Origin of the sequence: Streptomyces sp. NPDC050423, assembly GCF_040655445.1 — a bacterium.
Lineage (GTDB): Bacteria > Actinomycetota > Actinomycetes > Streptomycetales > Streptomycetaceae > Streptomyces.
The window spans coordinates 1-84,942 of record NZ_JBFAJY010000036.1 but is presented as its reverse complement, the minus strand read 5'-3'; the positions used below and the strand labels follow the sequence as shown (position 1 = coordinate 84,942).

The following is an 84,942-nucleotide window of genomic DNA, read 5'->3' as shown; positions in this document are numbered from 1 at the left end:
GCCGCCGAATCCACCACCGACCACGCACCCGCCAGACCCACCTCGTCCGCCCCGATCCCCAGATCATCCAGATCCAGCGACACCACCGGCTTCTTCTTCGCCGCCATGATCCCCTTGAACGACGGATACCGGGCCTCACCCGACTGATCGGTCACCGACACCACCGCCGGCAACGACGCCTCCAACCCCTCCGACGCCGTATCACCGTCCCGCCGACCCCTCACCACACCACCCTCGACGGACACCTCGGACAGCAACGTCACCTGCGGCACCCCCAACCGCTCCGCGAGCAACGCCGGAACCACACCCATCGTGCCGTCCGTCGACGCCATCCCCGAGATCACCAGGTCATAACCCGTCTTCTCGACCGCCCTCGCCAGCACCAACGACGTACCGACCGCATCCGTGCCGTGCAGATCATCGTCCTCGACGTGAACAGCCTTGTCCGCACCCATCGACAACGCCTTGCGCAACGCGTCCTTGGCATCCTCCGGACCCACCGTCAACACGGTGACCTCCGCACCCTCCGCCTCACCCGCGATCTGCAACGCCTGCTCGACCGCATACTCATCCAGCTCCGACAGCAGACCGTCGACATCCTCACGATCCAACGTCAGGTCATCGGCGAAATGCCGGTCACCGGTCGCGTCGGGCACGTACTTCACACAGACAACGATCCTCAAGCTCACGCCGGCTCTCCTACTGCATCGTCATTTCCGGGCTGCCTTGTTGCACGCAGCATAGGCGCCTGATGGGGCGATTTCCGGTCGGGGCGACCGACGCTCCGACCGTAATATTACTCGCCAGTACACCCAGTGCATGCCCTGTGGGCAAGCGCTTTGAACTGTGATCTGCCCGACGCCCGGCGCCCACGTGCCACCAAGGGGTTCTCAGTCTCGCAGAGCCGTGAACCGGCCCTGGTGGTAGACCAGCGGCCGCCCGGACCCGGCCGGGTCCCCGACCACCGCCTGGGCGATCACGATCCGGTGGTCCCCCGCCGGGATCCGCGCGACGACGCGGCAGACCAGCCACGCCAGCACGCCGTCGAGCACCGGGACGCCTTCCGGCCCACTGCGCCAATAGGTGGACGGACCGAACCGGTCGGCACCGCTGCGCGCGAAGGTGGCGGCCAGTTCCTGCTGGTGTTCGCCGAGTATGTGGACCCCGATGTGCTCCGCCTCCGCGACGACCGGCCAGCTGGAGGACGAGGTGCCCACGCCGAAGGAGATGAGGGGTGGCTCGGCGGCCACGGAGTTGAGGGAGGTGGCCGTGAAGCCGACCGGTCGGTCGCCGGCGGCGGTGATCACGGCGACTCCGGCCGCGTGCTGCCGAAAAACGGAGCGGAGGAGGTCCGGGGATGCCGTCCGGGCGTTGCCGAGCTCGGGTGATGCCGTCATGGAGATGCCGTCCTTCTGCGCGTCGGGGTACGGGGCCGTGGATGCTCAGGCATCCGGACAGCGCGCACTCGCACAGCGGGCGAGGTCGACGTGGACCCGGCCGTAGAGAAGGAGTACTGGCGGCATAGCGTCAGACTGACGATGCATGGTGGGTGCAGTCAAGACCGTCCCACAAGGTGGGAGATGCATCACGGTCCGTCATATCGCCCGCCCCAGTGCGGCCACGACATCGACGGTGCGTGGCTGTCCGACCGCTCGTCGGACGATCCGGCCGGAGGCGTCGAGCACCAGAACGGTCGGGGTTCTGCTGATGTCGAGTGCGCGCACGAGAGTGAGATGCGCCTCGGCGTCGATCTCCACGTGGACGACGCCGTCGACCATTGCCACCACCTCGGCGAGCGTGCGCCGGGTGGCCCGGCAGGGCTGGCAGAACGCGCTGGAGAACTGGACGAGAGTCGCCCGCTCCCCCAGTTCAACGCCGAGTTGGGCGAAATCCAGCCTGTTCACCTGTGTCTGCCCGTCCATTTTCGGCTCCCTGTCAGAGCTCTGCCCAAAGAGTCAGCGTCCGCGTCCGCCGGTACATTCCCGGCTGTTCCACGTGACGAGAATCTCGCGCCCCGCGCCCGCCGAGACTGGCCACCGCGACGCGCATGGGGCACGATCGGCCCAATGCCGAAAACCTACGGCTGCGTAACTTCCGCCGGGAGAACCCTCCCCAGGCGCTGAAGAAGGGTCTCCCCCAGATGGCAGAACTCGTCTATCGGCCGGTCATCGGCGCCGCTCGTACGTTTTTCAAGGCGCTGGACCTGAAGATCGACACCCAGGGCTGGGAGCACATCCCGAAGACTGGTGGCGCGGTTCTGGTCAGCAATCACATCAGCTATCTGGACTTCATCTTCACCGGGCTCGCGACGCTGCCGCAGAAGCGGCTCGTCCGCTTCATGGCGAAGGAATCGGTGTTCCGGCACAGGGTCTCCGGACCGCTGATGCGCGGCATGAAGCACATCCCCGTCGACCGCAAGCAGGGCGAGGACGCGTATGCGCACGCCCTCGCCTCGCTGCGCTCGGGCGAGATCGTCGGCGTGTTCCCCGAGGCGACGATCTCGGAGTCCTTCACGCTGAAGAACTTCAAGTCGGGTGCCGCGCGGCTGGCCCAGGAGGCCGGGGTGCCGCTGATCCCGATGGCGCTGTGGGGAACCCAGCGGCTGTGGACCAAGGGCCGCCCGCGTAACTTCAGGCGCAGCCACATCCCGGTGACGATCCGCGTCGGCGAGCCGGTGGAGGCCCCCACCGACCAGTACGCGGGCGCGATCACCCGCCGGCTGCGCGAGCGCGTGCAGGAGCTCCTCGAAGCCGCTCAGCGCGCTTACCCGGTGCGCCCGAGGGACGCGAGCGACACCTGGTGGGTGCCCGCCCATCTCGGCGGTACGGCCCCGACACCCGCCGAGGTCCGCGAGCGGGGCTGACTCCGACCGGATCGCGGCCACGGCTGAAACGTCACTCCGGCCGGGTGTTCCATGGCCTGCGCACCGCCCGAGAATCAGAGCGCCGTCGGAAGCGTGCGCCGGAGCTGGGCACGGTCGGACGCAGCCCGCAGGCCGCGCAGAACCAGCGGGTGCGGCGCAGCATGGAGCCCTGGGTAGTCCATTTCGTTGAACTCCGGCCGGATGGGCCAGGCCAGGTGTTCCTCATCCAGTGAGAATCGCGCGTCGACGCCCGGCCGGTTGCCCCGCGGGTCCTGGCGGTCCCAGCGGTCCCGGCCGGGAAGCCGCAGCGCTACCAGTCCGTGCACCGGCCCCGGGTCTCCGTTGTCGTCCGTGAGCCGCTGGTAGCAGAGGGCCGCCGGGATGCCCTCCGCGCGCAGCAGGGCTGCCAGGGCGTGGGATTTGGCGTGGCAGATGCCGTTGCGGGTCGCCAGGACGTCCGAGGCGCGCCAGGTGACCCGCATGTCCCCCGAGTCGGCGGAGTGCGTGATGGTGTCGCGTACGAAGTCGAAGGCGGCAGCCGCGTATGTATATGCGTCTTCAGTTACGGAACGCAGGTGCGCGGCCGTCTCCCGGACCAGCGGATGTCCGTGGTCGATCGCCTCGTCGGCCGCGAGGTAGGCAGAGATTTCGGGGACCTGCTGAATCAGCTCCATGGCCGCCGAGCGTAAGTATGCGGCCGACCGGAGTCAATCATTTTCCGGTCGACCGCATAGCCATGCAGTGATTGCTAGGCCGCCATCTCTTCCTTGAGCGCGAGGACGAACGTGTCGACGTCGTCCTCCGTGGTGTCGAAGGCGCACATCCAGCGCACGTCCCCGGCCTTCTCGTCCCAGAAGTAGAAGCGGAAGCGCTTCTGCAGCCGCTCACTCACCGCGTGCGGGAGCCGCGCGAAGACGGCGTTGGCCTGGACGGCGTGGAGGATCTCCACGCCGTCCACCGCGCGGACCCCCTCGGCGAGCCGCCGGGCCATGGCGTTGGCGTGCCGGGCATTGCGCAGCCAGAGATCGCCGGCGAGCAGCGCCTCCAGTTGCACGGAGACGAATCGCATCTTGGAGGCGAGCTGCATCGACAGCTTGCGAAGATGCTTCATGGCGCGGACGGCGTCGGGGTTCAGGACCACGACGGCCTCGCCGAAGATCGCCCCGTTCTTCGTGCCGCCGAAGGAGAGCACATCGACGCCGACGGTGTTGGTGAAGGTGCGCATCGGTACGTCCAGGGAGGCCGCGGCGTTGGCTATCCGTGCCCCGTCGAGGTGGACCTTCATGCCGTGCCCGTGGGCGTGCTCGCAGATGGCGCGGATCTCGCCGGGTGTGTAGACCGTGCCGAGCTCGGTGTTCTGGGTGATCGAGACGACCTGCGGCATGGCACGGTGCTCGTCGTCCCATCCGTACGCCTGCCGGTCGATGAGCTCGGGCGTGAGTTTGCCGTCCTCGGTGGGCACGGTGAGCAGCTTCAGGCCGCCGACCCGCTCCGGGGCGCCGCCCTCGTCGACGTTGATGTGAGCGGATTCCGCGCAGATGACCGCACCCCAGCGGTCGGTCATCGCCTGGAGCGAGACCACGTTGGCGCCGGTTCCGTTGAACACGGGAAAGGCCTCGGCGGTGGGGCCGAAGTGGCTGTGCATCACGCGCTGGAGATGACCGGTGTACTCGTCCTCGCCGTAGGCGATCTGATGTCCGCCGTTGGCGAGGGCGAGGGCCGCCAGGATCTCCGGGTGGGTTCCCGCGTAGTTGTCACTGGCGAAGCCGCGTACCTGCGGGTCGTGATGACGACGCGCGTCGGTCCTTACGGTTGCGGAGTCAGCCACAGGCGCTTTCCGTTCACTTCCAGGGCAGGCCGGTCCCAGACGCCGGCGATGGCATCGGCCAGCTCCTTGACGTCGGTGAAGCCCGCGAACTTCGCATTCGGGCGCTCGGCGCGCATCGCGTCGTGCACCAGTGCCTTCACGACCAGGATCGCAGCCGCGCTCCGGGACGCGTCCTCGCCCCCAGCCTTGCGGAAGGCGTCCGCGAGCGCGAGGGTCCAGGCCTCGGCCGCCGCCTTCGACGCGGCGTACGCGGCGTTGCCCGCGGTGGGCCTGCTCGCACCGGCCGCGCTGATCAACAGGTAGCGGCCGCGGTCACTGCGCTGCAGACCGCTCTGGAAGGCCAGTGAGGTGTGCTGGACGGTCCGGATCAGCAGCTTCTCCAGCAGCGTCCAGTCGGCGAGGTCCGTCTCGGCGAAGCCGGCGCTTCCGCGCCAGCCGCCCACGAGGTGGACGAGCCCGTCGATCCGGCCGAACTCCTTCTCCGTCCTGTCGGCCCACTCACGGGCGGCGCCGAGGTCGAGCAGGTCCACCGTGTCCCCGGTGACGGTGGCGCCGCCGTGGGCGTAGCGGGCCGCGTCGACCGCCTCGGCGAGCCGGGTGGCGTTCGCGTCCGAGGCGACGACGATCGCGCCCGCCTCGGCGAGCCGGAGCAGCGTGGCCCGGCCGGCCGGACCGGCCGCCCCCGCCACGGCGACCACGGCCCCTTCGAGCGCACCGCTCCCGCTGCTCTTGCCGTTTCCGTTCATGACCACCGTCTCCTCGCTCCGTGCGCTCACGCGGCCGCCTGCCCGGCGTCCGCGGCGGTGATCCCCTTGGTGGAGGCGATCACGTTCTTCAGTTTCTTGGAGAGCGCCTCATAGAACATGCTCAGGGGAAACTCGTCCGGAAGCACGTCGTCGACGAGTTTGCGGGGCGGCTGGGAGAGGTCCAGGGCGTCGGGGCCCTTGGCCCAGCGGGAGCCGGGGTGCGGCGCCAGATAGCCGGCGACCAGGTCGTACGCGGCGAACCAGTGGACGAGCTTGGGGCGGTCGATGCCGTCGCGGTAGAGCTTCTCGATCTCGCCGCAGAGCTGGTTGGTGATCTGCGGCGCCAGCTCCCAGTCGATCTTCAGGGTGTTGTCGGTCCAGCGGACGACATCGTGCTTGTGGAGGTAGGCGAAGAGCAGCTGGCCGCCGAGACCGTCGTAGTTGCGGACGCGCTCGCCGGTGACCGGGAAGCGGAACATCCGGTCGAACAGCACCGCGTACTGGACGTCGCGACCCTGGCCGAAGCCGTCGGCCTCCAGCTTCACGGCCTCCCGGAAGGCGGTGAGGTCGCAGCGCAGCTCTTCGAGGCCGTACATCCAGAACGGCTGGCGCTGCTTGATCATGAACGGGTCGAACGGCAGGTCACCGCGGCTGTGGGTGCGGTCGTGGACCATGTCCCAGAGCACGAAGGCCTGCTCGCAGCGCTGCTGGTCGCCGATCATTTCGCGGATGTCATCGGGCAGCTCGACGCCAAGGAGCTCGACGGACGCCTCGGTGACCCGGCGGAAGCGGGCGGCCTCGCGGTCGCAGAAGATGCCGCCCCAGCTGAAGCGCTCGGGAGCCTCGCGCACGGCGATGGTCTCCGGGAAGAGCACCGCGGAGTTGGTGTCGTACCCGGAGGTGAAGTCCTCGAAGGTGATCCCGCAGAACAGCGGGTTGTCGTAACGGGTCGCCTCCAGCTCGGCGAGCCACTCGGGCCAGACCATCCGGAGCACGACCGCTTCGAGGTTGCGGTCGGGGTTGCCGTTCTGCGTGTACATCGCGAAGACGACCAGGTGCTGCAGCCCGTCGGCGCGCTCCCTGGCCGGCTGGAAGGCGAGCAGCGAGTCGAGGAAGTCCGGGATGCCGAAGCCGTCGGCCGCCCAGCGGCGCAGGTCCGCGACGAGGGCTCGGTGGTAGGCGGCATCGTGCGGGAGCAGCGGGGAGAGCTGCTCGACCGCGGCGGTCACCCGGTCCAGCGCCGCCCCGGCAACCGCCGGGGCGGGCGCGCCCTCGGCGTCGAAGTCGATGGAGCCGTCCTTCGACTGCCAGGGACGGATCTCCTCCACGGCATTCTTGAGCGCGGGCCAGGCCGGGTGCTCGATCACCCGCTGGGCGGCAGTTATGCCGTCGACTTCGGCGTCGTGCACAAGAATTTCCGTCATAACACTTCCTTCACAGGAGAACCTCGCGTCAAGTAACCGTATCCGTGTGCAGTTCCCTGAGACAAGTGGGGCCCTGGAAATTATCCTGCCCAACCCCATGGTCGCCGCGTTTTTTCCTGTCGCGCAACATTGCGACGGTCGCTTCATTGGACTGCCGGCCCTGAGGGCTCCAGGAAGGGGCCTGCGGCGCTCCGGGCTTCGCACGGCTGCCCGGCAACGCCGTGCGAGACACGCCCACACACGAGTGACACAGCTCGCGGGGCGCGCGCCGCGGCCGATAGGACGGACGGCGTCAGCTCTTCCGCACCACGCCGGAGAACCGCCGTGAACATCCGTGCCGTCCTGGTCGCAGCCGTCATCACCGGGTTCCTGCTCGGTGCGGCCGATGTCCAGGGGCACGGCGCCCCGCTCACCCGCCCGGCCGCCCGGCTCGCCGCGAAAGGACACCAGGATGCCGGATCGCGGTCATGCCGTGGTGCCGCGTGGGTAGGAGCAGCACACGGGGAGACGCCGTCGACGGAAGCGAGAGTGCCTTGTCTTTTCTCACCATCGGTCACCGCGGGGTGATGGGTGTCGAACCGGAGAACACCCTGCGTTCGTTCGTCCACGCCGAGCGGGCCGGGATGGACCTCATCGAACTGGACCTTCACCTGAGCAAGGACGGCGCCCTCGCCGTCATGCACGACGCCGAAGTGGACCGTACGACCGACGGCAAGGGCCCGATCGCGGAGAAGACCCTGACCGAGCTGCGCGGACTCGACGCCGGCCTGGGCGAGCGGGTGCCGGTCTTCGAAGAGGTCCTCGACGCCGTGGCATCCCCGTTGCAGGCGGAGATCAAGGACGTGGCCGCCGCCCGCACGCTGGCGGAGGTGATGCGGCGGCGCGATCTCGTCGACCGGGTCGAGGTGATCTCGTTCCACGACGAGGCGATCGCCGAGATCGCGCACCTGGTGCCCGGGGTGCGCACCGCACTCGTCGCCAGCCGCTGGGGCGAGGACCTGGTGGACCGCGCGAAGGCGGTGGGCGCCACCCGGCTGGTGCTCAACATCCGGCGCATCACCCTGGAGCTGGTGGAGAAGGCGCACGCCGAGCGGCTGACGGTGGTCGGCTGGGTGGTCAACACGCAGGACCACCTGCGGCTCGCCCGCGGGCTCGGGCTCGACGGCGCGACCACCGACTTCCCGGAGATCCGCCGCGCGGGCCGGTTCACCGCATAGCCGCTCCTCAGCCCGTCGGCAGGTCCTTGACCAGCAGTTCGAAGGCGAGGTCGTCGCGCTGCGGGATACCGAAGCGCTCATCGCCGTACGGGAACGGGCTCATCTTTCCCGTACGGCGGTAGCCGCGGCGCTCGTACCAGGCGATCAGATCGTCCCGGACCGAGATCACGGTCATGTGCATCTCACGCACCCCCCAGCTCTCCCGGACGGTACGCTCGGCCTCGGCGATGATCACCTTGCCGAGGCCCCCGCCCTGGAGCGAGGGGCGGACCGCGAACATTCCGAAGTAGGCGGCCTCACCCCGGTGCTCAAGCTGGCAGCAGGCGACCGGCCCGCCGTCGCGCTCCACCACGAGCATCCTGCTGCCGGGGTCCTCCACCACCGCGCGGACGCCCTGCGGGTCGGTCCGCCGGCCCTGCAGGATGTCCGCCTCGGTGGTCCATCCGGCGCGGCTGGAATCACCGCGGTACGCGGACTGGATGAGCTCCACGAGCGCGGGCACATCCGCGTCGGTCGCGTCGCGGAAGGTCAGCTCTTCCGAATCCCGGGGCGGGGCGGTGTCCATGAGGGGCTCTCCGTTCTCTGCTGTGGCCGTGCCGCAGCAGAGTAGCTCTCCGGACAAGGCCTACGCTCCGGACCATGGTTCATGTGCTGAGCAGCCGGATCCTGTTGCGCCCCACGGATCCCGAACGGTCACGTGCCTTCTACGGGGAGTCGCTCGGGCTGCCCGTCCACCGGGAGTTCGGCACCGGCCCCGAGCGGGGGACGGTCTACTTCCTGGGCGGCGGCTTCCTGGAAGTGTCCGGCCGCGGTGACGCGCCGCCGTCTCCCGGACTGCTGCTGTGGCTCCAGGTGGCCGATGTGCGGGCGGCGTACGAGGAGGTGTCGGCCCGCGGTGTGGAGGTGCTGCGGGCGCCGAGGCGTGAGCCCTGGGGGCTCGACGAGATGTGGATCTCCGATCCGGACGGGGTCCGCATCGCCGTCGTCGAGGTGCCCGCGGACCATCCGCTGCGCTTCCGGCCCTGACGTCCGGGCCGCTCGCACCAGGCCTGTCGCAATACACCCCCACCGCGCGCTCCCCCAGTACTCCAGTGCGCCGCGTACAAGCGTCCGGCCCCGGGCATCGACTAGACGACGGCGATGTCGTTCGCCCGGGGGAGGTCTGCTGTGCATGGACCGGCGGTGTCCGGCTGGCTGCTGATGGCGTTGTGCGCGCTGACGGGCGCGTACTGCCTGCTGCGTACCCGCGGCGGCACCGGGGAGGAGCGCAGGACGGCGCGTGCGGAGGCGCTGATGGGCTTCGGCATGGCCGCCATGGCGGTGCCCGCGGCCGTCGTCGCCCCGCCCGCGTGGGGATGGGCCGTGTACGCGGCGCTGTTCGGCGTCGCCGCGTTGCGCGCCCTCTGGTTCTCCCGCCGCAACGGTCACCATCTGCACCATCTGGTCGGCTCGTCGGCGATGGTCTACATGGCCGTCGTGATGGGTCCTGGCGGATCGGCGCACGGCGGTCACGGATCACACACCATGGCCGCGGCCGGGGGCGCACCGCTGCTGACCGGGCTGCTCCTCGCCTATTACGCCGCCTATGTACTGCACTCGGGCGCCCGGCTGATCCCGGTGGCCGCGACGACGACCGTCGGCGGGATCGTGGCGGGCGGACCGCCGTCGGCGGGCTGGGCGAACCGGCCGGAGCTGGCGCTGGCCTGCCGTCTGACCATGGGGATATCGATGTTCGCGATGCTGCTCACTCTGTGAGACAGCGGACCCGTCAAACCGTGGCGTACATCACTTGGCGAGCGCAGCCATACCCGTGCGTGCCGTGCCCCTCATAAGGTGACGCCATGTTGGTCTCCCTCGCGCTGCTGCTGCTCGGTGCACTGGCCGCCGTCGTGACCCCGCGGCTGATGGCCCGGGCCGAGTGGCCGGAGCGCGAGCCCGTCGTGGCGCTCTGGGTGTGGCAGTGCGTGGTGGCCGGCGTGCTGCTCTCCTTCGCCCTGTCCATGACGTTCAGCGCGGCGGCGGCCTGGCAGGCGGTGCGCGGCCAGGTCTTCGCGCCGGCGCCGCACGCCGTGGTCGATGCCTACGCCCTTGCGGCGTACGGGCCCTGGTCGGCCGTGATGGCGGTAGTGCTGGCACTGGGCGGTGTGTGGACGGCCGCGATGCTGACCCGGGAGATCCGCCGGGCGCAGCTGCGGCGCAGGCAACGGCGTGCCGAACTCCTGGTGCGTTCCCCGCTGATGCCCGGCGAGGAGCCCGGCGGCGAACGGCTGGTGGTGCTGGAGGGGGAACGCCCCGACGCCTGGTGGCTGCCGGGTGCGGCACCCCAACTGGTCATCACCACCGCGGCGCTGGGAAGACTGAAGGGCCGTCAGCTGGATGCCGTGCTCGCACATGAGCAGGGTCACGCGAAGGCGCGCCACGACTGGCTGCTGAACTGCTCCGCCGCGCTGGCGTCCGGGTTTCCGCAGGTGCCGGTGTTCGCGGCGTTCCGCGGTGAGATGCACCGGCTCGTCGAGCTGGCCGCCGACGATGTGGCGTCACGCCGCTTCGGCCGGCTGACGATCGCCCTGGCGCTGGTCGAACTCAACGAGGACCGGGGCGTGTTCGGTCCGTCCCCGACACCGGACGCGCAGGTGCCGCTCCGGGTCAACCGGCTGCTGGCGCCTGCGGGGCGGCTCACCGCGGGCCGCCGGCTCCGGCTCACCGCGGCGGCCGCGCTCGTGCCGGCGATTCCACTGCTGGTCGCGCTCGTGCCGGCGATCAGCGCCCTGGGCTAGCGGGGCAGCGCCCCGGCCCGGCCGGACACACTCTCCGGGACCGGAGTACGGGGGTGGCCCCACCTGGCCCGCGTCGGCGAGGATCCCTCCATGCGCCACTCCCCGCTCCTCCCCCGCCCGGACCGTATCCGCACCTCTCGGCAGGCCCTGCGTACCGGGACCGTCTGCGCGGCCCTCTTCCTGGTGGTGCTGGCCCTGGTCGCCGCGCGGTGGTCCCCGCTGATGAGCCTGGACCGTACGGTCGCCGACGCGCTGCACCGACGGGCGGTGACCGAGCCCGGCCTCGTCCACGTCAACCGGGTGCTGACGGACTGGCTGTGGGATCCCTGGACGATGCGCGCGCTGACCGCCGTCGCCGTGGTGGCCCTGTGGTGGCACGGCGCCCGGCTGCTCGCGGGCTGGGTGGCGGCCACGAGTGTGCTCTCCAGCCTGTTGCAGCAGGGGATCAAGGCCGCCGTCGGCCGGGAGCGTCCCCGGTGGCCGGACCCGGTGGACTCCGCCCACTACGCGGCGTTCCCCTCCGGACACGCGATGACGGCCGCGGTGAGCTGCGGACTGCTGTTGTGGCTGCTGCGCCGGCGGGGCGCCGGTACCCGGATGTGGCGGGCGGCCCTGGTGGCGGCGTGGGTCTCGGTGCTCGGGGTCGGCGTCACCCGGCTGTACCTGGGTGTGCACTGGCCGTCCGATGTGCTGGGCGGGTGGCTGCTGGGGGCCGCGCTGGTCGCGTTCGCGGTGGCGGGATTCGAACGGTACGAGTCGCGTGAACGGCCTTCGCGGGGCGTCTGAACAGGCGTCCTTGCGGCGTTGTCGGCGCATCGGCAAGGATCGGGGCCATGCCGATCAAGGGTGTGCTCTTCGACTTCTCCGGGACACTGTTCCGGATCGAGTCCGTCCGGTCCTGGCTCGCCGCGGCCCTCGCAGAGCGAGGGGTGAGTGTGGAGGAGGCCGACTTCGACCGGTACGCACGGGAGCTGGAGGCCGCCCGCGCGCTGCCGGGCGGGCCCGCCCCGCAGCGGGTCCCGGAAGCCCTGGCGCAGGACTGGGCCTCCCGTGACGTGAGCCCGCGGCGGCACCGGGCCGCGTACACCGGTCTGGCCCGCCAGGTCGCGCTGCCGGATCCCGGGCTGTACGACACGCTGTACGAACGGCACCGGGCCCCGGAGGCCTGGTGTCCGTATCCGGACGCGGCCGAGGTGCTGGGCGCACTGGCCGGCAGCGGTGTCCGGATCGGCGTGGTCAGTAACATCGGATGGGATCTGCGGCCGGTCTTCCGGGCGCACGGCCTGGACACCTTCGTGGACGCGTATGTGCTGTCCTTCGAGCACAGCACGCAGAAGCCGGACGCACAGCTCTTCCACACGGCCTGCACACTTCTCGGACAACATCCGACGGATGTGGTGATGGTCGGCGACGACCGGCACGCCGATGCCGGAGCCGCCGCGCTGGGCTGCGAGGTGCGGTTCGTGGACCACGCACCGCTGGCCGAGCGGCCTTACGGACTGCGGGAGCTCGGACTTGTGCCCGAGGTTGCCTGAGGAACATGTGAGAGATGTCCCTTGCGCCCAATGGGTCTGATTGTCACATGGGGGCCTTAGCCTGGTAGGTATGTCCCCGACCCCGTGCCCGTCCGGTTCCGTGCGTTCCGCCGCAGTGGTGAATGAAGACATTCGCGAACTGTGGCAGCGCTCGGGCGGATGCCTGTCCCCGGAGGACGAGGAGCAGTACCAGCTGCTGCTGGTCGAGTGGGCCGCGGCCACCGGCGGCGGCACCCGGTCGGCGGCCTGAGCACTGTCCGGTGAGGCCGCCCCGGTTCAAACCTCCGCGCGCCTCCCTGATCTGCCCGGGGCGGGGTTTCCGGTTCGCTGTGCGGTGGCCTTCGGCGCGTCGCACCCTGGAGGCATGACTTCTCCCCCGATCGTGATCTTCCGTCCGTCCCCCTCAGGCGGGCGACGCGTCACCGTTCAGCGCGACGGGCGGGTCCAGATACTCGGCCTCGCGCACTCCGATCACGATGTGATCGTGTTCCTGGAGGGCGCGGGGCTCGACGACCCCGAGCGGATTCTGGACAGCGCCGAGTGGGTCGAGTGGCGGGGCGGCCGGGCGCACCGGTACGAGGCGGCCTGAACACCCCGGCGGGGGCCTGGCTCCGCCGGGGTGAGGAACCGCCGTGCACACGGTCCCGCCGGGTGAGGAACCCCCGGCGGGACCATATGCCAGTCAGGGCCGGCGGGCCGGCCGGGCGGCTCAGCGTTCGAAGTAGTCCGGCTGCGTCTGGACGTTCAGCTCGTCCGTCCGCACCCGCTTCGCCGGGTCCGTGCGCCGGTCGTCGATCCTCAGGACGTCGAAGCCCTTCTCGATGTCGTTGGAGTAGATGTAGCCGTTGTAGTAGTACGCCGACCACGGGCCGGCCGTGGTGACCTCGTCCATGGTGACGGGACCGCGCTCGAAGAAGCCGATCTCCTTCGGCTTGGACGAGTCGGTGAAGTCCCACACCGAGACTCCGCCCTGGTACCAGGCCTGGACCATCAGGTCACGGCCCTTGACCGGGATGATCGAACCGTTGTGGGCGACGCAGACCTCGGTGTCTGCCTGCGGGCGGTCGATCTTGAAGTAGCTGCGGAAGACCAGCTTGCGGTGGTCGCCCCTGCCGACGATGTCGTAGATGCCGTCGGCGCCGCGCTTCGGACCGATCTCCTCGTTGCAGGTGGCCGCGCCACCGCCGCCGAGCTCATCGGTGAAGACGACCTTGTCCGCACGCTGGTTGAACGTCGCCGAGTGCCAGAAGGCGAAGTTCACGTTGTCCTGCACCCGGTCGATGATCTTCGGGTTCTCCGGGTCCTTGATGGAGAACAGCAGGCCGTCGCCCATGCACGCGCCGGCGGCCAGATCCTTGGAGGGCAGCACGGTGATGTCGTGGCAGCCGGTGGTCTTGGACACGCCCGGGTTCGTGGGCGCGCCAGGGTTCCCGCCGTCCGGGAAGAGCACCGGGAAGTTCACGACGCGGGACTTCTCGGGTGCCTGGCGCGGCACCTTGATGACGGAGATCCCGTCATGCGGCGGCCGGCAGTCCGGGAACGTCTCGCTCGGCGAGTACGAGGAGACGTACACGTACACGTTCTTGCGCTCGGGGACGAGCGTGTGGGTGTGCGATCCGCACGCGGTCTCGACGGCGGCGACGTACTTCGGATTGCGCTTGTCGCTGATGTCGAAGACCTTCATGCCCTCCCAGGAGGACTTCTCCGTGGCGGGCTGGGTGGTGCTCGCGCACGAGTTGTCGCTGCGCGAGGAGTCGGTCGACAGGAAGAGCAGGTTCCCGGACACGGAGATGTCGTTCTGCGATCCGGGGCACAGGACCTGGGCGACGGTCTTCGGCGACTTCGGGTTGCTGATGTCGAAGATCCTGAAGCCGTCGTAGTTCCCGGCGAAGGCGTACTTCCCCTGGAAGGCCAGGTCCGTGTTCAGTCCCTGGAGCGCGTCCTTCGGGACGTTGGCGAGATGGGTGATGTTGCGGCTGTGGACGATCTCGTCCACACCGGGTACCTCACCGCTCCTGATCGCGGCGGTCGCCTCCGCCTCCTGGCTCGCGGAGACTTCGGTTCGGGTCGCGGCCGAGTCATCTGGGTCGGGTGTCGCGGCCGCGGGTCCGGCCGTCAGCAGAGTGGCGAAGAGCCCGGCGGCGGCCGCCGCCACGCCCAGACGTCTGCGCCGCACCGGGGTGGTGTGCAACGAGGTCACTGCGTCCTCCCATGGATCCGAATGTGGTTGACCGGTTCACGGACTCCGGCAGTATCGTCCATGCCATGGGCATCTCAACAGACGGCAACAGAGACGTAATGAAAGTTTCTGATCGCAGTTGTGCGTTGACGTGCTAGGACAGAGCGAAACCACCCATGTCTCAACGGAGGTCGCTTTGTTGATTCGTCGTCAGGTCCAGCGGTTCCGCGGATTCGCCCTCGCTGCCGCCGTCACCGCGGCCGTGCTCACCTCGGCCGGCTGCGACGGGAGCGGCGGTGACAACGGTTCGAAGGACCGGTCGGGCGGGGGCGGTTCGGTCGTGGCTCCCGGAAAGCCGGGCGAGCCGGCACGTACGCTCTCGGCCTCGGAGGCCGCGAAGGCCGCCGCCGGGGCGGACACCCCCAACTCGGCTGACGTCCGCTACGTCCGGATGATGATCCAGCACCATTCCCAGGCGCTGGTACTGACCCGTCTGGTCCCCTCCCGCTCCGGCTCGGCCGCGGTCAAGCGGCTCGCCGAGCGCATCACCGCGGCCCAGCAGCCCGAGATCGGCGCGATGAAGGGCTGGCTCAGCCGCAACGGGCAGCCGGAGCAGGCCGAGGGCCACGACCACGGCGCGATGCCCGGCATGGCCACCACCGGCCAGCTGAAAGAGCTTCGGGCCGCGAAGGGCAAGGCATTCGACCAGCTCTTCCTCAAGCGCATGATCACCCACCACCAGGGTGCGGTCACCATGGCGACCGAGGTGCTCTCGGAGGGGAACAACGTCCAGGTCGAGGAGATGGCGGACGACGTCGTCGCCCAGCAGACCACCGAGATCAGCCGGATGCGCGCTCTGCCGTCCTGACGAAACACCCGGCGCACCTCTCCCACCGCCGGGCCCGCCGGTGCGATGCTGGAGGCACCCTCCGGGAAGAGGTGCGCCGTGCAACGCGTCGCCGTCGTCGGTTCCGGCCCCAGCGGGATCTACGCCGCCCAGGCCCTGGTGAGCCACCCCCTGCTGCCCGATGTGCGGGTGCACGTCCTGGACCGGCTGCCCTGTCCGTACGGCCTGGTGCGGTACGGCGTCGCCCCGGACCACGAGAAGATCAAATCGCTCCAGCGGAGCCTGCGGGCCGTCCTGGAGCACGACCGGGTCACCTTCGTCGGCAATGTCCCGGTGGGCGGGGACGGGGTGTCGCCGCACCAGCTCGGCGGGCTGTACCAGGCGGTGATCTACTGCGTCGGGGCGGCCACGGACCGCCCGCTGGGCATCCCCGGGGAGAATCTGCCCGGCAGCCACTCGGCGACCGACTTCGTCTCCTGGTACAGCGCTCACCCCGATGCCGCAGGCGGCGGCTTCGCGCTCCGGGCGCGTTCGGCGGTGGTGATCGGGGTCGGCAATGTCGCCGTCGACGTGGCGCGGATCCTCGCGCGGGGTGCCGAGGAGCTGCGGCCGACCGATGTGCCGGAGCCCGCGCTCGGCGCCCTGGCCGGCAGCCGGGTGCGTGAGATCCACATGACGGGCAGGCGGGGACCCTCGCAGGCCAGGTTCACCACCAAGGAGCTCCGCGAGCTCGGCGGGCTTCCCGGGGCACGGATCGTCGTGGACCCGGCGGAGCTCGTCCTGGATCCCGCGTACGCCGGTACGGCACCGGGTTCCCCGGCGCTCCCGGCGATGGTGCGGCGGAACCTCGACGTGCTGCGCGAGTGGGCCACGGACGCCTCCGCCGGCGGACGGACACCGGCCCGGACCCTCGGGCTGCGGTTCTACCTGCGCCCGGTCGAACTCCTGGAGCGCCGAGGGCGGGTGGCCGGTGTGCGGTTCGCCCGTACGGCTCCGGACGGCAGCGGCGGCGTGCGGGACACCGGAACGTTCGAGGAGATCGAGGCCCAGCTCGTCCTGCGGGCGGTCGGCTACCGGGGGATGCCGCTGCCCGGCCTGCCCTTCGACCCGGTGCGCGGGACGGTGCCCCACCTGGCCGGACGGGTGCTGCGGGACGCGGTCCCGTCGCCCGGAGAGTACGTCGCGGGGTGGATCAAGCGCGGCCCGACCGGGGTCATCGGATCGAACCGGTCGTGCGCCAAGGAGACGGTCGCCTCCTTGGCCGAGGACGCCCCGCTGCTCGCCGGACGCCCCTGCGCGCCGGATCCGGTGGCCGCGTTGCGGGCGTACGGGCTGCGACCGGTGGAGTGGGACGGCTGGCTGTCGATCGAACGGGCGGAGGCGGCCCTGGGGCGGTCGCTCGGCCGCGGGCCGGTGAAGATCCCGGACTGGCCCGGCCTGATGAACGCGGCACGGGGCGACGGCCTCGCGTAGGGGCACCCGGCGGTGGCGCGGGCGGTCAGCCGGCCCATACGAACCGGTCCGCGCTCGCCCAGCCGGTCAGCCCCGGCTCAGCCCGTCAGCGCTCGCCGAGCCGGTTCGCCTGCCCGTTCGCGGCATCGAGCACGCGGTCCAGCAGTCCCGGGAACAGCGCCTCCAGGTCCTCGCGGCGCAGGACGTTCATCTTGGCGGTGCCCCGGTAGATCTGCTGGACGACGCCGCTCTCGCGCAGCACCCGGAAGTGGTGCGTGCTGGTCGACTTGGTCACCGGCAGATCGAACCGGGAGCAGGTGAGTTCCTCGTCGGCGGCGGCCAGTTCACGCACCACGCACAGCCGCACCGGGTCGGAGAGCGCGTGCAGCACCGACTCGATCCTGATCTCGTCACGTGCCGGGTGGGCCAGCGTGCGGGCGCCGACGACCGGGGCGGTGGCACTGGCAGGGGTCACGGTCGCTCCGCATCGTCGCTTCGTCCGGGTTCCCATAATACGAGATCCGTCGTAGCTTGGCGCCCGTCACACGAGGTGACCGGGGATGCGAGGAGGCGGCGAGGTTCCCGGGCCCCGACCGTGAGGCCTCACGCGTAATTGCGCAGCTCGGGCCACATCGCACCCCAGGGGCGGCGGGGTCCGGTGCAGATGTAGACGTGCCCTCCCGATTCGATGTTGTGCACGCCACCGGGGCTGGGGAGGGTGGCGGCCACGCGGACGTGCCGGAAGTACCGGCGCAGGTGGGCGGTGTACCCGGGGGCGTATTCGGGGCCGGGGGCGACGGCCACCACTGTCGTGGCGTCCGGGTTGCCGGCACCCCACCACCAGTCGGTGTTCTGGGCACCCGCGGCGGTGGGCAGTCCGGCGCTCCGGCCCAGTTCGTTGATGGCGCCGGCCTCGCTGTAGTCCGCCGCGAAGATCACCGCGTTCGCACGCTGCCCGGCCGGGAGCCCGGTCCATACCTGCCCCACGGTGTCGACCAGTTGGGGCCAGCCCAGGGTCTCCCCGGACGTCGCGCTGATGCCGTACGTCCAGGCCACGGCGGAGGACGGCAGCACCGGCAGCACGATCACGGCGGAGAGCGTGGCCGAGACGGCCGTTCCGGCCAGCAGGGCGCGCAGCCGTTCGGGGCGGGAGTGCAGCCAGTCGTCGAGTCCCACCGCCCCGGCCGCCAGCAGGCACACGTACAGCCCGCCCAGGTAGTACACCTGGGCTCCGGTCGTCACGGCGAACAGCACGAACAGCACGGCGTACGTGGTCGCCAGGCACCGCCACAGCGGTCGGCCGGACCGCCACAGGAACCTCAGGCCTGCCACCCACACCAACGTCATCACCAGACAGGACATGCTGAGCTGCCCCACGATCCAGGTGATGATGTTTCCCGGGCCGCCGTGCTCCGCGTTCAGTGCCCGCGTCATCCCGAACATGGCCCAGTCGTGCCGCGCCTGCCACCACAGATCGGGCAGCACGAGCAGCACGGCGATCGCCGCGCCCGCGAGCAGCCGGCGGTCGGCCACGGTCCGGCGGGCCGGACCGAGCCGCGCCACGGCCAGCAGGACGGCCCCGAAGATCGCCGCGAGGTGATTGAACTCCGCGCCGACGCCGACCAGCGCTCCCGCGGCGAGCCACCACCGCGTGTCGCCGGTACGCCCGATCCGCGTGACCGTGAGCGCGATCGCCGCCCACGCCAGCACTTCGTACGACGTCGTGTTGGCGACGTGCCCGCTGCTCAGCAGCACGGGCATGGTGCCCGTCGCGATCGCCGCGAGCAGCTGCGCCCGCCGCGCGCCGCCGAACTCCCGTGCGGTCAGCCCGCCCACGACGACCGTGCCGGCGGCCGCCAGCGCGGGCCACAGCCGCAGACCGGCCTCCGAGACGCCGAACAACGACAGCGAGAGCCGGGCCAGCAGCGGCGCCAGCACCGGCTGATCCACATAGCTCGCCTGGAGGTGCCGGGCGGAGTCGAGGAAGTACAGCTCGTCGCGGTGGAAGCCGTAGCGCGTGGACAGCGCCATCAGGACGGCGAAGACGATGCCCGCGACGGCGAACACCCGCCGGTCCAGCCGTGCGATCCCCCCGGCGTCCGCCCCGGTCCCGACACCCTCGGTCCCGAGTGTCCCGGTCCCGTCCGCACGCCCCGCATCCGCCATTCCCCGCCACCCCCCGGTGTTCGGCCCCTCGGTCGCGCCATCCGCGCGGCCGGGCCTGCCACGCGCGCACGGCGCCGAAGCCGCTCGCGCTTTACGCACCCGGACCACACCCAGTGAAGAGATCCAGGCAAGTTCCGGGCCAAGAAATGGAGTTGAGGAAGTAAGGCTCCGGGCAGGGCCCCGAACCCCCGTCAGCCGCTCAGCAGCTCCGGGTCCTTGGCCAGCGAGGCGAGACGGCCGCCCGGATCATGGATCAGCCTGCGGGTCGACAGGTCGAGGATGCCCGCGACACCGGTGATGTCCGCCGCCACCGTGCCGTCCTCCTTGAGGATCCGCTGCGCGACCGTGAAGGTCTTGCCCCTCCCGTAGTCGAACCGGCAGGACACCCGCACCCGCTCACCGCCCCGCAGCTCCTTCAGGAACTTCACCGTGACCTCAAGTGCGACGGGCCCCACCCCGTCGGCCAGCAGCTTCTCCTGGGGCAGTCCGGCGGCCCGCAGCAACTCCCAGCGTGCGTGCTCCGCGTACTGGAGATAGACGGCCTGGTTCAGATGGCCCTGCGTATCGAGTTCGTAGCCCCGCACGGTCACGTCCACAAAGAAGGTCATGAACGCCGAAACAGCCGGGCTCGGTCCGGCATTCCCGGACAGGTGCCGGCGATCGCCGAGGAGCACGGGACAACCGTCGGCGTCCGGGCCCTTTACGTACCTGTCATGCCCAGGTAACTTCCTGACCGCAAAAGATTGCAGCAAAATTCAGACAGCTCTTGCTGTCGGATGCACTGCTCGCCCGAACCCCGAGGCGCGTCCGGGTTCTCCGGCGGGACCCGCGGGTGCCCCGATGGGCACCCCGCTGTTGGCTGCGGCGGCCCGGGAGGCCGTCGCACTCCCCTGGAGAGACACATGAAACGCTCCCCCCACCTGCGGCTCAGACGGCCCCTGGCAGCGGCGGCGGCCGCGGCCGGGCTGCTGAGCCTGCTCACCGCCGCACCGGACCCGGCGGGCTCCTCCTCCGCCGTACCCGTGGCGGCCGCCGAGAACACGGCGACGGTCTTCTACTACACCAAGACCCGTGACTGGTCCGCGTACAACCTTCACTACGCGCCCGACGGCGGCGCCTGGACCGCCGTGCCCGGCGTGCGGATGGAGGCCGCGTGCACGGACTGGGTCAAGAAGACCGTCTCGCTGGGCAGTTCGCAGGGACTGGCCGCCACCTTCACTGACGGATCGGGGGTCTGGGACAACAACTCGGGGAAGAACTACGCACTGGGGACCGGCACCATCACCGTCAGGGACGGGGTGGTGGCGCACAGCGATCCGTGCGCCGGCACCGGGACCGATCCGGACCCCTCGCCCTCGGGGAACACCGCATCGGTGTACTACTCGACCGCGACCGTCGGCTGGAGCACCACCAACCTGCACTACCAGCCGGCGGGAGGCTCCTGGACCGCCGTGCCGGGTGTCGGCATGGAAGCGGCCTGCACCGGCTGGGTGAAGCGTTCGGTCGATCTCGGAACCGCGACGGACATGCAGGCCGCGTTCAACAACGGGAACGGGGTCTGGGACAACAACAACGGCGGCAACTACACCCTCTCCGCCGGTGTTTCCACGGTCAAGGACAGGACCGTGACCAAGGACGACGCGGATCCGTGCGCAGCCGAACCGGCGGACACCGAGGCACCCACCGTCCCGAAGGCGGTGAAGGCCGACGCGGACGGGGTGTCGGTCGTCCTCACCTGGGAACCGTCCACCGACAACCGCGGCGTGACGAAGTATCAGGTCACGCGTACCGGCGGCAGCAAGGGCGTGATGGTCAGCGACGTGGGCTCGACCGTCTTCGCCGACTCCGGTCTGGAGGAGAGGACGGCCTACAGCTACACCGTCAAGGCGGTCGACGCGGCCGGCAACACCTCGGCGGCCTCGGCCGCCGCGAAGGCGACCACGGGCACCAGACCGCCGGCGGCCACCCAGGGCACACCACTGGGCACCGACCCGCGCAAGGACCCGATCTACTTCGTCCTGACCGCCCGCTTCGACGACGGGGACTCCAGTAACAACAGGGGCGGCAGCCAGGACGTGAAGTCCGGCAACGCGGCCAATGACGACCCCATGTTCCGGGGGGACTTCAAGGGCCTGGTCAACAAGCTCGACTACATCAAGGGACTCGGGTTCTCGGCCGTCTGGATCACTCCGGTGGTGCTGAACCGGTCCGACTACGACTACCACGGGTATCACGGCTACGACTTCTACAAGGTCGACGGCCGCCTCGAATCAGCGGGCGCCTCGTACCAGGACCTGATCAACGCCGCGCACGCCAAGGGCATGAAGATCTACCAGGACGTCGTCTACAACCACTCCTCGCGCTGGGGCGCCAAGGGCCTGTACACCCCGACCGTCTACGGCGTCCGGGACGACCAGTGGAGCTGGTACTACGACGAGAGGAACGAGGGCTTCGAGTACGACGGCGTGAGCGTCGAGACGAAGTCCGGGAAGTCGTACTACAACGGCGACCTGTGGTCCACCGCGGAGCCCTCGGGCAACACCTGCCTCGACTGGGGCAAGCCCACCGGATCCACCTCGGCCGAGGGCTACAGGATCTACAACTGTCAGTGGCCCAACCCGACTTCGGGAATGTTCCCGAAGGAGTACTACCACAACTGCTGGCTGGGGAACTGGGAGGGCGAGGACTCTCGCTCCTGCTGGCTGCACGAGGACCTGGCCGACTTCAACACCGAGTCGGCGCCGGTCCAGAACTACCTGATCGGCGCCTACGACAAGTACATCGACATGGGCGTCGACGGCTTCCGCATCGACACCGCCGTCCACATTCCGCGCACCACCTGGAACCGCCGCTTCCTGCCCGCGATCCAGGAGCGCGTCACCCAGCAGTTCGGCGCCGAGGCCGCGGAGAACTTCTTCGTCTTCGGTGAGGTGGGCGCGTTCGTCAATGACAAGTGGAACCGCGGATCGGTCAACCACTCGGCGCAGTTCTTCACCTGGAAGGAACGCAAGGAGTACGACGCCGACGACACCAAGGCCGCACTGGAGATGTACGACTACGAGGAGAAGCTGGGCACCGGGGAGCAGCCGACGTCCAGCAACGCCTTCCTGGACGGGAACGCCTACCACACGCCGGACCACAGCGAGTTCTCCGGCATGAACGTCATCGACATGCGGATGCACATGAACTTCGGTGACGCCGACAACGCGTACAACAACGGTAAGGACTCGGACGACAGTTACAACGACGCCACGTACAACGTCGTCTACGTGGACAGTCACGACTACGGCCCCAACAAGAGCAGCGAACGCTATGCGGGCGGCACCGACGCCTGGGCCGAGAACATGGCCCTGATGTGGACCTTCCGCGGCATCCCGACGCTCTACTACGGATCGGAGATCGAGTTCCAGGCCGGCAAGCAGATCGACTGCGGGCCCAGCTGCCCGCTGGCGACCACCGGGCGCGCCTACTACGGCGACCATCTCGCGGGCACGGTCGAGGCGTCCGACTTCGGCAAGGTCTCCTCCGCCACCGGAGAGGTCGCCGACACGCTGAGCAAGCCGCTGGTCAAGCACGTGCAGCGGCTCAACGAGATCCGCCGCGCGGTCCCTGCCCTGCAGATGGGCCAGTACTCCACCGAGGGCATCACCGGCCGGATGGCGTACAAGCGGCGCTACACCGACGCCGCGAGCGGGGTGGACAGCTTCGCCCTGGTGACGGTCACCGGCGCGGCCACCTACTCCGGGGTTCCCAACGGCACCTACAAGGACGCCGTCACCGGTGACACCCAGGTGGTGGCGGACGGCAAGCTGAGTGTGGCGGCCCCGGGCAAGGGCAACATGCGGATCTACGTCCTGGACCTCGGCGGCAGCAACGCGGCCCCGGGCAAGGTCGGGTCGGCGGGTCCGTATCTGAAGTAGCGCGGCAAGTGGCGCGGCACGCCAGGAGGCCCGGCCCGCGGAGTGTGAGACCTCCGCGGGCCGGGCCGTTTCATGGGGGCGGCCGGGGGTTCAGGCCGTGACGTGGGTGAGGTGCGGGAACCTGAACTCGGTCCGGCTGCGGAAGACTTCGTCCGGGCGCAGCACGGTGGCCGGGTGGTCCGGACGGTTGGGTGAGTCGGGCAGGTGCTGGGTCTCCAGGCAGACGGCGCTGTGGCGGTCGTGGCGGCCGCCGTCGGGCGAGGCCAGGGTGCCGTCGAGCTGGTTGGCGGTGTAGACCTGGATGCCGGGTTCGGTGGTCCACACCTCCATGGTCCGTCCGGCTCCGGGGGCGGTGAGCCGGGCGGCCCGGCGCAGGCCCGTGCCGGGCCCCCGGAGGATCCAGCAGTGGTCGAAGCCGCCCGCCCTGCGCAGCTGTTCGTCGGGGAGCGCGATCCGTTCCCCGACGGTGCACGGGGTGGTGAGGTCGAACGGGGTGGCGTGCACCGGCGCGGGCCGGCCCTCGGGAATGCCGTCCTCGTCGACGGGGAGATAGCTGTCGGCGTCCACCTGGAGCGTGTGGCCGAGGATGTCGCCCTGGGCAGTGAGGTCGAAGTAGGCGTGGTTGGTGAGGTTGAGGACCGTGGGGCGGTCCGTGGTCGCGGTGTAGTCGAGGGCGAGTGTGCCCGCCGCGTCGAGGGCGTAGGTGACGGTGACGTCCAGTGCTCCGGGGAACCCCATGTCGCCGTCGGGGCTGCGCAGGGTGAGGCGGAGTGTCGCGGCCGTGTCGGTGGCCTCCCCGGCGGCCTGCCAGACCCGGGTGTGGAAGCCGCCGGGTCCGCCGTGCAGGGCGTGTCCCCGGTCGGTGGCGGGGACCTGGTGCTCCGCCTCGTCGAGGGTGAAGCGGCCGTGCGCGATGCGGTTGGCGAAGCGGCCGATGAGGGCGCCGAAGAACGGGTTGCCGCCCGTGTAGTCGTCCAGGCCCGCCAGCGACCGGACGACCGACGCGGGGGCTCCCCCGGTGTCCGGCACGGTGAGGCGGTGCAGGATTCCGCCGTAGGTGAGGATCTCGGCCCGGACTCCGGTGCCGGAGTCGAGCGTCCAGACATCGACGTCCGTGCGCCCATGGGCGCCGAACGGATTGCGGTTCACGGTGGGGCGAGGCATCAGAGGTCCTTGCGACGAGCGGACGGCCGGGCGGTGCTGCCGGGCGGGGTGCCAGGGCGTGTTCCGAAAGAAGCGCCGGGCAGGCGGGACTCTCGGAACACGGCCTACGGTGCGGCCTGCTCGGCAAGGGGCCGGACGGTGGATTCCCGGACGATCAGCCGGTAGCCGGGCCGGGGCCGCCGGGGTGCGGGCACCGCGTCGCCGGAGAGGCGCTCGACGAGGCTGTCGACGGCGAGCCGGGCGATGGCCTCCTTGTCCGGGGCGACCGTGGTCAGCGTGGTGGCTCCGTAAAGGCTCTCCTCGATGTCGTCGAACCCGACGACGGCGACGTCCTCGGGGATACGCAGCCCCCGTTCGGAGAGGGTGCGCATCGCCCCGATGGCGATGAGGTCGTTGTACGCGAACACGGCGTCGGGCTGCTCCCCGCGGTCCAGGAGGGCCGCCATCGCGGTGGCCCCGTCCTCGCGGCCGTAGCCGTCGGTGACCACGACCAGCGACTCGTCGGGGGCGATGCCCTCGGCGGCGAGCTCCTCCCGCCAGCCGCGCAGCCGGAGATGGGCCGGCTGCCGCTCACGGCCGGTGCGCGAGCCGAGGAAGGCGATCCGCCGGTTCCCCTGGTCGATGAGGTGGCGCACGGCCTCACGGGAGGCCGCCACGTTGTCGATGGCGATGTGGTCGTACGGTGCCTCGTACTCGCGCTCGCCCAGCAGCACCAGCGGTGCTGTCTCGGTGCGCGCCATCAGGTCCTCGGTCTCCAGATGGATGGGGCTGAGGATGAGGCCGTCGATCACGTGGGACCGGAACCCCTGGCTGACCAGGAGTTCCTTCTCCCGCAGCCCGCCGGTGTGGTCGACCAGCACGGTGTAGTCGTGCCGGGCGGCCGCGTCGACGACCTCGCCGGCCAGCTCCGCGAAGTACGGGTTGCCGAACTCGGGGACGGCGAGGGCGATGATGCCCGTGCGGCCCTTGCGCAGATGCCGTGCGGTGAGGTTCGGCCGGTAGCCGAGCTCGTCGATGGCCTGCTGCACCTTGGCGCGCATCTTCGGTGTGACGTGCTGGTAGTTGTTCACCACGTTCGACACGGTCTTGATGGATACGCCCGCCCGTTGCGCAACGTCCTTGAGGCTGACGCCCACGGCACTCCCTGAATCGACTTGACGCGCGTTGAAGCGCAGTGGCCCGGCTCCGCCGGTTCGGCTCGACCTGCGCCGGGGCCGCGGCCCCGGCACGGGTTCAGGTGGTTCTGCGGCTGCGCGCCAGATAGCGCTGGGCCACGACGACAACGATAAGGAACCCTCCGCTGACCACCGACTGGTACGAGGAGTTCAGCGAGCCGATCTGATTGATCAGATTCTGGATGACGGCGAGCAGCAGTACGCCCCAGAGCGTTCCGCTGATCGACCCGGCGCCGCCGATCAGGAGCGTGCCGCCGATGACGACGGCGGAGATCGCGTCGAGCTCCATGCCCACGCCGACGATGGTGACGCCGGACGACAGCCTGGCCGCGTTGAGCGCGCCGGCGAGTCCGGCCAGCAGTCCGCTGAGCGTGTAGACCAGCATCTTGGTACGGGCCACGGGCAGGCCCATCAGGGTGGCCGCGTCGCTGCTGCCGCCGACGGCGAACAGGGTCTGTCCGAACGAGGTGCGCTGCAGCAGCAGTCCGCCGATGCCGAACAGGGCGAGGGCGATCAGGATCGGGTAGCCGAAGCCCCACACACTCCCCTGCCCGAGCTCGGCGAAGGCCGATCCCTTGGGGACCAGGTAGGTGGTGGCGCCCTCGTCGGTGAAGGCGAGGAGTATGCCGCGGGCCCCCAGCAGGGTGGCGAGCGTGACGATGAACGGTGCCATCCCGGCGCGGGCGACGAGGAAGCCGTTGAGCAGTCCGATCGCGCCGCACACCACGAGTGGCACGAACAGTGCGGCCAGGAAGCCCCATTGGGAGGCCCAGGCGGCGAGCACGCCGCCCAGCGCGAAGACGGATCCGACGGACAGGTCGATGCCGCCGGTGATGATGACCATGGTCATGCCGAGGGCCACCACGGCGAGGAACGACGCCTGTACGGTCACGCCGCGGGCGTTGTCCAGGGTGGCGAACGTCGGGTAGATGAACGACGCGACGATCACGACCGTGAGCAGGACCGCGAGCACGCCCTGGCGCTGGAGGAGCCCGGCGAGCCGTTGGCCGAGCGGGGGTGGTGCGCCGGTTACGGGGCGGGGCGCGCCGCCGCCTGCCGCTGCGGGGGTCTTGCGCGGTGCCGGGGCCTGGGCCACCGGTGCGGGTGAGGTTTCGTTCATCGGGACCGACGCTCCCGGGCGACGTAGACGGCGGCGATGATGATGGCCGCCTGGGCGATCTGTGCGGTGGAGTCGGGCAGGTCGTGCTTGACGAGGGTGGCCCGCAGCAGCTGCATCAGCAGGGCGCCGGCGACCGTGCCGAGCACCCGGATGGAACCGCCGTTGAGCGGGGTGCCGCCGACCACGACCGCCGTGATGGCGGAGAGTTCCATGAGGGTGCCGAGCGAGGAGGGGTCGCTGGCGGTGAGCCTGGCGGTGGCGAGGATGCCGGCCAGTGCGGCGAACACCCCGCAGAGCACGTACACGCCGATCAGTACGCGGCGCACGGGCAGTCCGGCGAGGGAGGCCGCGGACCGGTTGCCGCCGATGGCGACGACCTGGCGGCCGAAGGTGGTGCGCTGGACCAGGAAGGCGACGGCGACCGCGAGGACGGCGGCGATGAGGACGACCAGGGGGATGCCGAGGAAGGATCCGGTGCCGAGCGAGAGCAGGTCGGGGTTGACGATCTGCTTGAGCTGACCGTCCGCCATGACGAGGGCCAGGCCGCGGCCGCCGACGAACAGGGCGAGTGTGGCGACGATCGGCTGGAGCCCGACGAGGGAGACCAGTGTGCCGTTGACCGCTCCGACGAGCGCACCGGCCAGCAGCGCCATGACGAGCGCGGGCACCAGCCCGTAGCCGAGGTAGAGCGGCAGGAGCGCGGCGGCCACCGCCATGGTCGACCCGACGGAGAGGTCGACGCCCTCGGTGCCGATGACCAGGGCCATGCCCAGGGCGACGATGACGATGGGTGCGACCTGGACGAGCTGGGTGCGGAGGTTGTCCGCGGTCATGAAGTGCTCGGTGAACAGGCCGTTGAAGAGGAGCACCACCGCGACGGCGAGGTACACGCCGTACTCCTGGTACCAGGCGGGGTCGCGCAGCCGCGCCAGCGGGCGGGCGGCGGGTGTGGAGAGCGTGGCCTGGGTCATCGGGGGTCCTCCTGAGCGGCCGGGGCCTTCCCTGCGGGCGCCGGTGAGTGGTCGGCGAGCACTTCGAGCAGATGGCTCTCGGCCACCTCGTCGCCCGCCAGTTCGCCCGCGACCGCGCCGCCGCGCAGGACGACGATGCGGTCGGCGCCCTCGATGAGTTCCTCGATGTCGGAGGAGATGAGCAGGACGGCGAGGCCTTCGCGGGCGAGGTCGTCGATGAGGCTCTGGACCTCGGCCTTGGCACCGACGTCGATGCCGCGGGTGGGCTCGTCGAGCAGCAGGACCTTGGGCTCCAGGCAGAGCCAGCGGGCCAGCAGGACCTTCTGCTGGTTGCCGCCCGAGAGCTCGCCGACCTTCTGCTCGGGGCTCGCCGCCTTGATCCGCAGCCGCTTCATGAAGATGTCTACGATGCGGTCCTGCTTGGCACGTGAGACGACACCGGCGCGGGAGAGGCGTGGCATCGCGGCCAGCACGATGTTCTCGCGGACCGAGAGACCGGGGACGATGCCCTCGGCCTTGCGGTCCTCGGGCAGCAGGCTGATGCCGGCCCGGATGGCGCCGGCGGAGGTGAGCCTGCGCAGGGTGCGTCCGCCGATCCCGATCTCACCGGAGTCCAGGTTCAGCGCACCGGCCAGCGCCTTCGCCGTCTCGCTGCGGCCGGAGCCGAGGAGTCCGCCGAGGCCGAGCACCTCACCGGCGTACAAGGACAGCGATATGTCGTGGAGTTGATGGTTGCGGGAGAGGCCGGTCGCGGTGAGCATCGGGGTGCGCGAGGCGTCGTGGCCCTCGGAGCCGAAGCTGGTGAGGCCGGAGCGGCGGACCTCGGCCATGTCGCGGCCGAGCATCATCGAGACGAGCTGCATCCGGTCGAGGTCGGCGAGGTCGCCGGTGTGGATGTGGCGGCCGTCGCGCAGCACCGTGACGCGGTCGCAGATCCGGTAGAGCTCGTCCATGCGGTGGCTGACGTAGAGCACCGCGATCCCGCGTGCGCGCAGGTCCTCGATGACCCGGAAGAGGGTCTCGACCTCGCGCGGCTCCAGCGAGGAAGTGGGCTCGTCCATGATGACGACCTGGGCGTTGACCGAGACGGCGCGGGCGAGGGCGACCATCTGCTGGGTGCCGATGCCCAGGGTGTGCAGGGGCCGCTTCGGGTCGACGCGTACGCCGAAGCCGTCGAGCAGTTCGGTGGTCTCGCGGTGCATACGGCCGAAGTCGATCAGGCCGAAACGGTTCTTCGGCTCCCGCCCGAGGAAGATGTTGCGTGCCACGCTCATCAGCGGGACGAGGTTCACCTCCTGGTAGATCGTGGAGATACCGGCCTGCTGCGCCTCGAACGGCCGGGCGAAGGCGATCGGTTGTCCGGTCAGCCGCAGCTCGCCCTCGTCGGGCTGGTACACCCCGGTCAGCACCTTGATCAGCGTGGACTTGCCGGCTCCGTTCTCCCCCACCAGCGCGTGGGTCTCGCCGGCGCGCAGGGAGAAGGAGACGTCGTCGAGGGCTACGACGCCCGGGAACCGCTTGCTCACCGAGCGCGCTTCGAGGACGGCCCCGGCCTGCGCGGGGGCCTTCTTCCCGTCGGCGGTCTCCTTCCCGGAGGTGGCCGGCGCGGTGGATTGCCCGGCGTCGGCGGCCGGTGTGGTTGCCTCCTTCGCGTCGGCGGCCGGCTCCGGCGGCTGCGGTACTGCTTCGGGTGGTGCCATGGCTGGTCTTGGCCTTCCGCTCTTCCAAGGGTGTGGGCCCGGTGGCCGCCGTGACGGGTGGGAACGTCACGGCGGCGGTGCGCCGCCGGGGGCCGGTGCGGGCCGGGCGGGGCGCGTACGGATCGGTACGCGCCCGGGTCCCGGCCCGGCGGTTCCCGCGCGGGCGTTACGGGCAGGTGGGGCCGGTCGCGGTCAGAACGCGCCGCCGAGCGAGGCCTTGGCGTTGGACTCGTCGTAGGCACGGTCGGAGATGATGACGTTCTCCGGGATCTCCTCGCCGCCGTAGAACTTCTGGGCGGTCGCGAAGGCCAGCGGGCCGAAGCGCGGGTTCGACTCGATGACGGCGTTGTACTCGCCGTTGACCAGGGCCTGGACGGCGTTGCGGGTGCCGTCGACGGAGACGATCTTGACGTCCTTGCCGGGCTTCTTGCCGGCCGCCTTCAGCGCGGTGACGGCGCCGAGACCCATCTCGTCGTTCTCCGCGTAGACGGCGGTGATGTCGGGCTTGGACTGGATGAGCTGCTCCATGACCTGCTGGCCCTTGTCGCGGGCGAACTCGCCGGTCTGCTGCGCGACGATCTTCAGGCCGGGCGCCTTGGCCTTGAGCTGGTCGACGAAGCCCTTGGTGCGGTCGGTGGTGACATTGTTGCCCGAGGCGCCGAGGAGGATGGCGACCTTGCCCTTGCCGCCGGTCGTCTTGATCATCGCGTCCGCCGCGCGCTTGCCCTGCTCGACGAAGTCGGAGCCGAGGAAGGCCACGTAGTCCTTGCACGCGGTGGAGTTGAGCTTGCGGTCGACGGTGAGGACCGGGACCTTCTTGGCGGCGGCGGCCTTCAGCGCCGGCTCCAGGCCGTCGGAGTTCAGCGGGGCGACGATGAGGAACTGGGCACCCTGGGACAGCATGTCCTGGATGTCGCTGATCTGCTTGGACAGCTGCGACTGGGCGTTGGTGGTGAGCAGCTTCTTGACGCCGACCTTCTTGGCCTCGTCCTTGATGGACTGGGTCTCGGCGATCCGGAACGGGTTGGCCTCCTTCTCCGACTGGGAGAAGCCGACCACCGCGTCCTTCAGGTCCAGCTTCGGAGACCCATAGGTCTGCAGCGAGCAGCCGGAACCGGAGGAGGTCTCGGGGGACTTGGCCGCCTGGGCGCCCTGGCTGCTGTCAGCGCTCGCGTTGTCCGAGCCCTCCGACTTGGAGCAGCCGGAGGCGGCCAGCGTGGCGGTGGCGGCGAGGAGGCAGGCCACGGCGAGGGTACGGGTTCGGCGCTGGATCATCATGCGCGGGAGCTCCTTGGCGGGTTGACGGCACACCGGCGGGCGTGCGGTCGGGCATGGCTGGACGATGCATCGGCCGCTCGGCGGCTGATGCCACTGCATTCCTCACGAACCCCGCCAGTGCTTCACGGGGGTGGGCCCCAGCTGCACGAACTGTGGTCGTGAGAGTCTGCACGGCCTCTCGGCGGCTCGGTTTACAACGTTATATAGGCGGCGCGGCACGGGCGGCAAGAGCGTTGTCGATGCGTTTCCAAAATGTGTCGGAGTCAGCCGTGACCGAACGGCGGCCCCGGCCCGCCGGATACCGCCGCACCCCTGGACAGCCGCTTGGCGCCGTGCTGTCATACCGCCGGCAGTAATTTTTCCAACGTTGCAAGAACCTTGCCGTGCAGCCCCTCCGGCCGCGACGGCACTCCTTGCCGTGCGCGCCCCCGGCATGCCCCGGACCGTGCGTCATGGCAGCCCGCACGTGTCATGCGCCTTCCCCGAGCCGGAGCCCCGCACGGCCGGCAGAGAGCAGGAGACCCCTCCATGCCCCTGAACCGCAGACAACTCATGGCAGGCGCGGTGGCCACGGCTGCCGCCACCACGGCGGCGACCGGCCGCTGGGCCACCACCGCGACCGCGGCCGAGCACCGGGCGAAACCGGCTCATGGCGGTCACTACTCGCCCAACGCCGCTCCCCTGCACCCGACGGCGTTCCTGAAACTGCCGCCGGGCCGGGTCACCGCACGCGGCTGGCTGGCCGGACAGCTGAAACTCCAGCTGGACGGCCTCTGCGGGCGGTACGAGGAGTTCTCGCACTTCCTCGACTTCGGCGCCACCGGCTGGGTCCGCCCCGAACTGGGCGGCTGGGAGGAGGTCCCGTACTGGCTGCGCGGGTACACCGACCTGGCGATCGTCACCGGTGACGCCGAGGCGCTGGCGGCCGTCCGCCGCTGGTTCGACGCGATTCTCGCCACCCAGCAGTCCGACGGCTTCTTCGGACCGAAGTCGCTGCGGACGTCACTGAACGGCGGCCCGGACTTCTGGCCCTTCCTGCCGCTGGTCCAGGCGCTGCGCTCCTGGCAGGAGTACTCCGGCGACACGCGCGTCATCCCGTTCCTCAGCAGGTTCTTCCGCTACATGAACGCCCAGGGGCCGGGTGCCTTCAACACCAGCTGGATCGCGCTGCGCTGGGGCGACGGCCTGGACAGCGTGTTCTGGCTCTTCAACCGCACCGGTGACACCTTCCTGCTGGACCTCGCCGACAAGATCCACGCGAACGGCGCCGACTGGGGTGACAACCTGGTCAACCCGCACAACGTCAACATCGCGCAGGGCTTCCGCGAGCCCGCCCAGTACGCGCTGCGCAGCGGTTCGGCCCAGGACACCCGCAACACCTACGGGACGTACGGCAAGGCCATGGACCAGTACGGCCAGTTCCCGGGCGGCGGCTTCGCCGGGGACGAGAACGCGCGCCCCGGGCACGGCGACCCCCGGCAGGGCTTCGAGACCTGCGGGATCGTCGAGTTCATGGCCAGTCACCAGCTGCTCACCCGGATCACCGGCGATCCGCTGTGGGCCGACCGCTGTGAGGAGCTGGCGTTCAACTCGCTGCCGGCCTCGCTGGACCCCTCGGGCAGAGCGGTCCACTACATCACCAGCGCCAACAGCGTCGATCTGGACAACGTCGCGAAGAAGGACCGGCAGTTCCAGAACGGCTTCGCCATGCAGGCGTTCCTGCCCGGCGTCGACCAGTACCGCTGCTGCCCGCACAACTACGGCATGGGCTGGCCCTACTTCACCGAGGAGCTCTGGCTCGCCACTCCCGACGGGGGGCTCGTCGCCGCGATGTACGCCGCCTGCGAGGTCACCGCGAAGGTCGCCGACGGCACCGAGGTCACCTTCACCGAGGAGACCGGCTATCCGTTCACGGACACGGTCACGCTGCGCCTGAAGGCGCCCGCGCGGCTGCGCTTCCCGCTGGTGCTGCGGGTGCCCGCCTGGTGCGACGCCCCGGAGATCGAGGTGAACGGGCGCCGCGTGGACGCCCCCGCCGGTCCCGCCTTCACCCGCGTCGAGCGCACCTGGTCCGACGGCGACAAGGTGACCCTGCGCTTCCCGCAGACGACCACCGTCCGCACCTGGGGGCGGAACCACGGCTCCGTCAGCGTGGACCGCGGCCCGCTCACGTACTCCCTGCGGATCGGTGAGGAGTACCGGCGCATCGGCGGCACCGACCGGTTCCCGGAGTACGAGGTGCATGCCACCGGTCCGTGGAACTACGGGCTCGTCCTGGACGGGAGGAAGCCGGCCGCCTCGCTGCGCCCCCACCCGGTCCGCCACCTCAGGGACGCCAACCCGTTCACCCTCGACGGCACCCCGCTGACCATGACCGCGCGGGCCCGCCGGATCCCGGAGTGGACCGCGGACGACGAACACGTCGTCAGCCCGCTCCAGGACAGTCCGGCCCGCAGCACGGAGCCGGTGGAGGAGGTCACGCTCGTCCCCATGGGGGCGGCGCGGCTGCGCATCACCTCGTTCCCGACGGCCGGTCCCGGCGGCTCGCCCTGGCTGACCGACGGCTGGTACCGCGTCCGCAACCGGCATTCCGGCAAGGTGCTGGGCGTGGACAACATGTCGACCGCCGACAGCGCCCACGTCGTCCAGTTCGACGACAACGGCACCGACGACCACGACTGGCGGCTCGTCCCCGAGGGCGACGGCTGGTACCGCATCCGCAACCGGCACTCGGGCAAGGTGCTGGGCGTGGACAACATGTCGACCGCCGACAGCGCCCACGTCGTCCAGTTCGACGACAACGGCACCGACGACCACCTCTGGCAGCTCGTCCCGGACGGCGACGGCTGGTACCGCATCCGCAACCGCAACTCGGGCAAGGTCCTGGGCGTCGACAACATGTCGACCGCCGACAGCGCCCACGTCGTCCAGTTCGACGACAACGGCACCGACGACCACCTCTGGCAGCTCGTCTGACCCTCGGCGTTCCACGCACTCCCCGTACCGCTCCCCGCGCACTGCGCCCGACGGCCCGGACGCGACGCGAAGGCGTCACGTCCGGGCCGTCGGTCCGTCACGGCCGGCGCGCTACCGCGTCGCACCGGCCGGTGCGACGTACGTGTGCAGCAGCGCGGTGCGCCCGTCGGCCGTCGTCCAGTCGCCGGAGCGGCTGGAGACGAGGCGCCATCCGGCACGCTCGTAGAGCGCCACGGCGCCGCCGCAACCGTCCTCCACCTCCAGGACCAGCCGCAGACCGCCGGCTGCCGCAGCTGTCGTCGCGGTCGCGAGCAGCGCACCGGCCACTCCGCGCCGCCGGGCCGATGCCGTGGCGAACAGCCGTGACACCGAGGCCAGTCCGTCCGGCGGGAGCCCGGCCTCGGCCGCCATGGCATGGCCGGCCCCGGTGAGTGCGACATGCCCCAGGACGTCGGCGCCGTCCACGGCCACCCAGACGTCGAGCAGGCCCGCGGGTGTCAGCCAGCCTCCCGGGTCGGCCGGCCACCGGGCCGGGTAGCGGTCCGCCTCGTGCACCGTGGCCAGCGCCTCGACGCACGCCTTCATGTCGTCGTCGCGGCGGCGACGGATCTCGGGCTCTTCCATCCCCCGATCCTCACACGGCGCCCGGACCGGACGGGCTGCCGGGGCATGGCGCTGCCTGCCGCCACAGCTGTGCGACGGCAGGCAGCGGGTCACCGTGCCGGACGGTCTACGGCTGTTCGGCGCCGTGCAGCTTGCTCACCTCGTCCGCGGTGAGGGCCTTGTCGTACACCCTGACCTGGTCGATGGAGCCGTTCCAGAAGTCGCCCTTCTCGCCCGCGTACTGCGCACGGCCCACGGAGAGCGGGCCGGTGCTGACGTCCGCGGAGCCGGCCGGAGCCGTGGCCGCGAGGCTGCCGTCGACGTACAGCTTCAGCTCGTCGCCGTCGCGCACGCCCACCAGGTGGTACCACGTGCCGGTCTCGGGCGTCATCTCCGCCCGCGCCCGCTTCCCGCCCGGCGTGCTGAACGCGAACGCGCCCTGTCCGTACTGGAGATAGAACGGGTTCTCCGTGCGGCGGCCGTCCTGGCTGACCACCGTCGCGTAGTTTCCGGGCAGCGCGTCGAGCGAGGCCCAGGCCGAGACGGTGTAGTCGCCGGTGGTGTCGAGGACCGGGCCCGCCGTCTGGGCGTACTGTCCCTCGCCGTTGAACTTCAGCGCGGAGCCCTGGACGCCGGGCGTCCAGGTGGTGCCGGCGGAGAGGGTGAGCGGGAGGCGGTTGGGGCCCTGGTCGCTCGCCTTGGTGCCCTTGCCCTCGTCGAGGTTCCAGGCGGCGCCGCCCTTCACCTCGTCGCGGTGGCCGGCGGCCGCGCCGGCCGCGATGACCTGCTCGTTGATCTGCCGGACCTTCTTGGCATCGACCTTGATCTCTCGCCGGTCGTAGGTGTAGAGGCCGTTCAGCTCGTTCTCCAGGTCGCTGACCTGGGTGTACACCGAGCCGGACAGTTCGGCGCCGGCGGCCGCCAGGTAGTACGTACGCGTGTTGTCGACGTACTTGGCCGTGAGGGCGTCCTTGTCCGCGACCCCGCTGTAGATCGCCGCGGGGGCACCGGGCCACATGTGGCCGGCGGTACGGAGCGTGAAGCCGCCGTGCTCACCGTCCATCGCCGCCCGGTCGTCCGGGAACGGTGCGTCGTTGTTGACGTAGTCGTGGTGGTCGATGATGTCGCCCTTGCCCGAGTCACCCTTGGACGAGCAGCAGTTGACACCGCTGTGCGCGTTGACGACGCGGGAGGGGTCGGCGGCCTTGACCGCCTCGGTGATCTTGCCGGTCTCGGTGCGGTCCCACTCGCCCCAGCCCTCGTTGAAGACGATCCAGCCGCCGATCGAGGGCGAGTTGTGGAGCTGCTCCATCATCTGCTTGCCCTGCGAGAGGAAGGCCTGCTGCCCCTTCTCGCCGGTGATGTCGGAGGAGACGAAGTCCTGCCAGACCAGCAGGCCGAGCTGGTCCGCGTGGTAGTACCAGCGCGCCGACTCCACCTTGATGTGCTTGCGCACCGCGTTGAAGCCGAGCTTCTTCTGCGCCTTCAGGTCGAAGGTCAGCGCGGCGTCGCTCGGCTGGGTGTAGAGGCCGTCGGGCCAGAAGCCCTGGTCCAGCATGGCGAGGGAGAAGAACGGCTTCCCGTTGAGCACCAGCTTCTGGTAGCCGCCGACCTTCTGGACGCCGAGGGAGCGCATGCCGAAGTAGCTGTCGACGGTGTCCTTGGAACGGCCGTCGGTGAGGGTGACCTCCAGGTCGTACAGGTAGGGGTCGTCCGGGGTCCAGAGGTGCTGCTTCTTGACGGGCAGGCTCAGTGCCTGGTTCGCCGGGCCGGTGACCGTGCCGACGACCTTGCCCTTCTTGTCCCGGGCGACGGCCTTGATCCGCGCACCGGCCGAGGCGTCGGCGGAGTTGACCGTCAGGGCGAGACGGCCCTTGTCGATGTCGGGGGTGGTCGTCAGGGTGTCCACCGAGGCGGGGGCGACCGGCTCCATCCAGACGGTCTGCCAGATACCGGAGGACGGTGTGTAGACGATGCCGCCGGGGTTGCGGGACTGCTTGCCCTTCGGCTGGTCGTCACCGGTGGTGTCGGTGACCGCGACGACGATCTCCTGCGGGCCGCTGCCCTTGACCGCGTCGGTGATGTCGGCGCTGAAGGAGGTGTAGCCGCCGGTGTGCTCGGCGACCTGCTTGCCGTTGACCCAGACGCGGGCCCGGTAGTCGACGGCGCCGAAGTTGAGCTTCAGCCGGTTGCCGTCCTTGCCCTGCTTGCCCTTGCTCCCGCCCTGGTCCACGGACCACTTCTTCGGCACGGTGACGAGCTTGCGGTAGAACATGTGGTCTTCGTGGCGTTCGAGACCGGAGAGCTGCGACTCGACGGGGAACGGCACGGTGATCCGCTCGCCGAGCTTCTTCCCGAACACGGGCTGCTCGCCCGCCGCGGCTCCGGCGAACTCCCACGGGCCGTTGAGGTTCTGCCACTGGTCGCGGACCTGCTGCGGCCGCGGATACTCGGGCAGCGGGTGGTTGCGGTCGAGCTTGTCGCCCCAGGTCGTGGTCAGCCGGTGCGTGGACAGGTTCCTGGCCGTGCGGCTGATCTCGGGGACGGCCTTGCCGCCTGCGGTCAGGCCGCCCTTGCCGTCGTACGCGACGCGGACCTGCTGGCCCTTCTGGACGGGCGCGGCCAGGGTGATGGTCAGCGCCTTGGCGTTGCCGGACGCACGGGCCACGGACTTCACCGGGATCGGCGAGGTGTCCGCCTCGATCCTGAGGTGGTCCTTCACCTGGGAGAACGTGCCGACCTTGTCGTCGAACGCCGCCTGGAGCCGCTGTCCGTCGCCCTCGACGCTCAGCCCGACCGGGTAGACCTCGAAGTCGGCCGGCGGGGTGAAGGCCGACTCGGGCACGATCTGCTTCGGGAGCTTCGCGCTGGACCAGCGCAGGAACATGTTGGCGCCGCCGGTGTCCTGGAACATCTCCAGCTTGAACTCGTGCGGCTCGCCGGCCTTCAGCGCGACCGGCTCGCTGGTCTGCTCGTTGTCCCAGTCGGGCTCCCAGTGGTCGATGACCGCCTTGCCGTCGATGAAGAGCCGGAAGCCGTTGTCACCGCTCGCGGAGAAGGTGTAGTCGCCGGTCTCGGGCGCCTGGATGCTGCCGGTCCAGCGCGCGGTGGTGTTCTCGGTCCGGCCGGTCGTCGACTCGAACGTGCCCGTGAGGCCCGGGAAGTTGATCTCCGGGTCGAGGGCGACTCCGCCGAGCTTGTCGAAGTCCCTCGCGCCGGGCGCGGACATGCTGAAGTACTCGCCCTTCAGCCCGTGCACGGCGGTGGCCGGGTTGTCGGCCCCCGTCACGGAGGCGGCAGCGGAGGCAGGGGCCGGGGCGGCAGCGGCGGCGGGGACCAGGGTGGCCCCGACGGGTATCAGCAGCGCGGCGGCGCAGGCCACCGTTCTGAACAGAGCGCGGGGTCGGGGCGTTTGTCGTCTCAAGGCGTCGTCCTGTCGAGAGAGCTGAAGTGCCTCAAACCTGTGAGGCACAGCACATAATCGAACATTGAGCCACAGCACCAAACGCAAAACAACAGTCGTGCACGGAGAATTTTCAACGATAGAAAGATTGGGTGGCCACGGGCCGTCCCCGCATGGCGGCGGGCCCCCGCGATCGGTCGCGGGGGCCCGCCGCCCGGTTACCGCGCGCTACCGCGGCAGCCCCGAAGGGCTCGTGGCCCAGGAAGTGTTCGCCTTGGCGGAGAGGCGGTAGGCCAGCGTGCCGCCCCTCGCGAGCAGGCTCGCGTCCGTCCACGAGCGGTCGCTCCGCCTGCCGTTGACCGTCACCGCGTCGATGTACGCGTGCGTGGCGTCGGCGGCCGGGGCGGTGATCGTGATGTCCCTGCCGTGCGGGCGGTCGATGACGGCCCTCGGGAACAGCGGGGCACCCAGCAGCATGGCACCGCCGCCCGGGGACTGCGGGTACAGTCCCAGCGCGGAGAAGACGTACCAGGCGGACATGGTGCCCAGGTCGTCGTTGCCGGGCAGACCCCTCGGGCCCGTGCCGTAGACCGTGTTCAGGATCTCGCGGACGGTCGCCTGCGTCTTCCACGGCTGCCCGAGCGCGTTGTACAGCCAAGGGGCGTGGATTCCGGGCTCGTTGGTGGGGTCGTAGCGCACCGAGTCGCCGCCCTTCACCGACCAGGAGCCGTCCGCCTTGTGGAAGAAGCCGTCGAGGCGCTGCGCCGCGACGTCCCGGCCGCCCATCGCCTCGGCCAGCCCCTGGACGTCCTGCGGAACCATCCAGGTGTACGTGGCGCTGGTGCCCTGCGCGAAACCGAGTTCGCTGCCCGGAGCGAACGGGGAGACCCAGGAGCCGTCGAGGTCGCGCGCCTGGATGTAGCCGTTGGTGCCGGCCCCGTCGGTGGCCGCGGCGTTGAACACGTTGCGCCACCAGCCGCCGCGCTCCTTGAACGCCTTGGCCTCCTCGTCGCGGCCGAGCAGTGCGGCCCAGCGGCCGAGCGCGTCGTCGGCGACCGCGTCCTCCAGGGTCTCGGCGGCGCCGCCCCAGCAGTGGCAGACGTCCTGCGGCGCGTAGTGGGACTCCAGGTACTGGGCCAGATTGGGCCGCTGGCCGGTGCACTGGCCCGGACAGCCGGCGTCCGAGAGACCGTCGTCGACGGGGACGGTCGCCTGGCGCGCCAGCGACTCGTAGGCGCCCACGTAGTCGAAGTTCCGTACCCCCATGGCGTAGAACGTGGCGAGGGTGGCCGCGGTGGGGTCACCGGTCATGACATGGGTGGCGCCGTTGATGTGCACCCAGCGGTCCCACACGCCGCCGTTCTGCCGGGCGAAGTTGTGGAGCGACTGGGCGAAGTCCCCGGCAATCTCCGGTTTGAGCAGGGCCAGCAGCTGTATCTGCGCCCGGTACTGGTCCCAGCCGGAGAAGTTGCTGTACTGCGCACCCTGTCCACGCTCCACCCGGTGCGGTGCGCCGTCCATGCCCGGGTAACGGCCGTCGGTGTCGCTGATGACGTTGGGCTGCATCAGGGAGTGGTACAGCGCGGTGTAGAAGGTGGTGCGCTGCGCCTCGGTGCCGCCGCCCGTGCGTACGGAGTTCAGCTCCCGGTCCCAGGTCCGGCTCGCGGCGGCCGCCACGTCGTCCACCCCGGCGTGCGGGGCGATCTCGGTGCGCAGGTTGGCCTCGGCGCCGGCCTGGCTGACGTAGGAGATGCCGATCCGCATGTGGACATCGTTGTCGGAGGCGGTGTCGAAGCCGACCCAGCCACCCGATCCGCGGCCGGCCCGGTCCGCTCCGGTGGCGTAGCCCTCGCCGCCGCTGCCGGTGGTCGAGCCCGGGGCGAGTGTGCCGTCCTTCCAGGTGCCGGTGGTGGAGAAGGCACGGTCGAAGGAGGCGGTGAAGTAGAGCCGGTAGTAGCTCTTGCGGTTGTTGGTACCGCCGTTGGCCCGCCGTCCGCAGAACGCGCCGGTGAGGACCGAGCCGGTGACCTTGCGGTGCGCGGGGTCGATCTCGACCTGGGCGTCCTCGCTGCCGTTGAGCGAGTTCGAGACCCGGAAGAGGAGATTGGCGGGTTTGCCGGCCGGGAAGCCGAAGTCGGCCACGCCCGCGCGGCGGCTCACGGCGAGGTCCGCGGTGGCTCCGGAGTCGAGGCCGACCGTGTAGCGGCCCGGGACGGCGCGCTCCTCGTCGTGCGAGAAGTCCGCGGCGTAGACGGCGTCCTTGGTGTCGGCCGACGGAGAGGAGGTGACCTCCCCGACGAACGGCATGATCGGGATGTCACCGGCCGCGCCCGGGTCGCACCCGGCGCCGTTGACGTGGGTGAGGCTCAGCCCGCGCAGCCGCGTGGTGTCGTACTGGTACCCGTTCGCGGCGCCGGTGCCCGTCTGGTCGCCCTTGGTGCTCGTGGGCGACCAGGCGATCATGCCGTTCGGGAGGGTGGCGCCGGGAAAGGTGTTGCCGCCGTTGGCGCTGCCGATCAGCGGGTCCACATAGGCGGTGGGGCGGGCGGTGGGGGTCGCGGCCTCGGCGGCCGGGGGCAGGACTGCGGCGGCGAGTGCGCCGGTGACGAGTACGGCGGCTGTTCGCGCGGCGAGACGCCGGGCCGCGGGCAACGGTCTGGTGGGCATGCAGCGGTACCTTCCAGGGAGTTCGGACAACGTTGTCTTCGTCCGAGGTACGGCCGGCGACAACGGTGATCGATTCGCGGCCGAGCGTAGATCCCCCTGGCGCGGGAGGGAATGCCTCAGCCGTCATCCCTGATGAATGTGCGGTGAACGGATGCCGCGGCCACCCCACCCTGTACGCGCCGTCGGGAGACGGCGGGCCCGGACGCGCGCAGAGGGCGGATGGCCGCGGGTGCCGTCAGATCGCGTAGCCGTACTGCTCGGGGGCGCGCACCGTGCCGCTCAGCTCGCGCGCCGCGTACCGCGCCCACGACGGGCTGCGCAGCAGTTCGCGTCCGAGGAGGACGGCGTCCGCGCGGCCCTCGGTGAGGATCTTCTCGGCCTGCTGGGGATCGGTGATCAGGCCCACGGCCGCGACGGGCAGACCGGTCTCCCGCTTCACGCGCTCGGCGAAGGGGACCTGGTAGCCGGGCCCGGTCGCGATGCGGGCACGGGGGGCGTTCCCGCCGGTGGAGACGTCCAGCAGGTCCACTCCGTGGTCCCGGAGTTCGCCGGCCAGCCGCACGGTCTCGTCGGCGGTCCAGCCCTCGCGCTCGTCCTCGGCGTTCTCGGTGAGCCAGTCCGTCGCGGAGACGCGGAAGAGGACGGGCAGGTCCTCGGGCCACACCTCCCGCACGGCGTCGACGACCTGGAGTGCGAACCGGACGCGGTTCTCGTGGCTGCCGCCGTACTCGTCGGTGCGCTTGTTGCTGTGCGGGGAGAGGAACTGCCCGATGAGGTAGCCGTGCGCACCGTGCACCTCCACCACCTCGAAGCCCGCGTCCAGCGCGCGGCGCGCGGCCTCGCGGAAGTCGGCGACGACGCCCTGGATCTCGTCGGCGGTCAGCTCGTGCGGCACGGGGTGACCGGTGTCGAACGGCAGCGGGCTGGGCGCGACGGGCGTCCAGCCGTGCGCGTCGGGGCCGACCGGGCCGCCGCCGGCCCAGGGGGCGGCGGTCGAGCCTTTGCGCCCGGCGTGCGCCAGCTGGATTCCGACGGCCGAGCCCTGCGCCTTGACGAAGTCGGTGATCCGGCGGAACGCCGCTACCTGGGCGTCGTTCCAGATGCCGAGGTCGGCCGGACTGATCCGGCCCTCGGGGCTGACTGCGGTCGCCTCGGTGAGGATGAGCCCGGTGCCACCGGTGGCGCGGGCCGCGAGATGGGCGAAGTGCCAGTCGGTGGGCACGCCCGCTTCGGGCCCCACCGGTTGGGCGCTGTACTGGCACATCGGCGCCATCCACACCCGGTTGGGCACGACAAGCGACCTCAGGGTGAAGGGCTCGAAAAGGGCACTCACGACGGACTCCGTTTCGCCGGGTACGGAAGGATCGCTAGTACGATACTCCTCGTACTACGACGTCCGTCAAATTACGACGCCTCCCGTACAAGAGCTCCGAGCCCCGCCGCTCAGGTCAGCGGGTAGGACGTCCGGCCGGACTCCTCGTCGATCTCGTCGTGGGCCTTCGTCAGCAGCTTCATCGCCAGCTCGTTGAGCGCGCGGGCGCCTGCGATCTCCTCACCCACCCGGGGCTGTTCGGAGTCCGCGGGGTGCCGGCTGGCATAGCCGTGGGCGCGTACCTCACTCCCGTCGGAGAGCCGCACCAGAGCGGCGGCGCGGGTGCGGTGGGTGTCCTCCTCGAATTCCAGCTCGATGTGCCATCCGACAACGGTCTGCGTCATGGTGCTCACCTCCGGAGCCTCTGCCTCCAGGGTGCGCCCCTTCCGCCGGTGATGCGCGGCGGAATCAGTGCGCCCGGCGCCCGCGGCGGCGCAGGTCGATGCGGGCGTCCGCGTCGTACAGCTGGTTCCAGCCGCGTCCGGCGCCCGACTTCCAGGTGACGTGGACGGTGGCCCCGTCGGTCCTGACCCCGTCCACCGTCATCGCACGGTCGCCGTCTCGTACGTCCCCGCGGCGCAGCTCGTCCGCCCTGACCGTGACGGGGTCCGCCGAGCGCACGCTCTCGACCTCGTCCGCCGCGAGGCCGAGAGCGGCGGCCAGTTCGCGGGCCCGGTCCGGGGTGCAGATCAGCGAGAGCTCTCCCGACGGTGTGCCGAGCCTGATCTCGACCCCCGCGCCGACCGGGGTCACCTCCAGGTGTCCGGCCGGCGCACCGCTCTCCTCGTTCGCGTTGTTCATTCGCTCTGTTCTCCCCTTGCCCGGACTTCCCGGATCCTCAGTACGGCCGGAGGCTATCCGTCGGGCCCAGGCAGCCGGGCTCGGTGCCGCCGGTGTCGATCACCGGGTTCTGGAGCACCACCGTCGGATCGGCCATCCAGAATTTGAGCACACGCACACCGGCGGCGGCGATGTGGTGCACCGTACTGGTGATGTTGACGTTGCGGAGGCGCGAGGGGCCCGCTGCCGGACACATGCCGAAAGTTTCGTGCACCTCCCCGCACATCCGGCGGGGAGGTCCAGCGGGCAGGACGTGCGGGTCCGCGGGCGAGGCCGGTCAGTACGCGGCGGGCTCGACCGAAGCGCCGCAGACGAGCCGCCGCCGGTGGTCGACGGTCCGCTCGGGCCCGGTGAGCCGCAGCCGCACCGTCCGGCGCACGCCGGTGGCTGCACTGGACGTGGCGAGCCGCAGTTCGAGCTCGCCGGGCTCGACGACGCGACGGCCGCCGATGCCGGTGAAGGACGCCAGGTCCGCGTGGAAGCGGAACCGGACCCTGGCTGCCGCACCGGCGGCGAGCGGCACCCGTGCGTAGCCGATCAGCCGGGCCTGGGGGCGGGTCGTCTGGGCGACCGGGTCGTGGACGTACAGCTGCACCACCTCGGCGCCCTCGCGGTCACCGGTGTTACGGACCGTGAGTTCGATGTCGGCCGAGCCGTCGGTGGGGATCTCGGCCGGGGCCGGACCGCCCGGCTCCCAGTCGAAGGAGGTATACGACATGCCGTGGCCGAAGGGGTAGAGCGGCGTCGGGTCCAGATTACTGACCCCGCTCGCCAGCCCCAGCGGCGGCTGCAGATACGTCCACGGCTGACCGCCCGGACCCTTCGGTACGCCGACCGGCAGCCGGCCGGAGGGGTTGACCCGGCCGGAGAGCACCCCGGCCAGCGCCGGACCGCCCTCCTCGCCGGGGAAGAAGGCCTGCACGACGGCGGCCGCCCGGTCCGCCCATCGCCCCAGCGCGTACGGGCGGCCGGTCAGCAGCACCAGGATCACCGGGGTGCCACCGGCCAGCAGGGCGTCCAGCAGCTCGCCCTGGACGCCGGGCAGCGAGAGGTCGGACGCGTCGCAGCCCTCACCGGAGGTGCCGCGGCCGAAGAGACCGGCCCGGTCACCGAGGACGGCGACACACACATCGGCGTCCCCGGCCAGCCGGACGGCATCCGGAATCCCGGACGCGTCCGTGCCGTCCACCTCGCAGCCCGCGGTGAACTCGACGCCCGCGCCGGGGAATTCGCCGCGCAGCGACTCCAGCACGGTCGGCACGTCGATCCCCATCGCGGTCTCGGGGTGCGAGACGCCGACATGGCTGGGGAAGGAGTAGCAGCCGAGCATGGCCAGCGCGTCGTCGGCGCGGGGTCCGACCACCGCGATCCGGCCGGTGCCGCGCAGCGGCAGCGCGCCACCGGGGTTGGCGAGCAGCACACAGGCCTGCTCGGCGAGTTCCCGGGCCAGTGCCCGGTTCTCCGGCGGGTCGAGGTCGACGGTGTCCCGGGCCCGCTCGGGGTCCGTGCCGCACAGGGCGGTGGGCAGCGGCGACCAGTCGGGGTCGAGCAGGCCGAGTTCGCACTTCTGCAGCAGTACGCGGTGCAGGGCCCGGTCGACGAGTTCCTCGGCCACGGTTCCGTCCCGTACGGCGTCGACGAGGGCGTCGCCGTAGCTGCGGACGGTGGGCAGTTCCACGTCGACCCCGGCGCCCAGGGCGAGCCGGGCGGCGTCCGCGCGGTCGGCGGCGACCTTGTGGAGGGTCTCCAGGAAGCCGATGCCGAAGTAGTCGGCGACGACGGTCCCGGTGAACCCCCAGGTGTCCCGGAGCAGTTCGGTGAGCAGGACGGGGTCGGCCGCCGAGGGCACTCCGTCGACCTCCGCGTAGGAGGACATCACCGAGCGGGCACCGCCCTCGCGCAGCGCCATCTCGAAGGGCGGGAGGGTCACATCGGCCATTTCTCGGGCCCCGGCCCTGACCGGCGCGAGATTGCGGGCTCCGGCGGACGCCGCGTACCCGGCGAAGTGCTTGAGGGTGGCGACGATGCCGGCGGACTCCAGTCCGCGGACGTACGCCGTGCCGATGGTCCCGACGAGGTAGGGGTCCTCGCCGATGGTCTCCTCGACACGGCCCCAGCGCAGGTCGCGCGCCACGTCCAGGACCGGCGCCAGCCCCTGGTGGACACCGACCGAGCGCATGTCGCGGCCGATCCGGTGGGCCATCTCGGTGACCAGTTCCGGGTTCCATGACGCGCCCCACGACAGCGGCACGGGGTAGGCGGTGGCGCCCCAGGCGGTGAAGCCGGCCAGACACTCCTCGTGCGCGATGGCCGGGATGCCGAACCGTCCGGCCCCGGCGATCCGGCGCTGGGCGCGGGCCAGGGCAAGCGCCCCGACCCCGGCGTCGACGGGGGCGGTGCCGAACGGCCGGGTGAGCTGGCCGAGGCCGCGGGTGGTGAGCTCGTCCCAGTCGACGGGGTCGACCATGTCGTTCTGGTGCGGTGCGACCCCGTCGCCGTCGGCGTCGGCGCCCACCCAGATTCCGTACAGCTGGGCGGCCTTCTCCTCCAGGGTCATCCGGGGGACCAGGTCGGCCACCCGTGCCTGCGGGGTGAGCGAGGGGTCGCGCCAGGGACCGTCGGCGGCCGGGGCCGCCTCGGTCCGGCGGGCGTACGGGACAGCGGGGATTGCCATGGGGGCAGGGGTTCCTCTCATGAGTGCGGTGGTGCGGGGCGGCATGGGTGCGCTATTTGCCGCCCACCCCCATCAGTCCGTTGACCAGCGCCCTGCGCGCCACGAGGTACACGGCGAAGATGGGCACGACGGAGAGCACGATCGCCGCCAGTACGGCGGGGATGTTCACTCCGAACTGGGACATGAAGTTGAAGAGACCGAGCGTCAGGACGCGCTGCTCCTCCGACTGCGTGAGGATCAGGGGGAAGAGGAATCCGTTCCAGGCCTGCAGCGCCGAGAAGATCGCCACGGTGCTGATGCCGGCCTTGGACATCGGGATGGCGAGCTGCCACAGCATGCGCAGGGGTGTGGCTCCGTCGAGCGCCATCGCCTCGTACATCTCCTCGGAGACGTCCCGCATGGTGCCGCTCAGGACCAGCACGGCCACCGGCATCGCGAAGGCCGCGGTCGGCAGGATGATCGCGGGCAGGGTGTCGTAGAGGCCCATCTTGCCGATCAGCAGGTACAGCGGCACGATCACGGCCTGCGCCGGGATGGCCACGCCGAGCAGGAAGGTCCGGAAGGCGAGCGAGGAGAGCCGGCTGCGCGTGCGCACCGCGACATAGGCGACGGGCACCGAGAGGACCACCACGATCGCCACGGTGGAGGCGGCGACGATCGCGGTGTTGCCCAGCAGTGTGAAGAAGCCGCTGTGCAGCACGGTGTTGTAGTTGTCCAGCGTCGGGTCGGCCGGGAACGCCAGCGGATCGCCGCTCAGCGCCTCGTCCTGGTGCATCAGAGACGAGGAGACCAGCGTGTACAGCGGTACGACGACGATGACGAGCCAGACCAGCGAGCCGAGGCCGGCCAGCGGGTTCCCCCGCTTCCTGCGCCGGCGGGCGGCCTTGCCCCCGGCCCGGAACGCGGGCGCCGTGGGCGGCGCCGCACGACGAGTGTCGACTGACATGACGTCACATACCTTCCCGGGTCGACCGCATGGTGCCGAAGCCGCTGAAGCGCACCAGAATCAGTGACAGACCCGTGGCGACGACCACCAGGGCCGTGGCGATGGCCGCGGCGTAGCCGAGGTCGTAGGTCTGGAAGCCGGTGCGGTACATCAGGTAGGGCAGGATCGTGGTGTCCGTGCCCGGACCGCCCTTGGTCATGATCAGCACGGTGTCGAAGTACGTCAGCGAGCCGACGATCATCAGGACCGACGAGGTCGTGATGGTGTTGCGCAGCTGCGGCAGGGTGATGTGGAAGAACTGCCGCAGCATCCCTGCGCCGTCGATGGCGGCCGCCTGGTAGAGCACCTCCGGGATCTGCCGGGCGCCGCCCTGGTAGATCAGGGTGTGGAACGGCATGAACTGCCAGCCGCCGACGAAGGCCACGGTGAGCAGGGCGCCGGTGGACGAGCCCATGATGTTTGGGTCGATGCCGAACCAGGGGCCGATCTGCTTGATCACACCGAAGTTGGGGTCGAGCAGCGCGTGGAAGAGCATGGCGATGGCGGTGGTGGAGAGCAGCAGCGGGATGAAGAAGACCGCGGAGAGGAAGGTCCGGCTGCGCTGCCTGCCGGCCGCCCAGACGCCCAGCAGCAGCGCCACCGGGGTCTGGAAGGCCCAGCTGACGGAGGTGAGCACCAGGCTCAGCCAGGCGGCCTGACGGAACTCGTGGTCCTTGAACAGCCGGGTCCAGTTGTCCATGCCGACCGGGGCCGGGGAGTTCAGCCCGTCCCAGCGGCAGAAGGACAGATAGACGGCGATCGCCAGCGGGACGATCGCGAAGACGGCGAAGAAGAGGATGCCGGGCAGGGCCCAGCCGACCGGCGGGCGGCCGACGTTGCCGACGACCGCCTTCCTTCCTCCACGCACCTTGGTGTACGGAGAGACGTGGGACATCGTTACTTGACGGCCTTCATCGCGGCGACGAACTGCTCGGGGGTCGACTTGCCGGCGAACAGCTTGCTGATCTCGGTGAGCAGCGGGTTGGCGATCCGCGACACCAGTGCCTGGTCCCAGGAGAGCGTGAAGCTCGGTGCCTTCTGGACCATCGTGTACTGGTCGTGCGCGAACTGCGGGTTGGGTGAGGAGTCCAGCATCGAGGCGGCGTTCGACGTGGTCGGGATGTCCCCGTTGTCGACCAGGGCCTTGCTGTAGGACTTGGCGGCCATGGTCTTCAGGAACGCTATGGCCGCGTCCCTGTGCTTGGTCCGGGTGTTGACGGACCAGTAGTTGGTGGGGTTGCCGACCACGTCCGCGGCGTCACCGACGCCGCCGGCCACGGTCGGGAAGGCGGTCCAGCCGAGGTCCTTCTTCGCGAACGCGGGTGCCTTGCCGAGCTGGGTCGAGTACTCCCACGAACCCATCAGGTGCATGGCGGCCTTGCCCTTGTTGAGCAGGGTGGGGGCGCCCCCGTAGCCGTAGTCGACGGAGTTGAAGTTCTTGCCGAACGCGCCGCCGTCGACGAGTTCCTTGACCGTCTTCGCCGACTTGAGGACGGCGGGGTCGCCCCAGCCGGAGCTGTCGCCTCCCTGGATCCCGCGGAAGACCTCGGGGCCGCCGATCCGGTCGAGGAGGTACTCCATCCACATCAGCTCGGGCCACTTGTCGGAGCCGCCGAGGGCGAACGGCGTGATGCCCTTGCCCTTGAAGACGGTGATGGCCTTCTGCATGTCCTCCCAGGTCCTGGGGGGCTGGAGCTTGTTCTGCGCGAAGAGGGTCTTGTTGTAGAAGAGCATCACGGGCTGCATGCCGCGCATCGGGACGCCGTACATCTTCCCGTCGAGGCTGCCCGCGGCGAGGATCGACGGAAGGAAGCCGTCCTTGAGCGTGGGGTCGTTCTTGATCGTCGCCGTGAGGTCGACCACCTGGCCGGCGTCGACGTACGGCTTGATGGAGCCGCCGCCCCAGTTGTAGAAGATGTCGGGGGCGCTCGGGGATCCCATGGCGCTGCGGAGCTTGTTGACGTAGTCGGTGCCGGGGACGGAGACGAGCTTGACCTTGACGTCGGAGGTCTTGTTGAACTCCTTGACCGCCGCCTCCTGGATCTTCACGGCGTCGTCCCCGTAGACGTAGGCGGTGAGGGTTCCGCCGCCGCCCCCGCTGTCGCCGCCCGAACCGCATCCGGCCAGCAGGCCGGCCATGACCATGGCGGCACCGGCCGCGGTCCATCTCGCCGTACGTGTGCCCTGAGTGAAAATACCCGACCGCATGACGCACCTCTGTCGAATGTTTCGGCGTAACTTCCGAATGTTGCCGGAACGGTACGGTCGGGTTTCGGGTGCGTCAAGGGGCCGGGGAGCGGTATTTACTCCCTCCTGACCCAGCCGCCCGTCTGAGCCGCGGGAAGCTACGATCCCTTTATGAGCCCCGCAAACGTCCAGTCACATCAGGAGAAGGCGCCTGCCGGCGAATCGTCGGAAGGCACCGCCACCCTGGCGGAAATCGCCCGAGCGGCCGGAGTCTCGGCTCCGACAGTTTCGAAGGTGCTGAACGGGCGCGCCGATGTCGCCCCGGGTACCCGCACCAAGGTGGAGGAGCTGCTGCTGTTGCACGGCTACCGCCGCAGACGCGGCTCCACCACCCAGTCCCAGCTGATCGACCTGGTCTTCCACGAGCTGGACAGCGCCTGGGCCATGGAGGTCGTCCGCGGGGTGGAGAACGTCGCCAGGGAGGAAGGGCTGAGCCTGGTCCTCTCGGAGAGCGCGGGCCGGCTCACCCCGGGGCAGACCTGGGTGGACGGGGTGCTGGCCCGCCGGCCGGTCGGGGTGATCCTGGTGCTCTCCGACCTCACCGCCGCCCAGCGCGCCCAGCTGACCAGCCGCAGCATCCCCTACGCGGTCGTCGACCCGGCGGGCGATCCCGGCGACGACGTCCCCTCGGTCGGGACGACGAACTGGCAGGGCGGTCTGGCCGCCACCCGCCACCTCACCGCGCTCGGGCACCGGCGGATCGGGGTCATCAGCGGCCCGTCCCGGATGATGTGCAGCCGGGCCCGGGTGGACGGCTACCGCGCCGCCCTGGAGACCGCGGGCCTGCCGATCGATCCCTCGCTGGTCCGCGAGGGCGAGTTCCAGCACGAGGCGGGATACACCGCGGGCCTCGATCTGCTGCGGCAGGCCGACCGGCCGACCGCGGTCTTCGCCGGCAACGACCTGCAGGCGCTCGGCGTGTACGAGGCGGCGCGGGAGCTGGGGCTGCGCATCCCCGAGGACCTCAGCGTCGTCGGCTTCGACGACCTGCCGCTCACCCGGTGGATCGGACCGCCGCTGACCACGGTGCGCCAGCCGCTCATAGAGATGGCCGAGACCGCGGCCCGCCTGGTGGTCGACCTGGGCCGGGGCCGGCAGCCGGCGACGACCCGGGTCGACCTGGCCACCAATCTGGTGGTGCGCAGCAGCACGGCCGCGCCCTGCCGCTGAGGCGAGGCCAGGGCGGGGGCCGTCGCCCCGGCCCGGCCGGGGCGCACGCCACCGTCACCGTCACCGACGGCAACGACGCGTCGGCACACACTTCCGCTCGCACACCGGCCGCACCGGGCACGGCTGCGGAAGCGGCGGTGTCCCGCGCTGCCTGCGCGCCACTGTCAGTGGCCGGGTGCAGACTGGCCGGTATCCGGCACAACGGCGTTTCGGGAGGTTCGGTCATGACCGATGTTCTGCTCACCGTGGGTACCCGCAAAGGACTCTTCATCGGCCGCAGGCACGATGGCGCGTGGAAGTTCGACGGTCCGCATTTCAATGCGCAGGCGATCTACTCGATCGCCATCGACACCCGCGCGGAGGTCCCCCGGCTGCTGGTCGGCGGCGACAGCGCGCACTGGGGCCCTTCCGTCTTCCACTCCGACGACCTGGGCGCCACCTGGGTCGAGCCCACGCGGCCGGCCGTGAAGTTCCCGGAGTTCACCGGGACATCGCTGGAGCGGGTCTGGCAGCTGCACCCGGCGGGCCCGGAGGCCCCCGGCGTGGTGTACGCGGGCACCGAGCCGGCCGCGCTGTTCCGGTCACGGGACAACGGCGAGTCGTTCGAGCTGGTCCGCCCGCTCTGGGAACATCCGACGCGTTCGAAATGGGTGCCGGGCGGGGGCGGCGAGGGGCTGCACACGGTCCTGACCGACGAACGGGACGCGCAGGCGGTGACGGTCGCGGTCTCCACCGCCGGGGTGTTCAGGACCGCGGACGGCGGCGAGAGCTGGACCCCGGCCAACAAGGGCGTCTCGGCCGTCTTCCTGCCGGACCCGAACCCGGAGTTCGGCCAGTGCGTGCACAAGGTCAGCCGGGACGCGGTCGATCCGGACCGGCTCTACCTCCAGAACCACTGGGGCGTGTTCCGCAGCGACGACGCCGGGAGCAACTGGACGGACATCGGCGCGGGGCTGCCCTCCGACTTCGGCTTCGCCGTGGCCGCGCATCCGCACCGGGCGGACACCGCGTACGTCTTCCCGATCAACGCCGACGCCGACCGGGTACCGGCCGAGCACCGCTGCCGGGTCTTCCGGACCCGCGACGCGGGCGACAGCTGGGAGCCCCTGTCCACCGGGCTCCCGGAGGGGGCTCATTACGGCACGGTGCTGCGCGACGCGCTCTGTACGGACGACGCCGATCCGGCGGGGGTCTATTTCGGCAACCGCAACGGCGAGGTCTACGCGAGCGCGGACGACGGCGACAGCTGGCAGCAGCTCATCTCGCACCTGCCGGATGTCCTGTGCGTCCGGGCGGCGGCCACCGGCGGTTGATCCATACCCTCGTATCAGCAGTAGAGTGCCGCCCGTGGCAGCACGACCTCTGAAAGAAATCATCGAGCCCGGCTGGGCGCAGGCGCTTGAGCCCGTGGCCGAACGCATCGCGGCGATGGGCGGCTTCCTGCGCGACGAGATCGCCGCGGGACGCACCTATCTGCCCTCGGGCGCGAACGTCCTGCGGGCGTTCCAGCAACCCTTCGACCAGGTACGGGTCCTGATCGTCGGTCAGGACCCCTACCCGACACCGGGGCACGCGGTCGGGCTGAGCTTCTCCGTCGCGCCCGACGTCCAACCGGTGCCCGGCAGCCTGGAGAACATCTTCCGGGAACTCCACTCGGACCTGGGGCTTCCGCGCCCCTCCAACGGTGATCTGACGCCGTGGGCCGAGCAGGGTGTGCTGCTGCTCAACAGGGCCCTGACCACCGCGCCCCGCCGGCCCGCCGCGCATCGCGGCAAGGGCTGGGAGGAGGTGACCCAGCAGGCGATCTCGGCGCTGGTCGCACGGGGCACCCCGCTGGTGTCGGTCCTGTGGGGCCGCGACGCCCGCAATCTGCGTCCGTCGCTGGGGGATTTCCCGGCGATCGAGTCCTCGCACCCCTCCCCCATGTCGGCGGACCGCGGCTTCTTCGGTTCCCGGCCGTTCAGCCGGACCAATGAGCTGCTGGAGCGCCAGGGCGTCCAGCCGGTCGACTGGCGACTGCCGTGACGGCTGGGCCCGACGGGCACGGCCCGGCGGCGGCCGACGCCCACGGACGGCCGGACCAGGTCGGGGAGTACGTCCGCGGCGAGTACGTCCTCGGGGTGGACTCGGGTGGTTCCGGGCTGCGGGTGGCCCTGGGCGCCGTGGGCTCGGACGCCCCCCTGGCCACGGCGGCCTGTGCCGGACCTGTGCGGACCGGGCCCTCCGGTATCGACGCCGCCCACCTGCTGGAACAACTGCTGCCCACCGCCGGGGAACTGCTCGCGCGGCACGGCGGCGGAGGCCGGATCGCCGCTGCGGCGATCGGTGCCGCCGGTATGGCCACCCTCGGCGGCCGGCTGCGGTCCGAACTGCCCGCCGCCCTGGCGGACGCGCTCGGCGTGCGACGGCTGGCGCTCGCCGCCGACGCCGTGACCGCGTACGCCGGAGCGGTCGGGCAGCGGCCCGGCGCGGTGGTCGCGGGCGGCACCGGACTGATCGCCCTCGGCACGGATCTGACGCGGTGGCGGCGGGCCGACGGCTGGGGCCATCTGCTGGGCGACAGCGGTGGCGGTGCCTGGATCGGCCGGGCCGGTCTCGATGCGGCGATGCGCGCCCACGACGGGCGGCGCGGCGGATCCCCGGCACTGCTCGCCCGGCTGGAGGCGGTGTTCGGCCCGGCGCCCGAACTGCCCGGCCTGCTCTATCCGCGTACCGACCGGCCCGCGGTCCTGGCCTCGTTCGCTCCCGAGGTGGCCGCCTGCGCGGCACACGACCCCGTCGCCGAAGGCATTCTCCGCGATGCCGCCGGACATATCGCGCAGGCGGCCGCCGCCGTGTGCCCGAAGGCCGCAGCGGACGGCGAGGAATGCGAAGTGGCGCTGACGGGTGGCTTGTTCCGGATGGGCGACCCGCTGCTCGTACCGCTGCGCGAGGAGCTGGCCCGGCAGCTGCCGCGGGCACGGGCGGTCCCCGGTTCGGGTGATCCCCTGATCGGCTCCCTGCGCATCGCACAGGCGCTGGCCACCGGCGGTCTGCTCCTGCCGCACCATCCGACACTGCTCTGCATTCCGTTGCCCGGACCGGATCGACGGCCCGGCGCAGGGGTGACAGAGCAGGGCAGTTGACCGGTAAGCGACCAGACGGATAAATGCGGACAGACAACGCTCGACCGGACCCTCCCCGCGCAGCGGGGTACCCAAAACCAGTAGCATGCGGCGCCATGAGCACCCCCACTGGGCCCGCTTCCGGCCTGCCTGTACGAATGCCGCGACCTCGCCAGTCCGGACGGCACCGCCGCCCGGAGCCCGTGGTCGCACCTGAGGGCGCTGCCGCGCTCGTTCTCGCCGTTCCCGGTACCCCCTCATCGGCCAGCCGCAGTCTGGCCGAAGAGGTGATCAGCATTGCCCGCTCCGAGCTGCCCGGTCTGAACGCCCTGATCGGTTACGTCGACGGCGACGATGCCGAGTACCCGACTCTTGCCTCCGCGCTCGCGCACTCCGCCGCCGAGCGCATCGCGCGCTTCGAACAGGCGACGGCCGCCGGCCGTGAGGTCGCTCCGCCCGAGGGTCCGGCCGCCGTCGTGGTGCCGCTGCTCGCGGGACCGGACAACGCCCTTGTGCAGCGGATACGCCAATCGATCACGGAGAGCCAGGCACCGGCCGAGCTGACCGATGTCCTCGGCCCGCACCCGCTCCTCGCCGAGGCGCTGCACGTCCGCCTCTCCGAGGCCGGTCTCGCCCGCGCGGACCGGGCGAGGCTGTTCACGGTGGCCACGGCCGCCGACGGGATCGTGCTGGCCACGGTGGGCGGCGAGGAGGCCGTGCAGGCCGCCGGGATCACCGGCATGCTGCTGGCGGCGCGGCTCGCGGTACCGGTGATGGCCGCCGCACTCGACGTCGAGGGTTCGGTCGCGTCGATCGCCGGCCAGCTCAAGGACTCCGGCTCGCTCCAGCTGGCGGTCGCGCCGTACCTGGTGGGTCCCGAGGTGGCCGATGGGCTGCTGGACTCCGCCGTCAAGGAGGCGGGCTGCGCGGCGGCCGAGCCGCTCGGCGCCTACCCGGCGATCGGCAAGCTGGTGATGTCGATGTACACCACGGCGCTCGGCATCGCTCCCCCGGTGGCGCAGGGGGCACAGGCCCTCTGATCCGTTCCGCCGGTGGCCCGGCGGCAGGGTGCGTTCCACGTCATGGGGCGGGGCCAGGAGCCGGCTGATGCAGCCGGACCCTGGCCCCGTTCGGTTCGCCACCTGCGCGTACGGACCTCAGGCGAAGATCACGCAGGAGGCCGCAGGAGCCTCCAGGGAGCCTTCCTGGGCCGGGATCCCGGTCTCCGGGTCCACGGCGAACCAGGCGACGTTCCCGGACCTCTCATTGGCCGCGTACAGCCGTCGCCCGGCGGGGTCGAGGGCGAGGTCACGCGGCCAGTGCCCGCCGCAGCCCACCGTGGTGACCAGGGACGCCTTCTCGCCCGTGGCGTCGAGGCCGATCACCGAGATGCTGTCGTGGCCCCGGTTGGCCACCCAGAGGAACCGGCCGTCGTGCGAGACGACGACCTCGGACGGGTAGCTCGCCGCGGCGGTGTCCCCGGTCGCCTCCGCGGGCAGGACCGGCGTCGCGTCGACCGCTTCGATGACCCCCGCCACAGCGTCCCACCGGCACACCGTGACCGTGGGTTCGAGCTCGTTCAGCACATAGGCGTGCGCGCCGTCGGGGTGGAAGGCGAGATGGCGCGGACCGGTGCCGGGCTGCAGCACCGTCTCACCGTGCGGACGCAGCTCCCCGGTGTCCGGGTCGAGTGTGCAGATCCGTACCGAGTCGGTTCCGAGGTCGACGCTCAGCACCCAGTTCCCCGAGGGGTCGGGGAGGACCTGGTGGGCGTGCGGGCCCTCCTGGCGGCCGGCGTCCGGCCCGCTTCCCTCGTGCTTGAGCACGCTGACGACGGGGCCGAGCGAGCCGCCCGCGAGCACGGGCAGCACGGTGACACTGCCGGAGCCGTAGTTGGCGGTGAGCAGCCGGCCGCCCGCGAGCGCGAGGTGCGTGGGGCTGTCGCCGTCCACCGGCCGAACCTCGCCGAGCGGCCGGGGAACGTCGTGGGTGATGTCGAGGGCCGCGGCCGCGCCCCGCTCGGTCTCGCTGACCGCGTACAGGACCGCGCCGCCGGGGCCCGTCCCCCGGCCCAGCACCAGGTACGAGGGGTCAGGCACGGCATCCGTCGCGCCGAGGACGGTGAGGGCCCCGGTGTCCTGGTCCACGGCGGCAGCGATGACTCCCCGCCCGCCCGCCGAGGTGAACGACCCGATGAATGCCCGTCCGGCACCGTTGCTGCTGACCACCGCACTGCCTTTCTCCGCCGAGTGACCACGACAGTGGGGACCGTCGCGATCTTCCGCGGCGACCGTAGCAGTGCACCCGTTGGTCTGGACTAAAGGGTGCGGGGTCAGACCGCGGCGAGCGGGGCCCCGGGCGGGCCGTGCAGCGGCGTGGCCAGTTCTGCGAGCGCGCGCTCCAGGCCGTGCAGATGGGCGAGGGCGGGTTCCGCCCCGGTGGCGTGCGCCGGGAGTCCGGCGGCGAGCGGGGCGCGGGCCTGCCGCCCGGGAGCCGTCAGCGCCTCCACCGCGCTCTCGACGCGCCAGCAGGCCGCGGCGAGCCGGGCGTCGTGGGAGGCTTCCGGGTCGGCCGCCACGGAGGCCAGTCCGCGCACCTCGCGTGCGCAGTCGTCGAGCAGGGCGAGTACATGCCGCGCCCGTCGCTTGCGGTCCTTCATCGGGCTGAGCGGATGCACCAGCGGCGCCAGCGACAAGCGCACTCGGCCGAGAATCGCCTCCAGTTCGGCAACGCGCCGGGGTGGGTCGGCGTCCTCGTTCCCTGCGAGCCGTGCGGCGGCCTCAGCCGTGCACGTGTGCACGCACCGCAGCGCCCGCTCCACCCACGCCTCGGTCACCGAGTGCGTGGTCACCGGCAGCACGAACAGCACCGCCAGTACGGCACCGAGCGCCCCGACCATCGTCTCGGTCACCCGCAGCACGAGCAGACCCGCGTCGAGCACGCCGAGCAGCCCGTACAGCATGCTCGCCATCACGGTGACGGCCAGCATCATCCAGGTGTAGGAGACGGCAGCGGTATAGAAGATCCCGAAGACGCTCAGCGCCACGACCACCGCGGCCACGACCGGCTCGTGGTGCAGCGGTACGGCCACGGCGAAGCCCAGGCCGATCCCGAGGACCGTTCCCAGGAGTCGCCGGAACCCGCGCACGACGGTCTCGCCCCGCGAGGTCGTGGCCACGAACACCCACCAGGTGGCGCCGACCGCCCAGTACCAACGCTGATCGGACAGCACCTGCCCCACCGCGAGCGCGAGACCCGCCCCCGACGTCGCCTGCACGGCCTGCCGCGTCGTGATCCGCCCGAGCCCCGATGCCGCGGCGGGGAGGGTGACCGCCACGGGTACCGCGAGCCGCCGCTCGTAGCACCACGCCCCGAACCGCACCAGCGACGACGCGATGAGCGACAGCAGCACGGCCTCGTACAGCTCGGGCAGCCGGCCGGGCACGGTGTGCAGGAACTGGGCCGAGAAATAGGACATGAAGCCGAACACGCCCAGCGAGTGCCCGCGAGGCCCCCACCGCCGCGCGTACACCCCCACCCCCACAACGGCGAGAAACGCCAGGTCGCGCGCGACGGGCACATCGTGCAGCAGGGCGGCGAGCGTGAGCACCGGGAGACCGACGGCGGGGAGCAGGGCGGTCGTGATCGCCTGCCCGCGCACCGTCGGGTCGGTCACCGTGAACAGTGCGAGCAGCGCGGCCAGGCCACCGGTGACGGCCGCCGTCAGCGAGTGCCCGGCAGCTCCGCACAGCGCGACGGCGAGCCCGATGCCGAGTACAGCCCGGGACGCGAACCGCAGCCGGATCCGTCCCGGATCGGGTGCGACGAACGCCCTCTTCAGCAAGTTGCCCCGCCCCGTTTCGCACATAGACCAGCCCAGACACGAGAAAGGCGCCGCAGAGATCCCCGGAGGACCCGCAGCGCCATTGATGGACCTATCTCAACACTTGATGGGCTGATGGTTCAAATGAAGCCAAATCCTATGAGCCAATGGCTCGGGATCGCTCCGTGTGGACCGGCCACAGCAGAGCCAACGGACCAACCCCACGCGACACCGGCCCGCCCGCACGCCGGCACCGAATCGATTCGGTCGGCGGGTGGGTGGCCTTTCCGTCACTCGGACAGTGACGTGCAGGTGTTGCCTCCCCTATCGGTCAGGCCAGGTCACTTGGACAGGACATCCTGTGTGAGGAAGAGCGGCACCTGGCGCGAGGAACCGTCGCTGGGGACCCGCACTTCAGCTGGGGAGGACGCGTCGTGCCGCTGCGGGCGGCCGATGATCACGGCGCCCCGGAAGCGATCCGGCGCGATGACCGACATCGTGTCGAGCGACCGGTCGGGGACCGGCAGGAGATGGGCGTCGACCCAGGTGTCCCCCGTCGCCGCGTTGGCCCAGGGGTCCTCGATCACGACAGCACCGGGTACCACGCCGTGGCAGAGCACCCAGTGCGGCACGTCGAACCCTTGCATCCCGGCGAGCGAGAGCAGGAGCAGCACATGCTCCCCCCGGCCGATCGCGTCCCGGATCGCGGTCATGGAGAGACGGCCCGGGTCGACGGGGACACCGGCCCGTCCGGCGTCCGTACGTGAGGCGCGCTGGAGCAGGGCACGCCACTCCTGTTCCTTCTCCGGGTAATGGCCGAGGAGGACCGGCCGGTCCGTGTCGAGGTGGACCACGACGGGGGACGACGGCCAGCCGCGGCGCAGGGCGACACCCAGCCGGACGGGCTCGCACGCGGGGAAGTTGGTCGCGTCGCGCCACAGTGTCAGCTCCGCCTGGCGGTCGAGCGCCTCCCGCGGCAGCGTCCCGGCGTGCGCCTGCGCGACCAGGGCGGTGACGGCGCCGCACGTGAAGTGCGTGGTCTGCCCGTAGTACGGCGGTTCGCTCACCCCACCGTCGCCGAGCCACCGGACGTAACCCGCGGCCGGCCCGTCCGCACCCTCCGACCGCGTGAGCGGAGAACCCAGGGGAGCGAAACCGGCGGCAGCCGCGTCCCCAGGGCTTGCCGTCCAGCCTTCCCACTTGACCTGCGCGAGCCCTTGGCGGCGTGCGTGGGCGACGACGGCCGCGACGGCTGCCGGCACATCACCGACGGCGTCGACGATCTTCAGGTAGGCCGTGTTCGGACGTGCCGTCACGAGTGCGGCAGCGGTCCAGTCCTCACCGTCGGCGCCGGGAACGGCCACGATGTGAGGGGCGTGAGCGGAGCGGTCGACCGCCTGCCAGCGCTCCGGCACCTCGTGGGCTCCGAGCCGCCTCGGCAGGGTCGGCGAAGCCCCGGGCCCGAACGGCACGACGATGCTCTTGACGGGCATTTCCTGGCAGGACGGCATTCCGGTGCTCCTGGCTGGACGGAGAGAGAAAGGGAAGGGGGCGTTCACCGGCCGGCACGCGGCGGCGCGGACTCGGACCGCCACCGGTGTCATGCGCGGGACTGCCGGAGCACCCAGACGAAGTACGGGGCACCGACCAGGGCGATCATGAGTCCCGCCGGGACCTGGGACGGGGCGACGACGGTGCGGCCGAGGGCGTCGGCCACGCAGACCAGTAGTCCGCCGAGCAGCATCGCGACCGGGATCGACCGCCCGTGCCGGGCGCCCACCAGTGACCGGGCGAGGTGCGGGGCGACGAGCCCCACGAAGCCGACGACGCCGACGGCGATGACGCTGAGTGCCGCCAGTACCGCGGCGATCGCCAGGGCCGCGAAGCGTACGCGTACCGGCCTGACGCCGACGATGCGCGGGGTGTCCTCGTCGACGGCGAGCAGGTCGAGCCGGTCGCGCATGGCGAGCAGAACGGGGAGCGCGAGCGCCAGGGCCACCGCGACCGGTACGACGTCGGTGAACGTGCGCCCGTAGGTCGTACCGGAGAGCCAGGTGAAGATCCGGGGCGTGTTCCACGGGTCGGCGCGCAGCAGCAGGAAGGTGGTGATGGAGCTGAGGCCGTACCCGCAGCCGATGCCGATCAGCACGAAGCGGTCGGGCAGGAAGCCGCCGCGCCAGGACAGCAGGGCGATCAGCCCGAACGTGGCCAGCCCCGTCACGACCGCGGCCACGATGAGCAGTGGCCGTCCGCCGGACAGCCCCGACGTGACGATGGCCACGGCGCCCAGCCCGGCGCCCGCCGTGATGCCGAGCACACCCGGCTCCGCCAACGGGTTGCGCACCGCGCCCTGTACGACGCAACCGGCCAGTCCGAGTGCCGCACCGGCGAGGGTCGCGGCGATCACGCGTGGGACCCGGTCGTCGAGCGCCTGCCCGATCAGGTCGGGGGCGGTGCCCTGGACCCAGAGCACGATGTCCCCCGTCCGCAGCCAGAGGCTTCCCGCCAGGACCGCCACGACGACCGCCACGGCCAGGAGCGCCGCCGTGCCGGCCACGACGAGGAGGAACGCGCGGCGCGACCTTGCGGCGACCCGCGCGTTCGGTGGCTGACGGAGCCGGCCCGTGTCGCGGAGCCGGAGCGCGAGGACCACGATCACGACGGAACCGAGCAGCGCGGTCGGCACGCCGGTGGGAATGGAGGCGGCCCCGTCCGCGCCCTGCACCGCGCGCAGTGTCGCGTCCGCGAGGAGGATGAGCAGCGCGCCGAGCAGCCCGGCCGCGGGCACCAGGAAGAGGTGGCGGCGGAGCGCCCGGACCCGTCCGGCGATCAGCCGGGCGAGCACCGGGGCGCCGAGGCCGACGAACGCGATCGGGCCCGCGAGTGTCACTGCCGTGCTGGTCAGGACCACCGCGCTGATGACCGCGATCACGCGGGTCGCCCGGATCGGCACGCCGAGGGTGGACGCGGCGTCGTCGCCGAGGTTCATCACGTCCAGCCGCCGGGACAGCGCCAGGGCGACGCACAGCACCACGGCCACGACCGGGAGGGCGCGTACCGAGGCGTCGATGTTCATCTGAGCGAGCGAGCCGCTCCCCCAGGCGAAGAGACCGGTCGTGTTCTGCTTGAAGAGGATGAGGACCATCGCGGTCGCCGAGTCCAGGGCCATCGCCGTCGCCGAACCGGCGAGGATGAGGCGGGTGCCGGCGGTGCCCGCGGCCCGGCCGGCGAGGACCAGCACGAGCGCCGCCGCTGCCAGGCCGCCGGCGAAGGCGACGGCGCCCGACGCCCAGAGCGGGACGGTGAGCCCGAAGGCGGCCACGAGCGAGAGCGTGAAATAGGACCCGGCCGTGACCGCGAGGGTGTCGGGGGAGGCGAGCGTGTTGTGCGTGACGGACTGCAGCAGCGCGCCGGCCGATCCGAGGGCGAAGCCCACGGCCACGCCCGCGAGCAGCCGCGGCAGGCGCGAGCCGATGAGGATCTCACCGACCGGCGCTTCGCCGGTGTCGTCGCGGTTCCCGCCGAAGTACCGCAACAGGTCGCCGACTCCGACGCCCGACGTCCCCTGCGTCAGGTGCCACAGGCCCACCAGGACGGTCAGGACGAGGAGGAATGCCAGGACGGCCGCCCCGGTGGGACCGCCCCCGCGCTCGGTGCGCGGCAGCGCTTCCCTCCGGGGTACCGATGTCTGCGAGGTGTTCACTTCTTGTCGAGTACGTCGACGAAGGCGTCGATCGCCTGCTCGCAGGAGCGCGGGCCGCCGGCGCCCCACACGCCTGAGGGGAACGCGTGCGCGCGGCCTTCCTTCACGGCCGGGATGGTCTTCCAGAGCGGGTTCTTCTGCAACGCGGCGACGTACCCGCCGGCCCCGTCGTCATTGGCGTAGAAGAAGTTGGCGTCCCCCACGGCGGTGAGTCCCTCGACATCGGTCTGCGCGAGGCCGTACGAGGGGTCGACGCCTCCGTCACCGTGGGCTTTGTTGACGTCGTTGGTCCACGCGGGCTTCATGCCGAGCTCTTCACCGATCTGGGTGAACAGGGCGCCCTTTCCGTAGGGGCGGATGGTGAGGTTGCCGCCCTCCAGCCATCCGTCGAAGAACAGGAAGTTCTTCGTCGGCAGACCGGCGTCGGCGACCTGCTTCTTCGCCGTCGCGAGGTGGTCGTCGAACTCCTTGATCACCTGGTCGGCCCGCTCGGTGCGTCCCGTCGCCTTGCCGATCATGCTGAACACGCTCCGCATGTTCCCGATCGGGTCCTTCGGGTTCGCCCCCAGCGTGGCCATCACGGGGACGCCGCGCTTCTCCAGCTTCGCGATGGTCTCGTCGTCGGCCTTGAACGCCTCCACGACGATGAGGTCGGGCTTCGCCGCGTAGAGGGTGTCGAGGTCGGGCTCCTCACGGGTGCCGATGTCGGTCACCCCGCTCGGCAGCTTCTCCGCGCTGACCCAGGTGCTGTATCCCTTCGCGTCCGAGACGGCGGTGGGGGTGACGCACAGGGTCAGCGCGTCCTCGACCTGCTGCCATTCCAGGACCGCGATCCGTTTGGCGGGCTTGTCCAGCTTCACCTGCCGGCCGACGCCGTCCTTGAAGGAGACCGGCTCCGTAGAGGTGGTCGTGGTGTCGTCGGCGCAGCTCTTGGACGCGGGCGACGCGTCGGCACCGGCGGTGGGCCCGGCCTTGTCGACGGCGGTCGTGCCGCAAGCCGTTGCGGCGAGGACTATGAGCCCCGCGGAGGCTGACGCCGCCAGGCGATGGGCACGGTTCATGAACGATCCTCTTTCTTGCGATGAGTCGCGGCAGTCTTCTTGCGATGAGCCGCGGCAGTGGATGATGTGCCGCTTCGGTCGGGTTGCCGTCCGGCGCCTCAGGCGGGGTGGCGTCCGATCGGGTCGATGCGCAGGCGGCCCGTGCGGGGGTCGATGCCGACCTCGACACGGATGTCGTAGACCTCGCCGATGTTCCGCGCGGTGAGGACGTCGGCGGGTGCGCCCGCCGCGTGCACGTGGCCGGAGCACATCAGGACCAGCGTGTCCGCGACGCGGGACGCCTGGTCGAGGTCGTGCAGTACGACCCCGACCGCGATGCCGTGCTCCTCGACGAGGTCGCGTACGAGGTCGAGCGTCTCGACCTGGTAGCGCAGGTCCAGGTGGTTGGTCGGTTCGTCCAGCAGCACGACGCCGGTGTCCTGGGCGAGGCAGGCCGCGAGCCAGACCCGCTGCATCTCCCCGCCGGAGAGTTCCCCGACCGGCCGGCCGGCCATCTCCCGCACGCCGGTGACGCCCATGGCGTGGTCGACCGCGCTCCGGTCCTGCGCGGTCGGTGCGGCGAAGCCGCGCCGGTACGGATGGCGTCCGAACGACACGACCTCCGTGACCGTCAGCCCTTGGGGCGCGGGCCTCGACTGGGAGAACAGCGTGACCTCACGGGCGAACTCGCGGGCGCTGAGCAGGGACGCGTCGCGCTCGGCGGGTCCGTCGGGGGCGCCGAGCGTCACCCGGCCGCCGTCCACCCGGTGCAGTCGTGAGAGTGCCCGCAGCAGCGTGGACTTCCCGCTGCCGTTCGGCCCCACCAGGGCGGTCGCGCGGCCGGGCTCCAGGGCGAGCGAGACGCCGTGGACGACCGGCTTCCCGCCGTACCGCAGCACCAGGTCGTGCCCGTTGAGCGCGGCCACCGGGGTGCCGGGGCCGACCGCGGGGCTTCCGGAGTGCCGGAAGGGGCTTGTGAACATCGATGAGTCCGGACGTTCGAAGGGGAAGGGACTTCGGCACCCTCCGTCCGGCCGTTCACCGGCCGGGCCGCGAGCTCACCCGCACACGGACAGCACTGCCCACGGCAAGAGACAACTAAGGGTTACCTAACTCCGTGAAGGTTATATTCCGCTTGCGGTGCCGACAATCAGGAGGTCTGGACACGCGATACGGGATTCCGGACATTTCCCGAGGTGTCGCGGGCCGCATCGAAGAATGCGCCCGGCGTGGTTCCCATGACCCGCCGGAAGGCGGCGATGAAGGAACTGGGCTGCGCGTAGCCGAGCGTCTCGGAGACCGTCATCACGTCGAACCCCTCGGAGAGGAGCATCAGCGCCCGGTGCACCCGCAGCATCTGCCGCCACTGCGCGAAGGAGAGACCTGTTGTCCGACGGAACGCGCGGGTGATGGTGCGGTCACTGACCTCCAGCCGCCGCGCCCACTCCTCCAGCGAGGCGGAGTCGGCGGGATCGTCCAGCAGCGCCTCGGCGATGCCGTCGATCCGCGGGTCACCGGGCAACCGCAACGCGAACCGGTGTCCCGACGGCTGGATCACGTCGAACACGACGGACTCCGCCCGCACCCTGGCCGGCGCGTCGAGATCGGTGCGGGACAGATGGGTCAGTAGCGACTCGAGCAGCGGCGTCATCGTGATCGCTTCCGGTTCCCCGAACGCCAACGGCGTGCGGTCGGGGGCGAAGAAGGCGTTGTGGAACCGCGCACCCGCCGTCGCCCGGCCGCCGTGGACCACGCCCGCGGGCATCCACAGCCCGTGCCCCTCGAACACGGTGAAGACCCGGTCCTCCACCCGGGACGTCAGCGTTCCCCCACGCACCCAGACGAGTTCGTGCAGGGGATGCGAGTGCGGCGCCCACTCCGTGGGAACGCGGGGAACCCGCAACCCCGCACTGATGGCGAAGGGGGCTGCCGCCTGCTCCGGAACGGCCACGGCCCGGCGCACCACTGTGCCCGCCTCGCGCCGCCACATCCCGGGGCTCGCCTCCCCACGGGAAGGTCGGACCATGCGGACGAGTCTATCCCGGAGGGCACCCGGCACCGGGGCCCCCGGCCCTGGTCCCGACCCGCGACGACCGGCGAGTCGACCCGCTCGGGACGGTATGGACACGGCTGGTTGACATGACTACGCTCACCTTTGGTCTAGACCGCAGAACTCTCCGGACATCACCCCCCATCTCCAGGAGCTACGTATGCGCAGAAGGATCACCTCCTTACTGGCCGGGCTCGGTCTGGCCGGTGCGGCGCTGTTCGCCACCTCCGGCAGCGCCCGGAGCCACGGCTACACCGACTCCCCCATCAGCCGCCAGCAGCTCTGCGGGATCGGCACCGTCAAGCACTGCGGGCAGATCCAGTGGGAGCCCCCGAGCGTCGAGGGCCCCAAGGGCTTCCCCACCCGCGGACCGGCCGACGGCCACATCTGCTCGGGCGGCATCGGCCGGTTCTCCGAACTCGACGACCCGCGCGGCGGCGCCTGGCCCGCCACCCAGGTCACCGCCGGTCAGAACTACACGTTCAACTGGCGGATCGAGGCCCGGCACGCCACGACCGACTTCCGGTACTACATCACCAAGGACGGCTACGACCCGACGCAGCCGCTCACCCGGGCCGACCTGGAACCGCAGCCGTTCCTCACCGTCCCGTTCGGCGGCCGGCTGCCCGGCTCGACCGTGAGCCACTCGGGCGTGCTGCCGCAGAAGTCCGGCAAGCACCTGATCCTCGGCGTCTGGACGATCTCCGACACCGAGAACGCGTTCTACGCCTGCTCCGACGTGCAGTTCTGACGTCCTGCCGCCGCCCCCGACCGGCCCGCCCCGCCCTGGGCCGGTACGGGGCGGCGGCCCGCTCCGGAGGTTCGCCGGTGCACCGTTGGTACAGTCGCTGCCCCGACCGACGTACCAGGAAGAGGCCGGCGGACCCATGGCCGTGGACGCGCTCGACACCCGCATTCTGCGGCTGCTCATCGAACAGCCGCACACCAGCGTGCGCGAGTACGCACGGATCCTCTCGATCGCGCGGGGCACCCTCCAGGCCCGCATCGACCGGCTGGAACGGGACGGTGTGATCACCGGCAGCGGACCGTTCCTCTCACCCGCCGCGCTCGGCCACCCGGTACTCGCCTTTGTGCACCTGGAGGTCACACAGGGGCATCTCGACGATGTGGGCGAGGCGCTCGCCGCCGTGCCGGAGATCGTCGAGGCCTTCTCGACCACGGGCGCCGGCGACCTGCTGACCCGGGTGGTGGCCCGGGACAACGGGCATCTGGAGGATGTGATCCAGCGGCTGATCCAGCTGCCCGGCGTGGTCAGGACCCGGACCGAGGTGGCCCTGCGCGAGCGGGTGCCGCACCGGCTGCTGCCCCTGGTCGAATCGGTGGGCCGCGCGGCGGGTGGCCCGGGGTGATCAGCGGCTGAGAACATGCTCGCCATGGACTCATCACGTGCACAGGCCCCTTCGGTCGTCTTCGACCTGGACGGCACACTCGTGGACAGCGAGCCGAACGCCTACGAGTCGGTACGGCTGCTGCTGGAGCGGTACGGAGTACCGGACTTCACCTGGGAGCAGAACGCCCGGTTCGTCGGAATCAGCAACCCCGAGGCGCTGGCCGTGCTGCGCACCGAGTACGGCATCGGGGCCTCCGTCGACGAGCTGGTGGCGGGTCAGGACGCCATCTACCTGGAACTGGCGCGCTCCTCGACCGAGGCCTTCCCCGAGATGCGGAAGTTCGTGGAGATGCTGCACGCGCGCGGCGTCGCCATGGCGGTGGCGTCGGGTTCGTCACTGGCCGCGATAGGGGCCGTGCTGAAGACCACCGGCCTCGACGCGTATCTCACCGAGTACGTGTCCGCCGAGGAGGTGGCGCACGGGAAGCCGGCACCTGACGTCTTCCTGGAGGCCGCCCGGCGCCTCGGCGTCCCGCCCGCCGGCTGCGTGGTGGTGGAGGATGCCGCGCCGGGCGCCTCGGCGGCTCGGGCGGCGGGCATGCGCTGCATCGCGGTGCCCTACGTCCCGGCGACGGCCGGCGATCCGGCGTTCGCGGCGGCGGATCTGCTCTTCCCCGGCGGTCAGGGCGAGTTCAGCGCGCGGGCCGCCTGCGCGTGGCTGTTCCCCTGATCCGTGCCGGCGCCGCCCGACGGTCATGCGGAGGCCGCGCGCCGGATATCCTGATCTTGCTGCGTGTCCCCCACCCCGTCAGTTCCCGATGAGGTCGCAGCCGCGGCAGTCGAAGCGGTCCTCGGCCCGAGACATTGGATAGGTGTGCGCAGGTGCTGGTTGCTGGTCGGTACCGATTGATATCCGCCATCGGTCGTGGCGGGATGGGTGAGGTCTGGCGGGCCGCGGACGAGGTCCTCGGCAGGTCCGTCGCCGTGAAGCTGCTGCTGGGGGAGCACGCAGACGAGTCGGCCACCGCGCGCTTCCGGCTGGAGGCCCAGACCGCTGCCCGGCTGAGCCATCCGCATCTGGTGGCCGTGTTCGACTTCGGGTCCTGGGAGGACCGGCTCTTCCTCGTGATGGAGCTCGTCGAGGGCAGGAGCCTCGCCGATCTGCTGCTGGCCCAGGAGCGGCTGGACCCGGAACAGGTCGCCCGCATCGCGGGCCAGGCCGCCGCCGGACTGGCCGCGGCCCACCGCCAGGGCATAGTCCACCGGGACATCAAGCCCGGAAACCTGATGCTGGACGCGGAAGGTGCCGTCAAGATCGGCGACTTCGGCATCGCCCAGTTCGTCGACGATCCCTCCGCCGCGCTCACCACCACGGGCCATATCGTCGGCACCAGCCTCTACCTCGCACCGGAGCGGGCCCTGGGCCGCACGGCCGACGCCGCGTCCGACATGTACTCCCTCGGCTGCGTGATCTACCAACTGCTGCTGGGCCAGCCGCCGTTCCGCTCGGACACCCCGACCGCCACCCTCTACCAGCACGTGGACACGCCTCCCGTGCCGCTGCGGCAGCGCGGGGTCGAGATGTCCGCCGCCTTCGACTCGTATCTGCTGGGACTGCTCGCGAAGCAGCCCGAGGACCGGCCGACGGCCCAGCAGGTCGCCGACTGGTTCAACAGCGAGGCCTGGCGGGGGCAGGCGGAGCCGCTGCCGATGTACCGGCCCGCTCCCCCGCGCGCACCGGCCGCGCCCTACGCGCCGGTGTCCGCACCGCCCTCCCCCGCCCAGCACCGGTCGGGGGCCGGGTCCGGTGAGGACTCCGGTGCTCCGACGACCTACCGGCTGCCCCAGGCGGCCGGCGGCCACGGGCGGCGCGCGGCGGGCCGGTCCAGGAACGCCCGGCGGCGCACCACGCGCGAGGCGATAAGACGCCGCCCGAGAGTGGCCAGCGCCATCGCGGGCACGGTCGCCTTCCTCGCCGCCGTGTACCTGGGGATGAGTCTGTTCTCCCCCGACTCCAGTTCGGCCACCACCCCGGACGACCTCACCTCGACGAGCGGTGCGGAATCACCGGCCCCCGACGGGGGCCGGTAGCCGCGTCCGTCACCAGCGGCCGTGAACCGCCGCGCGGATCCTGCGGTCGTAGAGGTCGCGTACCGCGTCGAGCGTCCTCTGCGGCAGCGGCTCCAACGCAGCCGCGGAGGCGTTGGAGCGGGCCTGCTCCACCGAACGCGCGCCGGGGATCACACTGGTGACGCCCGGCTGCTGAATGATCCAGCGCAGAGCGGTCTGCGCCGCAGTCGCCCCCTGGGGAGCGAGTGCGGCGAATTCGGCCGCCGCGGCGACCCCGGTCGCGTACTCGACTCCGGAGAAGGTCTCGCCCTGGTCGAACGACTCCCCGTGCCGGTTGTACGTGCGGTGGTCATCCGGGGCGAAGACGGTGTCCTCGGTGTACTTGCCGGAGAGCAGCCCGGAGGCGAGCGGCACACGCGCGACGATGCCGACCCCGGCGGCGAGCGCCGCCGGAAGCACCTCGTCCAGCGGCTTGAGGCGGAAGGGGTTGAGAATGATCTGGACGCTCGCGACGCCGGGGCGGGCGATGGCCGTCAGGGCCTCGGCGCACGTCTCGACACTCACCCCGTAGGCGGCGATCCGCTCCTCGGCGACCAGGGTGTCGAGGGCGTCGAAGACCGCGTCCGAGGAGTAGACGGCGGTGGGCGGGCAGTGCAGTTGTACGAGGTCGAGGGTGTCGACACCGAGGTTGGACCGCGAGCGGTCGTTCCAGGTACGGAAGTTGTCCAGGACGTAGTTCTCCGGCACCTGTTCGACGCGCCGGCCCATCTTCGTCGCGACGAGGACCCGTGCGTCCGGGCGCTCCTTCAGATAGCGGCCGATGAGCTGTTCGCTGCGGCCGTCCCCGTACACGTCCGCGGTGTCGAAGAAGGTGACGCCGGACTCGACGGCCGCGTCGAGCACGCCGAAGGCATCCGCCTCCCGCACCTCACCCCAGTCCCCGCCGAGCTGCCATGTGCCCTGTCCGACGACCGATACATCCCGTCCGGTCCTGCCCAGTTCGCGCTGCTCCATGAGGATCATGCTACGTCGGTACGGGGGCCGGCGGGATCCCTGCGGCCGCACCGGCAGAGGAATCACCTCCGCCGGTGCGGCCGCGGGGACGTGGACGGCCTCCGGGTCGGGGAGCCGGTCACCATCCGGTGGCTCCCGCCCGCCACGGCGGCCGACGGCGTGGATCAGCCGGCGTCCTGGCCGAGTTCCGTGAGCAGCCGCAGCTCGTCGCCGGTGAGTCGCAGGGCGGCCGCCGCCACGTTCTCGGCGAGGTGAGCGGGGTCGCCGGTGCCCGGGATGGCCAGTACGTGCGGGCCGCGCTGGAGTGTCCAGGCCAGCCGGACCTGGGCCGGCGAGGCGTCATGGGCGCGGGCGACGGCCGACACCGCCTCGCTCTCGGCGGCCGCTGCCGCCCCGGACTCGCGGCCCTCACCGGCGATGGCGTAGAACGGCACGAACGCGATGCCCCGCTCCCCGCAGATCCGGAGCACTTCGCCGGAGTCCGCACGGCGGGTGGCTATGCCGTAACGGTTCTGCACACAGACGACCGGCGCGATGGGCAGGGCCTCGGCGATCTGGTCGGCCCCGACGTTGGAGAGCCCGAGGTGGCGGATGAGCCCCTCCTTCCGCAGCTCGGCCAGCGCGCCGAACCTGTCGGCGATCGGGGCGGGCCCGTTCACGCGCAGGTTCACCACGTCGAGATGGTCGCGGCCGAGCTGGCGGAGGTTCTCCTCGACCTGGCCGCGCAGATCCTCGGGCCGGGCCCAGTTCAGCCAGTCGCCCGACGGCCCCCGGCCGGGGCCGACCTTGGTGGTGATGACCAGGTCGTCCGGGTAGGGGCCGAGCGCCCGGTTGATCAGCTCGTTGGCCGAGCGCATCGGTGAGAAGTAGAAGGCCGCCGTGTCGATGTGGTTCACGCCGAGGTCAACGGCGCGGCGCAGCACGGCTATGGCCCGGTCCCGGTCGTGCGGGGTGCGCTCGGTGGTGAGCGCCGCGCCGTTCTGGGTCAGCCGCATGGCGCCGAAGCCCATGCGGTTGACGGTCAGGTCTCCCAGCTGCCAGGTACCGGCGGCCGCTGCGGTGGTTGTTGCCGAAGTCATGGCTGTCGTCTTCCTCGTTGGTGGCGGACCGGAGTCGGCCATGTGATGGAGCATCAGAGGGGCTTGCGTAATTGACCGACAGGTGATATAGTTATGCTGGATATTTTCGTTGCGTGATCCTATAATGCGGGTGCATATTAAGCCCCGCCCCGCGGATCCGTCCACCCCTTTCGCGACCCTCCGGCGCCCGGTGCCTCCGCGCCGTCGACCGCTCGCGAACCGCCCGGCCGGCGCGCCGCCCCGCCGCGATCCCATGCCGTTCCTGCCTGTGTGCCCGCTGTGCGATCGCACCAGGGCGACTTGACCAGACTTGCCAACTCCCTTCGGAGCACCCCCAGTTCGTTGACGAGGTCATGGCGGCGTGTGAGTGTTCGGTCGCTCGATCACGGACACCATCTGGGCGGACGGCCGACGGCAGCCGCACGGGCGGGTGCGTCTCCCCACGCCGCTGCCCGTGATCGAGGTCCCCACGAACCGAGGAGCCTCGATGAAACGCAGACCGATGACGGCCGGGACAACCCTGGCCGTCCTCGCCGGAATGCTGGTTGCCACGAGCGGCCAGTCAGCTTCCGCGGAACCGTCTCCCCCCGCTCCCACTCCTCTCGCGGCTGCCGTGTCGGCCGCCGACCGGGCGGCGGCCAGCGGCCTCGACGCCCTGGCCAAGGGACCCGAGGAGCGCTACGAACGGCAGAACGTGACCCCCTGGGTCAACGGGCTCTACTCGATCGCGTACCAGCGCACCTACCGCGGGCTGCCGGTGGTCGGCGGCGACGCCGTCGTGGTGGCGGACTCCAAGGGACGGGTCCGCGGCGCACAGTCGGCGGTCTCCCGGCGCATCAACGTGCCGACCACCGCGACCGTCTCGGCCACAAAGGCCGAAGCTGCCGCGCGCAAGGAGCTCACCTCGGTGAAGCAGGTGGACAGTCACCGGCTGGTCGTCCGGGCCACCGGCAAGAAGTCCCGGCTGGCCTGGGAGACCGTACTGACCGGCCGTACCGCGAAGGCGCCCAGCCATCTGCATGTCTTCGTCGACGCGGGCACCGGCAAGGTGCTCGACAGCTATGACGACGTCAAGGCCGGCACCGGCAACAGCCAGTGGAACGGGCCCTCCCCGCTGTCCATCAACACCACTTCCTCGGGCGGCAGTTACTCCCTCCGCGACCCCGGCAGGCCGGGGCTGAGCTGCGCCGACTACAGCACGGGCGGGGTCTTCACCAAGTCCTCCGACTCCTGGGGCACCGGCAACGCCTCCAGCAAGGAGACCGGCTGCGTCGACGTCATGTGGGCGGCCCAGCACGAGTGGGACATGCTGCGTGACTGGCTGGGGCGCAACGGTCACGACGGCAACGGCCGCAGCTGGCCGGTCAAGGTCGGGCTGAACGACGTGAACGCCTACTGGGACGGTTCCACCGTCTCCATAGGCCACAACAATGCCAACCAGTGGATCGGGGCCATGGACGTCGTGGGCCACGAGTTCGGCCACGGCATCGACCAGTACACGCCCGGCGGCGCCAACAACGAGTCCGGTCTCGGCGAGGCCACCGGCGACATCATGGGGGCGCTCACCGAGGCGTACACCAACGAGCCGGCCCCGTACGACGACCCCGACTACACCGTCGGCGAGAAGATCAACCTCGTGGGCAGCGGGCCGATCCGGATCATGTACAACCCGGGACAGATCGGCGACCCGAACTGCTACAGCTCCTCCATACCCAGCACCGAGGAGCACGCGGCGGCCGGTCCGCTCAACCACTGGTTCTACCTGCTGGCCGAGGGCTCGAGCCCCGGCGGCGGCAAGCCGTCCAGCCCGACGTGCAACAGTTCCTCGGTCACCGGCGTGGGCATCCAGAGCGCCGGCAAGGTCTTCTACGGCGGCATGCTGCTCAAGACCAGCGGCATGACGTACAAGCGCTACCGCACGGCCACACTCACCTCGGCCAAGACGCTCGACGCCACCTGCGTGCTGTTCAACCGGACGAAGGCGGCCTGGGACGCCGTCAGCGTCCCCGCCCAGAGCGGTGACCCGAGCTGTACCCCGAGCGGCAACAACGACTTCTCGATGTCCCTTGACCCGTCCGCCGGCTCGGTGAAGCCGGGCGACTCGGTGACGGCCACGGTCAGGACGACCGTCAGCTCCGGCAGCGCGCAGACGGTGAACCTGTCCTCGACCGGTCAGCCGAGCGGTGTGAGCGTCTCCTTCAGCCCGTCCGCCGTGCAGTCCGGCGCGACCTCGGCCATGACCGTCTCGACGACGTCGGCCGCCGTGCCCGGGACCTACACGCTCACCGTGAAGGGTGCCGGCACCCAGGACCACACCGCGCAGTACACGCTGACCGTCAATGAGGGCGGCGGCACTCCGGGCGGCACGCCCCCGGACATCAGCGTCGCCAATGTGCAGTCCCATCTGTCGCAGCTCAGCACCATCGCCTCGCAGAACGGCGGCAGCCGCCGGGCCGGCAGCGCCGGTCACACCGCCTCGCTCGCCTATGTGAAGGGCAAGCTCCAGGCTGCCGGTTACACCGTCAGCGAGCAGACCTGCGGCAGCTGCACCTACACGGGCAAGAACCTGATCGCGGACTGGCCGGGCGGTCCGACGGACCGGACCGTGATGTTCGGCGCCCACCTGGACAGCGTCAGCGCCGGGCCCGGCATCAACGACAACGGATCCGGCTCGGCCACCCTGCTGGAGAACGCCCTCGCGCTGGCCCAGCAGAACCCGACGATGACCAAGCATGTGCGCTTCGCCTGGTGGAATGGCGAGGAGCAGGGCCTGCAGGGCTCCGCGTACTACGTCGGGCAGCTCACCGCGGCCCAGCGCACCGCCATCACCGCGTACTACAACTTCGACATGGTCGCCTCCACCAACGGCGGCTACTTCATCAACAACCTCAACTCGGCGGCCTCGGCCCCGATGAAGGAGTACTGGGCCTCGCTCGGCCTCGCTCCGGAGGAGAACGTGGAGGGCCAGGGCCGCTCCGACGACTACTCATTCCAGCAGGGCGGCATCGCCACCTCGGGTTACGCGACCGGCGCGAGCGACACCAAGACCTCCGCCCAGGCCGCCAAGTGGGGTGGTACGGCCGGCCGTTCGTACGACCCGTGCTACCACCAGTCGTGCGACACCACCAGCAACATCAACGCGACCGCCCTCGACCGCAGCGCCGACGGAGTCGCCTACACGCTGTGGAAGACGGCCGTCGGCACCACGGCGCCGGCCGATGACTTCTCCGTCTCGGTGAACCCGGTCTCCGGCAACGTCCAGCCGGGTGCCTCGGCCACCGCGACCGTGTCCACGGCCACCACCAGCGGTTCCGGACAGAGTGTCCGGCTGACGGCCTCCGGTGCGCCGAGCGGTGTCACCGTCTCCTTCGCCCCTGCGACCGTGCAGTCGGGGTCCTCCTCGACGATGACCGTCACGGCGGGGGCACAGGCCACCGCGGGCACCTACACGCTCACGGTGACCGGAACGGGCACCCCCACCCACACCACCACCTACTCGCTGGTCATCGGTGGCGGCGGCAACTGCCAGGCACGGCAGGTCGTCGCCAACGGCGGCTTCGAGAACGGCACGGCGCCGTGGACCCAGACGGACGGGGTCATCAACAACCGGACCTCGGAGAAGCCCGCGCACACCGGCGCCTACCAGGCCTGGTTCGGCGGCTGGGGCAGCACCCACAGCGACACCGCCTCGCAGTCACTGACCGTTCCCGCGGGCTGCTCGACGTACAAGCTGTCGTTCTTCCTGCGCACCGACACCGCCGAGTCGGCGGGAGGCGCGACCGCCTACGACACGTTCACCGTCAAGCTGGGCTCGCGGACGCTGGCCACCTACTCGAATCTCGACGCGAGCAGCGGTTACGTCCAGCAGAGCTTCGACGTCGGGTCCGCCGCGGGGCAGACGGTGACGCTGGGCTTCACCAGTAAGGAGGACGCCTACCTCCAGACCAGCTTCGTCGTGGACGATGTCGCGCTCGACGTGAGCTGATCCGGCATCAGGGGGGCCTGTAACGGGGGCAGGGGCGGGGCGTGGTCCACACGCCCCGCCCCTGGCGTTTCAGCGGACCACCGCGGCCAGTCTGCGGACGAAGTCCTCGGTCTCGGGCCGGCCACCGCCGCGGGCGGCCAGTCTGCCGTGCAGACCGCGCAGTTCCTGGCCGAGGAGGGTCGACGGGGTCACCTCGGTGGTGTCGAGCACCGGAGCGGCCACGGCCTGCGCCGCCGACAGGTCGCCCGCGCAGGCATGGGCGTCGGCCATCCGGGCCAGGAACAGCATCCGGGCCGAGTACATCCCGGGAGGCAGCAGTCCGAGCGCGGTGCGGGCCGCCCCGACCGCGCGCAGGGCGAGCCGGCGGTCGCCCGTGGCCGCCGCGAGATCGCGCAGCGCGCCCGCCGCGCCCGACTCCACCCGCAGGCGCACCGAGGCCACGGAGAGCCAGGGCGCCTCCGTCTCGTCCCGCTCCTCGACCCGGTCCAGCTGGGACCAGGCGCGGTCGATGTGCCTCAGGGTCTGCGGGGCGTCCCCCCGGACGGCGTGGCCGCGCGCCTGGTACAGATCGCTCATGGCGCCCGCCCAGGGCCGGCCCGCGGCGGCCTGCCGGATGGCCCCGCCGTACGCCAGCGCGGACGGCCCGTCACCCTCCAGCCGGGCCAGGGTGCTCATGTCGCTCAGTGCCGCGACCTCGGTGCCCACCCGACCGGCCATGGCTGACCAGAGCAGCGACCGGTCGAGCCAGGCCATCGCGGTGCCGTTGCGGCCCCACAGCAGCCGCAGGCAGCCGGCCGACTGTGCGTACTCGGCTGCCAGCGGGGCCAGTTGGCGCTGGTAGGGGGCGGCGGGCAGCGCCATCCACCGGAGCATGGCGTGCAAGGTGCGCTCGACGACCGCGGTCGCTCCCGGCCAGGCGCGTTCCTCGTCGGCGCGCAGGCAGACGGCGAGCAGGGCGGTGAGCGCGTGCACGGTCTCGGTGTCCAGTGCGGGGTGGGACGAGGCGTCCGGACCCAGGGCGCAGAAGGCGGCGTGCAGTTCGACGACGTCGGCCAGCGCGGGTACGGCGCAGCCGTCCCGGCCGTGCGCCGGGCAGGTGAGTCCGTACGCGGGAAGAGCGGCGGGCAGTACCGTTCCGGGCGGCAGCATCGCGAGGAGGGCGCCACCCGCGGGCTCGCCGGGCAGCGGGCCGCGGCGGTCCGGGGTGTCCACGGGAGGCGGGCCGCCGTCCGCACCGCCCGTGGTCAACGCGGCCTCCCGCGCCTCGGCCGCCTCGCAGGCCGCCAGCAGGTCGCCGCCCGCCGCCAGCAGGTCGTCCAGCCTGCGGGCCAGGGGCAGCGGCGTCCGGCGGCTGCCGTGTTCGAGTTTGCTGATGGCGGTGTGGTCGTAGCCGACCCGGGCGCCCACCTGGGCCTGCGTCAGCCCCGCCCGTCTGCGCCACTGGCGCAGCCGGACCCCGAAGGATCTCCATGCCTCCGCGCCACCGGGGCCGGACGGCGCGGGGCCCACGTCCCCGGTCACCGGAACCACCGTCGCGCCTGGTCAAGGGCGCCGCGCGTGCCACGCTCACGGCTCATGTCCCGGAGGATAGCGAGCACTCGCACCCGCTGTCCCCGGGACGGCGGCAAGATGTCCGGTAACAGGCGCGGTGGCCTCCGGTGCCCAGATCCTCCGGCCCGCCACCGGCCGCCTCCGGGCGGCGTCGGGTTGCGGAGGCAACGGCACGTTTCGCGTCCGTCACTCCGTGTGTACGCACCATCATCACCTGAATCGACGCCGCGTCAAGCCTGTGGCCACGGGGGTTGGAAGGCGTACGGAACTCGGTCAATCGCGAGTTGTCCGGCATCAACTCTTGTTCTCAACGACGTCCGAACAAGCGGGTGTTGCACACCTATTGACGCGTGGGGAACCAAGGGAGAAGTATCCCCATCGGTCGGAGAGAGCGCTCTCCGACTTCGTGTCGTGTCCCCGTACCGCGACTCAGGAGACTTCCCCATGTATGCACCCCCCGTGTTCCACAGACCCGTGGCCTCGACCGGAAGAAGACGAACCGGCGTGCTGGCCGCCGTCGCCGGTCTCGTCGTCTCGCTCCTGGCCTTCGTCCCGTCCACCCCGGCGAGCGCCGCACCCTCGCTGCTCTCCCAGGGCAAGACGGTCACCGCCTCCAGCCAGGAGAACTACGGCACCCCCGCCACCTCCGCCGTGGACGGCGACAACGGCACCCGCTGGTCGAGCGCCGCCTCCGACCCCCAGTGGATCGAGGTCGACCTGGGCTCCGCCGCCTCGGTCAGCCAGATCGCGCTCAGGTGGGAAACCGCCTACGCCAAGAGCTACAGGATCGAGTTCTCCACGGACGACAGCACCTGGAGCACCGCCTACTCGACCACCACCGGCCCCGGCGGAAACGAGACCCTGAACATCTCCGGCACCGCCCGCTACGTCCGGCTGACCGGCACCGCGCGAGCCACCCAGTACGGCTACTCGCTCTGGGAGTTCCAGGTCTTCGGCACCACCGGGAGCGACCCGGGCGGCCCGCAGATCCCCGGCGGCGGCGACCTCGGCCCCAACGTCCTGGTCTTCGATCCCTCGACGCCCAACATCCAGGCCAAGGTCGACGAGGTGTTCAAGCAGCAGGAGTCGGCGCAGTTCGGCACCGGCCGCTACGCGCTGATGTTCAAGCCGGGCACGTACAACAACCTCAACGCGCAGATCGGGTTCTACACCTCGATCGCCGGGCTCGGCCTCAAGCCGGACGACACCACGTTCAACGGTGATGTGACCGTCGACGCGGGCTGGTTCGACGGGAACGCCACGCAGAACTTCTGGCGCTCGGCGGAGAACCTGGCGCTCAACCCGGTGAACGGCACCGACCGCTGGGCCGTCTCGCAGGCCGCCCCGTTCCGCCGGATGCACGTCAAGGGCGGACTCAACCTCGCACCGAACGGCTACGGCTGGGCGAGCGGCGGGTACATCGCCGACAGCAAGATCGACGGCCAGGTCGGCCCGTACTCGCAGCAGCAGTGGTACACCCGCGACAGCTCGATCGGCGGCTGGGGCAACGGCGTCTGGAACATGACGTTCTCCGGCGTCGAGGGCGCCCCCGCCCAGAGCTTCCCGGAACCGCCGTACACCACACTGGAGAACACCCCGGTCTCCCGCGAGAAGCCGTTCCTCTACCTCGACGGCAACGACTACAAGGTGTTCGTCCCCGCCAAGCGCACCAACGCACGCGGCGTCTCGTGGAACGGCACTCCGCAGGGCGAGTCCATCCCGCTGAGCCAGTTCTACGTGGTCAAGCCCGGTGCCTCGGCCGAGACCATCAACGCGGCGGTGCAGCAGGGTCTGCACCTGCTGTTCACGCCCGGCATCTACCACGTGAACCAGACCATCAACATCGACCGCGCCAACACGGTCGTGCTGGGCCTGGGCCTGGCCACGATCATCCCGGACAACGGGGTCACGGCGATCAAGGTCGGTGACGTGGACGGCGTGAAGCTCGCCGGCCTGCTCGTCGACGCCGGTCCGCAGAACTCCCAGGTCCTGGTCCAGGTCGGCCCCGACGGCGCCTCGGCCGACCACTCGGCGAACCCGACCACCGTCCAGGACGTGTTCGTCCGGGTCGGCGGCGCGGGAGCCGGCAAGGCCACCACCGGCATGGTGATCAACAGCAACGACACGATCATCGACCACACCTGGCTGTGGCGCGCGGACCACGGCGAGGGCGTCGGCTGGGACACCAACCGCTCCGACTACGGCCTCCAGGTCAACGGCGACGACGTCCTGGCGACCGGACTGTTCGTCGAGCACTTCAACAAGTACGACGTGCGCTGGTCCGGCGAGAGGGGCAAGACGATCTTCTTCCAGAACGAGAAGGCGTACGACGCTCCCAACCAGGCCGCCATCCAGAACGGCGGCACCAAGGGCTACGCGGCCTACAAGGTCGACGACTCCGTGACCACCCACGAAGGCTGGGGCCTCGGCAGCTACTGCTACTTCAACGTGGACCCCACGATCCGCCAGGACCACGGCTTCGAAGCACCGGTGAAGCCCGGAGTGAAGTTCCACGACCTGCTCGTCGTCTCCCTCGGCGGCCAGGGCCAGTACGAACACGTCATCAACAACACCGGATCACCCACGTCGGGGACATCCACCGTCCCGTCACAGGTGGTGTCCTTCCCGTGACACCCCTCATGAGATGAACGAACGGCGCGGGGTCCGGCAGCCACTGCCGGGCCCCGCGTCGCCGCCGTCACGGCCCTATCCGGGTGGCGGCTCCGGCTCGTCCAGCGTCTGCTCGGACCAGATCACCTTGCCGCGTTCGGTGTAGCGGGTGCCCCAGCGCTCGGCGAACTGGGCGACGAGGAACAGCCCCCGCCCGCCCTCGTCGGTCGTCGCCGCGTAGCGCAGATGCGGCGAGGTGCTGCTGCAGTCCGACACCTCGCAGATCAGGGCCCGGTCGTACAGCAGCCGCACGGTGATCGGCTCGGTGCCGTAGCGGATGGCGTTGGTGACCAGCTCGCTGAGGATCAGTTCGGTGACGAACCCCTCCTCGTCGAGTCCGTGGTCGGCGAGCCACCGGGTGGCCTCCTTGCGGACGCCCGAGACGGCCGAGGCGTCGGGGGCCACCTCCCACTGCACGCGCCGGGCCGGGTCCAGGGTGCGGGTACGGGCCACCAGCAGAGCGACGTCGTCGCCCGGACGGTTGGGCAGCATGGCCTCCAGCACGTCGTCGCAGGTCTCCTCGGGCGTCCGTTCGCGATCGGCCAGGGCCCGGCGCAGCCGCTCCAGGCCGTCGTCGATGTCCCGGTCGCGGCGCTCGATCAGCCCGTCCGTGTACATGACCAGACGGCTCCCCTCCGGCACCTCCAGCTCGACCGTCTCGAAGGGCATCCCGCCGATCCCGAGGGGCAGACCGGGCGGAATCTCGGGGAACTCGACGGTGCCGTCGGGCAGCACGAGGGCGGGCCCTGGGTGGCCGGCCCGAGCCACCGAGCAGCGCCCGGTGACCGCGTCGTAGATCGCGTACAGGCAGGTGGCCCCGGTGACCGCCACGCCGCCGTCGGTCTGCTCGTCCTGGTCGATCCGGACGACGAGTTCGTCGAGGTGGCCGAGGAGTTCGTCGGGGGGCAGGTCCAGCGTGGAGAAGTTGTGCACCGTGGTGCGCAGCCGGCCCATGGTGGCCGCGGCGTGCAGACCGTGTCCGACCACATCGCCGACGACCAGGGCGACGCGTGCGCCGGACAGCGGGATGACATCGAACCAGTCCCCGCCCACCCCGGCCTGCGCCGGCAGGTAGCGGAAGGCGACGTCCAGGGCGTTCTGCTCGGGCACACCGCGCGGGAGCAGGCTGCGCTGCAGGGTCACAGCCATCTCGTGCTCGCGGGTGTAGCGGCGGGCGTTGTCGACGCTGACGGCCGCGCGGGCCACCAGTTCCTCCGCGAAGGACAGGTCATCGGCGCCGAAGGGCTCCTCGTTCTCCGCGCGCCAGAAGTTGGCCATGCCGAGGATGACACCGCGCGCGTGCAGCGGTACGGAGAGCAGCGAGTGGAATCCGTGTTCCAGGATTCTCGCGGCCTGCTCGGGGTCGGCCTGCCGCCACTGCTCGGACGTGGCCAGGTCGGGCACCATCCAGGTGTGGCCGCCGCTGCTGCCGATGGCCTCGGGGACGGTGGGCACGAATCCGATGACGCGGCCGAGCGGGTAGAGGGGGTGGTCCGTGCCGGTGCCGGAGATGGCGGTGCGGCGTACCCGTATCACGTTGCCGGAGGGTGGCTCCGGTTCCGCTCCGCGCAGCACCGCGTCGGCGAGGTCGACCGTCGCGCAGTCCGCGAATCCGGGGGCGGCGACCTCAGCGAGCTCCCGTGCGGTCGTCGCGACGTCGAGGGTGGTGCCGATCCGGGCGCCGGCGCGGTACAGGAGCGTCAGACGCTCCCGTACGGTCTCCGCCCGGCCGGTGACGGCGCGCAGCTCGGTGGTGTCCCGCAGGGTCGCCACGACGCCGGGTGGCCCGCCGCGGTCCCCCGTGGGACGGAGGTTGACGGCCAGCAGCCGGTTCCCGGCCGGCCGCACCTCGTCCGTGGCGACCCGGCCGGAGGCCAGCAGTTCGGCGGTACGCGGCTCCAGCCCCAGGTCGGTGACGGAGCGCCCCTCGGCGTCGGCGGGCAGCCCCAGGAGTCTTCGGGCCTCGTCGTTGGCCAGCAGCAGCCGGTGTTCGGGGCCGATGATGAGGACCCCTTCGCGGACCGCGTGCAACACCGCGTCGTGGTGCTCGTACATTCGTGTCATCTCGGCCGGGCCCAGGCCGCGCGTCTGGCGTCCCAGCCGTCGGCTCACCAGGGCCGCACCGCCCGTCGTGAGGGCGAGGGCCACCACCGCGGCGCCGATGGCGAACGGGATGCTGGGGTCGGCCAGCTTGTTCACGGTCTCGACCTTGATGGCCACGGACACCAGTCCGGCGGGCGTGCCGTCGGGCCGTGGCACGGGCACCACCGAGACGACGGCGCGGCCGCGGCTGCCCGTGTAGGTCCGGGTGAACCCGTGCCCGTTCAGGGCCTCCTTGTACCGCGGATCGATCTGTGTCCCGATCCGCTGCAGGTCAGGGTCGGTGTAGCGGACTCCGTCGGTCCCGGTCACGACGATGTACTCGACGCCGGTCTCCATCCGGGTCTGTTCCGCGAACGGCTGGAGCACCGAGGTGGGCTCCGGGCCGTCCAGTGCGGCGACCATCCCCGGGGCGTGGGCGAACGCCTCCGCGACGCTCAGCGAACGGGCTCGGGCCTCGTCCATGCTGTCGCGCCTGCCCTGAAGCACCAGCGAGACGATCGCGGCGGCGATGAGCAGCACGACGATGCCCAGCATCAGGATGAAGACCTGGCCGGCCACGGTGCGAAAGCTGAAGAGGGCGCGCAGCCGGTTCCCCGGTGAGGACTGTTTCGCGTCCGGGCCCGAGGGCGCGGGTCGGTCACCACCCGGGCGTCCGCCATCGTGCCGATGCGGCCGCCGGGCGGAGCGGTGAAACCACGCCCGGAACCGACCTGTACCACACACATCTTTAGGTTTAACACGGATTGCCGGGGTCGGAATGCGGAGCGGGCCTCCTGTGCGGGAGCGGACTGCCCGCTCCGACCGGGCGGAGGCGCTCCGACCGGGCGACGCGGCTCCCGCCGGTGCGCGCCCGTGCCCCGGTGCCGGCGGCGGCGGCCGGGCATGATCCGGTGATGGTGCCTGCGCTCCTGACCAAGGCGGTCGAACTGCTGCTCGGCCGGGAAGGCCGTCCGCTCCATCTCAAGGCGGTGGGCTGGGCGACGGTGATCCTCGCCCTGACCCTGCTCGTCGGCTCCTGGGCGGTGCTCATGGCGGAACGGCACGCCGGAGGTATCCCCGGGCGCTGTGGTGGTCGGTGGAGACCGCGACGACCGTCGGGTACGGCGACTTCTACCCGCTGACCCTGTGGGGCCGGATCGTCGCGGTCGTGGTGATGGGCGTGGGCATCACCACCTACGGAATGGTCACGGCGGCCCTCGCCACCCGGTTCGTGGGGCACGAGCAGCAACGCCGTCACCGGCTCGCCGCGGCTGAGCAGACCGCGCACCATGTCCGGGAGGAGACCGCCCAGGTCCTGCACGAGCGCTTCGACCGGATCGAGCGGCTGCTCGCCGACGCGGGCCACGGACCGCCGCGGTAGGCGGGGAGCTTCACGGAACACGATCACCGGCCCGCAGGGGTGTGAACGGCGTGGCTCCGGGCATAGGTCGGGTGACCGACAGGAGGTGGTGGCAGTGGGCCGCATCAGGGTTGTCAGACGTCCCCAGCTCCCGTCCCGGCCGCCACCGCTCGATCTGCGTACTCCGTCGGGGCGTCCGCTGCCGTACTGACTCCGTCTTCGCCCTCCGTCGCCTTCGGGGCCGCACTCCGCGGCCCCGATCCGCGTTGCGGCCGCTGGGCCGGAGGAACCGGAAGCCCACACACCTCGCACTCATGATCGCCCTGCCGCCGAGCGGCGCGAACCGGCAGGATGTCGGTGTACACGGCCGCCTTCCCCGGGCGGCTCCGGCCGTCCCAGGAAAGGGCTCCCGATGCGGGAAGCGCGCGCAGAACAGTCCCCGCCGGACAAGGAGCCCCACGGCCGGTCCGAGGAGGCCCAGGTGATCGTGGTGGGGGCGGGACCGGCCGGCTCGTCCGCGGCCTTCCACCTCGCCCGAGCGGGCGTTGACGTGCTGCTTCTGGAGAAGTCGGGCTTCCCCCGGGAGAAGGTGTGCGGGGACGGCCTGACGCCGCGTGCGGTGCACCAGCTCATCCGGATGGGCGTCGACATCGACGCACCGGGCTGGACGCGGTCGCGCGGGATGCGCTGGGTGACCGGCGACCGGCAGGTGCAGATCGACTGGCCCGCGCTGGGCGGCTACCCGGACTTCGGGCTCACCCGCAGCCGCCACGACTTCGACGACATCCTGGCCCGCCATGCCGTCGCCGCCGGGGCCCGGCTGCGCACCGGTGTGAAGGTGACGGAGCCGGTGACCGACCGGGCCGGACGGATCACCGGCGTGAACGCGGTGTCGGGGACGGCGGATCCGGTGGTGCACCGGGCGCCGGTCGTCATCGCCGCCGACGGCGCCTCCGCCCGGCTGGCTCTCGCGATGGGGCTGCAGCGGGACACGAAGCGCCAGATCGCGACGGCGGCCCGTCGCTACTACCGCAGCCCCGAGCGTTCCCGGGAGGAGTTCCTGGAGCTCTGGGCCGACCTCCGCTTCCCCAGGAGCGACCGCTTCCTGCCGGGGTACGGCTGGATCTTCCCGATGGGGGACGGCCGCGTCAACGTGGGACTCGGAGCGATTCCCCACCGGCGCCACGGCAAGCCCGATCTGCGGGCCACCCTGGACCAGTGGCTGGCCCGCACACCGCCCGAGTGGGGGCTGCGTGAGGAGAACGCCGAGGGGCCCGTCCGCAGCGCCGCGCTGCCGCTGGGCCTCAACCGTCATCCGCTGTACACCCGGGGCCTCCTGCTGGTCGGCGACTCCGGCGGCATGATCAGTCCGTGGAACGGTGAGGGCATCGGCCAGGCGCTGGAGGCCGGTGAGGTCGCGGCCGAGAGCGCCGCGCTGGCGCTGGCCATGCCCCCGGGCCCGCGGCGGGAGCGGGCGCTGCACCACTACCCGGTCGAGATGAACCGGCGCTGGGGGCGCTACTACCGGCTCGGCAACACGGCCGCCGATCTCGTCTTCAGCCGGTCGGGGTTCCAGCCCGTCCTGAACCGGTACGTGATGGGCTCGCCGTTCCTGCTCAACACGCTGGCCCGGCTGCTCAGCAATCTGACGGACAACCCCTCGCGCGATGTGATCGACCATGTCCTCAACACCGCGGTACGCCTCGTTCCGGCCCCGAACCCACGCCGGCGCTGAGAGGGCCGCCGGGCAGGCTCAAGCCCGAACCGGCCGGGGCGCATCCGGTCACCGACCGCGCCCGAGCCGTTCACGGGGTGCGAGCAGCCTTGCCGTCCGTGTCGTTCCAGCGGGCGGCGAGCAGCAGGGCGATGTCGTCGGGCCGGTCCGGTGCCTGTCTGGCCCGCCCGATCACGTGGTCCGCCATATCGGCCAGCGGGGCCGGGCCGAATTCGGCGATCGTGCGGCGCAGCCGCTCGACGCCCACGTCGATGTCCGTGCCCGACTGCTCGACCATGCCGTCGGTGTACAGGGCGAGCATCGCGCCGGGGGCCAGGTGCAGTTCCCTGACGGGGTAGGACGCTTCGGGGTCGACGCCGAGCACGACCCCGCCCGGCAGGTCCAGGACCTCGGCCGTGCCGTCCGGGTGGCGCAGTACGGGCTGGGGGTGTCCGGCCCGCACGGCGTGCGCGATACCGGTGGCCGGGTCCAGGACGATGTAGCAGCAGCTGGCGAACTGGCCGGGGTCGAGGTCGATGAGGAGCCGGTTGGTACCGCTCATCACCTCCTGCGGGTCGTGTCCGCTGAGCGCGAAGGCCCGTACGGCACTGCGCAGTTGGCCCATGGTCGCGGCGGCCGCGACACCGTGTCCCTGGACGTCCCCGATGACCAGGGCCAGCCGCTCGCCCGTCTCGATGACGTCGTACCAGTCGCCGCCGACGTCCATGCCCTGGGTGCCCGCGAGGTAGCGGCCTGCGGTGTCGACGCCGTCGATGACGGGCAGCCGGTGCGGCAGCAGGACGTCCTGGAGTCCGCGGGCGAGGGCGGCCTCTACGTCGTACCGCTGGGCCCGTTGCAGTGCCTGGGCGATGAGGCCGGCCAGCGCGGTCAGGATCGTGCGCTCCTCGGGGCTGAAACCGCGCGGCTGGTCGAAGCCGAGGATGCACGAGCCGACGTGCTGCCCGGAGGCGATCAGCGGCAGGAAGGCGCGGGCGCCGACATCGGTGTCCATGGGGATGCCGGGGTAGGCGGCGCCCAGATGCTGCATGGACTCGAAGAAGATGGGGCGGCCGGAGGTGAGTGTCTCCACGCCGGGGATGCGGGCGTCCAGGCCGACGCCGTCGAACCCGTCCAGGAAGCCCTTGGGGAAGCCCGTCTCCCACTCCAGGTAGAGGCGGCCCTCCTTGAGCAGGTAGATCGCGAGCTGTCTGCCGCCGAAGGCGGGCAGCAGTTCCTCGGTGACCACGGCGGACACCTGCCGGGCCGTGACGGCCTCGGTCAGCGCGATCGCCAGTGCGACCGGCCGGTAGAGCGCGGCGGAACGGTCCGCGGGGGAACCGAGGCCCAGCCCGGGTGAGGCCACGGACCCCGTCGTGTAGGAGGGCTCCTCGGTGGGGGTGAGTACGGCCGTCAGCCCTTCGTGGCCCGGGTACAGGGAGATCGCGAGCCAGGGGGGAGGGTTGCGCCGGGCGAGGAAGTGGACCGGGTCGTCGGAGATCATCGCGGCCCGGTAGTGGTCCTCGTAGGCCGCGTTCGCGAACCACGGGAGGACTTCCCAGAGCACCCGCCCGACCAGCTCGGTCCTGGCATGGCCGAGGAGCTGCTCGGCCAGGTCGTTGAGGTAGGTGATCCGGCCGAAGCGGTCCAGCGAGAAGATCCCCCGCGGCAGCCGGTCGGCCGCCTCGGGGACGACCGGGCCGATGCCGAGGTCCACCAGGAAGCCGGTCAGATGGCTCGCCGCACCGACCTCGGGCCCGGCTCCGCTGTCCCGGCGGCCCGAGACCTCCAGCAGGTGTGAGCGGCCGTCGGGGCCGCGCAGTCGCATCCTGCGTACGACGGGCCCGCCCGACCCCGCCGCCTGGCGGGCCAGGGCCCACAGTCCGTAGACGTCCTCCGGAGCCAGTTGCGCGGCCAGTGCGTCGATCGTGCCCGGGAACTCGGCGGGTCCGGTGCCGAGGATCGCGCACAGCTCGTCGTCGGCGCCGACGACGCCGGTGGCCAGGTCCCAGTCGAAGCGGCCGATCCGTACGGGCGGCGAGCTGCCGGCGGGCAGTTGCACGGGGAGCGGTTCCTCGTCCCAGCACGGTTTCGCGCCACCGGACTCCAGCTCCGTCAGTGCGGTGCCCAGCCGTTCGGCGACGCCCCGCAGTCTGCGCCGTTCGGCGATTCCCACCGGCTTGCCCGGGGTCGCCGCGCAGAGCACCGTCAGGACCCCGACCGGTTCGCCGCCGCTGACGACCGGCATGTACAGGGAGCCGAACGGGAACGGCAGGCCCGCCATCAGCTGCGGGTAGCGGCGCATGGCCTCCTCGGCGTCGGAGAGATGCACCGCCCGGCCCGTACGGAAGGCGTCCGCCACCGGGAACGGGCGGTTCACATGCATCCGCCACCAGGGACGGAAGAGCGGTCCGGGCAGCCCCGCCAGTACCGCCAGCCGCAGCAGCCCCGGTGTGAGGGAGCGCAGATAGACGCCGCCCGCCTGTCCGCCCGCGGCCTCGACCCCGCTCACGACGGCCTGGGCGAGCACCAGCGACAGTTCGTCCGGCGCCCGGCCGCCCTTGAGCCTCTCGGGCACACTGCCGCCCTCGCCGAGCGGAGTACCCCGGGCCGCGCCGTACCAGGTCACTCACACAGCATGCTCCCGCCCAGCCGTGCTCCGCACGTCAGACAGAGAGACCCTTATGGCAACAAATGCACCGTTTACACTTGTATGCGAGTCTGAAAGGCGGCCCATCGTCCTACATCCGCACAGGAGGCACGATCATGGGCAAGAAGCAGAGCCGGCACAACCGTGGTGCCCGCAGCGGCGGCCACGAGCAGTCCGCGACCACTGCGGAATCCAAGGAGCAGACGAGCACGGCTCCCGCACCCGAAGGGGTGAAGGCGGTCTCGGAGCAGGTCTCGCACAGGCGGGAGCTGTGCGCCGCCTGCGCAGTTGGCGTGCGGCCTCCTCGCCGGATGAGTTTCGCGCTCTTCGCCGCCGGTGTCGCGACCTTCGCACTCCTCTACTCCACCCAGGCCCTGCTGCCCGCCGTCTCCGCCTCCTT

General features: G+C 71.1%; 67 protein-coding genes and 1 pseudogene. 27 read left to right on the top strand and 41 right to left on the bottom strand.

The window, feature by feature from the left end; genetic code table 11:
- The 3 genes from AB0I52_RS24780 to AB0I52_RS24770 all read right to left on the bottom strand — a co-directional run.
- Nucleotides 1–689: electron transfer flavoprotein subunit beta/FixA family protein (locus AB0I52_RS24780; protein ID WP_363075998.1), on the bottom strand; the 689-nt coding region annotated here is incomplete at its 3' end.
- 201 nt (nt 690–890) lie between these two features.
- The gene (locus tag AB0I52_RS24775; RefSeq protein WP_123467481.1) at nt 891–1,397 is read right to left on the bottom strand and encodes a flavin reductase family protein; all 507 of its coding nucleotides are present in this window, start codon (nt 1,395–1,397) and stop codon (nt 891–893) included.
- A 198-nt stretch (nt 1,398–1,595) separates the two neighbouring features.
- A complete protein-coding gene (locus AB0I52_RS24770; protein WP_363075996.1) occupies nt 1,596–1,922 on the bottom strand; it encodes a thioredoxin family protein in 327 nt (108 codons plus the stop codon).
- Nucleotides 1,923–2,140: 218 nt separating this feature from the next.
- On the opposite strand from AB0I52_RS24770, the gene AB0I52_RS24765 reads away from it, so the two are divergent.
- Nucleotides 2,141–2,863, top strand: a complete 723-nt coding sequence (locus tag AB0I52_RS24765; RefSeq protein ID WP_362966059.1) for a lysophospholipid acyltransferase family protein — start codon at nt 2,141–2,143, stop codon at nt 2,861–2,863.
- 74 nt (nt 2,864–2,937) lie between these two features.
- Here AB0I52_RS24765 and AB0I52_RS24760 read toward each other — a convergent pair whose 3' ends face one another.
- The 4 genes from AB0I52_RS24760 to AB0I52_RS24745 form a co-directional block, all read right to left on the bottom strand.
- Nucleotides 2,938–3,537, bottom strand: a complete 600-nt coding sequence (locus tag AB0I52_RS24760; RefSeq protein ID WP_363075994.1) for a transglutaminase family protein — start codon at nt 3,535–3,537, stop codon at nt 2,938–2,940.
- Nucleotides 3,538–3,611: 74 nt separating this feature from the next.
- Nucleotides 3,612–4,691: a low specificity L-threonine aldolase gene (locus AB0I52_RS24755; RefSeq protein ID WP_363075992.1), complete on the bottom strand. Its 1,080-nt coding sequence runs from the start codon at nt 4,689–4,691 to the stop codon at nt 3,612–3,614.
- Entirely contained in the window at nt 4,670–5,437 is a 768-nt protein-coding gene (locus AB0I52_RS24750) for an SDR family NAD(P)-dependent oxidoreductase (RefSeq protein ID WP_363076010.1), read from the bottom strand. Before AB0I52_RS24750 ends, AB0I52_RS24755 begins: the two co-directional genes overlap by 22 nt.
- Nucleotides 5,438–5,463: 26 nt before the next feature.
- Nucleotides 5,464–6,861 carry a DUF6421 family protein gene (locus AB0I52_RS24745; protein ID WP_363075990.1) on the bottom strand — a complete coding sequence of 466 codons (1,398 nt, stop codon included), beginning with the start codon at nt 6,859–6,861 and terminating at the stop codon, nt 5,464–5,466.
- A gap of 533 nt (nt 6,862–7,394) precedes the next feature.
- Here AB0I52_RS24745 and AB0I52_RS24740 point away from each other — a divergent pair.
- Nucleotides 7,395–8,078 carry a glycerophosphodiester phosphodiesterase family protein gene (locus tag AB0I52_RS24740; RefSeq protein WP_363075988.1) on the top strand — a complete coding sequence of 228 codons (684 nt, stop codon included), beginning with the start codon at nt 7,395–7,397 and terminating at the stop codon, nt 8,076–8,078.
- Between the two features lie 7 nt (nt 8,079–8,085).
- On the opposite strand, the gene AB0I52_RS24735 is transcribed toward AB0I52_RS24740, so the two are convergent.
- Nucleotides 8,086–8,643: a GNAT family N-acetyltransferase gene (locus tag AB0I52_RS24735; protein ID WP_363075986.1), complete on the bottom strand. Its 558-nt coding sequence runs from the start codon at nt 8,641–8,643 to the stop codon at nt 8,086–8,088.
- A gap of 74 nt (nt 8,644–8,717) precedes the next feature.
- On the opposite strand from AB0I52_RS24735, the gene AB0I52_RS24730 reads away from it, so the two are divergent.
- The 7 genes from AB0I52_RS24730 to AB0I52_RS24700 all read left to right on the top strand — a co-directional run bounded on the left by AB0I52_RS24730 (nt 8,718) and on the right by AB0I52_RS24700 (nt 12,979).
- Complete coding sequence (locus AB0I52_RS24730; RefSeq protein ID WP_363075984.1) at nt 8,718–9,104, top strand: VOC family protein; 387 nt, start codon at nt 8,718–8,720, stop codon at nt 9,102–9,104.
- A 141-nt stretch (nt 9,105–9,245) separates the two neighbouring features.
- Complete coding sequence (locus AB0I52_RS24725; RefSeq protein ID WP_363075982.1) at nt 9,246–9,833, top strand: DUF5134 domain-containing protein; 588 nt, start codon at nt 9,246–9,248, stop codon at nt 9,831–9,833.
- Nucleotides 9,834–9,919: 86 nt separating this feature from the next.
- Nucleotides 9,920–10,855, top strand: coding sequence for a M56 family metallopeptidase (locus tag AB0I52_RS24720; protein ID WP_363075980.1), 936 nt, complete (start codon nt 9,920–9,922; stop codon nt 10,853–10,855).
- 90 nt (nt 10,856–10,945) lie between these two features.
- Nucleotides 10,946–11,641 (top strand): phosphatase PAP2 family protein, encoded by a 696-nt coding sequence (locus AB0I52_RS24715; protein ID WP_363075978.1) that lies wholly within the window; start codon nt 10,946–10,948, stop codon nt 11,639–11,641.
- 47 nt (nt 11,642–11,688) lie between these two features.
- Nucleotides 11,689–12,390, top strand: coding sequence for an HAD-IA family hydrolase (locus tag AB0I52_RS24710; RefSeq protein ID WP_363075976.1), 702 nt, complete (start codon nt 11,689–11,691; stop codon nt 12,388–12,390).
- A gap of 70 nt (nt 12,391–12,460) precedes the next feature.
- Nucleotides 12,461–12,640: a hypothetical protein gene (locus AB0I52_RS24705; RefSeq protein WP_363075974.1), complete on the top strand. Its 180-nt coding sequence runs from the start codon at nt 12,461–12,463 to the stop codon at nt 12,638–12,640.
- A 114-nt stretch (nt 12,641–12,754) separates the two neighbouring features.
- Nucleotides 12,755–12,979, top strand: a complete 225-nt coding sequence (locus AB0I52_RS24700; RefSeq protein WP_363075972.1) for a hypothetical protein — start codon at nt 12,755–12,757, stop codon at nt 12,977–12,979.
- A 120-nt stretch (nt 12,980–13,099) separates the two neighbouring features.
- On the opposite strand, the gene AB0I52_RS24695 is transcribed toward AB0I52_RS24700, so the two are convergent.
- Entirely contained in the window at nt 13,100–14,590 is a 1,491-nt protein-coding gene (locus AB0I52_RS24695; RefSeq protein WP_363075970.1) for a hypothetical protein, read from the bottom strand.
- Between the two features lie 175 nt (nt 14,591–14,765).
- Here AB0I52_RS24695 and AB0I52_RS24690 point away from each other — a divergent pair, with 175 nt between their 5' ends.
- Both AB0I52_RS24690 and AB0I52_RS24685 read left to right on the top strand, forming a co-directional pair.
- Nucleotides 14,766–15,437, top strand: coding sequence for a DUF305 domain-containing protein (locus tag AB0I52_RS24690; RefSeq protein WP_363075968.1), 672 nt, complete (start codon nt 14,766–14,768; stop codon nt 15,435–15,437).
- A gap of 78 nt (nt 15,438–15,515) precedes the next feature.
- Nucleotides 15,516–16,889 carry an FAD-dependent oxidoreductase gene (locus AB0I52_RS24685; protein WP_363075966.1) on the top strand — a complete coding sequence of 458 codons (1,374 nt, stop codon included), beginning with the start codon at nt 15,516–15,518 and terminating at the stop codon, nt 16,887–16,889.
- A gap of 85 nt (nt 16,890–16,974) precedes the next feature.
- Here the strand turns inward: AB0I52_RS24685 and AB0I52_RS24680 are convergent, their stop codons facing one another.
- From AB0I52_RS24680 to AB0I52_RS24670, 3 genes are all read right to left on the bottom strand, one after another.
- Nucleotides 16,975–17,343, bottom strand: a complete 369-nt coding sequence (locus AB0I52_RS24680) for a helix-turn-helix transcriptional regulator (RefSeq protein ID WP_363075964.1) — start codon at nt 17,341–17,343, stop codon at nt 16,975–16,977.
- A gap of 128 nt (nt 17,344–17,471) precedes the next feature.
- Nucleotides 17,472–19,034: a glycosyltransferase family 39 protein gene (locus AB0I52_RS24675; RefSeq protein ID WP_363075962.1), complete on the bottom strand. Its 1,563-nt coding sequence runs from the start codon at nt 19,032–19,034 to the stop codon at nt 17,472–17,474.
- 191 nt (nt 19,035–19,225) lie between these two features.
- Nucleotides 19,226–19,642: an acyl-CoA thioesterase gene (locus tag AB0I52_RS24670; RefSeq protein WP_363075960.1), complete on the bottom strand. Its 417-nt coding sequence runs from the start codon at nt 19,640–19,642 to the stop codon at nt 19,226–19,228.
- A 294-nt stretch (nt 19,643–19,936) separates the two neighbouring features.
- Between AB0I52_RS24670 and AB0I52_RS24665 the strand changes: the two genes are divergently transcribed.
- Complete coding sequence (locus AB0I52_RS24665; protein WP_363075958.1) at nt 19,937–22,954, top strand: carbohydrate binding domain-containing protein; 3,018 nt, start codon at nt 19,937–19,939, stop codon at nt 22,952–22,954.
- A 90-nt stretch (nt 22,955–23,044) separates the two neighbouring features.
- Here the strand turns inward: AB0I52_RS24665 and AB0I52_RS24660 are convergent, their stop codons facing one another.
- From AB0I52_RS24660 to AB0I52_RS24635, 6 genes are all read right to left on the bottom strand, one after another.
- Nucleotides 23,045–24,118 (bottom strand): aldose epimerase family protein, encoded by a 1,074-nt coding sequence (locus AB0I52_RS24660; RefSeq protein ID WP_363075956.1) that lies wholly within the window; start codon nt 24,116–24,118, stop codon nt 23,045–23,047.
- 104 nt (nt 24,119–24,222) lie between these two features.
- Nucleotides 24,223–25,254, bottom strand: coding sequence for a LacI family DNA-binding transcriptional regulator (locus tag AB0I52_RS24655; protein WP_363075954.1), 1,032 nt, complete (start codon nt 25,252–25,254; stop codon nt 24,223–24,225).
- Nucleotides 25,255–25,351: 97 nt separating this feature from the next.
- Nucleotides 25,352–26,413 carry an ABC transporter permease gene (locus AB0I52_RS24650; RefSeq protein ID WP_363075952.1) on the bottom strand — a complete coding sequence of 354 codons (1,062 nt, stop codon included), beginning with the start codon at nt 26,411–26,413 and terminating at the stop codon, nt 25,352–25,354.
- Nucleotides 26,410–27,384: an ABC transporter permease gene (locus AB0I52_RS24645; RefSeq protein WP_363075950.1), complete on the bottom strand. Its 975-nt coding sequence runs from the start codon at nt 27,382–27,384 to the stop codon at nt 26,410–26,412. Before AB0I52_RS24645 ends, AB0I52_RS24650 begins: the two co-directional genes overlap by 4 nt.
- Entirely contained in the window at nt 27,381–29,084 is a 1,704-nt protein-coding gene (locus AB0I52_RS24640; RefSeq protein ID WP_363075948.1) for a sugar ABC transporter ATP-binding protein, read from the bottom strand. Before AB0I52_RS24640 ends, AB0I52_RS24645 begins: the two co-directional genes overlap by 4 nt.
- Before the next feature lie 192 nt (nt 29,085–29,276).
- The gene (locus AB0I52_RS24635; protein ID WP_363075946.1) at nt 29,277–30,362 is read right to left on the bottom strand and encodes an ABC transporter substrate-binding protein; all 1,086 of its coding nucleotides are present in this window, start codon (nt 30,360–30,362) and stop codon (nt 29,277–29,279) included.
- A 528-nt stretch (nt 30,363–30,890) separates the two neighbouring features.
- On the opposite strand from AB0I52_RS24635, the gene AB0I52_RS24630 reads away from it, so the two are divergent.
- The gene (locus AB0I52_RS24630) at nt 30,891–33,338 is read left to right on the top strand and encodes an RICIN domain-containing protein (protein ID WP_363075944.1); all 2,448 of its coding nucleotides are present in this window, start codon (nt 30,891–30,893) and stop codon (nt 33,336–33,338) included.
- Between the two features lie 111 nt (nt 33,339–33,449).
- On the opposite strand, the gene AB0I52_RS24625 is transcribed toward AB0I52_RS24630, so the two are convergent.
- The 11 genes from AB0I52_RS24625 to AB0I52_RS24575 all read right to left on the bottom strand — a co-directional run bounded on the left by AB0I52_RS24625 (nt 33,450) and on the right by AB0I52_RS24575 (nt 48,027).
- Nucleotides 33,450–33,962 (bottom strand): GNAT family N-acetyltransferase, encoded by a 513-nt coding sequence (locus AB0I52_RS24625; protein ID WP_363075942.1) that lies wholly within the window; start codon nt 33,960–33,962, stop codon nt 33,450–33,452.
- 106 nt (nt 33,963–34,068) lie between these two features.
- Complete coding sequence (locus AB0I52_RS24620) at nt 34,069–37,365, bottom strand: LamG-like jellyroll fold domain-containing protein (protein ID WP_363075940.1); 3,297 nt, start codon at nt 37,363–37,365, stop codon at nt 34,069–34,071.
- Nucleotides 37,366–37,572: 207 nt separating this feature from the next.
- A complete protein-coding gene (locus tag AB0I52_RS24615) occupies nt 37,573–40,011 on the bottom strand; it encodes a GH92 family glycosyl hydrolase (RefSeq protein WP_363075938.1) in 2,439 nt (812 codons plus the stop codon).
- Between the two features lie 235 nt (nt 40,012–40,246).
- Complete coding sequence (locus tag AB0I52_RS24610) at nt 40,247–41,344, bottom strand: NADH:flavin oxidoreductase/NADH oxidase (RefSeq protein WP_363075936.1); 1,098 nt, start codon at nt 41,342–41,344, stop codon at nt 40,247–40,249.
- Nucleotides 41,345–41,454: 110 nt separating this feature from the next.
- Nucleotides 41,455–41,727: a DUF1876 domain-containing protein gene (locus AB0I52_RS24605; RefSeq protein WP_363075934.1), complete on the bottom strand. Its 273-nt coding sequence runs from the start codon at nt 41,725–41,727 to the stop codon at nt 41,455–41,457.
- A gap of 64 nt (nt 41,728–41,791) precedes the next feature.
- Nucleotides 41,792–42,184 (bottom strand): hypothetical protein, encoded by a 393-nt coding sequence (locus tag AB0I52_RS24600; RefSeq protein ID WP_363075932.1) that lies wholly within the window; start codon nt 42,182–42,184, stop codon nt 41,792–41,794.
- 37 nt (nt 42,185–42,221) lie between these two features.
- Nucleotides 42,222–42,419 (bottom strand): hypothetical protein, encoded by a 198-nt coding sequence (locus tag AB0I52_RS24595; protein WP_363075930.1) that lies wholly within the window; start codon nt 42,417–42,419, stop codon nt 42,222–42,224.
- Nucleotides 42,420–42,500: 81 nt separating this feature from the next.
- The gene (locus tag AB0I52_RS24590) at nt 42,501–44,897 is read right to left on the bottom strand and encodes a glycoside hydrolase family 3 N-terminal domain-containing protein (protein ID WP_363075928.1); all 2,397 of its coding nucleotides are present in this window, start codon (nt 44,895–44,897) and stop codon (nt 42,501–42,503) included.
- Nucleotides 44,898–44,949: 52 nt separating this feature from the next.
- Entirely contained in the window at nt 44,950–45,843 is an 894-nt protein-coding gene (locus AB0I52_RS24585) for a carbohydrate ABC transporter permease (RefSeq protein ID WP_363075926.1), read from the bottom strand.
- 4 nt (nt 45,844–45,847) lie between these two features.
- Nucleotides 45,848–46,777 (bottom strand): sugar ABC transporter permease, encoded by a 930-nt coding sequence (locus AB0I52_RS24580; protein ID WP_363075924.1) that lies wholly within the window; start codon nt 46,775–46,777, stop codon nt 45,848–45,850.
- A 2-nt stretch (nt 46,778–46,779) separates the two neighbouring features.
- Nucleotides 46,780–48,027: an extracellular solute-binding protein gene (locus AB0I52_RS24575; RefSeq protein WP_363076008.1), complete on the bottom strand. Its 1,248-nt coding sequence runs from the start codon at nt 48,025–48,027 to the stop codon at nt 46,780–46,782.
- 213 nt (nt 48,028–48,240) lie between these two features.
- Between AB0I52_RS24575 and AB0I52_RS24570 the strand changes: the two genes are divergently transcribed.
- The 5 genes from AB0I52_RS24570 to AB0I52_RS24550 all read left to right on the top strand — a co-directional run bounded on the left by AB0I52_RS24570 (nt 48,241) and on the right by AB0I52_RS24550 (nt 53,443).
- Nucleotides 48,241–49,299 carry a LacI family DNA-binding transcriptional regulator gene (locus AB0I52_RS24570; RefSeq protein WP_363075922.1) on the top strand — a complete coding sequence of 353 codons (1,059 nt, stop codon included), beginning with the start codon at nt 48,241–48,243 and terminating at the stop codon, nt 49,297–49,299.
- A gap of 224 nt (nt 49,300–49,523) precedes the next feature.
- On the top strand, nt 49,524–50,612 hold the full coding sequence (locus tag AB0I52_RS24565) for an exo-alpha-sialidase (RefSeq protein ID WP_363075920.1): 1,089 nt from the start codon (nt 49,524–49,526) through the stop codon (nt 50,610–50,612).
- A 34-nt stretch (nt 50,613–50,646) separates the two neighbouring features.
- Nucleotides 50,647–51,324: a uracil-DNA glycosylase gene (locus AB0I52_RS24560; protein ID WP_363075918.1), complete on the top strand. Its 678-nt coding sequence runs from the start codon at nt 50,647–50,649 to the stop codon at nt 51,322–51,324.
- Nucleotides 51,325–51,419: 95 nt separating this feature from the next.
- On the top strand, nt 51,420–52,424 hold the full coding sequence (locus AB0I52_RS24555) for a BadF/BadG/BcrA/BcrD ATPase family protein (protein ID WP_363076006.1): 1,005 nt from the start codon (nt 51,420–51,422) through the stop codon (nt 52,422–52,424).
- A gap of 95 nt (nt 52,425–52,519) precedes the next feature.
- A complete protein-coding gene (locus tag AB0I52_RS24550; RefSeq protein WP_363075916.1) occupies nt 52,520–53,443 on the top strand; it encodes a hypothetical protein in 924 nt (307 codons plus the stop codon).
- Between the two features lie 117 nt (nt 53,444–53,560).
- Here the strand turns inward: AB0I52_RS24550 and AB0I52_RS24545 are convergent, their stop codons facing one another.
- From AB0I52_RS24545 to AB0I52_RS24515, 7 genes are all read right to left on the bottom strand, one after another.
- Nucleotides 53,561–54,631: a lactonase family protein gene (locus AB0I52_RS24545; protein ID WP_363075914.1), complete on the bottom strand. Its 1,071-nt coding sequence runs from the start codon at nt 54,629–54,631 to the stop codon at nt 53,561–53,563.
- A gap of 104 nt (nt 54,632–54,735) precedes the next feature.
- Nucleotides 54,736–56,247 carry an FUSC family protein gene (locus AB0I52_RS24540; RefSeq protein WP_363075912.1) on the bottom strand — a complete coding sequence of 504 codons (1,512 nt, stop codon included), beginning with the start codon at nt 56,245–56,247 and terminating at the stop codon, nt 54,736–54,738.
- A gap of 320 nt (nt 56,248–56,567) precedes the next feature.
- The gene (locus AB0I52_RS24535) at nt 56,568–57,737 is read right to left on the bottom strand and encodes a peptidase C39 family protein (protein WP_363075910.1); all 1,170 of its coding nucleotides are present in this window, start codon (nt 57,735–57,737) and stop codon (nt 56,568–56,570) included.
- A gap of 89 nt (nt 57,738–57,826) precedes the next feature.
- On the bottom strand, nt 57,827–59,929 hold the full coding sequence (locus tag AB0I52_RS24530; protein ID WP_363075908.1) for an iron ABC transporter permease: 2,103 nt from the start codon (nt 59,927–59,929) through the stop codon (nt 57,827–57,829).
- Nucleotides 59,926–60,990, bottom strand: coding sequence for an iron-siderophore ABC transporter substrate-binding protein (locus AB0I52_RS24525; RefSeq protein WP_363075906.1), 1,065 nt, complete (start codon nt 60,988–60,990; stop codon nt 59,926–59,928). Before AB0I52_RS24525 ends, AB0I52_RS24530 begins: the two co-directional genes overlap by 4 nt.
- 98 nt (nt 60,991–61,088) lie before the next feature.
- Complete coding sequence (locus AB0I52_RS24520; RefSeq protein ID WP_363075904.1) at nt 61,089–61,952, bottom strand: ABC transporter ATP-binding protein; 864 nt, start codon at nt 61,950–61,952, stop codon at nt 61,089–61,091.
- A gap of 167 nt (nt 61,953–62,119) precedes the next feature.
- Nucleotides 62,120–62,995, bottom strand: coding sequence for an AraC family transcriptional regulator (locus AB0I52_RS24515; RefSeq protein WP_363075902.1), 876 nt, complete (start codon nt 62,993–62,995; stop codon nt 62,120–62,122).
- A gap of 184 nt (nt 62,996–63,179) precedes the next feature.
- On the opposite strand from AB0I52_RS24515, the gene AB0I52_RS24510 reads away from it, so the two are divergent.
- The 4 genes from AB0I52_RS24510 (at nt 63,180) to AB0I52_RS24495 (ending at nt 66,461) form a co-directional block, all read left to right on the top strand.
- The gene (locus AB0I52_RS24510) at nt 63,180–63,770 is read left to right on the top strand and encodes a lytic polysaccharide monooxygenase auxiliary activity family 9 protein (RefSeq protein ID WP_363075900.1); all 591 of its coding nucleotides are present in this window, start codon (nt 63,180–63,182) and stop codon (nt 63,768–63,770) included.
- Between the two features lie 136 nt (nt 63,771–63,906).
- Complete coding sequence (locus AB0I52_RS24505) at nt 63,907–64,389, top strand: Lrp/AsnC family transcriptional regulator (RefSeq protein WP_363075898.1); 483 nt, start codon at nt 63,907–63,909, stop codon at nt 64,387–64,389.
- A 24-nt stretch (nt 64,390–64,413) separates the two neighbouring features.
- Nucleotides 64,414–65,100 (top strand): HAD family phosphatase, encoded by a 687-nt coding sequence (locus AB0I52_RS24500; protein ID WP_363075896.1) that lies wholly within the window; start codon nt 64,414–64,416, stop codon nt 65,098–65,100.
- A 203-nt stretch (nt 65,101–65,303) separates the two neighbouring features.
- The gene (locus tag AB0I52_RS24495) at nt 65,304–66,461 is read left to right on the top strand and encodes a serine/threonine-protein kinase (RefSeq protein ID WP_363075894.1); all 1,158 of its coding nucleotides are present in this window, start codon (nt 65,304–65,306) and stop codon (nt 66,459–66,461) included.
- A gap of 9 nt (nt 66,462–66,470) precedes the next feature.
- Here AB0I52_RS24495 and AB0I52_RS24490 read toward each other — a convergent pair whose 3' ends face one another.
- Both AB0I52_RS24490 and AB0I52_RS24485 read right to left on the bottom strand, forming a co-directional pair.
- On the bottom strand, nt 66,471–67,463 hold the full coding sequence (locus tag AB0I52_RS24490) for an aldo/keto reductase (RefSeq protein WP_363075892.1): 993 nt from the start codon (nt 67,461–67,463) through the stop codon (nt 66,471–66,473).
- A gap of 155 nt (nt 67,464–67,618) precedes the next feature.
- Nucleotides 67,619–68,533, bottom strand: a complete 915-nt coding sequence (locus tag AB0I52_RS24485) for an aldo/keto reductase (protein ID WP_363075890.1) — start codon at nt 68,531–68,533, stop codon at nt 67,619–67,621.
- Nucleotides 68,534–69,035: 502 nt separating this feature from the next.
- Here AB0I52_RS24485 and AB0I52_RS24480 point away from each other — a divergent pair.
- Nucleotides 69,036–72,518, top strand: a complete 3,483-nt coding sequence (locus AB0I52_RS24480; protein WP_363076004.1) for a M28 family peptidase — start codon at nt 69,036–69,038, stop codon at nt 72,516–72,518.
- A 69-nt stretch (nt 72,519–72,587) separates the two neighbouring features.
- Here the strand turns inward: AB0I52_RS24480 and AB0I52_RS24475 are convergent, their stop codons facing one another.
- A complete protein-coding gene (locus AB0I52_RS24475) occupies nt 72,588–74,039 on the bottom strand; it encodes a helix-turn-helix transcriptional regulator (RefSeq protein WP_363075888.1) in 1,452 nt (483 codons plus the stop codon).
- Nucleotides 74,040–74,513: 474 nt separating this feature from the next.
- Here AB0I52_RS24475 and AB0I52_RS24470 point away from each other — a divergent pair, with 474 nt between their 5' ends.
- Nucleotides 74,514–76,700 (top strand): discoidin domain-containing protein, encoded by a 2,187-nt coding sequence (locus AB0I52_RS24470; RefSeq protein WP_363075886.1) that lies wholly within the window; start codon nt 74,514–74,516, stop codon nt 76,698–76,700.
- 75 nt (nt 76,701–76,775) lie between these two features.
- Here the strand turns inward: AB0I52_RS24470 and AB0I52_RS24465 are convergent, their stop codons facing one another.
- The gene (locus tag AB0I52_RS24465; RefSeq protein ID WP_363076002.1) at nt 76,776–79,376 is read right to left on the bottom strand and encodes a SpoIIE family protein phosphatase; all 2,601 of its coding nucleotides are present in this window, start codon (nt 79,374–79,376) and stop codon (nt 76,776–76,778) included.
- A gap of 359 nt (nt 79,377–79,735) precedes the next feature.
- Here AB0I52_RS24465 and AB0I52_RS24460 point away from each other — a divergent pair.
- Both AB0I52_RS24460 and AB0I52_RS24455 read left to right on the top strand, forming a co-directional pair.
- Nucleotides 79,736–80,202: pseudogene (locus AB0I52_RS24460) on the top strand (potassium channel family protein).
- A 391-nt stretch (nt 80,203–80,593) separates the two neighbouring features.
- Nucleotides 80,594–81,916: a geranylgeranyl reductase family protein gene (locus tag AB0I52_RS24455; protein WP_363075884.1), complete on the top strand. Its 1,323-nt coding sequence runs from the start codon at nt 80,594–80,596 to the stop codon at nt 81,914–81,916.
- Between the two features lie 70 nt (nt 81,917–81,986).
- Here the strand turns inward: AB0I52_RS24455 and AB0I52_RS24450 are convergent, their stop codons facing one another.
- The gene (locus AB0I52_RS24450) at nt 81,987–84,470 is read right to left on the bottom strand and encodes a SpoIIE family protein phosphatase (protein ID WP_363076000.1); all 2,484 of its coding nucleotides are present in this window, start codon (nt 84,468–84,470) and stop codon (nt 81,987–81,989) included.
- 188 nt (nt 84,471–84,658) lie between these two features.
- Between AB0I52_RS24450 and AB0I52_RS24445 the strand changes: the two genes are divergently transcribed.
- On the top strand, nt 84,659–84,942 hold a 284-nt coding region (locus tag AB0I52_RS24445), incomplete at its 3' end, for a hypothetical protein (protein WP_363075883.1).

What these genes read in the sequence shown, in the direction of transcription:
- AB0I52_RS24775 (WP_123467481.1), bottom strand. Translation starts at nt 1,397, where the DNA reads ATGACGGCATCACCCGAGCTCGGCAACGCCCGGACGGCATCCCCGGAC.
- AB0I52_RS24770 (WP_363075996.1), bottom strand. Translation starts at nt 1,922, where the DNA reads ATGGACGGGCAGACACAGGTGAACAGGCTGGATTTCGCCCAACTCGGC.
- AB0I52_RS24765 (WP_362966059.1), top strand. Translation starts at nt 2,141, where the DNA reads ATGGCAGAACTCGTCTATCGGCCGGTCATCGGCGCCGCTCGTACGTTT.
- AB0I52_RS24760 (WP_363075994.1), bottom strand. Translation starts at nt 3,537, where the DNA reads ATGGAGCTGATTCAGCAGGTCCCCGAAATCTCTGCCTACCTCGCGGCC.
- AB0I52_RS24750 (WP_363076010.1), bottom strand. Translation starts at nt 5,437, where the DNA reads ATGAACGGAAACGGCAAGAGCAGCGGGAGCGGTGCGCTCGAAGGGGCC.
- AB0I52_RS24745 (WP_363075990.1), bottom strand. Translation starts at nt 6,861, where the DNA reads ATGACGGAAATTCTTGTGCACGACGCCGAAGTCGACGGCATAACTGCC.
- AB0I52_RS24735 (WP_363075986.1), bottom strand. Translation starts at nt 8,643, where the DNA reads ATGGACACCGCCCCGCCCCGGGATTCGGAAGAGCTGACCTTCCGCGAC.
- AB0I52_RS24730 (WP_363075984.1), top strand. Translation starts at nt 8,718, where the DNA reads ATGGTTCATGTGCTGAGCAGCCGGATCCTGTTGCGCCCCACGGATCCC.
- AB0I52_RS24720 (WP_363075980.1), top strand. Translation starts at nt 9,920, where the DNA reads ATGTTGGTCTCCCTCGCGCTGCTGCTGCTCGGTGCACTGGCCGCCGTC.
- AB0I52_RS24715 (WP_363075978.1), top strand. Translation starts at nt 10,946, where the DNA reads ATGCGCCACTCCCCGCTCCTCCCCCGCCCGGACCGTATCCGCACCTCT.
- AB0I52_RS24710 (WP_363075976.1), top strand. Translation starts at nt 11,689, where the DNA reads ATGCCGATCAAGGGTGTGCTCTTCGACTTCTCCGGGACACTGTTCCGG.
- AB0I52_RS24705 (WP_363075974.1), top strand. Translation starts at nt 12,461, where the DNA reads ATGTCCCCGACCCCGTGCCCGTCCGGTTCCGTGCGTTCCGCCGCAGTG.
- AB0I52_RS24700 (WP_363075972.1), top strand. Translation starts at nt 12,755, where the DNA reads ATGACTTCTCCCCCGATCGTGATCTTCCGTCCGTCCCCCTCAGGCGGG.
- AB0I52_RS24675 (WP_363075962.1), bottom strand. Translation starts at nt 19,034, where the DNA reads ATGGCGGATGCGGGGCGTGCGGACGGGACCGGGACACTCGGGACCGAG.
- AB0I52_RS24670 (WP_363075960.1), bottom strand. Translation starts at nt 19,642, where the DNA reads ATGACCTTCTTTGTGGACGTGACCGTGCGGGGCTACGAACTCGATACG.
- AB0I52_RS24665 (WP_363075958.1), top strand. Translation starts at nt 19,937, where the DNA reads ATGAAACGCTCCCCCCACCTGCGGCTCAGACGGCCCCTGGCAGCGGCG.
- AB0I52_RS24660 (WP_363075956.1), bottom strand. Translation starts at nt 24,118, where the DNA reads ATGCCTCGCCCCACCGTGAACCGCAATCCGTTCGGCGCCCATGGGCGC.
- AB0I52_RS24650 (WP_363075952.1), bottom strand. Translation starts at nt 26,413, where the DNA reads ATGAACGAAACCTCACCCGCACCGGTGGCCCAGGCCCCGGCACCGCGC.
- AB0I52_RS24645 (WP_363075950.1), bottom strand. Translation starts at nt 27,384, where the DNA reads ATGACCCAGGCCACGCTCTCCACACCCGCCGCCCGCCCGCTGGCGCGG.
- AB0I52_RS24640 (WP_363075948.1), bottom strand. Translation starts at nt 29,084, where the DNA reads ATGGCACCACCCGAAGCAGTACCGCAGCCGCCGGAGCCGGCCGCCGAC.
- AB0I52_RS24635 (WP_363075946.1), bottom strand. Translation starts at nt 30,362, where the DNA reads ATGATGATCCAGCGCCGAACCCGTACCCTCGCCGTGGCCTGCCTCCTC.
- AB0I52_RS24630 (WP_363075944.1), top strand. Translation starts at nt 30,891, where the DNA reads ATGCCCCTGAACCGCAGACAACTCATGGCAGGCGCGGTGGCCACGGCT.
- AB0I52_RS24625 (WP_363075942.1), bottom strand. Translation starts at nt 33,962, where the DNA reads ATGGAAGAGCCCGAGATCCGTCGCCGCCGCGACGACGACATGAAGGCG.
- AB0I52_RS24615 (WP_363075938.1), bottom strand. Translation starts at nt 40,011, where the DNA reads ATGCCCACCAGACCGTTGCCCGCGGCCCGGCGTCTCGCCGCGCGAACA.
- AB0I52_RS24605 (WP_363075934.1), bottom strand. Translation starts at nt 41,727, where the DNA reads ATGACGCAGACCGTTGTCGGATGGCACATCGAGCTGGAATTCGAGGAG.
- AB0I52_RS24600 (WP_363075932.1), bottom strand. Translation starts at nt 42,184, where the DNA reads ATGAACAACGCGAACGAGGAGAGCGGTGCGCCGGCCGGACACCTGGAG.
- AB0I52_RS24595 (WP_363075930.1), bottom strand. Translation starts at nt 42,419, where the DNA reads ATGTGTCCGGCAGCGGGCCCCTCGCGCCTCCGCAACGTCAACATCACC.
- AB0I52_RS24590 (WP_363075928.1), bottom strand. Translation starts at nt 44,897, where the DNA reads ATGGCAATCCCCGCTGTCCCGTACGCCCGCCGGACCGAGGCGGCCCCG.
- AB0I52_RS24585 (WP_363075926.1), bottom strand. Translation starts at nt 45,843, where the DNA reads ATGTCAGTCGACACTCGTCGTGCGGCGCCGCCCACGGCGCCCGCGTTC.
- AB0I52_RS24580 (WP_363075924.1), bottom strand. Translation starts at nt 46,777, where the DNA reads ATGTCCCACGTCTCTCCGTACACCAAGGTGCGTGGAGGAAGGAAGGCG.
- AB0I52_RS24575 (WP_363076008.1), bottom strand. Translation starts at nt 48,027, where the DNA reads ATGGTCATGGCCGGCCTGCTGGCCGGATGCGGTTCGGGCGGCGACAGC.
- AB0I52_RS24570 (WP_363075922.1), top strand. Translation starts at nt 48,241, where the DNA reads ATGAGCCCCGCAAACGTCCAGTCACATCAGGAGAAGGCGCCTGCCGGC.
- AB0I52_RS24565 (WP_363075920.1), top strand. Translation starts at nt 49,524, where the DNA reads ATGACCGATGTTCTGCTCACCGTGGGTACCCGCAAAGGACTCTTCATC.
- AB0I52_RS24550 (WP_363075916.1), top strand. Translation starts at nt 52,520, where the DNA reads ATGAGCACCCCCACTGGGCCCGCTTCCGGCCTGCCTGTACGAATGCCG.
- AB0I52_RS24535 (WP_363075910.1), bottom strand. Translation starts at nt 57,737, where the DNA reads ATGCCGTCCTGCCAGGAAATGCCCGTCAAGAGCATCGTCGTGCCGTTC.
- AB0I52_RS24525 (WP_363075906.1), bottom strand. Translation starts at nt 60,990, where the DNA reads ATGAACCGTGCCCATCGCCTGGCGGCGTCAGCCTCCGCGGGGCTCATA.
- AB0I52_RS24520 (WP_363075904.1), bottom strand. Translation starts at nt 61,952, where the DNA reads ATGTTCACAAGCCCCTTCCGGCACTCCGGAAGCCCCGCGGTCGGCCCC.
- AB0I52_RS24515 (WP_363075902.1), bottom strand. Translation starts at nt 62,995, where the DNA reads ATGGTCCGACCTTCCCGTGGGGAGGCGAGCCCCGGGATGTGGCGGCGC.
- AB0I52_RS24510 (WP_363075900.1), top strand. Translation starts at nt 63,180, where the DNA reads ATGCGCAGAAGGATCACCTCCTTACTGGCCGGGCTCGGTCTGGCCGGT.
- AB0I52_RS24505 (WP_363075898.1), top strand. Translation starts at nt 63,907, where the DNA reads ATGGCCGTGGACGCGCTCGACACCCGCATTCTGCGGCTGCTCATCGAA.
- AB0I52_RS24500 (WP_363075896.1), top strand. Translation starts at nt 64,414, where the DNA reads ATGGACTCATCACGTGCACAGGCCCCTTCGGTCGTCTTCGACCTGGAC.
- AB0I52_RS24495 (WP_363075894.1), top strand. Translation starts at nt 65,304, where the DNA reads ATGGGTGAGGTCTGGCGGGCCGCGGACGAGGTCCTCGGCAGGTCCGTC.
- AB0I52_RS24490 (WP_363075892.1), bottom strand. Translation starts at nt 67,463, where the DNA reads ATGATCCTCATGGAGCAGCGCGAACTGGGCAGGACCGGACGGGATGTA.
- AB0I52_RS24485 (WP_363075890.1), bottom strand. Translation starts at nt 68,533, where the DNA reads ATGACTTCGGCAACAACCACCGCAGCGGCCGCCGGTACCTGGCAGCTG.
- AB0I52_RS24480 (WP_363076004.1), top strand. Translation starts at nt 69,036, where the DNA reads ATGACGGCCGGGACAACCCTGGCCGTCCTCGCCGGAATGCTGGTTGCC.
- AB0I52_RS24470 (WP_363075886.1), top strand. Translation starts at nt 74,514, where the DNA reads ATGTATGCACCCCCCGTGTTCCACAGACCCGTGGCCTCGACCGGAAGA.
- AB0I52_RS24465 (WP_363076002.1), bottom strand. Translation starts at nt 79,376, where the DNA reads ATGCTGGGCATCGTCGTGCTGCTCATCGCCGCCGCGATCGTCTCGCTG.
- AB0I52_RS24455 (WP_363075884.1), top strand. Translation starts at nt 80,594, where the DNA reads ATGCGGGAAGCGCGCGCAGAACAGTCCCCGCCGGACAAGGAGCCCCAC.